The 115,343-nt window shown below is 66.4% G+C and carries 96 protein-coding genes and 2 tRNA genes (2 of these 98 running past the window's edge); 58 read left to right on the top strand and 40 right to left on the bottom strand.

Features of this window, described 5'->3' with window-relative positions; all coding sequences use genetic code 11:
* Both AL3_RS09690 and AL3_RS09685 read right to left on the bottom strand, forming a co-directional pair.
* Nucleotides 1-544 carry the start of a sensor histidine kinase gene (locus AL3_RS09690; RefSeq protein WP_066299951.1) on the bottom strand. Its footprint begins 752 nt before the window's first position, so only the first 544 of its 1,296 coding nucleotides appear in the window; it begins with the start codon at nt 542-544; its stop codon lies off the left edge, out of view.
* Nucleotides 525-1,187: a response regulator transcription factor gene (locus AL3_RS09685; protein ID WP_066299948.1), complete on the bottom strand. Its 663-nt coding sequence runs from the start codon at nt 1,185-1,187 to the stop codon at nt 525-527. Before AL3_RS09685 ends, AL3_RS09690 begins: the two co-directional genes overlap by 20 nt.
* Before the next feature lie 163 nt (nt 1,188-1,350).
* On the opposite strand from AL3_RS09685, the gene AL3_RS09680 reads away from it, so the two are divergent.
* From AL3_RS09680 to AL3_RS09660, 5 genes are read left to right on the top strand one after another with little or no spacing between them, the layout of a single operon-like run.
* Nucleotides 1,351-1,866 (top strand): hypothetical protein, encoded by a 516-nt coding sequence (locus tag AL3_RS09680; protein ID WP_151724006.1) that lies wholly within the window; start codon nt 1,351-1,353, stop codon nt 1,864-1,866.
* A gap of 2 nt (nt 1,867-1,868) precedes the next feature.
* Complete coding sequence (locus tag AL3_RS09675) at nt 1,869-2,987, top strand: efflux RND transporter periplasmic adaptor subunit (RefSeq protein WP_066299941.1); 1,119 nt, start codon at nt 1,869-1,871, stop codon at nt 2,985-2,987.
* Nucleotides 2,984-3,673 (top strand): ABC transporter ATP-binding protein, encoded by a 690-nt coding sequence (locus AL3_RS09670; protein ID WP_066299939.1) that lies wholly within the window; start codon nt 2,984-2,986, stop codon nt 3,671-3,673. The genes AL3_RS09675 and AL3_RS09670 overlap by 4 nt, the downstream gene beginning before the upstream one ends.
* The gene (locus tag AL3_RS09665) at nt 3,670-4,860 is read left to right on the top strand and encodes an ABC transporter permease (protein WP_066299937.1); all 1,191 of its coding nucleotides are present in this window, start codon (nt 3,670-3,672) and stop codon (nt 4,858-4,860) included. The genes AL3_RS09670 and AL3_RS09665 overlap by 4 nt, the downstream gene beginning before the upstream one ends.
* A 38-nt stretch (nt 4,861-4,898) precedes the next feature.
* Complete coding sequence (locus AL3_RS09660) at nt 4,899-5,570, top strand: FadR/GntR family transcriptional regulator (protein ID WP_066299935.1); 672 nt, start codon at nt 4,899-4,901, stop codon at nt 5,568-5,570.
* A 116-nt stretch (nt 5,571-5,686) separates the two neighbouring features.
* Here AL3_RS09660 and AL3_RS09655 read toward each other — a convergent pair whose 3' ends face one another.
* The 7 genes from AL3_RS09655 to AL3_RS09625 all read right to left on the bottom strand — a co-directional run bounded on the left by AL3_RS09655 (nt 5,687) and on the right by AL3_RS09625 (nt 12,845).
* Nucleotides 5,687-6,658, bottom strand: a complete 972-nt coding sequence (locus tag AL3_RS09655) for an ABC transporter substrate-binding protein (RefSeq protein WP_066299933.1) — start codon at nt 6,656-6,658, stop codon at nt 5,687-5,689.
* 96 nt (nt 6,659-6,754) lie between these two features.
* Complete coding sequence (locus AL3_RS09650; RefSeq protein ID WP_083521632.1) at nt 6,755-7,819, bottom strand: ABC transporter permease; 1,065 nt, start codon at nt 7,817-7,819, stop codon at nt 6,755-6,757.
* Nucleotides 7,816-9,324 carry a sugar ABC transporter ATP-binding protein gene (locus AL3_RS09645; RefSeq protein WP_066299932.1) on the bottom strand — a complete coding sequence of 503 codons (1,509 nt, stop codon included), beginning with the start codon at nt 9,322-9,324 and terminating at the stop codon, nt 7,816-7,818. The genes AL3_RS09650 and AL3_RS09645 overlap by 4 nt, the downstream gene beginning before the upstream one ends.
* Complete coding sequence (locus tag AL3_RS09640; RefSeq protein WP_083521631.1) at nt 9,317-10,261, bottom strand: amidohydrolase family protein; 945 nt, start codon at nt 10,259-10,261, stop codon at nt 9,317-9,319. Before AL3_RS09640 ends, AL3_RS09645 begins: the two co-directional genes overlap by 8 nt.
* Entirely contained in the window at nt 10,251-11,213 is a 963-nt protein-coding gene (locus AL3_RS09635) for an aldo/keto reductase (protein ID WP_066299928.1), read from the bottom strand. The genes AL3_RS09640 and AL3_RS09635 overlap by 11 nt, the downstream gene beginning before the upstream one ends.
* Complete coding sequence (locus AL3_RS09630) at nt 11,210-11,521, bottom strand: L-rhamnose mutarotase (RefSeq protein ID WP_066299925.1); 312 nt, start codon at nt 11,519-11,521, stop codon at nt 11,210-11,212. Before AL3_RS09630 ends, AL3_RS09635 begins: the two co-directional genes overlap by 4 nt.
* Before the next feature lies 1 nt (nt 11,522).
* Complete coding sequence (locus AL3_RS09625) at nt 11,523-12,845, bottom strand: enolase C-terminal domain-like protein (protein ID WP_066299924.1); 1,323 nt, start codon at nt 12,843-12,845, stop codon at nt 11,523-11,525.
* A 199-nt stretch (nt 12,846-13,044) separates the two neighbouring features.
* On the opposite strand from AL3_RS09625, the gene AL3_RS09620 reads away from it, so the two are divergent.
* The 9 genes from AL3_RS09620 to AL3_RS09580 all read left to right on the top strand — a co-directional run bounded on the left by AL3_RS09620 (nt 13,045) and on the right by AL3_RS09580 (nt 24,000).
* Complete coding sequence (locus AL3_RS09620) at nt 13,045-13,944, top strand: fumarylacetoacetate hydrolase family protein (RefSeq protein WP_066299922.1); 900 nt, start codon at nt 13,045-13,047, stop codon at nt 13,942-13,944.
* Nucleotides 13,941-14,726 (top strand): SDR family NAD(P)-dependent oxidoreductase, encoded by a 786-nt coding sequence (locus AL3_RS09615; protein WP_083521630.1) that lies wholly within the window; start codon nt 13,941-13,943, stop codon nt 14,724-14,726. The genes AL3_RS09620 and AL3_RS09615 overlap by 4 nt, the downstream gene beginning before the upstream one ends.
* Nucleotides 14,727-14,772: 46 nt before the next feature.
* Nucleotides 14,773-15,576 carry an IclR family transcriptional regulator gene (locus tag AL3_RS09610; RefSeq protein WP_066299920.1) on the top strand — a complete coding sequence of 268 codons (804 nt, stop codon included), beginning with the start codon at nt 14,773-14,775 and terminating at the stop codon, nt 15,574-15,576.
* Between the two features lie 174 nt (nt 15,577-15,750).
* Nucleotides 15,751-17,133: an MFS transporter gene (locus AL3_RS09605; RefSeq protein WP_066299918.1), complete on the top strand. Its 1,383-nt coding sequence runs from the start codon at nt 15,751-15,753 to the stop codon at nt 17,131-17,133.
* 77 nt (nt 17,134-17,210) lie between these two features.
* Nucleotides 17,211-18,377, top strand: coding sequence for a Gfo/Idh/MocA family protein (locus AL3_RS09600; protein WP_246168650.1), 1,167 nt, complete (start codon nt 17,211-17,213; stop codon nt 18,375-18,377).
* Between the two features lie 25 nt (nt 18,378-18,402).
* On the top strand, nt 18,403-20,502 hold the full coding sequence (locus AL3_RS09595; protein WP_066299915.1) for an oxidoreductase: 2,100 nt from the start codon (nt 18,403-18,405) through the stop codon (nt 20,500-20,502).
* A complete protein-coding gene (locus tag AL3_RS09590; RefSeq protein ID WP_066299913.1) occupies nt 20,499-21,332 on the top strand; it encodes a sugar phosphate isomerase/epimerase family protein in 834 nt (277 codons plus the stop codon). Before AL3_RS09595 ends, AL3_RS09590 begins: the two co-directional genes overlap by 4 nt.
* Before the next feature lie 14 nt (nt 21,333-21,346).
* Nucleotides 21,347-22,189, top strand: a complete 843-nt coding sequence (locus AL3_RS09585) for an aldo/keto reductase (RefSeq protein WP_066300229.1) — start codon at nt 21,347-21,349, stop codon at nt 22,187-22,189.
* Nucleotides 22,190-22,248: 59 nt separating this feature from the next.
* Nucleotides 22,249-24,000 carry an FAD-dependent oxidoreductase gene (locus AL3_RS09580; RefSeq protein WP_066299911.1) on the top strand — a complete coding sequence of 584 codons (1,752 nt, stop codon included), beginning with the start codon at nt 22,249-22,251 and terminating at the stop codon, nt 23,998-24,000.
* A gap of 117 nt (nt 24,001-24,117) precedes the next feature.
* Here the strand turns inward: AL3_RS09580 and AL3_RS09575 are convergent, their stop codons facing one another.
* Complete coding sequence (locus AL3_RS09575) at nt 24,118-26,304, bottom strand: RecQ family ATP-dependent DNA helicase (RefSeq protein ID WP_083521628.1); 2,187 nt, start codon at nt 26,302-26,304, stop codon at nt 24,118-24,120.
* Nucleotides 26,305-26,436: 132 nt separating this feature from the next.
* On the opposite strand from AL3_RS09575, the gene AL3_RS09570 reads away from it, so the two are divergent.
* Both AL3_RS09570 and AL3_RS09565 read left to right on the top strand, forming a co-directional pair.
* Nucleotides 26,437-27,843, top strand: coding sequence for a phosphomannomutase/phosphoglucomutase (locus AL3_RS09570; RefSeq protein WP_066299908.1), 1,407 nt, complete (start codon nt 26,437-26,439; stop codon nt 27,841-27,843).
* A 4-nt stretch (nt 27,844-27,847) separates the two neighbouring features.
* Nucleotides 27,848-28,333, top strand: a complete 486-nt coding sequence (locus tag AL3_RS09565) for a hypothetical protein (protein WP_066299907.1) — start codon at nt 27,848-27,850, stop codon at nt 28,331-28,333.
* 106 nt (nt 28,334-28,439) lie between these two features.
* Here AL3_RS09565 and AL3_RS09560 read toward each other — a convergent pair whose 3' ends face one another.
* Complete coding sequence (locus AL3_RS09560) at nt 28,440-30,335, bottom strand: phosphoenolpyruvate carboxykinase (GTP) (protein WP_083521627.1); 1,896 nt, start codon at nt 30,333-30,335, stop codon at nt 28,440-28,442.
* A gap of 304 nt (nt 30,336-30,639) precedes the next feature.
* On the opposite strand from AL3_RS09560, the gene AL3_RS09555 reads away from it, so the two are divergent.
* Both AL3_RS09555 and AL3_RS09550 read left to right on the top strand, forming a co-directional pair.
* Nucleotides 30,640-30,715 (top strand) — tRNA-Arg (locus AL3_RS09555).
* Nucleotides 30,716-30,851: 136 nt separating this feature from the next.
* A complete protein-coding gene (locus AL3_RS09550) occupies nt 30,852-32,276 on the top strand; it encodes a dihydrolipoyl dehydrogenase family protein (RefSeq protein ID WP_066299904.1) in 1,425 nt (474 codons plus the stop codon).
* Between the two features lie 30 nt (nt 32,277-32,306).
* On the opposite strand, the gene AL3_RS09545 is transcribed toward AL3_RS09550, so the two are convergent.
* The 3 genes from AL3_RS09545 to upp form a co-directional block, all read right to left on the bottom strand.
* Nucleotides 32,307-32,834, bottom strand: coding sequence for a SixA phosphatase family protein (locus AL3_RS09545; RefSeq protein ID WP_066299901.1), 528 nt, complete (start codon nt 32,832-32,834; stop codon nt 32,307-32,309).
* A 56-nt stretch (nt 32,835-32,890) separates the two neighbouring features.
* Nucleotides 32,891-33,745 carry a winged helix-turn-helix domain-containing protein gene (locus AL3_RS09540; protein WP_066299895.1) on the bottom strand — a complete coding sequence of 285 codons (855 nt, stop codon included), beginning with the start codon at nt 33,743-33,745 and terminating at the stop codon, nt 32,891-32,893.
* Between the two features lie 512 nt (nt 33,746-34,257).
* A complete protein-coding gene (upp, locus tag AL3_RS09535; protein ID WP_066299894.1) occupies nt 34,258-34,893 on the bottom strand; it encodes a uracil phosphoribosyltransferase in 636 nt (211 codons plus the stop codon).
* Between the two features lie 80 nt (nt 34,894-34,973).
* Here upp and tadA point away from each other — a divergent pair, with 80 nt between their 5' ends.
* The 5 genes from tadA (at nt 34,974) to AL3_RS09510 (ending at nt 37,727) form a co-directional block, all read left to right on the top strand.
* Complete coding sequence (gene tadA, locus AL3_RS09530) at nt 34,974-35,465, top strand: tRNA adenosine(34) deaminase TadA (RefSeq protein ID WP_066299893.1); 492 nt, start codon at nt 34,974-34,976, stop codon at nt 35,463-35,465.
* An 83-nt stretch (nt 35,466-35,548) separates the two neighbouring features.
* Nucleotides 35,549-36,037, top strand: coding sequence for a pyridoxamine 5'-phosphate oxidase family protein (locus AL3_RS09525; RefSeq protein ID WP_066299890.1), 489 nt, complete (start codon nt 35,549-35,551; stop codon nt 36,035-36,037).
* A 104-nt stretch (nt 36,038-36,141) separates the two neighbouring features.
* A tRNA-Ser gene (locus AL3_RS09520) sits at nt 36,142-36,231 on the top strand.
* A gap of 161 nt (nt 36,232-36,392) precedes the next feature.
* The gene (locus AL3_RS09515; protein WP_246168651.1) at nt 36,393-36,839 is read left to right on the top strand and encodes a rhodanese-like domain-containing protein; all 447 of its coding nucleotides are present in this window, start codon (nt 36,393-36,395) and stop codon (nt 36,837-36,839) included.
* 75 nt (nt 36,840-36,914) lie between these two features.
* Nucleotides 36,915-37,727, top strand: a complete 813-nt coding sequence (locus tag AL3_RS09510; RefSeq protein ID WP_066299888.1) for a CPBP family intramembrane glutamic endopeptidase — start codon at nt 36,915-36,917, stop codon at nt 37,725-37,727.
* A gap of 78 nt (nt 37,728-37,805) precedes the next feature.
* Here AL3_RS09510 and AL3_RS09505 read toward each other — a convergent pair whose 3' ends face one another.
* The gene (locus AL3_RS09505; RefSeq protein ID WP_066299885.1) at nt 37,806-38,828 is read right to left on the bottom strand and encodes a DUF808 domain-containing protein; all 1,023 of its coding nucleotides are present in this window, start codon (nt 38,826-38,828) and stop codon (nt 37,806-37,808) included.
* 279 nt (nt 38,829-39,107) lie between these two features.
* On the opposite strand from AL3_RS09505, the gene AL3_RS09500 reads away from it, so the two are divergent.
* Nucleotides 39,108-39,383: a hypothetical protein gene (locus tag AL3_RS09500; protein WP_066299879.1), complete on the top strand. Its 276-nt coding sequence runs from the start codon at nt 39,108-39,110 to the stop codon at nt 39,381-39,383.
* Nucleotides 39,384-39,435: 52 nt separating this feature from the next.
* On the opposite strand, the gene AL3_RS09495 is transcribed toward AL3_RS09500, so the two are convergent.
* Complete coding sequence (locus tag AL3_RS09495; protein WP_066299877.1) at nt 39,436-40,326, bottom strand: patatin-like phospholipase family protein; 891 nt, start codon at nt 40,324-40,326, stop codon at nt 39,436-39,438.
* 115 nt (nt 40,327-40,441) lie between these two features.
* On the opposite strand from AL3_RS09495, the gene AL3_RS09490 reads away from it, so the two are divergent.
* From AL3_RS09490 to AL3_RS09475, 3 genes are all read left to right on the top strand, one after another.
* Nucleotides 40,442-40,897: a 23S rRNA (pseudouridine(1915)-N(3))-methyltransferase RlmH gene (locus AL3_RS09490; protein ID WP_066299874.1), complete on the top strand. Its 456-nt coding sequence runs from the start codon at nt 40,442-40,444 to the stop codon at nt 40,895-40,897.
* A 196-nt stretch (nt 40,898-41,093) separates the two neighbouring features.
* Complete coding sequence (locus AL3_RS18075; protein WP_083521626.1) at nt 41,094-41,747, top strand: DUF4232 domain-containing protein; 654 nt, start codon at nt 41,094-41,096, stop codon at nt 41,745-41,747.
* A 50-nt stretch (nt 41,748-41,797) separates the two neighbouring features.
* The gene (locus AL3_RS09475) at nt 41,798-42,502 is read left to right on the top strand and encodes an alpha/beta fold hydrolase (RefSeq protein ID WP_066299864.1); all 705 of its coding nucleotides are present in this window, start codon (nt 41,798-41,800) and stop codon (nt 42,500-42,502) included.
* A gap of 12 nt (nt 42,503-42,514) precedes the next feature.
* On the opposite strand, the gene AL3_RS09470 is transcribed toward AL3_RS09475, so the two are convergent.
* Nucleotides 42,515-43,522 (bottom strand): LacI family DNA-binding transcriptional regulator, encoded by a 1,008-nt coding sequence (locus tag AL3_RS09470; RefSeq protein ID WP_246168652.1) that lies wholly within the window; start codon nt 43,520-43,522, stop codon nt 42,515-42,517.
* A gap of 143 nt (nt 43,523-43,665) precedes the next feature.
* On the opposite strand from AL3_RS09470, the gene AL3_RS09465 reads away from it, so the two are divergent.
* The 6 genes from AL3_RS09465 to AL3_RS09440 are packed head-to-tail and all read left to right on the top strand — an operon-like array spanning nt 43,666 to nt 49,901.
* Nucleotides 43,666-45,315, top strand: coding sequence for an ABC transporter substrate-binding protein (locus AL3_RS09465; protein WP_066299862.1), 1,650 nt, complete (start codon nt 43,666-43,668; stop codon nt 45,313-45,315).
* A 9-nt stretch (nt 45,316-45,324) separates the two neighbouring features.
* Nucleotides 45,325-46,272, top strand: a complete 948-nt coding sequence (locus AL3_RS09460; RefSeq protein ID WP_066299860.1) for an ABC transporter permease — start codon at nt 45,325-45,327, stop codon at nt 46,270-46,272.
* Nucleotides 46,269-47,162, top strand: a complete 894-nt coding sequence (locus tag AL3_RS09455) for an ABC transporter permease (protein ID WP_083521625.1) — start codon at nt 46,269-46,271, stop codon at nt 47,160-47,162. The genes AL3_RS09460 and AL3_RS09455 overlap by 4 nt, the downstream gene beginning before the upstream one ends.
* Nucleotides 47,162-47,983 carry an ABC transporter ATP-binding protein gene (locus AL3_RS09450; RefSeq protein ID WP_066299858.1) on the top strand — a complete coding sequence of 274 codons (822 nt, stop codon included), beginning with the start codon at nt 47,162-47,164 and terminating at the stop codon, nt 47,981-47,983. The genes AL3_RS09455 and AL3_RS09450 overlap by 1 nt, the downstream gene beginning before the upstream one ends.
* Nucleotides 47,980-48,813: an ABC transporter ATP-binding protein gene (locus AL3_RS09445; RefSeq protein WP_066299857.1), complete on the top strand. Its 834-nt coding sequence runs from the start codon at nt 47,980-47,982 to the stop codon at nt 48,811-48,813. The genes AL3_RS09450 and AL3_RS09445 overlap by 4 nt, the downstream gene beginning before the upstream one ends.
* Complete coding sequence (locus AL3_RS09440) at nt 48,810-49,901, top strand: C45 family autoproteolytic acyltransferase/hydrolase (RefSeq protein WP_066299851.1); 1,092 nt, start codon at nt 48,810-48,812, stop codon at nt 49,899-49,901. Before AL3_RS09445 ends, AL3_RS09440 begins: the two co-directional genes overlap by 4 nt.
* Before the next feature lie 47 nt (nt 49,902-49,948).
* Here the strand turns inward: AL3_RS09440 and AL3_RS09435 are convergent, their stop codons facing one another.
* From AL3_RS09435 to AL3_RS09420, 4 genes are read right to left on the bottom strand one after another with little or no spacing between them, the layout of a single operon-like run.
* Nucleotides 49,949-50,779: a heme ABC transporter ATP-binding protein gene (locus tag AL3_RS09435; protein ID WP_083521623.1), complete on the bottom strand. Its 831-nt coding sequence runs from the start codon at nt 50,777-50,779 to the stop codon at nt 49,949-49,951.
* Between the two features lie 2 nt (nt 50,780-50,781).
* Complete coding sequence (locus AL3_RS09430; protein ID WP_066299849.1) at nt 50,782-51,888, bottom strand: FecCD family ABC transporter permease; 1,107 nt, start codon at nt 51,886-51,888, stop codon at nt 50,782-50,784.
* Nucleotides 51,888-53,015, bottom strand: coding sequence for a heme/hemin ABC transporter substrate-binding protein (locus AL3_RS09425; RefSeq protein WP_066299847.1), 1,128 nt, complete (start codon nt 53,013-53,015; stop codon nt 51,888-51,890). The genes AL3_RS09430 and AL3_RS09425 overlap by 1 nt, the downstream gene beginning before the upstream one ends.
* Nucleotides 53,008-55,248 carry an HtaA domain-containing protein gene (locus tag AL3_RS09420; protein ID WP_066299841.1) on the bottom strand — a complete coding sequence of 747 codons (2,241 nt, stop codon included), beginning with the start codon at nt 55,246-55,248 and terminating at the stop codon, nt 53,008-53,010. Before AL3_RS09420 ends, AL3_RS09425 begins: the two co-directional genes overlap by 8 nt.
* A gap of 176 nt (nt 55,249-55,424) precedes the next feature.
* Here AL3_RS09420 and AL3_RS09415 point away from each other — a divergent pair, with 176 nt between their 5' ends.
* The 5 genes from AL3_RS09415 (at nt 55,425) to AL3_RS09395 (ending at nt 66,837) form a co-directional block, all read left to right on the top strand.
* Complete coding sequence (locus tag AL3_RS09415) at nt 55,425-60,503, top strand: DNA glycosylase AlkZ-like family protein (protein ID WP_066299837.1); 5,079 nt, start codon at nt 55,425-55,427, stop codon at nt 60,501-60,503.
* A 119-nt stretch (nt 60,504-60,622) separates the two neighbouring features.
* Entirely contained in the window at nt 60,623-61,432 is an 810-nt protein-coding gene (locus AL3_RS09410) for a DNA-formamidopyrimidine glycosylase family protein (RefSeq protein ID WP_066299836.1), read from the top strand.
* A gap of 581 nt (nt 61,433-62,013) precedes the next feature.
* The gene (locus AL3_RS09405) at nt 62,014-63,756 is read left to right on the top strand and encodes an HNH endonuclease signature motif containing protein (RefSeq protein ID WP_066299835.1); all 1,743 of its coding nucleotides are present in this window, start codon (nt 62,014-62,016) and stop codon (nt 63,754-63,756) included.
* Between the two features lie 349 nt (nt 63,757-64,105).
* Nucleotides 64,106-65,023: an RluA family pseudouridine synthase gene (locus AL3_RS09400; protein WP_066299833.1), complete on the top strand. Its 918-nt coding sequence runs from the start codon at nt 64,106-64,108 to the stop codon at nt 65,021-65,023.
* A 995-nt stretch (nt 65,024-66,018) separates the two neighbouring features.
* Nucleotides 66,019-66,837, top strand: coding sequence for a TspO-related membrane protein (locus AL3_RS09395; RefSeq protein ID WP_157075264.1), 819 nt, complete (start codon nt 66,019-66,021; stop codon nt 66,835-66,837).
* Here AL3_RS09395 and AL3_RS18070 read toward each other — a convergent pair.
* Both AL3_RS18070 and AL3_RS09390 read right to left on the bottom strand, forming a co-directional pair.
* A complete protein-coding gene (locus AL3_RS18070; RefSeq protein ID WP_083521622.1) occupies nt 66,779-67,084 on the bottom strand; it encodes a hypothetical protein in 306 nt (101 codons plus the stop codon). The two genes, AL3_RS09395 and AL3_RS18070, sit on opposite strands and share 59 nt — an antisense overlap.
* A gap of 140 nt (nt 67,085-67,224) precedes the next feature.
* On the bottom strand, nt 67,225-67,671 hold the full coding sequence (locus tag AL3_RS09390) for a hypothetical protein (protein WP_066299828.1): 447 nt from the start codon (nt 67,669-67,671) through the stop codon (nt 67,225-67,227).
* Between the two features lie 261 nt (nt 67,672-67,932).
* On the opposite strand from AL3_RS09390, the gene AL3_RS09385 reads away from it, so the two are divergent.
* The 7 genes from AL3_RS09385 to AL3_RS09355 all read left to right on the top strand — a co-directional run bounded on the left by AL3_RS09385 (nt 67,933) and on the right by AL3_RS09355 (nt 78,509).
* Nucleotides 67,933-69,741 (top strand): pyridoxal phosphate-dependent decarboxylase family protein, encoded by a 1,809-nt coding sequence (locus AL3_RS09385; protein ID WP_370665227.1) that lies wholly within the window; start codon nt 67,933-67,935, stop codon nt 69,739-69,741.
* Entirely contained in the window at nt 69,738-71,141 is a 1,404-nt protein-coding gene (locus tag AL3_RS09380; RefSeq protein ID WP_066299825.1) for a lysine N(6)-hydroxylase/L-ornithine N(5)-oxygenase family protein, read from the top strand. The genes AL3_RS09385 and AL3_RS09380 overlap by 4 nt, the downstream gene beginning before the upstream one ends.
* Nucleotides 71,138-71,737: a GNAT family N-acetyltransferase gene (locus AL3_RS09375; RefSeq protein ID WP_083521621.1), complete on the top strand. Its 600-nt coding sequence runs from the start codon at nt 71,138-71,140 to the stop codon at nt 71,735-71,737. Before AL3_RS09380 ends, AL3_RS09375 begins: the two co-directional genes overlap by 4 nt.
* Nucleotides 71,734-73,593 carry an IucA/IucC family protein gene (locus AL3_RS09370; RefSeq protein ID WP_083521620.1) on the top strand — a complete coding sequence of 620 codons (1,860 nt, stop codon included), beginning with the start codon at nt 71,734-71,736 and terminating at the stop codon, nt 73,591-73,593. Before AL3_RS09375 ends, AL3_RS09370 begins: the two co-directional genes overlap by 4 nt.
* Nucleotides 73,594-73,663: 70 nt before the next feature.
* Complete coding sequence (locus AL3_RS09365) at nt 73,664-74,320, top strand: TetR/AcrR family transcriptional regulator (RefSeq protein ID WP_066299823.1); 657 nt, start codon at nt 73,664-73,666, stop codon at nt 74,318-74,320.
* 290 nt (nt 74,321-74,610) lie between these two features.
* The gene (locus AL3_RS09360; protein ID WP_157075263.1) at nt 74,611-75,315 is read left to right on the top strand and encodes a hypothetical protein; all 705 of its coding nucleotides are present in this window, start codon (nt 74,611-74,613) and stop codon (nt 75,313-75,315) included.
* A 65-nt stretch (nt 75,316-75,380) separates the two neighbouring features.
* A complete protein-coding gene (locus AL3_RS09355; RefSeq protein WP_151724096.1) occupies nt 75,381-78,509 on the top strand; it encodes a hypothetical protein in 3,129 nt (1,042 codons plus the stop codon).
* 137 nt (nt 78,510-78,646) lie between these two features.
* Here the strand turns inward: AL3_RS09355 and AL3_RS09350 are convergent, their stop codons facing one another.
* On the bottom strand, nt 78,647-79,831 hold the full coding sequence (locus AL3_RS09350) for an acyl-CoA dehydrogenase family protein (protein ID WP_066299817.1): 1,185 nt from the start codon (nt 79,829-79,831) through the stop codon (nt 78,647-78,649).
* 9 nt (nt 79,832-79,840) lie between these two features.
* Nucleotides 79,841-80,617, bottom strand: coding sequence for an SDR family NAD(P)-dependent oxidoreductase (locus AL3_RS09345; RefSeq protein ID WP_066299814.1), 777 nt, complete (start codon nt 80,615-80,617; stop codon nt 79,841-79,843).
* A 143-nt stretch (nt 80,618-80,760) separates the two neighbouring features.
* On the opposite strand from AL3_RS09345, the gene AL3_RS09340 reads away from it, so the two are divergent.
* Nucleotides 80,761-81,951, top strand: coding sequence for a glycoside hydrolase family 76 protein (locus AL3_RS09340; protein WP_066299811.1), 1,191 nt, complete (start codon nt 80,761-80,763; stop codon nt 81,949-81,951).
* 13 nt (nt 81,952-81,964) lie between these two features.
* Here the strand turns inward: AL3_RS09340 and AL3_RS09335 are convergent, their stop codons facing one another.
* The gene (locus AL3_RS09335; protein ID WP_066299803.1) at nt 81,965-82,837 is read right to left on the bottom strand and encodes a class II glutamine amidotransferase; all 873 of its coding nucleotides are present in this window, start codon (nt 82,835-82,837) and stop codon (nt 81,965-81,967) included.
* 9 nt (nt 82,838-82,846) lie between these two features.
* Nucleotides 82,847-83,440, bottom strand: coding sequence for a YdeI/OmpD-associated family protein (locus AL3_RS09330; protein WP_066299802.1), 594 nt, complete (start codon nt 83,438-83,440; stop codon nt 82,847-82,849).
* A 116-nt stretch (nt 83,441-83,556) separates the two neighbouring features.
* Between AL3_RS09330 and AL3_RS09325 the strand changes: the two genes are divergently transcribed.
* Complete coding sequence (locus AL3_RS09325; protein ID WP_066299800.1) at nt 83,557-84,096, top strand: NUDIX hydrolase family protein; 540 nt, start codon at nt 83,557-83,559, stop codon at nt 84,094-84,096.
* 58 nt (nt 84,097-84,154) lie between these two features.
* On the top strand, nt 84,155-85,027 hold the full coding sequence (locus tag AL3_RS09320) for a DUF6707 family protein (protein ID WP_066299794.1): 873 nt from the start codon (nt 84,155-84,157) through the stop codon (nt 85,025-85,027).
* A gap of 79 nt (nt 85,028-85,106) precedes the next feature.
* Here the strand turns inward: AL3_RS09320 and AL3_RS09315 are convergent, their stop codons facing one another.
* On the bottom strand, nt 85,107-86,159 hold the full coding sequence (locus AL3_RS09315; RefSeq protein WP_066299792.1) for an FUSC family protein: 1,053 nt from the start codon (nt 86,157-86,159) through the stop codon (nt 85,107-85,109).
* Nucleotides 86,160-86,285: 126 nt separating this feature from the next.
* On the opposite strand from AL3_RS09315, the gene tgt reads away from it, so the two are divergent.
* A complete protein-coding gene (tgt, locus tag AL3_RS09310; RefSeq protein WP_083521619.1) occupies nt 86,286-87,659 on the top strand; it encodes a tRNA guanosine(34) transglycosylase Tgt in 1,374 nt (457 codons plus the stop codon).
* A 67-nt stretch (nt 87,660-87,726) separates the two neighbouring features.
* Here tgt and AL3_RS09305 read toward each other — a convergent pair whose 3' ends face one another.
* Entirely contained in the window at nt 87,727-88,461 is a 735-nt protein-coding gene (locus AL3_RS09305) for a queuosine precursor transporter (RefSeq protein WP_066299788.1), read from the bottom strand.
* A gap of 225 nt (nt 88,462-88,686) precedes the next feature.
* On the opposite strand from AL3_RS09305, the gene AL3_RS09300 reads away from it, so the two are divergent.
* The 4 genes from AL3_RS09300 (at nt 88,687) to AL3_RS09285 (ending at nt 94,926) form a co-directional block, all read left to right on the top strand.
* Nucleotides 88,687-89,457: a TetR/AcrR family transcriptional regulator gene (locus AL3_RS09300; protein ID WP_066299783.1), complete on the top strand. Its 771-nt coding sequence runs from the start codon at nt 88,687-88,689 to the stop codon at nt 89,455-89,457.
* On the top strand, nt 89,450-89,932 hold the full coding sequence (locus tag AL3_RS09295; protein ID WP_066299780.1) for a hypothetical protein: 483 nt from the start codon (nt 89,450-89,452) through the stop codon (nt 89,930-89,932). The genes AL3_RS09300 and AL3_RS09295 overlap by 8 nt, the downstream gene beginning before the upstream one ends.
* 63 nt (nt 89,933-89,995) lie before the next feature.
* Entirely contained in the window at nt 89,996-90,829 is an 834-nt protein-coding gene (thiD, locus tag AL3_RS09290; RefSeq protein WP_066299778.1) for a bifunctional hydroxymethylpyrimidine kinase/phosphomethylpyrimidine kinase, read from the top strand.
* Nucleotides 90,830-91,239: 410 nt separating this feature from the next.
* Entirely contained in the window at nt 91,240-94,926 is a 3,687-nt protein-coding gene (locus AL3_RS09285; protein WP_083521618.1) for a S8 family peptidase, read from the top strand.
* Nucleotides 94,927-95,078: 152 nt separating this feature from the next.
* Here the strand turns inward: AL3_RS09285 and AL3_RS09280 are convergent, their stop codons facing one another.
* Entirely contained in the window at nt 95,079-95,963 is an 885-nt protein-coding gene (locus AL3_RS09280) for an Fpg/Nei family DNA glycosylase (protein WP_066299776.1), read from the bottom strand.
* Between the two features lie 80 nt (nt 95,964-96,043).
* Entirely contained in the window at nt 96,044-96,346 is a 303-nt protein-coding gene (locus tag AL3_RS09275) for a helix-turn-helix domain-containing protein (RefSeq protein ID WP_066300213.1), read from the bottom strand.
* Nucleotides 96,347-96,409: 63 nt separating this feature from the next.
* Here AL3_RS09275 and map point away from each other — a divergent pair, with 63 nt between their 5' ends.
* Nucleotides 96,410-97,183: a type I methionyl aminopeptidase gene (gene map / locus AL3_RS09270; RefSeq protein ID WP_066299774.1), complete on the top strand. Its 774-nt coding sequence runs from the start codon at nt 96,410-96,412 to the stop codon at nt 97,181-97,183.
* A 24-nt stretch (nt 97,184-97,207) separates the two neighbouring features.
* Here map and AL3_RS09265 read toward each other — a convergent pair whose 3' ends face one another.
* Nucleotides 97,208-98,704, bottom strand: coding sequence for a helix-turn-helix domain-containing protein (locus AL3_RS09265; RefSeq protein ID WP_066299772.1), 1,497 nt, complete (start codon nt 98,702-98,704; stop codon nt 97,208-97,210).
* Between the two features lie 145 nt (nt 98,705-98,849).
* On the opposite strand from AL3_RS09265, the gene aceA reads away from it, so the two are divergent.
* The 3 genes from aceA to AL3_RS09250 all read left to right on the top strand — a co-directional run bounded on the left by aceA (nt 98,850) and on the right by AL3_RS09250 (nt 103,498).
* On the top strand, nt 98,850-100,157 hold the full coding sequence (aceA, locus tag AL3_RS09260; protein ID WP_066299770.1) for an isocitrate lyase: 1,308 nt from the start codon (nt 98,850-98,852) through the stop codon (nt 100,155-100,157).
* 89 nt (nt 100,158-100,246) lie between these two features.
* Nucleotides 100,247-101,878 (top strand): malate synthase A, encoded by a 1,632-nt coding sequence (gene aceB, locus AL3_RS09255; RefSeq protein ID WP_066299768.1) that lies wholly within the window; start codon nt 100,247-100,249, stop codon nt 101,876-101,878.
* Between the two features lie 156 nt (nt 101,879-102,034).
* On the top strand, nt 102,035-103,498 hold the full coding sequence (locus AL3_RS09250) for an amino acid permease (RefSeq protein WP_066299766.1): 1,464 nt from the start codon (nt 102,035-102,037) through the stop codon (nt 103,496-103,498).
* Here AL3_RS09250 and AL3_RS09245 read toward each other — a convergent pair.
* The 7 genes from AL3_RS09245 to AL3_RS09220 all read right to left on the bottom strand — a co-directional run bounded on the left by AL3_RS09245 (nt 103,495) and on the right by AL3_RS09220 (nt 113,076).
* Nucleotides 103,495-103,863 (bottom strand): VOC family protein, encoded by a 369-nt coding sequence (locus AL3_RS09245; protein WP_066299763.1) that lies wholly within the window; start codon nt 103,861-103,863, stop codon nt 103,495-103,497. The genes AL3_RS09250 and AL3_RS09245 overlap by 4 nt on opposite strands.
* 66 nt (nt 103,864-103,929) lie before the next feature.
* Nucleotides 103,930-105,291, bottom strand: a complete 1,362-nt coding sequence (locus AL3_RS09240) for a M1 family metallopeptidase (protein ID WP_066299761.1) — start codon at nt 105,289-105,291, stop codon at nt 103,930-103,932.
* 51 nt (nt 105,292-105,342) lie between these two features.
* Nucleotides 105,343-105,561, bottom strand: coding sequence for a hypothetical protein (locus AL3_RS18465; RefSeq protein ID WP_151724095.1), 219 nt, complete (start codon nt 105,559-105,561; stop codon nt 105,343-105,345).
* Between the two features lie 70 nt (nt 105,562-105,631).
* Entirely contained in the window at nt 105,632-106,678 is a 1,047-nt protein-coding gene (locus AL3_RS18460) for a hypothetical protein (RefSeq protein ID WP_066299758.1), read from the bottom strand.
* A complete protein-coding gene (locus AL3_RS09230; protein WP_083521615.1) occupies nt 106,675-108,030 on the bottom strand; it encodes a heparan-alpha-glucosaminide N-acetyltransferase domain-containing protein in 1,356 nt (451 codons plus the stop codon). The genes AL3_RS18460 and AL3_RS09230 overlap by 4 nt, the downstream gene beginning before the upstream one ends.
* On the bottom strand, nt 108,027-108,974 hold the full coding sequence (gene dapA, locus AL3_RS09225; RefSeq protein WP_066299745.1) for a 4-hydroxy-tetrahydrodipicolinate synthase: 948 nt from the start codon (nt 108,972-108,974) through the stop codon (nt 108,027-108,029). Before dapA ends, AL3_RS09230 begins: the two co-directional genes overlap by 4 nt.
* A gap of 13 nt (nt 108,975-108,987) precedes the next feature.
* Entirely contained in the window at nt 108,988-113,076 is a 4,089-nt protein-coding gene (locus AL3_RS09220; protein WP_246168730.1) for a Pls/PosA family non-ribosomal peptide synthetase, read from the bottom strand.
* Nucleotides 113,077-113,583: 507 nt separating this feature from the next.
* Here AL3_RS09220 and AL3_RS09215 point away from each other — a divergent pair.
* Entirely contained in the window at nt 113,584-114,783 is a 1,200-nt protein-coding gene (locus AL3_RS09215; protein ID WP_066299743.1) for a heparan-alpha-glucosaminide N-acetyltransferase domain-containing protein, read from the top strand.
* 21 nt (nt 114,784-114,804) lie between these two features.
* Here the strand turns inward: AL3_RS09215 and AL3_RS09210 are convergent, their stop codons facing one another.
* Nucleotides 114,805-115,343, bottom strand: the 3' portion of a protein-coding gene (locus tag AL3_RS09210; RefSeq protein ID WP_066299740.1) for a 4'-phosphopantetheinyl transferase family protein. The gene runs 250 nt beyond the window's last position; only the last 539 of its 789 coding nucleotides appear in the window; the start codon falls outside the window, past its right edge; the stop codon is at nt 114,805-114,807.

The following is a 115,343-nucleotide window of genomic DNA, read 5'->3' as shown; positions in this document are numbered from 1 at the left end:
ATTGGCTGAGCATGTCGTCAAAGCTCATGGCCAGATCGGATATTTCATCGCGCGGACCGACAAGGCCGATCCGATGCCCCAGGTCCCCGGCCGCCGCGCTCCGCACCGCAGTGTTGATGTACTGCAGGGGCTTGAGCATCCGCCCGGCAACGATCCAGCCTGCGGCGACACCCGTCACTGCGAGCAGGAGCAGGACCACGGCTGAGGCAATGAGCAGGACGTTGAGCATCTGTTCGGGCGAGTCGATGTGCAGGGTCGTTGCCGGAGTAGTCACCTGTGCAGGGCTGCTGTCAGCAGCACCCGGTGGAACAGGCATCGCGGGTATGGCTTCGGTGCTTTCCCCGGTCATGGCCGGAGTACTCGCGGACTGCGCGAATTCGTAGGTGGGCACAAAACGCATAAACACGTAGACGAGGGCAAGCATCACGATTCCAGCACCGGTCAGCAGCGCCGAATACGTCAGGGCCAGCCGGGCCCGCACCGTCAGGCGGTACCGGCGCAGAACGGGCTCCGCTGCGGCCGGGTCAGTCTCTGCTGACGGCATAGCCGACTCCCGGAAGGGTGGTGATGATGGCCGGATTGCCGAGCTTGCGGCGGAGGTTGCTGATCGTCACCTTCACGGTATTGGTAAACGGATTGGCGTTCTCGTCCCAGGCCTTCTCCAGGATGGTTTCAGCGCTGACAGGGCCGCCGCCAGCCTTCATGAGCAGTTCCAGGACGGAGAATTCCTTCTTCGTCAGTTGCACGTACCGGCTCTCCAAAGACACTTCGCGTCGAAAAGGATCCAGCCGTAGCGCTCCACATTCAAGCGCAGGCGGGTGGGATGTGAACTTCCGCCGGTTCAGCGCCCGCAGGCGGGCGATCAGCTCGGGGAATTCAAAAGGCTTGGCCAGGTAATCGTCGGCGCCCAGCCCAAGCCCGCCCACTTTGTCGTTGAGGCTGCCCGAGGCGGTGAGCATCAAGATGGCCGGACTGGCCGGGTCTTCGGACAACTGGCGGCAGACGTCGTCGCCGTGGACACCGGGGATGTCCCGGTCCAGCAGGACGACGTCGTAATCATTGTCTTCAACAGCCAGCAGCGCGTTGGTGCCGTCCCCGGCGATGTCCGCTGCGATGGCGTCCATTTCCAGCCGGGATCGGATGGCTTCGGCCAGGAACTCCTCGTCCTCGACAATCAGTACCCTCATGTGCCCCTCTCCTTGCGCATACCCGTTCGGCCCTACCTTAAGTCAATCAGATGGAGGGTTACGGAAAGGTAAGGCCAGCGCTTTACCTTCCCGTAACCCCTGCGCTGGTGAAGTGGTAGTTGCCCGGACAACCGCCCGGGGAACCCCGAAAAAGGACTGTAGATTGCAAGCCAACGCCACCTTCAGGAAAGCCAACCTTAGCCTCCGGAAATCAGCAGCCTTGATAGCGGCCTCCGCTTTGCTCCTCACTGTTTCTGCCTGTTCCCCCGCCCAGCCCGAAGACGGGCAGCTAAAGACCGATTCCTATGAGATGTCCATGGCGGATTGGCGGCAGGACATGGACGACTGCTTCCTGGACGCCGGTTTTGACATCAGTGGCGGCGAGGGCGGCCCGGAGGGTGGAAGCGGAAGCGTCGACACGACCCAGTTCGACATGGAGGCCTTCGACCGGGTGGCACAGGCATGCAGCAAGGAGGTCGGGGAACCTCCAGTGGATGAAAGCCAGCCCACAGATGATGAGATCTTTGAATCCCAGCTCATTTTCGCTAAGTGCATGCGTGATGCCGGCTTCGACTTCCCCGACCCGGTCAAGGGCGGAATGACCTCGGCTCTCGGGCCCGAAACCGACCCCGACGTTGTGGACAAGTGCTCAGAGCAGTCCATGGAGCAGGTCAACTAGCGATGGCGAATGAGGACCAGCTCCACACCGATGTCCGCAGCGCAAAGCGGACCACGCGCCGCCCGTCCCGCCGCGCACTGGTCGTGTCGGCTGTGGGCATCGCCGCCGTGGCCGCCGTCGTGACAGCGGTAGCCATCCTGCCCACATCCCCCAGCAACGCCGACAATGACGCCGCCGGAGAAAACCATCTCAACCTCGAAACCCAGACCGTTGCCCGGGGGGATCTCACGGAACAGCTGAGGCTCCAGGGCACCCTGGGCTACTCCAAGCCACGCGCCGTGGGGACCGTTCTGGAAGGCACGCTCACCGAGTTGCCCGACGCCGGCACCGTGGTCACGGCCGGTGAGGAACTCTTCCGCGTCAATGAGAGTCCAGTGATCCTGATGTCGGGCGAAATTCCGGCGTGGCGGGGCTTTGAGCAGGGCATGGTTCCAGGCGGCGACGTGCTCCAGCTTGAAGAAAACCTTTCCGCCCTGGGGTTCTTCGGGTTTGCGCCGGATGAGAACTTTGATGCAAATACCGGATATGCCATTCGATACTGGCAGAAAACCGCAGGCCTGGAAGTAACGGGCAAGGTCGAGCTGGGCAGGATCTTCTTCTCTCCCACAGACCTGCGGGTCCAGGACCACAAGGCACAGGTTGGGGATGCGGCCGGCACGGAGATCGTCTCCGTCACCGACACCAACAAGGTTGTGCAGGTCAACGTTGAAACTTCCCAGCAGTCCCTGGCCGCACCGGGCACGAAAGTGACCGTCGTGCTCCCGGGCGGCTCGGAAACCGCCGGAACGGTCACCCGGCTTGATGCTCCCACGGAGGTGGAGGGAGCCACGGGTACCAGTCTCAAGGTTCCTGTGGTCCTGTCCTTGGATGACCCCGCCGCCGGCGAAAACCTGGACAATGTTGCAGTGACTACGGTGTTCAGCCGGGTCCTGGGCACAGACTCGCTGCTGGTTCCAGTTGTGGCCTTGCTGGCACAGCCCGGGGGCGGCTTCGCCGTCGAACGCCTCAGCGGTTCGACGACGGAACGTGTGGAGGTGGAACTCGGAACCTTCGCCGATGGCCAGGTCATAGTCACGGGCGGCGGGCTGGCTGAGGGCGACAAAGTGGTGGTTGCCAAATGAACTCCGCGATTGTTGAGCTCAGCGGAGTGAGGCGGGAGTACGGGTCCCCGCCAACGGTCGCACTGGACGGAGTGGACCTGCGCATCGTCGAAGGCGAGATGCTGGCCATCGTCGGCCCCAGCGGCTCGGGCAAGTCAACCATGCTGAATATTATTGGCTCCCTTGACCGCGCTTCGGCGGGTAGTACCCGGATCGCCGGCAATGACATTGCGCAGCTCAGCGATACCGAGCTGTCCGCGCTGCGTGCCTACACCATTGGCTTTATTTTCCAGCAGTTCCACCTCTCGGACGGTGTGGCAACCATCGATAACGTAGCCGCAGGCCTGTTGTATACCGGCGTTCCCGCCCGGGAACGCCGGCGCCGGGCCGTCATTGCCCTGGAGAAGGTCGGCCTGGGCCACAGGCTCAGGCACCATCCCCGCCAGCTCTCCGGCGGTGAGCGTCAACGGGTCGCCATAGCGCGCGCGGTGGTGGGTGAACCGGCGCTGCTCCTCGCCGATGAGCCCACCGGCAGCCTCGACACCAAGTCCGGCCAGGGAGTTATGGAGATTCTGCAGGAGCTGAACGCCGGCGGCACAACCGTTGTGGTCATTACCCACGATCAGGAACTCGCAGACGGCCTGCCGCGTCAGGTGCGCCTTCGTGACGGGCAGATCATCTCAGATACGGCAAAGGTTTTTTCATGAGTTCCATCAAGCGTTCCCGGCTGCGCCCCGGCGATCTCCTGGCCCTGGGGTTTCACGGATCCCGTGCCCGGCCGGGTCGTGCCATCCTGTCCGCCCTTGGCATTGCCATCGGCATTGCCGCAATGATCTCGGTTATTGGAATCTCCACTTCCAGCCAGGCGCTGGTGAAGGAGAAGCTCTCCGAGCTGGGCACCAACCTGCTCACCGTCACCGCCGGGGACGACTTGTTCGGGAAGGAAGCCCAGCTCCCTCCGGAGTCTGTGGCCCAAGTGCGCCGTATCCCCGGGGTGCTGCACGCGAGCTCCACCAGTGTGCTTGAAAACGTCCACATTTACCGAAACTCAGAAATCTCTCCCTCCCGCACCGGCGGCCTCAGCGTGGCTGCCACCGATCTGGATCTCCTGGCGGCCACGGGGGCTGAGCTCCTGCACGGAAACTGGCTCAACGAAGCCACCGCCCAGTACCCCGTAGTCGTACTCGGCCGCGGCACGGCTGAACGCCTGGGCATTCAAAGCCCGGGTTCCAGCGTCTGGCTCGGCAACCAGCACTTCACTGTGGCCGGCATCCTCGACAGCTCCCCGCTGGCCCCGGAACTGGACGCGTCGGCGCTGATCGGTGAGCCCATCGCAGCACAGCTGTTCGGCCATGGCGGCAACCCCACCACCCTCTACGAACGCTCAGAAGAGGCCCTGGTCGCGGATGTGCGCAGCATGCTGCCGCCAACCATCAACCCTGAGTCGCCTAGCGAGGTGAAAGTCAGCCGACCATCTGATGCTCTCGCCGCGAAGAACACTGTGGACCAGGCGTTCACCGGACTGCTGGTCGGGGTGGGCTCCATCGCTCTTCTGGTCGGAGGAATCGGAGTGGCCAACACTATGGTCATTTCGGTGCTGGAGCGGCAGCGTGAAATAGGGCTTCGGCGTTCCCTGGGCGCCACGCGCCGGCACATCCGTCTGCAATTCCTCTTCGAGGCCATGCTGCTGTCCGTCTATGGCGGACTCGCCGGCACCTTCCTGGGGTGGGTGATCACCGCCATCGCCGCGTACAGCAATGGCTGGGCCATGGCTATCCCGCCCGAAGTGCTTGCCGCCGGCGTTGTGGTCACAGTGGCCGTGGGCGCGGTTGCCGGCGTGCTGCCTGCCATGCGGGCGGCGCGCACCTCGCCCACCGCCGCGCTCAGCAGCTAGGCAACGCCCGCGAAACATCCGACCATTAGGATGGGTCTATGGCTGTTACGGATGAAGCGATCACCAAAATCAAGGACATGCTCATCAGCGGTGAGCTGAAGGCGGGTGACCGGCTCCCCCCTGAGAAGGACCTCAGCGAGCGCCTCGGCCTGTCCCGCAGCTCCATGCGGGAAGCGGTCAAGGCACTGGAACTGATCCGCGTCCTGGACGTCCGCCGCGGTGACGGCACCTACGTGACCAGCCTCGAGCCGCAGCTGCTGACCGAAGCCATGGCTTTCGTCGTCGACCTCCACCAGGACACGTCGGTCCTGGAACTCTTTGAGGTCCGCCGCATCCTGGAACCCGGGTCCGCCTCCCTGGCTGCCCAGCGGATCACCGGGGAACAGCTCACCGAGCTGACCGCCACCCTGGACACCGTGCACGAGGACACCTCGGTGGAGGACCTGGTGGCCCATGACCTCGCCTTCCACAGCCTGATCGCCAAGGCGTCCGGGAATTCCTACCTGGAGAGCCTGCTCGACGGGCTCTCCAGCAGCACCGTCCGGGCCCGGGTCTGGCGCGGCCTGACGCAGGACAAAGCGGTGTCCGCCACCCTCGCCGAACACACCGCCATTGCCGCTGCCCTGGCACGGAAGGACGCGGATCTGGCCCGGGCCCTGATGACGGTGCATGTCAGCGGCGTGGAGAACTGGCTGCGCCAGGCCCTCTGACACTGGCCCACCTCACGGGCCAACCGGGCGAGGACGAACTGGCATCAAAGCAGGGTAAAAGGGGAATGTCCCGCCGGCTGCGGCCGGCGGGGCATTCCCCTTTAAAGCAGGAGCCTCTATTCGTAGAGGTTCGGCTTGATTTCGTCTGAATCGATGTTCTCAGCGTCGTACCAGAAGAAGCCGGTGTCGATCACCTTCTCCACGCTTTCACCCTTGGAAGCGGCGACGGCGGCCTTGACCGTCTCATAGCCGATTCCCACCGGGTTCTGCGTGACGGCACCAGCCATGGTGCCATCCTTGATCGCATCGATCTGAGCCTTGCCGGAGTCGAAGCCGACAATGGTCAGCTTGCCCTTGAGATTCAGTTCCTTGACGGCATTGACGACGCCGATGGCCGAGCCTTCGTTGGTTCCGTACATACCGGCCAGGTCGGGATGGGCCGCAATGATCGCCTTGGCGGCGTCGGTGGACTTCAGCTGGTCCCCGTCGCCGTACTGGACGTCCACCACTTCAATGTCCGGAGCGTTCTCCTCGATCCATTCCAGGAAACCGTCCCGGCGGTCCGTGCCGGACTTCGAGGTCTGATCGTGGGCGATCACGGCGATCTTTCCCTTGCCGCCGATCAGGTCCGCCAGCTGTTTGGCGGCCTCGGCGGCGGCTGCCTTGTTGTCGGTGGTGGCGGTGGCCACCGGGATGTCGCTGTCCACACCGGAGTCGAAGGCCACCACGGGAATGTCCTTGGACTTGGCCTCCTCCAGCAGCGGGGTGGCCGCCTGGCTGTCCAGGGCCGCGAAGCCGATGGCGGAGGGATTCTTGCCCAGCGCGGTGGTCAGCATCTGGATCTGCTGGTCCACGTTGGTTTCCTTGTCCGGTCCTTCGAAGGTGATTTCGACGCCGAATTCCTCCGCGGCCTGGTCCGCGCCCTGCTTGACGGCCTGCCAGAACTGGTGCTGGAAGCCCTTGGACACAATCGCGATGTACGGGGTTCCGCCGTCGGAATCCGCACTGCTTTCGGTACTTTCACATGCCGTCATGGTGAGCATCAGCGCTGCCGCGGCGGTGACTGCCGCAAGCTTTTTCCGGATCATTTCTCAAACTCCTTTGTTGGAAGAACCGTTGAGTGGTTGAAGAGCGTTGTACTGCCTCGGAGGTTTGGGGGACGGGAACACCCCGGGAGCGTGGGGCTACGTGCTGTTCTCCTTCCGGCGCAGCATGTCCAGGTAGACGGCAATCAGGATGACGACGCCGATCGCCACGTTCTGCCATTCCTGCGGAACCGAGATCACCCGCAGCCCGTTGGTCATCACCGACATGATCAGCGCACCGATGACGGTGCCGATAATCGAGCCCTTGCCGCCGGCCAGGGACGTGCCGCCGATGACGACGGCCGCGATGGCCTGCAGTTCGTACCCCATGCCCTGTCCGGGCTGCGCCGAGTTGAGCCTGGCTGCGATGATGACACCGGCGAGGCCGGTGAAGGATCCGGCGAGCGTGTAGATGAGCAGCTTCCACTTGCGCACGTTGATCCCGGAGAGCGCCGTGGCTTCCTCATTGCTGCCGATGGAGAACGTGTACCGGCCGATCAGGGTGCGGCTGAGCAGGATTCCGGCGACGACGGCGGCTGCGAAGAAGATGAAGACGGCATTCGGAATCACCAGTCCGGCAATCGGTTTTCCCAGCGCCAGGGCACTGAACCCGGGGGTGTCGTTGAAGTAGATCGGCTTTGTTCCGGAAATCACCAGGGCCAGTCCCTGGGCCACCATCATCATGGCCAGAGTGGCAATGAAGGGCGGAATTTTCAGGTAGGAGACGAAGAACCCGTTGACGGCTCCCATCAGGGCGCCGGCCAGGATCCCGCCGAGCACTCCGAAGATCAGCGGCATCCCAAGGTTGGTCAGCACCACACCGGTCATCACCGAGCACAGGCTCATGCCCGTGCCGACGGAGAGATCGATACCGCCGGTAACGATCACGAAGGTGGCGCCGAGGGCCAGGAGCCCGATGACCACGGTGGAGAGCAGGATGTCGGAGAGGTTCGTGGGCTGCAGGAACCGGGGGTTCAGGATGCCGAAGAGGATGACCAGGACGATCAGGGAGCCGAACGCCATCAGCTGCTGCAGCGAGGTCTGGAACCGGACGCGCAGGCCCGGGCTGGTGACGGCCAGGGCGCTGCGGATTCTTCCGGGGCCTCCCGGCTGCGGCTGCGGGCTTCCCGCAGGAGCCGCTGGTGCTTTATTTACCGTGCTCATGCTGCTGGGGCTCCTTTGCCTTGTGTAGCCAGTTCCATGATGTTTTCCTGCGTTGCCGCGGAGTTTTCGAGGACACCGGTGATCCGGCCTTCGCTCATGACCGCTATCCGGTGGGACATGCGCAGGACCTCGGGCAGTTCAGAGGAGATCATGATGATCGATTTCCCCGCCGCGGCGAGCTCGTTCAGGAGGGCGTAGATTTCGTCCTTCGCGCCGACGTCGATCCCCCGGGTCGGTTCGTCGAAAATGAGGATGTCGCAGTCGCGGAAGAGCCACTTGGCGATCACCACTTTCTGCTGGTTTCCGCCGGAGAGGTTCTTGGCGCTCTGCCGGATTCCCGGTGTTTTGATCCGCAGCTGCTGCACGGACGCCACGGCCTGGTCCCGGATGGCCTTCGGCTTCACGAACCCGGCCGTGCTGAGTTTGGGCAGCGACGTCAGCACAATGTTCTCGGCGACGCTGCGTTCGAGCATCAGGCCCAAATGCTTGCGGTCTTCGGACAGATAGCCGATGCCCAGCGCCGCGGCTGCTGCCGGCGTCGGGATTCTCACCGCACGCCCGCGGAGGTGGATGGTTCCGGCGGTGATCCGGTCGGCGCCGACGACGGCCCGGGCAACTTCGGTGCGCCCGGCCCCCATCAGTCCGGCGAACCCCAGGATTTCGCCGGGATGCAGGTCGAAGCTGACGTCGTCCAGCAGGGTCTTGGTGCTGAGACCGCGGACGCTGAGCAGCGGCTCTCCGCTGACCCGGGTTTCTGCAGGACGCTGGTCGGTTTTCACCTGCCGCCCCACCATCAGGGAGATGACTTCCCGCATGGTGGTGGCGGCGGTGTCCACGGTGTCCACGTATTCCCCGTCGCGGATAACCGTGATCCGCCCGGAAATCGCCTTGAGCTCGTCCATCCGGTGGGAGATGTAGATAACGCCGGTTTCCGCGGTGGTGAACTGGCGGATGAGTCCGTGCAGGGCGGCCACCTCCGCATCGTTCAGGGCCGCCGTCGGCTCATCCATAATCAGGACCCGGACCGAATCCCAGGAGAGGGCTTTGGCGATTTCCACCATCTGCTGCCGGGCGACGGTCAGCCCCGCTACGGGCTGCCGCGGGTCGAGGTCAATGCCGATCCGGTCAAAAAGCTCCTGCGCCTTGCGGTTCAGCGCACGCTCGTTCAGGAACGGGCCGGTGCGCGGCTCCCGTCCGATGAAGATGTTCTGGGCCACGGTCAGGTCCCGCATCAGGTGGAATTCCTGGTGGATGATGCTGATGCCCAGCTGCTGCGCATGGCGGGGGCTGGCCACGGAGATCTGCTCCCCGTTCAGCGTGAAGCTGCCCGCGTCCGGGGTTTCGATGCCGGAGAGCAGCTTCATGAGCGTGGACTTTCCCGCGCCGTTCTCCCCCACCAGCGCCAGGACCTCGTTGTGGCGCAGGTTGAGATGCATCCCGTCCAGGGCCTGGACGCCCGGAAAGGCCTTGCTGATCCCCTGCACTTCCAGGAGGTATTCACTCATGGCTGCCTGCTTTCATCTCATGCCCTGATTCACGCCGGGTTTCCGCCGCCGGCAGCCGGTAGATCCGGGCGGCGTTGCCGCCCATGAGGGCTGCATGTTCGGCCGGGGACAGCTCTGCGGCCAGTGCCTCGATCACGTTCAGTGTTTCGCCGTACCGGTCCGGACCGCTGACCGGCCAGTCCCCGCCATAAAGCAGCCGTTCGGGGCCAAAAGCGTCCAGGGCAATCTCCCACGTCCGGCGCAGCTCCTCGATGGTGTAGCCGGCGCCGGAGGTACGCAGTCCCGAAACCTTGGCGGTGATGTTGGGCAGCTCCGCGGCCTGCCTCAGCTGCCGCTCCCAGCGGTCCTCCCGCTCGGCCCCGGCTCCGCGGGGCGGTTTACCCAGATGGTCGACGACGATTCGCAGCCCGGGCAGCGCGGCTGCCAGCTGCGAAGCCTGGTCCAGGTGCCCGGGAAAGGCATCCGGAATGTCGAAGGAAAACCCGGCCTCGGCCACAAGGCAGAGTGAAGCCCGGACGGCGGGCAGCTGCAGGAAGTCCGGGCGCGGATCATCATGGACCAGGTGCCGGATACCCACAAATGCGGAGTCCTGGCTCCAGTCGCCCAGCTGTTCGGCTGCGGCAGCGGGAGTGTCCAGCTGGATCCAGCCGACGACGCCCCGCACGAAGCTGTGCCGGGCAGCCACCGAGAGCAGGTAGGCGGTGTCCCGGAGGCTGTCTTCGGCCTGCACCAGCACGGCTCCGTCGATTCCGGCGGCGTCCAGCAGCTGCCCCGCTTCGCCGGGGAGGAAACTGCGGCGAAGTTCCGGCTCGGCCTGTTCCAGCCAGCGGTATCCACCGGCGGAAAGGTCCCACAGGTGAAGGTGCGCGTCGAGGCGCGGGGCGGGATGCGCGTCGAGGCGGTGGGTGACGGCCCCGGTTCCGTTCTCACGAGTCATACGGAATCAGCTCCTCTGCGGCGAGCGCCGTCCACAGCTCTTCGGGAACCCCGGCCTGGAGGCGGGCCGCGTTCTGTGCGGCCTGGGCTGCGCTGGAGGCTCCGGTGACGACGGCCGCCACGGCCGGATGCCGCAGGCTGAAGTGCAGTGCGGCGGTGGGCAGATCGGTGCCGAAACGCCCGCAGACAGCGGCGATCTGCGCGGCCTTGGCCCGCACCTCCGCGGACGCCGGGGCGTACTTGTAGTGTGCCTGCGCCGGGACCTGCGGCTGGGCGAGGATGCCGGTGCTGTAGACGCCTACGTTGATGACCTTCACGCCCTTTGCCAGGCATTTGGGCAGCAGTTCGCGCGCGGCGGGCTGATCCAGCAGCGTATAGCAGCCGGAAAGCATGATGTAGTCCAGCTCGGCAGCTTCGATGCAGGCCAGCAGGGTCTCGGCGGAGTTCGCGCCGACGCCGACCGCGTCCACGGTTCCTTCGGCGCGCAGCTTTTCCAGTACCGGCAGCCCCTGTTCGATCCCGGCCGCCAGATCGTAGGCATCGGGGTCGTGCAGGAAGACAATGTCCGCCCGCGCCAGGCCCAGCCGGGTCAGGGAGTCTTCCAGCGACCGGCGGATGCCCGCTTCGCTGGGATCCCACTGCCGCTTGAGCGTGGCCGGCACGGCGAAGCCCTCGTCGTCCTTCTGGCCGGCGGAAAACTCCGGGTTCTCCACCAGCAGGCGGCCCACCTTGGTGGAGACCAGGAAACCGTCCCGCGGGCGGTCCGCCAGGAACCGGCCCAGCCGCTCCTCGGACAGGCCCAGCCCATAGTGCGGCGCAGTGTCGAAGTACCGGCTGCCGCCGTCCCAGGCTGCCTGCAGCGTTTCGGCGGCGTCGGCGTCGGACATTTCCCGGTAGAGATTGCCGATGCTGGCGCACCCGAACCCGAGCGGCCCCACCTCTGCGGTGGTCATGGCAGCTCCCACACCTGGTTGATGCCCCGGCCGGTTCCGGAGTAGTCGTCCTGCACGTCCAGCAGTTCCGCCATCTGGGCCTGCCAGGGCAGGTTGGCCGGGTGGGAGGCGAGGAACCGGCGCATGGCGGCGTAGTCATCGGCTTCCACTACATGGAAGAGGTCCAGTCCGCTGCGCCAGATCCGCCAGCTGGAAACCCCTGCCTCGCGCAGGGCGGCGTCCAGGTTCGCCGGGATCCGGGCGTGCACGGCGTCGTACTCCGCTTCCCGTCCCGGCTTTAGCCGGGTGTGCAGTGCGATGCGTTCCATGTCAGTGCGCCATCTCCTGTTCGATTCCGGCGGTCCAGGCCGGTCCGTCCGGAAAAGCGTACGTTTGCAGCGTCGCTGCGAGCATCTGGGACCCGCCGCCGGGAGCAAGCGGGGCCCAGTACCGGCCTTCGCGGACATCGACGGGCGTCACAAAGTGCTCGTGGAGGTGGTCCACATACTCAATGACCCGGTCTTCCTTCTCTCCGGAGACGGCCACGAAGTCGAACATGGACAGGTGCTGCACCGCTTCGCAGAGCCCGACCCCGCCGGCATGCGGGCAGACCGGGACCCCGAATTTAGCGGCCAGGAGCAGGATGGCAACGTTCTCATTGACCCCGGCCACGCGGGCGGCGTCGATCTGCAGGACCTGCAGCGATCCGGCCTGCAGCATCTGCTTGAAGACCACCCGGTTGGCCACGTGCTCGCCGGTGGCCACCCGGACCGGGGCGATGGCCCGGGCGATGGCTGCGTGGCCCAGGACGTCGTCCGGGCTGGTGGGTTCTTCCACCCAGGCCAAATCGAAGGGGGCCAGCTGCCGGATCCAGTCGACGGCGGTGTCCACGTCCCAGCGCTGGTTCGCGTCCACTGCGATCCGGACATCGGGCCCCACGGCGGCCCGGGCAGCGCGGAGCCGGCGGATGTCGTCGTCGAGGTCCGCACCGACCTTGAGCTTGATCTGCCCGAAGCCGTCCTGGACGGCCTCACCGGAAAGCCGGATCAACCGTTCGTCCGAGTAGCCCAGCCAACCCGGCGTGGTGGTGTAACCGGGGTATCCCTCGGCCAGGAGCGTGGTTTCCCGCTCCTGCCGGCCGGGTGCCGCCCGGTGCAGGATGGCCAGCGCTTCCTCCGGGGTGAGTGCGTCGCTGAGATAGCGGAAATCCACCAGGGCAACAATTTCCTCCGGGCTCATCCGCGCCAGGAGCTGCCACAGGGGAAGGCCTGCCCGCTTGGCCTTGAGGTCCCAGAGAGCATTCACCACAGCGCCGATGGCCATGTGCATCACGCCCTTTTCAGGTCCCAGCCAGCGCAGCTGCGAATCGTGGACCATCATCTTCCAGGTGCCGCCCATATCCGCGAGCAGTTCCTCGCAGTTCTGCCCCAGCAGGTGGCCGGCGAGGGCCTGGATTGCGGCCGCCTCCACCTCGTTGCCGCGCCCGATGGTGAACACAAAGCCGTGCCCCTCCAGTCCGTCGGAGCTGTCAGTCCGGATCACCAGATAGGCAGCGGAATAGTCGGGATCGGGGTTCATGGCGTCCGATCCGTCCAGCTCCACGGAGGTCGGAAAGCGGACGTCGCTGGTCTCGACGGCGGTAATGGTGCTCACGTTCGGCTCTCCCGTGTTCGGTGGTAACTGGTTGACGCTTCACCGACCCTAAACATCGGATGTCTATGTTGTCAATCATTGATTTTCCCGTAGACTCTGGACCCAGAACCCCAGATAGTTCGGATGTTCACTCCGTATGGTGCCGTTGAGCTCGGTTGCCTGCGGGGCTCCGTAACGGCAACGAGGCAAGGACACAGCAATGAAGTTTGTACGGTTAGGTCCCGCTGGCAGTGAGCGCCCGGCCGTCCTGGCGGCCGACTCCGGCGGCATCGAGCGAACCTATGACCTGGACCCGCTGACTGCGGACGTCGACGGCGCATTCCTCGCCGCGGGCGGAATCGAAGCCACCCGCCGCGCCCTGGCTGCCGGCACCCTCCCGGAGCTTGCGGATCCCGGAAACCTGCGGATCGGGGCACCGATCGCCCGGCCCGGCTCCATCATCTGCATCGGCATGAACTACGCCGCCCATGCTGCCGAGTCCGGTGCCGAACCACCGCGCATCCCGGTGGTGTTCCTCAAACCGGCCAACACCATCGCCGGGCCCTACGATCCCGCCCCCATCCCCCCGGGCGCCCGGAAATACGACTGGGAGGTGGAACTGGGAATCGTGATCGGCCGCCCGACCGTTTACCTCGCCTCGCCGCAGGACGCCGCCGGGGTCATCGCCGGGTACACGGTGGCCAACGACCTCTCAGAGCGCGCCTATCAGATTCCCGGCGACGCCGGCCAGTGGACCAAGGGAAAATCCCTGCCGGCCTCAACCCCGGTGGGCCCGTGGCTGGTACCCGCCGATGAGCTGGACCCGTCGGCACTGGGCATCCGCAGCCGGATCAACGGCCAGGTGCGGCAGGATTCCAAAACGTCGGACATGCTCTTCGACCCTGCCGTCCTGGTCCACCACGTAAGCCAGTACATGCTGCTGGAGCCGGGCGACCTGATCCTGACCGGCACCCCGGAGGGTGTGGCGCTGTCCGGACGGTTTCCCTACCTGGCGGCCGGGGACCTGGCAGAACTGGAAATCGACGGCCTGGGAACCCAGCGGCAGGAGTTCTTCGCTGCCGTCCCGGGCCACCACCCACAGACAGGAGATACCCAATGAGCGGGGAAATGACCGGCCTGGCCGCCATCGTCACGGGAGGAGCCTCCGGGCTCGGAGCAGCGGTCGCCGGCCGGCTGGCCGGCCTCGGGGCCAAGGTCGCCGTCCTGGACCTCAACCCGCCGGCGCCGGGAAGCAGCCCGCATCTGGGGATCCGCTGTGATGTCAGCGATGACGCCTCGGTGCGCGCCGCCGTCGCGCAGGCCGCGGAGGCGCTCGGCGGGCTGGACGTGGTGATCAACAACGCGGGAATCGGTGCACAGGGCACGGTCGAGGCCAACACCGATGAGGAATGGAACCGGGTCTGGGACGTGAATGTGCTGGGCATGGTGCGGGTGTCCCGGGCCGCACTGCCCTGGCTGCGGCGTTCCTCCGCGGCGGTGATCGTCAATACGTCCTCGATCGCCGCAACGGCAGGGCTGCCGGAGCGGGCCCTCTACAGCGCGACCAAAGGCGCAGTGCTGTCACTGACGCTGGCCATGGCGGCCGACCACCTGCGCGAAGGCATCCGCGTCAACGCGGTCAATCCGGGTACCGCCGACACTCCGTGGGTCGGCCGGCTGCTGGATGCCGCCGCCGATCCAGCGGCGGAACGGGCAGCACTGGACGCCCGCCAGCCGCACGGCCGGCTGGTCTCTGCCGATGAGGTGGCCGGCGCCGTCGCCTATCTGGCCAGCCCATTGTCCGGCTCGACGGCGGGAACGTCCCTGGCGGTCGACGGCGGGATGCAGGGGCTGCGGCTGCGCCCGGCGGCCACCCCGGATCCGGCGGCCGCCCCGGCCTGAACCGCTAGGCTGGTCCCTGGCGTACGGAGGGAAAGGGACCGGCACCGTGGCGAACTCAGAGTCGGGCGAATCGGTGATCGACCGTGTCGTCAAGATCCTCAGTGCGTTCAGCAAGGACGCTCCGCTGCTGACCATGAGTGAGCTTTCCCGCTCCACCGGTCTTCCCGGCAGTACTGCCCACAGGCTGGCCAGCGATCTGCTGGCCGCCGGCCTGCTGGAACGGGACAAGGACGGACGTTTCGGCGTCGGTGCCAAGATGTGGGAACTGGCAGCCCGGTCCAACCCCGTCGAGGAATTCCGCCGGCGGGGGCTGCCGGTCCTGGAAGGCATCCATGCCGCTGTGCGCCAGCATGTCTCCCTGGCCGTTCCCCGCTTCGAGAACTTCACGGTGCTCTACGTTGAGCGCCTGGACCAGCACGGCAGCGCCGTCATCCTCTCCGAGGTCGCGGGCCGGCTGGACGCGCACAACACGTCGCCGGGCCTGGCCATGATGGCCCACGCGCCCCTCGACGTCCAGAACCGGATGCTCTCCACTGAGCTGGAACAGACCACCGCCGCCACAGAGACCGACCCTGCCAGGATCCGGGCGCATCTCGCGCTGATCCGGGAACGCGGCTTCGCCCGGCTGGCCGGGGTCCTGGTCGCAGACAATGTTTCCTATGCCGTGCCGGTCCTGGGGCCCGCCAATAAGGTCATCGGGGCAGTCAGCGTCGTCACGCCGCTGTCCGAAGACGCCCCGGAGCTCATCATTCCGGTGCTGGTCGCCGCCGGGCGAACACTCTCCCGCACCATGGGCGCAGAACGCCGCCCCTATGGTTCCCGGCCCTGGCTGCGGACGGCCCGGGCCTAGCCCAGCAGCGCGGCCCGCCAGCCCCGTTCCCATTGAACGGGCAAGATTTAAGCGTTGTGACCCAGGTCCCATAGCGTTGTGATCCAGGTCCCCCTTTCAATTCCGCAGCCATCGGCTGCGGCCCCCCGCTTAGCACGGCATGCCCTTGGCCTGCCCTGCCCGACAGGAGACACCATGGCCCACAACGGCCCCAGCACCGCAACGGCAACGCCGCCGTCGGAGAGCCCGGCGGATTCCGCGGGGCGCCAGACACCCCGCAAGGCTGCGCTGGCCTCATTCCTCGGTTCCACACTCGAGTACTACGACTTCTTCATCTACGGCACCGCCGCCGCGCTGGTCTTCAACAAGCTGTTTTTCCCCGGAAGCGATCCTGTTATCGCCCTGCTGGGCTCGATGGCAACGTTCGGCGTCGGATACCTCGCCCGCCCGCTGGGCGGCATCGTGATGAGCCACGTCGGCGACCGGGTCGGCCGCAAGAAGGCCCTCATGATCACCCTGGTCATCATGGGGGTCGCCTCGCTCATGATTGGTTTCCTCCCGACCTACGAACAGGTTGGCTGGTGGGCCACCATCCTGCTGGTCATCGGCCGTCTCGCCCAGGGATTCTCCGCCGGGGCTGAAGCCGCCGGTGCCTCAACCCTGACAGTTGAGCACTCGCCCGAAGGCCGCCGCGGCTTCTTCACCTCCTTCGTGATGACCGGCTACGCCTCCGGCATGGTGCTGTCCACCATCGTTTTCATTCCCATCGCATCCCTTCCCGAAGAGGCCCTGATGAGCTGGGGCTGGCGCATTCCGTTCTGGCTTTCCGTGGTCGTCCTGGCCGTTGCGTACTGGGTCCGGACCCATCTCGATGAAACCCCGGCCTTTGAAGAGGTCAAGGAAGAGGCGGCGAAGGAGAAGGCCTCCAAACCCAGCACGCCCGCCGCGATTGTGCTCCGCACCCAGTGGCGGGACGTCCTGCGGATCGTTGTCATCAGCCTCTACTCCGTGATGCAGACGATCTTCACGGTCTATGCCCTGGCGTACGCGACCGGCCCCCAGGTTGGCCTGGACCGTGCGGTGATGCTGACCATTAATGCGGTGACCGTAGGACTCTCCATGTTCACCATCCCCCTGGCCGGTATGCTCTCTGACCGCTTTGGCCGCAAACCCGTTCTGCTGACCGGCGCCGTGGGCTGTTCGATCACCATCTTCGGATACTTCTGGGCCATCAGCGACCAGAACGTTGGCTTGATCTTCCTGTTCGGCTTCCTGAACATGTCCCTGTTCTATTCCTGCTGGAACGGCGTCTGGACGGTCTTCTTCCCCGAAATGTTCGCCGCGCCGGTCCGCTACTCGGGCATGGCGATCGGCAACCAGTTCGGCCTGGTCCTCACCGGGTTCGCCCCGGCTATTGCCACCCTTCTGGCCGGCGACGGCGTCAACGGCTGGGTGCCGGTGGCCGTGTTCGCCGTAACCTGCGTGGCGATCTCCAGCATCGCCATCGCCACGGCCCGGGAGACCGCCTTCACTCCGCTCAAGGAACTGGGCAACCCCCAGCCGGCTGGAAATTCCTAGCCGCGCCCCCCTCCCCTGGCCCCGCCAGCTTCCCCCTCCCAAGCCACCCCACGCTCCTTTGCGAAAGGCATTTCCCCGTGAACCACCAGCTCCCTGTCCCCCAGCGCCGGCTGCGCGTCGGCATCGTTGGCTGCGGCATGATCAGCCGCAACCATCTCGAGGCCTTCGCGGCACTGGACGCGGCAGAAGTCGTCGGCGTCTGTGACACGGACCTTGGCCGCGCCCAGGCGACGGCTGCCGCCTGGGCGGTACCGAACGCCGTCGACTCCGTCGCGGCGCTGCTGGCCCTCGGACTCGACATCGTCTCGGTCTGCACCCCGCATCCCACCCACGAAGCCGTGGTCCTCGAGGCGGCCGAAGCCGGCGTGCATGTCCTGTGCGAGAAACCCATCGCAGTTGACCTCGCCTCCGCTGAACGCATGGTGGCTGCGTGCAGCGCCGCGGGCGTCAAGCTCGGTGTCCTCTTCCAGCGCCGCTTCTGGCCGGCGGCGCAGCGCGTCCGCACCATGATCGACGACGGAACCCTGGGAACGCCCGTGATCGGACACGTTTCCGTGCTGCTGCACCGCGATCCCAGCTACTATTCGGCGGATGCCTGGCGGGGTACCTGGCAGACCGACGGCGGCGGTGTGCTGATGACCCAGGCAATCCACTACATCGACCTCCTCCAGTGGTACATGGGCGGCGTCGCCGAGGTTTACGGCGCGATCAATACCTTCAAACACGGCGAGCATATTGAAGTGGAAGACTCCGCCACCGCCGTCCTGAAGTTCACCTCCGGTGCCATCGCCACCCTGTCGGCCTCCACGGCTGCCTCTCCCTCACTGGGCGTCCAGATCCGCATCACCGGCTCCACCGGGGCCACCGCCGAGCTCAGTGAGTTCCCCGAGGGAACCGACGGCAGGGTCACCCTCATGGCCGCCGGCGGCACCGTGGAGACCACCCCCGTGCACCCCAGCGATGCCGAGGCAAACGTTGACCTGACCTCCATCAATGCCCAGCTCATTCCGCACCACACCAGCCAGATCCGCGATTTTGTCGAGGCCCTGGCTGGCGGCAACGACCCGGCAATCACCGGCCGGGACGCCAACAATGCCCTCCGGATCCTGCTCGCGGTCTATGAATCAGCGCGCACCGGCCTGCCGGTCCGCTTCGCACCGTTCCCGGCGGATGGTCCCACGGCCCCCGGAACCGTCGTCGCCCGCGCCGCAGCTCTGGCCGCCTCCGCCGCGGCGGCCGGCTAGCCGCGCCTCTTCCAAGGAGAACCACGTGAACCACACACCCCAAGGCGGCTCAGCCCATGCCCGGCAACCGCTCGAACTCGGCCGCAGCGGACGCACCCCGGTGGTGCTGCGGAACCGGCTCGCCTCCTCGCCGATGGAGCGCAACTACGGAACCACCGACGGCCGGATGACCGAACAGTACCTGGACTACCTGGTCACCCGGGCCAGGGCGGGGCTCGGAATCGTGACGACCGAAGCAACGTACGTCCGCGCTGACGGCAAGGGGCGCACCCATCAGCTGGGCCTGCACACCGACCGCACCGTTCCCGGTATGAAGATCTTCACCGACGCCGTCCATGCGGAGGGCGCCCTGGCCGCCGTCGAAATCAACCATGGCGGCCGCACCGCACAGGCCGAAGTCACGGGATTCAAGAACGTGGCGCCGTCACCGTCTGCCTGCGGCGTTGCCGGCGGCGAACTGCCCCGCGAGCTGACCACGGAGGAGGTCCGTGAACTGGCCGCCGCGTACGGGGAGGCAGCGCGCCGGGCCGTTGAGGCCGGTTTCGACATCATCAATATCCACGGCGGCCACGGCTACCTGGTCCACCAGTTCATGTCTCCCCGCACCAATTGGCGCCGGGACGAGTTCGGTGCCGGTGAGGCGTTCGTGAACCTGGTCATCGACGAAATCCGCGCCCGGGTTCCGCAGGCCGTCGTCGGGATCCGTATTTCCGTCGTGGAAGGCGTCGAGGGCGGACTTGATGCCGCTGGCCAGCTCTCCGTTCTGGACCGGGTCAACACTGACGCCCTGGACTTCATCGACCTCTCCGCCGGCAGCTACGAGGCCGGGGAATGGATTGTGCAGTCCGGCGAATGGGCGCCCGGGGTCCTGGGCAGCTACGCCCGGGAGTACCGCCGCTACGGCCTCCCGCTGGGCCTGGCTGGCCGGTTGAACTCCCCGGAAATCATCGACGCCGTGCTGCGGGACGGCTTGTGCGACTTCGTCTCGCTCGGCCGGGCCGTACACGCCGACCCGGACTTTGTTCCCGCCGTCCTGCACGGCAGCCGCTACCGCCCCTGCATCGCCTGCAACGTCTGCATCGACAATCTCGGCATCGGGCAGGTCACCTGCACCGTCAACCCGGCCGTCGGCCGGTCCCGGACTCCCGTTCCGACGCCCGTGGTGCGGCCCGGTTCCCGCGCCGTCGTCGTTGGCGCCGGCCCTGCCGGCCTGACGGCGGCCCGCGAACTTGCCTGCGCCGGTGCCCGGGTCACGGTGCTCGACGCCGGCACCCGGCTGGGCGGCGACTTTGCCCAGGCCGAGCTCATGAAATCCACGCCGGACTTCCACCGCTTCACCAGCTGGGCCGCCGAGGAGAATCAGCGCCTCGGTATCCAGATTCAGCTCGGCACCGCCGTGGACACGGCCCGTCTGGACCGGCTCGCCGTCGAACATCAAGCGGACACCATTGTCCTCGCCACCGGCGGGATCCGGCCGGAGCAGAGTTTCGCCGGAGCCGGCGGCCCCCTGGTCTCCGACGTCCGTGCCTGGCTGCAGGCCCACCAGGGCATCCTCGACGGCACCGAACCCGCCCCCGCGGCCCTCACGATCTGGGGCACGGACTCGGTGGCCATGAGTGTCGCTGACAGCCTGGCGGACCGCGGCACCGCGGTGCTGCTGGTTGGTCCGCAGGAGGTGATTGCACCTGAGGCGGGACGCCGGGCCAAGATCCTCGCGGCCCCGCGGCTCCAGGCCAATCCGGCGGTGCGGATCCGGCTGGATTCCCGGATCGCCGAATTTGCCGATGGACGGCTCCGGATTGTTGGTCCCCACGGTGAGGAGTGGCTGGACGCCCCGGGCGAGCTTCTGGTCTCCCGCTCCGTGCTCCCGCTCAGCCCGGCTATCAGCCCCGAGGGACGCGAGGCCGCGCTCAGCCAGGCCGCCGGAGTGCCGGTCACCCTGGCCGGCACAGTGGTGGACCAGTTGCCGGCCATCGCTTCCAACGCCATCAAGAGCGGCTTTGACGCCGGCCAGCGGGCCGCTGCCTACCTCGCCGGTGCCGATCCAGCTTCCGGTGCCACGCCCGCGCTCGGCGGCCCTGCCTCAGCGCCGGCCGCCGTGGTTCCGCTGGAGGCTGCCCGATGAGCGCCGCACGCCGCCAGCTCGGCATTGCCCAGCTGTCCCTGCTGCAGTCCTCCCCGCCGGAGCTGGTGTCCCTGGCCGCAGCGGCAGGATTTGATTTCATCGGCGCCCGGGTACGCCCGGTGACCGCCGCCGAGCAGCCCTTCAACGTCCAGCCCGGATCCCCCCTGCTGGCCGAGACACTCGCCCGGATGGCGGACACCGGTGTCCGGGTCCACGACATCGAGTTCCTGCTGCTGGACGGCAGCGATCAGCGCGCCGCCTGGCTGGCCATGATGGAAGCGGGACAGGCACTGGGTGCCTCGTCGCTCACCGTCGCGGCCAGCGATCCTGACCGGTCCCGGCTCGCCGACACGCTGGCGCAGATGACCGCGGACGGCCGGGCGTACGGCATCATGCCGACTTTGGAGCCCATCTCCTACCAGGCGGTGAACTCCATCCCGGCGGCGGCCGGACTTGCCCGGTACGCCGGCTGCCGGATCGTCGTGGACGCCCTGCATGTGCGGCGTTTCGACGGAACTCCGGAGCAAATTTCGCAGAATGCGGATCTGGTTCCGCTGCTTCAGCTGTGCGACGGACCGGTGCAGCGGCCGGCGGACAGGCCTGGCCTGGTCACCGAATCCCGGTCCGAACGCGCAGTGCCCGGCAGCGGCGGCTTTCGCCTGGCCGAGCTCGTGGCTTCGCTGCCGGCCGGCGTGCCGGTGAGCGTGGAGACCCCCTCTGACAGCACCGTGGCCCGGATCGGCGAACTGGCCTGGGCACAACAGCTGCGGGCCGCCGCCGTAGATGTACTCGAAAAAGCCGCTGCCCTGCCCGCGGCGCCCGAACTGTGAGAGCCGGCTCAGACATGACATACTCCAGCACCGCCCCGAAAAAGCAGCTCGAAATCGCACCGGGAGCAGTGATCCCGCTGATTGGCCTGGGTACGTGGCCGCTGGTGGGCCGGGAGGCCGCAGACGCCGTCGCCCGCAGTATCTCCAACGGGTACCGCCATGTGGACACCGCGGAGAAATACGGCAACGAGGAAGCGGTCGGCGAAGGAATCCGCCGCGCAGGGATTGACCGGGCCGAGCTCTGGGTCACCAGCAAACTCAGCCTCGCCGGCCACTCCCGCACCGCCGTCCGAACCGTGTACGGCGAAGCGCTGAAGCGGCTGGGGCTTGTCTATCTGGACCTTTTCCTTATTCACTGGCCCAATCCCGCGCTGGACCGCTACCTCGAAACCTGCGCTGGCCTGCAGGATCTGGTGGACGAAGGGCTCCTGCGCGCCTGGGGAGTCTCCAACTTCAAGCCCGCACACCTGGACCGTGTCGCCGCCGAGGGGCTGAAGCCGGCGGTTAACCAGATCCAGGTGGATCCCCACCACCTGCAGCGGGGCCAGCTGGAGCACCATAACGCCCTCGGTATCGCCACCGGGGCGTACAGCCCGCTGGGCCGGGCCGGTGCCTTCCTCGACCACCCGGCCGTCACGGGACCCGCTGCCGGCTACGGCAAGACGCCCGCCCAGGTGGTCCTTCGCTGGCATCTTGACTCCGGCCGCATTGCAGTCCCGAAATCAGCCAGCGACGCCCGCCAGCGCGAAAACCTGGACATCTTCGACTTTGTCCTCACTGACAGCGAGCGTGCCGCCATCGACGCCCTGGACACCGGGGCGGGCCCGCGCCTGGACGCCGACGAGTACGGCCACTAACCCCGCCGCTGCACCCCATCCACACCGAACTACCGAACCACCGAAATGGATCCACACCCATGAGCACCACCACCGCCCAGCCCCTCGACGTCGACGTCCTTGTGATCGGTTCCGGTGCCGGCGGCCTCTCCGCCGCTGTCACCGCCGCCTACCACGGGCTGAAAGTCGCCGTGGTGGAAAAAGCCGCGGTCTGCGGCGGGGCCACCTCCTGGTCCGGAGGGTGGGCCTGGACGCCCGGCAACCCGCTGGCCAAGGCTGATGGCGTGGACGAGGACCGCGAACAGTTCCGCACCTATCTGCGCCACCGGCTGGGTGGCAACTACGACGCCGGCCGCGTGGACGCGTTCCTGGAGGCCGTGCCGCACATGGTGGGCTTCTTCGAACAGAAAACCAGCCTGCAGTTCACTCCCGGCGCCAAAATCAACGACATCTACGGGAAAACGCCGGGCGCCGGCACCGGGCACCGTTCCGTGGGCCCCGCCCCGATCAACGCGCGCCGCATCCGGCCCGAGGTGCGGGCCAAGATGCGCCACCAGCTGTACGAAACGTCCTTCCTGGGCATGGGCATCATGGCCGGACCGGACCTGACGAAGTTCCTCGGCGCGTCCCAGGGCAGCATCAGCGGTTTGCTGCACGCAGCCAAGCGGTTTGTCCCGCATGTCTTCGACCTGCTGGTCCACCGCCGGAACATGCAGCTGGTCAACGGCACCGCACTGACCGGCCGGCTGATGAAATCCGCAGACGATCTGGGGGTCGAGATCCGGATCTCGACCCCGGCGCGGCGGCTGCTCACCGACGCCGCGGGAGCCGTGACCGGAGCCGAAGTGGAAGGCCCGGACGGCCGGTATGTGATCACGGCCAGGCGCGGAGTCGTGCTAGCCACCGGCGGGTTCCCGCAGGACGTCGAGCGGCGTCGAAAGCTGTTCCCCAAAACTCCCACCGGCACCGAGCATTGGACGCTGGCCCCGAAGGAGGTAACCGGCGACGGCCTCACCCTGGCCGAGGCGGCGGGAGCGCAGTTCAAAACCGATCTGGCTTCACCCGCTGCCTGGTGCCCGGTGTCCCTGGTCCCCTACGCCAGCGGCCGCGAGGGGGTTTTCCCGCACATCATGGACCGGGCGAAACCCGGCAGCATCGGCGTACGGCGGGACGGCAAGCGGTTCGTCAATGAGGCGAACGGGTACTACGACTACGTTGCCGCGCTCTTCGAAGCCACCCCCGAAGGTGAAGAGGTTGCCTCCTGGCAGATCGCGGACGCCCGGTTTGTCCGCCGGTATCCGCTCGGCATGGCCAAGCCGCTGCCCGTGCCGCTGTTCCCCTACCTGCGCTCCGGCTACCTGAAGAAGGGCCGGACCCTGGAGGAACTGGCCCGGAACTGCGGAATCGATCCGCAGGGCCTCAAGGACACCGTTGCCCGGTTCAACGAGCATGCACGGCGCGGCGCCGATCCGGACTTCGACCGCGGGGAGACCAGCTTCAACCGCTACGGCGGCGATCCGAAAACCTCCCCCAACCCGTCACTGGCCCCGCTCGAGAAGGGCCCGTTCTACGCCGTCAAGGTAGTTCCCGGCAGCTTCGGAACCTTTGCCGGGATTGACGTTGATTCCCGCGCCCGGGTCCTCAACGCCGCCGGCACACCCATCGGAGGGCTGTATGCCGTGGGCAATGACCAGGCCAGCGTGATGGGCGGCCATTACCCGGCCGGCGGAATCAACCTGGGCCCGGCTCTGACCTTCGGCTATGTGGCGGCGCGCGACGCAGCCGGGGTCACGGCCTACGAGGACGCCGCCGGCGCTGTGCCTGCGATTTAGTCCGCACCGTCGGCACGGGTTCTGCTGGGCTGCTGGGCTAATTGTCCGGCATGACCCGGCATTGCCCGGCGGCTGGGTTCCGCTCCCCGGTATGGTGCCTCACCCGGCCCGAACCAGCTAAGCCTTCAGCGCCAGCACAAACGGCAGCACGGATTCCGCGCCGGCCAGCCGGAGCGTGCGTCCGGCTTCGGTCAGGGTCCAGCGGCTGTCGGCGAAGTCGTCCACCAGCAGCACCGGGCCGGGGTTGGCGGCGAACCAGTCAGCGCCGCCGTCCGGCACCGCGAACTGCTCCCAGACCGAGGCCAGCCGGAAGGCACTGTTACCCCCGGAGCCGCCTGACGGTCCGCCGTGGGGAAGCTGCAGGGCACCCAGATACGGAATCCGGCCGAGCTCGGAGAGTCCCTGCGCCAGGGAACCGACCAGCTGTGGACGCGTTCGGCTCGGCACACTGACAATCGCGACGGGCCGTTCCTGCCAGCCCCACTGGGCCAGCACCTGGACGCAGCCCTGCAGCAGCGCCTGGTCCACGGGTGTGTCTTCAGCTCCGGACGCGAAGATCTCGCGCAGCCGGCCGCCCCAGCCGAGGTCGGTGAGGCGGGCCAGTGCCCGCCCTGTGGAGATGGCGGTGTCGGGCTTGATCTTGCCCTTCACCGGCACCCCCAGACGTTCCATGCCGGTGGGGTACATCCCGCGCGGATCGATGTCCACACCCACCCTGCTGAGCGCCTGCCCGGCGCTGTCCGTTGCCTCGGCGGCGACGTCGTCCGGATACCAGCGCCCCGCGCAGTTGTCGCACCGCCCGCAGGGAGCCGCCGCGGGATCATCCAGCTGCCGGGAGAGGAACTCCATCCGGCAGCTGCTGGTGTTTTCGTAGTCCAGCATGGCCTGCTGTTCCTTGACCCGGGCCGCGGCGATCCGCTCATACCGCTCGCGGTCGTAGGTCCACGGCCGTCCCGTCCCCCGCCAGCCGCCGGTGACCCGTTCCACGGCGCCGTCCACGGCCAGGACTTTCAAGAGCAGTTCCAGCGGTGAACGTTTCAGGTTCACCAGGGTTTCCAGCGCCGCCGTTGAAAGCACCGAACCGTCGGCCAGTTCCCGCAGCACGGCGTTGGCCGGGCCTTCGGCAGGCATGGAAGAGGTTGCGAAGTACTCCCAGATGTCCCGGTCTTCGGAGCCGGGCAGCAGCAGCACATCGGCGTTGGGGGTGCCGCGGCCGGCACGTCCGACCTGCTGGTAATACGCCACCGGGGACGAGGGTGCGCCCAGATGCACCACAAAGCCGAGGTCCGGTTTGTCGAACCCCATGCCGAGCGCACTTGTCGCCACCAGCGCCTTCACTTCGTTGTTCTTCAGCGCCGCTTCGGCCTGTTCGCGGTCCGCCGGATCGGTGCGGCCGGTGTAGGCCAGCACCTGGTGCCCGGCCTTCTGCAGCAGCCGCGCGGTGTCCTCGGCGGCGGAGACGGTCAGGGCGTAGATGATGCCGCTGCCGGGCAGGTCCGCCAGGTGGGTGAGGAGCCAAGCGAGCCGGCTGCGCGGGCTGGGCAGCCGGAGCACTCCCAGGCGCAGGGAATCCCGGGCGAGGGCGCCGCGGATGGTGAAGACCTCCTCGCCGCCGGAAGCCAACTGTTCCTCCACATCCTTCACAACGCGGGAGTTGGCTGTGGCCGTGGTGGCCAGCACGGGCACCGCGGCCGGCAGTTGTTCGATCAGGTGCCGGATCCGCCGGTAGTCGGGCCGGAAGTCGTGTCCCCAGTCGGAGATGCAGTGGGCCTCGTCAATCACCAGCAGGCCCGAGCGGCGGATGAGTTCCGGGAGATGATTCTCACGGAACCCGGGGTTGTTCAGCCGCTCCGGGGAGACCAGGAGGACGTCGACGTCGTCTGCTTCCAGCCGGGCGGAGATGTCCTGCCATTCGAGCTGGTTGGCGGAGTTGATCGCCGCGGCGCGGACTCCGGCGCGGGCTGCGGCGGAGACCTGGTCCCGCATCAGTGCCAGCAGCGGCGAGACGATCAAGGTGGGGCCGGCTCCGCGCGCCCGCAGCAGCAGGCTGGCCACGAAGTAGACCGCGGACTTGCCCCAGCCGGTGCGCTGGACCACCAGGGCCCGCCGCCCGCCGCGGACCAGGGCCTCAATCGCCTCGTACTGGCCTTCGTGGAACTCGGCATCCTCCCGGCCCACCAGGGCCCGCAGCAAGGCAGTTGCCTCTGCCCGCAGGGCTGCGGCCTCGCCTGGGCCGCCGGCCTGGCCGGGGTTGGATGCGGAGGAAGACTGGACGTTCTGCGCGGAGACGGATGCGGATTCCATACCTTCCACTATTCCAGCCTCCGCCGACACCGGGCCGCGTTCCGCCGGAGACCTGTGGAAAAAGCCGCCTGTGCACAGCCGGCGGCGGCCTGCTTGCCGGGCTGGCCTGCGCTCCCCTATAGACTTCAAGGCGTGACTACTGCATTTGATCTCTCTGCGTCCTTCAAGGCCTACGATGTCCGGGGTGTCGTCGGCGAGACCATCACCCCCCAGATCGTGAAAGCCGTCGGCGCTGCCTTCGTGGACGTGCTGGAGCTGGCCGGGGAAACCATCGTGGTTGGCGGCGACATGCGCCAGTCCTCCCCCGAGTTCATTAAGGACTTCGCCTCCGGTGCCACGGCGCGCGGTGCGTTTGTGCTGCTCCTGGACCTGATCTCCACGGACGAGCTCTACTACGCCTGCGGTTCCCTGAATGCAGCCGGTGTCACCTTCACCGCCAGCCACAACCCCGCGCAGTACAACGGCATCAAGATGGCCAAGGCCGGTGCCGTTCCCATCTCCTCCGAGACCGGGCTGAAGGAAATCCAGGAGGCCGCGGAACGCTACCTCAACGACGGCGTCATTCCGTCCGTGGAAAACCCGGGCCAGGTCAGCGTCAAGGATGTCCTCGGCGACTACGCCGCGTACCTGCGCAACCTGGTGGACCTGCGCGGCATCCGCCCGCTGAAGGTTGTGGTGGACGCCGGCAACGGTATGGCCGGCCTCACCACGCCCGCCGTGCTGGGAGATTCCCTCCTGCCCGGCCTGCCCCTGGACATCGTCCCCCTGTATTTCGAACTGGACGGGTCCTTCCCGAACCACCCGGCCAACCCGCTGGAACCGGAAAACCTCCGCGACCTGCAGGCCGCCGTCGTCGAGCACGGCGCGGACCTGGGCCTGGCGTTCGACGGCGACGCGGACCGCTGCTTCGTGATTGACGAGCTCGGCGCGCCGGTCAGCCCGTCGGCGATCACCGCCCTCGTGGCCCGCCGCGAGATCGCCCGGGCGATGGCTGCCGGTGAGGACGTTCCGGTCATCATCCATAACCTGATCACTTCGCGTGCCGTGCCGGAACTGGTCGAAGCCTCCGGCGGCCGTGCGGTCCGCACCCGCGTCGGGCACTCCTTCATCAAGGCCCTGATGGCCTCCGAAGGCGCGGTCTTTGGCGGCGAGCACTCGGCGCACTACTACTTCCGCGACTTCTACAACGCAGACACCGGCATGCTGGCCGCCATGCACGTGCTGGCCGCCCTCGGGGAACAGGGACTGCCGCTCTCCGACCTGGCGCGGGAGTACGAGCCGTACTTCTCCTCGGGCGAGATCAATTCAAAGCTCGACGACGTTCCCGCCGCGGTGGCCCGTGTCCGCGCGGAGTTCGAACGGCCGGGCGTCACCGTCGATCTCCTGGACGGATTGACTTTCACCTCAGATGACGGCGCCTGGTGGTTCAACCTCCGCGCGTCCAACACCGAACCCTTCCTCCGGCTGAACGCCGAGGCAGAGGACCTCTCCACCATGGAGCAGGTCCGCGACCGTGTCCTTGAACTAGTTAGGAAATGAGCTCATGGCTGATGTAGAACTGGCCGGCGGAGAACCCTCCGCCCAGGTACAGGATGACCTGAACTCGCTGCTGGGCACCGCCCTCGGTGTCACGCAGGAACAGCTCGAAGCGCAGGGGGCTTTCCTGCCCGCTGCCCTCGTGGTGCAGAACGACGGCGAGCTGCGGATGGTTGCCGTCTCTCCCGAGGAGAGCGACGAAGAACTGGATGCAGAGGCGATGATCGACGACCTCTACACCGTGCTGGCGGATCAGAAGGACCAGAACCGCGCCGTGGCTGTCTTCTCCGACATCACCCTGCCGGATGAGGGCACCGACGCCATCCATGTGGTGGCCGAGCACTCCGAAGGTGTGTGCATCTCCGCGATCCAGACCTACTCCGAGCAGGATGGTCAGTGGACCTTCAGCGACCCGATCTGGGAGTCCGGCGAGCCGATCGTCTGGGCAGCTGAGGACGCTGCGGAAAACTCAGCGGACGACGCCGAGGCCTAACCTGCCTCAGTTCCCGCGGGGCGGATGTGCCCGGCGGAAACAGCACTAAGCAAAAGGGAGGATCCCGCACCCGGTGCGGGATCCTCCCTTTTGCGTGTGTCAGCTGCTATTTGGCCGCAGCGAAGCGCTCCTTGACCTCGGCCAGCTTCGCGGAGAGCTCCTCCGGCAGCGACTCACCGAAGCGGGCGTACCACTCGTCGATGCCGGCCAGCTCGGTTTCCCATTCGGCGGGGTCCACGTTCACCGCGGCCTCAACCTCGGCCGGAGTCATGTCCAGGCCCGCGAGATCGATCGAGTTCCCGGTCGGCACAAAGCCGATCGGAGTCTCGACGGCGTCTGCCTTGCCTTCGAGGCGCTCGATGACCCACTTGAGCACACGCGAGTTCTCGCCGAAGCCGGGCCAGGCGAAGCCGCCGTCGGCCGTGCGGCGGAACCAGTTGACCAGGAAGATCCCCGGCAGCTTGTCCTGGTCGGCTTTGCCGCTGAGGGTGATCCAATGCTTGAGGTAGTCACCGGCGTCGTAGCCCATGAACGGCAGCATGGCCATCGGGTCGCGGCGGACAACACCCACGGCACCGGCGGCAGCGGCCGTGGTCTCCGAGGACAGGGTGGAGCCCATGAAGATACCGCTGGCCCAGTCGCGTGCCTGGGTTACCAGGGGCACCGTGGTCTTGCGGCGTCCGCCGAACAGGATGGCGGAAACCGGCACACCCTCCGGGGAATGGTATTCCTCGGCCAGCATGTCGATCTGGTCGATCGGAGTGCAGAACCGGGAGTTCGGGTGGGCTGCCGGGGTCTCCGTCTCCGGGGTCCACTCGTTGCCCAGCCAGTCGGTCAGGTGCGCGGGAACGTCATCGGTCATTCCCTCCCACCAGACACCGCCGTCGTCGGTCAGCGCGACGTTGGTGAAGATGGAGTTGCCCTTGGCAATGGCGCGCATCGCGTTCGGGTTCGTGCTCCAGCCGGTGCCCGGAGCGACGCCGAACAGGCCGGCCTCCGGGTTGGTGGCGCGCAGTTCGCCGTCGTGCCCGAAGCGCAGCCAGGTGATGTCGTCGCCCAGGGTCTCGACCTTCCAGCCTTCGACCGTGGGGTCAAGCAGGGCCAGGTTGGTCTTGCCGCAGGCAGAGGGGAACGCCGCGGAGACGTAGTAGTCCTTCTTTTCCGGGCTGGTGAGCTTCAGGATGAGCATGTGCTCGGCGAGCCAGCCTTCGTCCCGGGCCATCACGGAGGCGATCCGCAGGGCGTAGCACTTCTTGCCGAGCAGCGCGTTGCCGCCGTAGCCGGAGCCGTAGGACCAGATGGAGCGGTCTTCGGGGAAATGGACAATCCACTTCTCCTCGTTGCACGGCCAGGCCACATCGGCTTCGCCCTCGGCCAGCGGAGCGCCGACGGAGTGCAGCGCCGGAACAAAGAAGGCATCCAGTTCTTCCATCTTCCGCAGCACGTCGGTGCCGATGCGGGCCATGATCCGCATGGAGGCGACCACGTAGGCGCTGTCGGTGATTTCCACACCGAACTTGGGGTCCTCGGCGTCGAGGTGTCCCATCACGAACGGAATGACGTACATGGTGCGGCCGCGCATGGAGCCGGCAAAGAGGCCGTCCAGCTTGGTCCGCATCTGGGCCGGGTCCATCCAGTTGTTGGTGAAGCCGGCGTCTTCCTTCTTCTCGGAGCAGATGAAGGTCTGCTCCTCGACGCGGGCAACATCCTTGGGATCGGAGAAGGCCGCGAAGGAATTCGGGAAGGTTTCCGGGTTCAGGCGGGTCAGGGTGCCGGCGTCGACCAGTTCATCCGTCAGCGCCTTGTTTTCTGCTTCCGAACCGGTGACCCAATAGACCGCGGAGGGCTGCGTCAGCTCGGCCACCTGCTGCACCCAGGCAAGCAGGGCACGGTGGGTTGTGGGCGCCTCATTGGAGGCTCCCTTGATCTTGCTGTCCTGCAATTGGCCAGGAGCAGCGTTGCCGCTCTCATCGAGAACTAGCTGACGCGCGTCATCGCCCATGACTCTTCCCTTCGTTGGGTCAGTGGTGTTTTTTGATGCTATTTGGCCATCCCTGTGATTCCGGTGCGGAAAGATACTACCTATGTGTCCTACACCTCCCCTGTCTCCCTAGATTTCAGGGCAAATTCACCTTTCGGAGGGCTTTGGTGTGACGAAGGTCATATAGACCGGTCTAGTGTTTGGGCGTAACGGAACTCGATTGGCGTTCTCCCAGGAACCCCGCTATAGTTATCTACGGCCAAACAGCCACGGAAGAACTTGAAAGAAGCGCTGAAAAGCGAAGAATCCAAGGATATTCCAGAATGCGTGCGTAGCTCAACGGATAGAGCATCTGACTACGGATCAGAAGGTTGGGGGTTCGAATCCCTTCGCGCGCACCACTGAAAACCCGGTTCGACCAGCAGAAATGCGGTCGGACCGGGTTTTTTCTTGTTCAGCTGCTGGAACCGGAGGGCCACGGCCGGACTCCTTCCCCGCACCTTGTTCCCAGCTGCCCTAGATGGAAGGCTCGTCTCCATGGCTGAATCCTTGGAGACAGACGTTGTAGTCATTGGAGCCGGAGCTGCGGGTGAGAACGCCGCGGCCCGTGTGGTGCAGGCGGGACTTGAGGCCATCCTGGTGGAGTCGGCCCTGGTCGGCGGTGAATGCTCCTACTGGGCCTGCATGCCGTCGAAGGCTCTTCTCCGTCCCGGCACCGCCCTGGCGGAGGCGAAGGCGGTGGACGGTTCCCGCGAAGCGGTGGCGGGCCCCCTCGACGCGTCCGCCGTGTTCAAGCGCCGGAACTCCTTCACCTCCGGCTGGGACGACGCCGGGCAGGTCAGGTGGGTGGAAAGAACAGGCATCGGACTGGTCCGCGGCCGCGCCCGGATCAGCGGCGAACGTGCCGTGGAGATAACCGGCGACACCGGTGCCGGTGCGCACCTCACGGCCCGGCACGCCGTCGTCCTGGCCACCGGTTCCACGCCGGTCACTCCACCGCTCGATGGCCTGGAAGAGACCGGCTTTTGGACCACCAGGGATGCGACCTCCGCCGGGGAAGTACCCGGGCGCCTGCTGGTCCTGGGCGGCGGCGTCGCCGGAACCGAACTGGCCCAGGCCTATGCCCGGCTGGGCTCGGAGGTGTCTCTGGTGGCGCGGCACGGCCTGCTGGAACTGTTCCCGCGTCCCGCCGCCGAGCTGGTCGCCGCCGGTCTGCGGGCCGACGGTGTGAAGATCCACACCGGCACGTCCGCTGAACGGGTCTTCCGGGATGACTCCGGGTCCATTGTGATGGCGCTGCCCGGCGGCGAGTTTCTGTACGGTGACAGGCTGCTGGTCGCCACCGGACGGCGTCCATCGCTCCGCGGACTGGGGCTGGAGGACCTGGGACTGGACCCCAAGGGGCTGGCGACCGATGACAGCGGCCTGGTCACCGGCGCCGGCAACTGGCTCTACGCCGTCGGCGACGCCGCAGGGAAGGTCCTGCTGACGCACCAGGGCAAGTACGAGGCCCGGGCGACGGGCGCCGCGATTGCGGCCCGGGCCAAGGGCGAGATCGGCTTTGATGCCCCTCCGCCGTGGAGCCCCTACGCGGCCACAGCGGACCACGCAGCCGTGCCGCAGGTGATTTTCACGGACCCCGAAATCGCGATGGTGGGTCTGACTCCGGAACAGGCCAGGGAGCGGGGAATCCGGATCTCAGAGACCTCCCTGCCGATCAGCGTGGCGGGGTCATCGCTGTTCGCTGACGGTTATGAAGGGTGGGCCCAGATGGTGGTGGATGAGGACCGGTCGATTTCCGTCGGGTTCACGTTCGCCGGTCCGGGAGTCGCCGAACTGCTGCACGCGGCCACCATAGCGGTGACGGGGGAGGTTCCGCTGAACCGGCTCTGGCATGCGGTTCCGGCCTATCCCACCATCAGCGAGGTCTGGCTGCGCCTGCTGGAGAAATACGGGCTCTAACCTTCGGCGGCCCGTGCCACCGGCAGCCAGTCAGCCGCGGGGAACCACAAAGTGGGTGATCTTCGCGTCCCTGCCGTCCAGTTCGGCCCACGGAATCTCCACATCCATCACCGTGAGCCCGGAGGTCGGGTAGCGGGTGGCCATGTCCATGACCGAGTCCTCGTCGGAGGATACCGAGGCCAGCCGCATGGCCAGATCCTGAACTCCGGGCATGTGGGCGATCACCAACAGGCTGGTGACGGTCTCCGGCACATGGTTGATGACGGTCAGGATGGAGCCGGCGGAGGCGTCGTACAGCCGGTCCTCAAGTTTCGCGGTCGGAGCCTTCTCCCCCAGCTCGTCGCACACCCAGGTGCAGGTCTGCCGGGTGCGCAGGGCGGAGGAGCAGAGAATGAAGTCCGGAACGGCGTCGTGCTCCCGCATCCAGATGCCGGCCTGCGGCGCATCGCGGTGCCCGCGGCCGGACAGCGGACGTTCGTGGTCCGAAGTGACCTCGCGCGGCCAGTCTGCCTTGGCATGCCTCAGCAGCATCAGTTTTTTTACGTGGTGGCCGCTCATGGGCCAAGTCTATCCGCGCGGGAGGCCGGCACCCGGCCGGCCTCCCGCCCGGCAAACTAGATGCTGTACTCCGGTGCCGCCCAGACGACGACCTCGGGGTGTTCGTAGAAACGGTAGCCCTGCCCGCGCACGGTCCGGACCGTGTTAGCCAGGCGGCCCAGCTTGGAGCGCAGCCGCCGGATGTGCACGTCGATGGTGCGCTCGTTGGGCATTTCCTCCGCGTTGCGCCACAGCCCGGAAAGCAGCTCTTCGCGTCCCACAGTGCGGGAGGCGTTCTCCACCAGGTAGTTCAGCAGCTCAAATTCCTTGAACGTGAGGTTCAGGGTTTCGCCGTCCAGGTGGACTTCGCGCCGGGAAAGGTCGATCAGGACTCCGGAGGGACGCGGAGCACTGGGCTGCACGGGTGCCGGGGCCGGAGTCTCCTGGCGCAGGCGGCGGTTCACGGTCGGGTCGCCCAGCGCCTGGCGAACGACGTCGATATCCGAGCCGGCCGCGTCGGTCGGAGCCAGTGCGACGGCGGCATGGCTCTGTGCGCCAGGGACGAGCGTCTGGACGTGCGCCCGGATTTCCTGGGCCAGCTTGGTCAGCGTGGTGCCGTTGGCCGCGGCTGTGTCTTCGTCGAGCCCGACGTAGATCACGAAACCGCGGGCAACGTTGTCATTGGATGCGGACGCCGGACCAGCGGCGCCGGCAGGTGCTGCGGCTGGAGTGGGGGCAGTCATGGGCAGCCCTTCAGGAGCTGGGCGGAAGGGGCGCGCACCGGTCGGAATGACCTGGCCGGGAAACTGCTGGGCGGCACCCGGGGCACCGAACTGGCGGGGGAATCCAGCCGCCGAGGAGCGGGGCATTCCTGCAGAACGGTTCTGAGCATTGCGAAGGGAGATGTGGACGTACCCGGATGCTACTGACATTTTGGGACCTCATAATGAATTGCCGTCATCACGGCACTATGCAGGGGGTGTGCCCGGTCGAGATGGCGCAGGGGTTGTGCCCTTCGTTGGGCTTGTGTGTTGGCTGGGGATTGGGGGTGGTATCCCTAGGCCTGCATTCGACGACAGCAGTTCTTCGCGCCGGCATGGCTGCCAATGAGAAGATCTGCGACACATGCTGTCGTGTGGATGTTCACGTTACGGATTATTGCATGTAACAAAGAGATACGCACAAGTAACAAAGTCGGGCATGTCTCAGATAGTGGACCTTAAGTGGTGTTTTGTGACCGAACTCACGGATTATGCCCTCTTGCCGAAGGATTCGTCACTCCGGACCTGCGGGGCTAATTCGTACTCCCATAAGGGATTTTTGCCTGGAAAGCCGCTTAAATAAACCAGCGGCTCATAAGCACACTTATGAACCGCTGGAAGTCAAGCGATAGCGATTTGTCCGCATAGTGAGACAAATCGCGGCGTCAGATCCCCTCTGAGGACTAGTTGACGACCCCGTAGAGCCGATCCCCAGCATCTCCCAAGCCGGGCACGATATAGGCGTTTTCATCGAGGCGCTCATCGATGGACGCCAGAACGATCGTGACGTTGGCTTCGGCCAGCTCTTCCTGGAGGACGCTCAGGCCCTCCGGTGCGCCCAGCAGGCAGATGCACACGATTTCCGCGGCGCCGCGCTTGAACAGGAACTTGATGGCTTCGCGCAGGGTGCCGCCGGTGGCCAGCATCGGATCGAGCACGAAGACCTGACGGCCGGTCAGGTCATCGGGAAGGCGTTCAGCGTAGGTAATCGCCTCCAGCGTCTCCTCGTTGCGGGCCATGCCCAGGAACCCGACCTCGGCGGTGGGGACCAGCCGGGTCATACCTTCGAGCATGCCGAGGCCGGCACGCAGGATCGGCACCACCAGCGGGGTGGGCTTCACCAGCCCGGTACCGACGGCGGCGGTGACCGGGGTTTCGATGTTGACGGGCTCTACCCGGACGTTGCGGGTGGCCTCATAGGCCAGCAGCGTCACGAGTTCTTCGGTGAGCTGTCGGAAGACCGGTGAAGGGGTGTCCTTGTCCCGGAGAACCGTCAGTTTGTGGGCTACGAGGGGATGATCCACTACTAGTACGCGCATGAGTACAAACTACCATCGCGGTTCCCGGCGCCCGGGCCGGAAATTGCGGGCCCCCGCACGAAATAAGGGACCATGACTGTATGGAATCCATCACCACTGAGCACGAGGCCTGGATGGGGCTGGCGCTGGCCGAGGCACGCGGGGCGCTGGCGACGTCGGACGTGCCGATTGGCGCCGTCGTTGTGGGCCCGGACGGCCGGATCCTGGGCACCGGGCGCAACGAGCGTGAAGCCACCGGCGACCCCACCGCGCACGCTGAGGTGGTAGCCATCCGGCAGGCCGCGGCGGCCGTCGGCGAGTGGCGGCTGGCGGGCTGCACCCTGGTGGTCACGCTGGAACCCTGTGCCATGTGCGCCGGGGCCATTGTGCTGGCCCGCATCCCCCGGGTGGTTTTTGGTGCATGGGATGAGAAGGCCGGCGCCGCCGGTTCGGTGTTCGAGATTCTGCGTGAGCCGCGCCTGAACCATTGGGTGGAGGTGTTTCCCGGCGTGCGGGAGGCTGAGTGTGCCGCCCTGCTGCGGGAGTTTTTCGGTGCCCGGCGCACGCCCGGCGGTTCCCTGGCTGCTGACTAGCCCGGCTGCTTACTAGCCGGACTGCCCACTAATAAGTAGGCTTGCTTTTGTCCGTATGGCAGCAACAGCAGCTAGGAGCAGGCATGAGTTCAGAGCATCAGGAAGGCGTCGACCGCGTCGTCAGCATTCTGGAGCACGCGAAAATCGGCAACCTCACCACCATGGACCTCAAGGGCAACCTTGTCAGCCGTCCACTGGAGCTGCAGGAGACGGATTCGGACGGCAATCTCTGGTTCTTCACCCAGGACCCGTCACCGAAGGCTGATGAGATCCGCGCCAACCCGAACGTCAACGTTTCTGTGGCGGATAAAAAGGGCTACCTCTCGATCAGCGGCCGGGCGGAGATCAGCAAGGACCAGGAGCGGATCCAGGAGCTTTGGAAGGCCTCGGCTGCCGCCTGGTTTGAACAGGGCCGCGAGGACCCGACGGTCGCCCTGATCAAGGTCAACAGTGAGACCGCGGAGTACTGGATCTCGGACGAGCCCAAGGTCGCCAGCATCTTCAAGATCGGCAAGAGCGCGGTGACCGGGCAGACTCCGGACATCGGGAAGAACGACGTCGTCGACCTTTAGTTCGTTTGGCGGCGGGGCGGCTAACGGCTGATGGTGGGCGGTTTGCTGGCGCAGCCCGGGGCGTTTTGGGGCTGGAGCCCATGACCCGGTAAGGTTGTCCCGTTGGTGACGTGTCCGAGCGGCCGAAGGTGCAACACTCGAAATGTTGTTTGGTGTAAAAGCCAACGTGGGTTCAAATCCCACCGTCACCGCCATGGAAAACCCCGTAGATCCCTTGGATCTACGGGGTTTTTCTTTTGCCGGGGCCCCCACGGTTGGCCCAAAGCCCCGAAATGCCCGCCGGGTCTTTAGGGTGGGTGTGTCCGCAGCTCCGGCCCTGCGAAAGGCCGGCCGATGACCAGGCAGCGAGGAAAATGTGAACGAGCGTCCTATCTCTGACGGCGGTCCCTCAGCCGTCCGCAGCAGTGCAGATCCCAGCGGTTCCCCGGGGGCTATGACAATCGGCCAGCTGCTGGCGGAAAGCCGCGCCGGACTCGAGCGTGTCCCTGCTTCCGAGCTTGAGCGGGAAATGGCAGCAGGCGCCCTCGTTGTGGATACCCGGCCGGCCGATCAGCGGGAGCGCGACGGTGACCTTCCCGGAGCCGTCGTTATTGACCGAAACGTCCTCGAGTGGCGGCTCGATCCCTCCAGCCCGCACCGGCTTCCGATCGCAGGCGGCCACACCCGGCGGATCGTCGTCGTCTGCAATGAGGGCTACAGCTCCAGCCTCGCCGCCCACACCCTGCAGCGGCTGGGGCTCACCAGGGCGACCGACCTGATCGGCGGTTTTCAGGCCTGGGCAGCGCTGCACGCACAGGGCTGAACCAGGACTGAACGGGCCTGCCACCCCCGCAGGCGCCCGATATTGGCTGCTGAGCAGGTGTTATACCGTTGCAGCGTGACGGACACACGCAGCGCCTGGCAGTTCGCAGCCCTCACGTTCGGAATCGCCTACGGCTGCTCCGGCGCGCTGATCATCGCGGCCCGGTTCGGATATGAAGTGAACAATGTCGTCACCACGGTGCCGGAGTTCCTGGCGAACGTGCCCTTCGCGATCTACATTCTCTCGCCGGCTATCGCTTCCTACATCATCCTCAGAAGGAACCGGAAGGTCGCTGGTCTTGGCGACTGGCTGAAGCTCGTGTTCTTCGCCAGGGGCCGCCCGGTGGGCTATCTGCTGGCCGTCTCGGCACTCGTGACGTACTTCTCGCTTCACCTGCTGGTCTCCGGGCCATCTGTCCACGCCCTTCCCTGCATCATGTTCGTACTGTCTCTGCCCGGCAACCTCATCATCGGCGGTATGGAAGAGGCCGGCTGGATGACCGCACTGCAGCCCGGGCTGGAACGGCGGTGGGGCTTTGTGGTGTCCTCCCTGGTGGTCGGGTTCATCTGGCTGCTCTGGCACATCCCGCTGTTCTTCATCCCCGGCACAAACCACGAGTCGGGCCTCATCAACTTCTGGATGTTCGCTGTCCAGATCATGGCGTTCCGCTTCCTCTACGGCGCGATCTTCACGGTTTCGCCCAGGAACGCAGTGTTCCTGTGCATCCTCTGCCACACCATGTTCAACGCCGCCAGCTTCACCTTCGGCATCCCACCGGCAACCTGGGCGGGCACCATCGCGGCGAACGCAGCAGTGGTGGCCCTCGCCGCCACAGCGGTGGCCGTCTCAGGCCGGTTTGCGGAGCGTCCCAAGGCCATCCCGAGGTAGCACTGCCAACTGCGAAGGCCCCGTTCCCCTTGGCTACAAGGGAAACGGGGCCTTCGGACTCTTTGGGCTAGACCCCGGTTACTCGCCCGGTTCGGTCCGGCGATCCGCCGGCCGGGCGCCGGCGATGGCGGCGCGGACGTCGCCGGCCTCGTGCCCGCCCTTCTTCTTGCCGAACGGCAGAACCTTGAGCAGCGGGTGCAGGACCGCCATCACCACCAGGCCCCAGGCCAGTCCGAGGATGGCCGAGCACAGGGTGTTCACGAGCCAGGCCAGAGCCCCTCCCACCACCGGAATTCCGGCGACAGGTGACTCGAGGATATGGACCAGGTCGTACGGCAGATGCCAGCCGAGGTCGTAGGCCCCCTGCAGCATGATGTGGCCGCCAACCCAGAGCATGGCGATCGTGCCAACAAGGGTGATCGCTGCCAGCACGGAGGGCATCCCCTTGACCAGCAATTCGCCGAAGCGCTTCGAACGCGCGGAGTCCTTGGTGGTCAGGTGCAGGCCAATATCGTCCATCTTGACGATGAGTGCGACGGCACCGTAAACGAGCACCGTAATCGCGAGCGCCACAACAACCAGGATGATCGCGCGGACCCACAGGGATTCCCCAGCCACCTCGTTCATCGAGATGACCATGATCTCGCAGGACAGGATGAAGTCCGTGGTGATGGCACCCTTAACAACCTTGGCCTCCGCGTCCGGACCCCGGTCGACGGCCGGCGTCTTTTCGGCGGTGTGGTGGCCGAAGAACTTGTGCCATACCTTTTCCGCACCCTCATAGCAGAGGTAGGTACCGCCCAGCATCAGGATGAACGGAATAACCGCCGGAACGAACGCGCTGACCAGCAGCAGGGCCGGCAGGATGATCAGCAGCTTGTTCCGCAGCGAACCCCAGAAAATCCGCTTGATCATCGGCAGTTCGCGGGACGGGTCCGCTCCGGACACATACTGCGGGGTGACCGCAGCATCGTCGATCACCACACCGGCGGCCTTGGCTCCCGCTTTGGCGGCTCCGGCCGCGATGTCGTCCACCGAGGCCGCCGCTATCCGGGCAAGGGCAGCGACGTCATCCAGCAGGGCTACGAGACCGCCGCTCACAGCCCGCGCCCCAGCAGGCAGATGGACGGCTGGGCGGAGAAGCGTCTGTTGAAACGCGTGTTTAGCATCTTCGGATTATATGGCGGCTGGCTGACCGTCGACACGCACCGGGCGCATCAGTTGGGACGGTTCCGGCCAGCGCCCTCTCCCGGCTCCCGCCCCGCCCCGGCCGCTGATCCATTGCGTCCCCATTCGCTTGCGGCTGCTGTGCGGCTACCCTATCGGTGAGACCCCGACTGCGCCGGGATTCCCGGCGCACCCACGGACAGGAGATTCACCGTGACGGTACGGATCCTGCGGCCTGACAGCCCGGTGGAAGAGCTCGACGACGAAGAGACCGGCACCCGCTACGCCTACCATGTGACTCCGGGCGGGGTCCTGGTGGTGTTGGAGTGCCCCGACGACGGCAAATGGCTGGTTCTCAAGGAAATCTCCGCGCCCCGCTGGAACGAGGTCTCCGGACGCCGGTTCATCGGCGACGTGGCGAGCATAGGAGGGCTCGACGGCGGCAAGGCGGATGGGCGGCCCAAGTCCACGAAGCTGCCCCCGCCCTGAGCCGGCCCCCTCTGTCATATCGGCGGCACATCTGCTCTGCCGACCTGCAGGCTTAGTTTTCCCAGAACTCCCGCAGCGCCTGCGCCACGTCGTCTCCCTGGCGCCACCCGGCCTGGGCCGCAGGTCCGCGGGTGGAGCGCAGCAGCGGGTTGGCGCCGAAATCCCGGAGCGCCGCTTCGTCGGCTTCGAGCAGGAAGGTCCGGCTGTGCTGGTCCAGTTTGGCGATGGCCTCGGGCAGGCTCGGCCCGAACGGGCTTCCGGGCGTTTCGGGACCGCACGCCAGCACCAGGATTTTTCCGTATCCCTCGGCCACATCCGCGTTCGTGGCCGAGCGCATGCCGCCGTCCATGTACTGCCGGCCGAGGATCGTGACCGGAGGCCACACCGTGGGCACAGCGCAGCTGGCGGCGACCGCCCGGGCCAGTTCGACGTCGGACGTTGAATCGAGCACCGTAAAGGTTCCGTCTTCGGCGTCCACCACGGTGATGCCGAACGGTTTGTCCGGCCACTGCCTGCCCGGCAGCAACGACCGGATGCTGGCGACCCACTCTCCCTCCGTCATCACCGCGGGCGTGGTGCGCGCCAGCTCGCCGACCCGGGCGCGGGCAGCCCGCTCGTCGCCGTCGCCCCGTCCCGCCGTCGCCGTCAGCTCAATGAATGCCTCGCTGCTGAACCCGCTGGGCTCCTTGTAGGACTCCTCCGCGGCCGGAGCCGGGCCGGTGTCCGGAGCCTGCTCGGCGTCAGCCAGCTGGGCCGCGAGCACGGCTGGGAGCTGGCCCATGCGCAGGGCCGCGCCCACTGTTGATCCCGCCGACGTGCCGATGACCAGGTCCGCGGCGTTGAGGTTGATCCCCTGTTGCAGCAGTGCCGCGAGCGCCCCCATCTCCCAGGCAATTCCGGCAACTCCCCCGCCACCAAGGACGATGGCCCGTGTCTCGCTCATGTTCCGCGCTCCTTCAGCTCTCGGCACCACTGCCGGGAGTCTAGACCGGCGCAGCGCCGAGCGGCAGCCGCCGGGTTCATTTCGGCACAGGACGTGCCCGGTATTGAATAGGGTCATGGCATTACGCGTTCTGATGGTCGGCCGCAAGCACGAGGACTGGGTGATTGACGGCATCCGACGCTACGAGAAGCGGCTGAAAAAGCCCTTCGACCTGTCCTGGGTGTCCATTCCGCACTCCGCCCGGGAGAACGACGCCGCGCGTAAGGAGGAGTCTGAACGGCTCCTCGCGAAGCTGGGCAGCGACTACGTGATCCTGCTCGATGAGCGGGGCAAGGCCATCACATCCCCGCAGCTGGCCAAAACGCTGCAGAAACCGCTGGACAACTCACGCAACGTCACGCTGATCATCGGCGGTGCGTACGGCGTCGACCAGGGCGTGCATGACCGCGCGGACTTCGTCTGGTCCCTCTCCCCATTGGTTTTCCCGCATCAGCTGGTGCGGCTGATTCTGGCGGAACAGGTCTACCGGGCCCAGGAAATCGCCGGCGGCCGTCCCTATCATCACGAATAATCCCGCCTGGTTTCTCAGCTCCCGGCGGGCCGCGGCCGTGCGTGCCCTGCGAGGTCCATGCCGTGGCGCTTCTTTCCACTTCGCTGCCTAGTCACTGCGTATTCACTGCCCAGTCACTGCGTAACAATCTGGTGTGCTTCTGACGCGTCCCGCGGTGCGGTTTGACCCGGCCCCGCCGCAGGTTCAGGGTGAATCCATGAGAACTACGGTTTCGAAGTCCCCGGCGGCCCTGACCGTCCGGCTGGCTGGCCTGGCAGTGCTTGGCTCGGTATTGCTCAGCGGCTGTTCCGGCAGCAGCAACGAAGCTGCCGAGTCCCCTTCCGCCAGCTCCTCCAGCCCCTCCCCGAGTGCGTCGGCGAGCGCCACGCCGTCGGAAACCGCGACGGCGGCCCCCAGCGCCTCGTTGGAGCCCGGGGTTCCGTCCACCGTGCCGCTGTGCACGGCGGACAAGCTGACCGGAGCTGTTGAGGACACAGCCGGCGGCGGCGCGGCAGGCAGCGTGTACCGCACGCTGGTGCTGACCAACACCTCCTCGGCAACCTGCTCCACCATGGGCTTCCCCGGCGTCTCCTACCTCAGTGTCTCCGGCAGCCAGGTTGGAGCCCCCGCGGTCCGGTCGGAGGGCACACCGGAGACCCTGGTGGTCCTGGAACCGGGTCAGTCGGCCACCGCTGTCCTGCGGGAAACCCGTCCGGAGAACTACGGTGACGCCTGCGGCCTCGTGGCCACGTCCGGGTTCCTTGTGTACCCGCCGGAAGACACGGCGTCCCTGACCATTGCCCATGCCGGTTCCGGCTGCAGCAGCGAGGACATCGAGCTGTTGGGCATCGACAGGCTCCAGGCAGGCTGACCCGGCCCACCCGCTAGCCAGTGCCACCGTGCTGGCATAGGGTGCCGCCCATGGACATTCTCCTTATTCCTGGTTTCTGGCTGGACGGCTCCTCCTGGTCGGCGGTCACGCCTGCGCTCACTGCCGCGGGGCACACGGTTCATCCGCTGACGCTGCCGGGGCTTGAGTCTCCGGACGCGGACCGCAGCGGCATCGGTCTGCGGGACCACATCAACGCGGTTGTCCAGGCCGTCGACAACCTGGACGGACCCCTGGTCTTGGTGGGGCATTCCGGCGGCGGGGCGATTGCCTACGGGGTGGTGGACGCCCGCCCGGAGCGGATTGCCCACACGGTGTATGTGGACTCAGGCCCGATGAGCGACGGCGGGGTCATCAATGACCAGCTGCCCGAGGTGAACGGGGAGATCCCGCTGCCGGACTGGCAGTTCTTCGAAGCCGCGGATCTCATCGGCCTCACCGACGATTTGCGGACCATGTTCCGGGACCGGTCCATCCCGGAGCCGACAGCCGTGGCCTATGATCCGCAGGAGCTCTCCGACGAGCGGCGCTGGAACGTGCCGGCCACGCTGATTGCCTGCGAATTCCCGTCCGTTGTGCTGCAGCAGTGGGTAGCGGACGGGCACCCCTTCGTCCAGGAACTGGCCCGGATCAAGGACGTCGAATTCGTCGACCTGCCCACCGGGCACTGGCCGCAGTTCACCCGGCCGGCGGACCTGGGCGAGGCGATTCTGGCCGCGGTGGACCGGACGGCGTAGCTGGTCTGTCAACTATCGCGTTGTTTCACGCAGGATTAGCTGCGGGGCCACCGGTGTGCGTTCGGCCGGCAGCCCCAGCATCACCCGCGACACGAGTTGCTCCACCGCGTGGGCAGCGACGAGCTCCGGGTCCAGGTCGATGGCAGTGATTGCCGGGTGAGACGAACGGGTCTGCTCAGAATCAGCCCCGGCAACCAGCTGCACTTGGCCCGGCACGTCGATGCCGCAGGCCGTGAGCTGCTCCAGGATGCCGCGGGCGTGCCTGCCGGTGAGGCAGTAAATGGCATCGGGTGGTCCGCCGCTGCCAAGGAGCTCTTCAGCAGCCTTCCTCCCGCCCTCCGTGCCTGCGGCCTCGGGCTGTGCCACCACTCGGGCAGGCATTCCGCGCCGTGCAGCCCAGTCCCGATAGGCAGCGGTGGAGTCCAGGTTCCAGGCATTGTGGTCATGCCCGGTAACCAAGGCGATGTTGCTCGCACCGGATGCTTCGAGCCGGTCCAGCACCTGTTCGGTTTCCTCGGAATCCATGGAGCCGATCCAATCCGTGAAGCCGGGACGATCAGGAACCCTGCCCACAGTCACGAAGGGCAGTGAGGATTCCTGCAGCAGCTCGAGGACAGGGTCCGATTCGAGCGGGTCAGCGATGATGTACCCGTCCAGCGCAAGAGCCAGTGGCGGGCGGGGCAACAGGGAGAGATCGCGGACCAGCATCACGCTGAGGTTCCGCTCCAGGCATTCCACGGCAACCGCGCCGGTCAGCCGGGTGAAATAGTCGACGCCGGCGGGGCGGTAGGTGCCGAGCGTATCCAGGGGGCGGAGCATCAGTCCTACTACTCCCAGGGGCCCGCTCCGCATCCCGCGGGCCAGGGGGTCGGGCTGGTAGCCCAGGCGGTCCGCCGCTTCGCTGATCCGTTTCCGGGTAGCCGCCGAGAGGGTTCCTTTGCCATTGAGTGCGTGTGACACCGCGGTGATGGATACCCCGGCAGCACGCGCCACGTCACGGATGGTGATTCTGGACGGCAATGTTTCTCCAATCTGACGGCAGTTGGTAACGGTTCGGCATCGGAACCGGCCTAGCGGTACATAAAACGTTTTATACACCTAGATTACGAATCTATACGGGCGCGTCAAGGCTCGTCTTAGCTTGATCTAGGAAAAGGGTAGACATGAAAAAAGGTGTACTGACCTCGTCGCTGGCACTGACGTTGACGCTTGCCATAACGTCCTGCAGCGGTGGATCCGGCGGCGGACAGGCCGCTGCCGGAGATGAGGACCGCTTGGCCGAACTGGCCGTAACCACGCCGGCCGCCGTCGGCGAACTGGAGTCGGCTACCTGGAACCTGCCCTTTGGCGAACCCGCGTCCCTCGATCCCATCCTGGCGTTCAACTATCCGGAGAACACCGTCGTCGCAAACATCTGCGAAGGCCTCATGATGATCCAGCCGGACTACTCGGTTGCCCCGAATCTGGCTGAGTCCTTCGAGACGCAGGACGGGCAGACCTACGTCTACCAGCTGCGGCAGGGCGTTACGTTCTGGGATGGCTCCCCCATGACTGCCCAGGACGTGGTCTACAGCCTGAATCGCCACGTTGACCCCGAGGAGGGAAGCTACTGGTCGTCCGACGCAGTGAGTGGGAACATCGCTTCCATCGAGGCGACAGCGGAGACCGAAGTCACCGTCACGCTCAAGACTGCTGACTGGACGTTCAACTCCTACATGGCAACTCCCATGGGTGTGGTTGTCAGCGAGGAACACCGCAAGGCCACCGGCGAAGCCTACGGAACTCCGCAGGGCGGGGTGATGTGCACCGGCCCGTTCTCGGTAGCGGATTGGAACAGCGGCCAGAGCATCACGCTCGCGAAGAACGAGGCATACTGGAACACCGACCGCATCCCCAAGGTCGCCAAACTCGAAATCCAGTTCATCGTTGATCCCGCAGCAATCAGCAACGCACTGGTATCCGGTGCCATCGACGGCTCTTATGACGTTCCGCTGAGCGCCGTGTCACAACTTGAGCAGGCTGAGAACGGACAGCTGGTGCTGGGCAAGTCCCTGCAGATGCTCGCCATTATCGCCACCGGTGACGGTCCGCTGGGTGACCCGGCAGTCCGCCGGGCGCTGTGGACCGCGACGGACCAGGACGCCCTGTCCGCCACGGTCTTCGAAGGCACTGCACGTCCGGCGGTGTCCCTGGTTCCGGACGGCGGCTGGTCCTACGCAAATGACATTTTCTCCGCTGCCCGCGCCGAACTCCCCGGAGCGGAAGCAGACGTTGCCAAGGCCAAGGAAATCCTGGCCGAAGCCAAAGCCGATCTTTCAGAAACCATTACCATCGTCTATCCCAGCGAGCGCTCCTACTACGCTGACATGATTTCCGAACTCGCCCGGGCGGGGAAGGAAATCGGATTGGATGTCCAGCCCCAGGGCGTTCCGAGCGCACAGTTTGGTGCGTTCTTCTCCGATGCAGAGGCACGTGCGGGGCACGGCGCGTTCGTTACAACGAACTACATGGACGTTCCCGATCCGTTGGTCTTCCTCCGCACGATCGTCCAGGACGGCGGATCGCAGAACTTCTCCGGCTACTCGAACCCCGAGGTAGAGGCACTCCTGGATAAGGCCCAGACCACCGCATCCGAGACGGAGCGCGCGGAGTTGACGGCAGAGCTCGAAGCACTGGCGATGCAGGATATGCCCTGGCTGCCCATTGTTGATCCTGCCGTCCGCCTCTTTATCAGCGACCGGGTCACGGGTGTACCGGCGTCCTTCGCATACCTCTACTACCCGTGGGCTGCGGACCTCGGCGCGGCGGAGTAACCAGGTTCCATGACCTACATCGCCAAACGCCTCCTCGCTCTGATCGGTATTGTCCTTGCGTCGAGTTTTGCGGTTTTCGGCGGCCTGTACCTTGCACCAGGAAGCCCCGAGCAGTTCCTGGTGCAAGGACGGACCGTCAGCGCAGAAGTACTAGCCTCCATCCGCGAGCAGTACAACCTCGATGATCCGTTCCTTGTCCGGTATTTCTCTTGGGTCGGCAACGCCCTGCAGGGGAACTTTGGCCAGTCGCTGGCCAATCGGCAGGAAGTCGCGGACCTGCTGGCCAGCCGCCTGCCCACGACAATCTGGCTGACCGTCTTCGCTGCGGTGCTGATCGTCCTCCTCGGCGTCGGCCTCGGCGCGCTGGCCGGACTGCGGCCTGGGGCGCTGGACAACACCGTACTTTTCGCCTCAAACCTCGGGTTTGCTGTGCCGACTTTCTTCGCCGGGCTGCTGCTGATGAGTCTGTTCAGTGTCCAGTTGGGGTGGTTTCCCGTCTTCGGCTCGGGGAGTGGGGAGGGAATCGCAGGGCGCATCACCCATCTGACGCTTCCAGCCCTGGCACTGGCACTTCCTTCTATCGCCGTAGTCGCCCGCATAACGCGCACGGCGGTGCGCGAGGAGCGCCAGTCAGAGCACGCCCAAACCGCGCGGTCGCGCGGCGTTCCGGAACGGATAGTTGTTCCGCGGCACGTGATCCGCAACTCCCTGTTGCCGGTTACCACTGTCTCGGGCGTGCACATTGCCGGACTGCTGGCCGGCGCGTTCGTAGTGGAGTCAGTATTCACGCTAGACGGGATCGGCGCCCTGCTGGTCACCGCAATACAGCAGAAGGATTTCGCCGTGGTCCAGGCAGTTGCCCTGATTATGGTGGTGGCATTTGGCGTCATCAACCTGATGGTCGATCTTTTGTACGCAGTTATCGACCCCCGTGTCCGGCTGGGAGCGGCAGCATGAGCCGCGTCCCCGCTTCGGAGCGGACCCCTGAAGTAACTGGCAGGAACCGGAAGGAACGGAAGGCCGCCGGCCGCCGCAAGGGACTCGACGGCCCACTGGCGCGGATCTGCCTGGGCTGGCTGGTGCTGGTGGCTCTGCTCGCCGTCGTCGGACCGCTCATCACTCCCTTTGATCCCACCGAAGGGAACATCGTCGAACGGTATCTGGCTCCCGGCGTCGAGCACTGGCTGGGCACGGACCAGGCCGGGCGTGATCTCTTCGCCCGGCTGGCAACAGGTGCACGGTCCACCATTCTCGCCGCCTTGGCTGTCGCAGCTTTGACGGTCCTTTTCGGTGGCAGTCTGGCCCTCGTAGCTGTCTGGTTCGGCGGCCGCGTTGACGGGGTGATTACCCGCTTCCTGGACTTCCTCTTTGCTTTCCCGAATCTGCTGCTGGCCGTCCTGGCGGTGGCAATCTTCGGTGCCCGGGTCGAAACTGCCGTGGTGGCTCTAAGCATCGGTTTCGCGCCCTACACGGCCCGGGTCATCCGGAGCGTGGCTTTGCGCGAGCGGAACCTGGGGTATGTCCGCTCCGCGGAACTGCAAGGCATATCCGGGCTTGTCATCACGTTTCGGCACCTGCTGCCAAACGTCAAGCAGCAGATCCTCACTGGCGCCAGCATCAACTTCGGCTACGCCATGATCGACCTTGCTGCCCTGTCTTATCTTGGTTTCGGTGTTCAGCCGCCCGATGCAGACTGGGGACTTATGGTCTCCTCCGGGCAAGCTTCGCTGCTGGCCGGTTATCCGCAGGAGAGCATCTACGCAGGCACCTGCATCGTCCTGACCGTGGCCGCACTGGGCTACCTGGGCGAGCAGCTGGGCGGCCGTCGTGCCGCAGGGAGGGCATAATGCTCCAGCTCGAAAACGTCGGCCTGCGCATCGGCGCGGGGCCGGAGGCCAAGACACTGCTGCAGGACATCAATCTCGCCGTTGCTTCGGGCGAGTCTGTGGGGCTTGTCGGTGAATCGGGTTCCGGCAAATCCATGACGCTCCGAAGTATCCTGCGGACTCTGCCCGAAGGCGGTCAGTCCTCAGGCTTAGTCAGGTTTAATGGCGCCGAAGTTGGCCGCTTTTCCCGCGAAGAGCTGCGCCGCTTCCGGGCAGCTGAGGTCTCCATGATTTCGCAGAACCCGATGGCGGCACTGAACCCCGTCCTGCGGGTCGAGCGTTTCCTTATCGAAGGCATCCAGGCCGCCCGGCCGCGCACCAGCGTCGCGGAGGCGCGTTCCACTGCCCGCGGACTTCTGTCCGACGTCGGGATCCACGATCCAGAGCGGTGCCTGCGCGCCTATCCGCACCAGCTCTCCGGCGGCATGCTCCAGCGCGTGGTGATCGCCGGATCAGTGGCACGGGGCAGCTCCCTGCTGCTGGCTGACGAGCCGACTACCGCCTTGGACGTAACCACCCAATCGGATGTTATTGCAATCCTGAACGACGCCCGGAGGGACGCCGGAATGGCCATGATTTTCGTGACCCACGACCTCGATCTGGCTGCAGCGGCCTGTGAACGCATCGCCGTGATGCAGCGCGGACGGATCGTTGAATCGGGGCCGGCGGAACAGGTGCTGAATTCACCTCAGCATGAGTACACACAGATGCTGGTCGCTTCCAAGCCCAGCCTGACGCACCGCGCCGGATATCCGGCCGCCACTTCGGAGGCAGATAAATGAGCTCCCAGCTGTCCGAGGCCATCGTGGCCGTCCGGAACCTGAACCGGTCCTTTACAACTGGAGCGGGTAAAGCCCGCAGGACCGTTCAGGCAGTCAAGGACGTCAGCTTCAGCATTGAACGCGGCACCTGCCTGGCCGTGGTCGGGGAATCCGGGTCCGGCAAAACCACTGTGGCGAGGATGCTGGTCGGTCTTGAGTCGGCGGACAGCGGCTCCATCCTGCTCGACGGAGCCGAAGTTACCGCCGGTTCCAGCCGCCGGATCAGGCGCCGGCGCTCGAAAAACATCCAGATGGTGTTCCAGGACCCGCAGGGAAGCCTCAACCGCAGGCTTCCAGTGTCGACCGCCATCACCGAGATCCTTCAGGCTCACTCTGATTTGGATGCCCGTGCCCGGCGGCAGAAGTGTCTCGCGCTGTTCAGCGAAGTTGGGCTGGAACCTGGGCATGCGGGCGCTCTGCCCGATGAGCTTTCCGGCGGACAGAAACAGCGCGTCGCGATCGCGCGTGCCCTGGCGGCTTCACCCAGCGTCATTGTCCTGGACGAGGCCGTTTCAGCACTGGATGTAACGGTGCAGGCGCAGATACTGTCCCTGCTGGAGAGGCTTCGCGTGGAGAAGCAGCTGACGTACCTGTTCATTACCCACGACCTCGCAGTCGCGCGGCAGGTGGCAGATACGGTGATGGTGATGCAGCATGGTGCCGTTGTTGAACACGGACGGGCTGCCGAGGTGCTTGACGCCCCACAGCATCCTTACACGCGCCAGCTACTGGACAGTGCACCCCGTCCTGGATGGGTGCCCAGACGCCGCGAGAACCTCGGTGCTGCATGATGGACGGTTTTGTAGCCGAGCAGCCTCCACTGGTACAGCTGGCCTCCGGCAGCGCCCACGACCGCGGGCTTCAGCGTGGACGTGCTGGCGGTGAGCGGCTCTCGGCGGGCTGGAGCACCTATGCCGGGCTCTTTTCCGCCGGTGGAATCGATGCTGCCCGGGTGCGGGAGGAAGCGCTGGCGTCCCTGGCAGCCGTTGAGGCTTGGGATCCGGATCTGGCCGACGAGATGCGTGGAACCGCAGCTGGCTCAGGCCTCACCGAGTGGCAGGTTTCAGCCCTGAATGCACGGACAGAGATCCTCTCCCTCGCTGGAGGTCAACGGCCCGGTGAATGTTCCACGGTTATCAGTACCATTCCCGGACAGGTATTCTCCGCCCAAACCTGGGACTGGCATGAAGAGCTGTCAGCGTCCTGGCACCTGCAGTCAGTCAGCCATCCGGGAGGTTCCTTTGTGGGCCTGACTGAGTTCGGCATCCTGGCCAAAATCGGTGTGAACAACCATGGAGTCGGAGTCCATCTCAATGTCCTGGGCCACCGTGAAGATGCTCCTGGGGCAGTGCCCGTGCATCTGGCGGCAGCCCAGGTTCTCTACCGCGCCCATACCCTGGACGAGGCGCTGGATCTGCTCCTGGCCGCACCGGTCCGGACGTCCAGTTCCATCTCCGTGGTCACACCCCAGGGCGCCCGGATGGTGGAGCTGAGCCCGGCGGGACCCCAGGTCGTGGGCCACGGTTACGGCAACTACTTGCTCCACACCAACCATTTCCTCTCTGATAAACCTGCAGCCGGAGAGCGTGTGGAGCTGTACCAGCCCGATTCCGGCCAGCGGCTGGAACTGCTTTCCCGTCGCTGCCGGAACCATTTTGACCCAACCGGCCCGACGGATCTTGTGCCATATCTGTGCTCAAGGCCAGGGGACGGCGCCGACCTGTGCTGCGTTCCAGCGGCTGGAGCCCGGTTTGGGGATCGGTGGCGGACGCTGGCCACCGCCCTCATCCATCCGGAAACCGCGCTTCTGCAGGTTTCCCCGGGGGCGCCCACCGAGGCAGGGTCCGGCACCTGGCAGCAGCTGACGGCCAGGCCCTAGCGGGACCTAAGGAGCAACACGCAGTCTGTTCGTCCCGCCCCGCCACGCTACCTGCGCGGAGCCACGCGGAGCCGGCCGCCCTCCTGGGTGCGGAACACCTCGATCGGGGTCCCGTAGACCTCGCTGAGCACCTCCGCCCGGCAGATGTCCGCCACGGTTCCGGCGGCATGGACCTGCCCGTGGTGCAGCAGGACCAGCCAGTCCGCGTAGGCTGCCGCGGCGTCGAGGTCATGGAGCACGACGGCGACGGCGGCACCTTCGGCGGCCAGCCGGCGGCAGGTCTGCAGGGTCTGCTCCTGGTGGGCGATGTCCATCGCGGACACCGGTTCGTCCAGCAGCAGCACGCTGCCCTCCTGGGCCAGCACCCGCGACAGGGCGGTCCGCTGCCGCTCGCCGCCGGAAAGCAGCGTGACGCTGCGGGCGCTGAGATGGCCGATTCCAGTCGCGCTGATCGCGTTGTCCACCACGGTCTCGTCCTGCGCGGCGCGCTCGGTGCGCCGCCAGGCGTTGCGTCCCATCTGGACGACCTCGCGGACGGTGTAGGGGAAGGACACCGAAGTGTCCTGCGCCATCACGGCCCGGCGGCGTGCCGCGTCAAGTGTTTTCCAGGACGCGAGCGGTTTTCCGCCCAGCGACACCGTGCCGGAATCCGGGGGAACGTCACCGGCCAGCACGGATAGAAGCGTGGACTTTCCGGCGCCGTTGGGTCCGATGATAATCGTGACGGCACCCGGCCGGAGGTCGAGGGAAACCCCGCGCAGCACCTCATGACCGCCCGGGGAAAAGTGGACCTCCGAGGCCTGCAGGGCCGGCGTCTCCGGGAGCCCGTCTGGGGGCTCGACAGCCACTTGCTTCTTCCGGGTCGCAGCAATGGTCATGGTCAGAGCACTCCTTGGCGGCGTAGGGTCCGGCGCAGCAGCAGGAAGAACACCGGCCCGCCGACCAGTGCCGTAAAGATCCCGATGGGCAGGTCTGCGTAGGCTATCGCGGTGCGGGCCACGAGGTCAGCACCGGAAAGCAGCACCGCTCCGCCAACCGCGGACAACGGAATCAAATACCGGTGCGACGGCCCCACCACCAGCCGCAGCGCATGCGGAACAATCAGCCCGACGAAACCGATGACGCCGGCGTAGGCCACGGCCGCGGATGTCAGGAGGGCCACGCAGACAATGGCACCGATCCGGAGCCGTTCGACGTGGACGCCGGCATGCCGGGCACCCTGCTCGCCAAGGGCCAGCAGGTCCAGCCGCCGGGACATAGCCAGCGCCCCGGCGGTGCCAAGCGCCATAACGACGGCGACCGCCCCCACCGCGGCCCAGGTGGCACCGGCGAGGGAACCCATTTGCCAGAAGATGATCTGTTCCCGGCTGGAGGTGTCGGCCACGAACACGAGGAACGAAATCACGGCACCGGCCACCGCATTGATCGCAATGCCGGTGAGGACCAGGGTCAGCACCATGGAGCGGCCGGAGCCCCGCGAGAGCAGGTAGACACCCGCTGTCGTCAGCAAACCGCCGACGAAGGCCGCGGCCGGCAGCGCGAAGGGAGTCACGGCGTCGAACCCGAGCACGATGACGAGGCAGGCGCCCACGGCTGCGCCTGATCCGACGCCGATGACGCCCGGCTCTGCCAGCGGATTGCCGAAGACGCCCTGCATGAGGGCACCTGCCATCCCCAGCGCGGCGCCCACCAGGATTCCCAGTACGAGCCGTGGGAAGCGCACGCTCCACAGGGTGCCGTCGATGAGCACGGCGTCACCTGCCGGGGCGGTACCGTTCATCCGGCGGATGATCGATTCGAAAACGTCCGCGGCCGCGATGGGAAACTGGCCGGTCCCGGCGGACAGGAGCACCAGTGCCGCCAGCACCACCGCGAGGCCGGCGCCGACAAAGGCAGCCCGCCGGGCCCGCCCCGACGGCGGTTTGGAACCCTGGCGGTTGGCTCCCGGCGTGGCCGGAGCCGGGTTCAGCGCCGGGGCGGCAGCCATTAGCGGGCCTCCTGCCCGGCGTCCGGGGTGTACAGGGCCTTGGCAGCCGCGAGCAGTGCGGCCGGAGTTGACGGCCCAAAGTTCAACGCCTGTCCGTCCGGCACATCCACCACTGTCCGGTTCTGCCCGGCTGCGGTCTGCAGGATTCCGGGCCGTTCGAGCAGACCATCAACTCCGCCGGTGGACGCCAGGCCGTCGCTCATCACCAGCAGGACGTCTGGGTTCAAAGCCGCGAGGGCTTCCGGGTTCGCCGGGCGCGTGCCGGAGATGCCTGCCTGCACGGCACGGTCCTCGAGCCCGAGTTCGGACATCAGCCCTTCCGCTCCGCTGCCTTCACCGAGCACGAAGAACACCGCTCCGGTGCCCCGGATGTACAGGAAGACGGCGCCGGCCTTCTCAGCGGGAACCATCCCGGCGATTTCCGCGCGTGCATCCGCCAGTTCCTGGGCCACCCGGGTGTTGAGCTTCTCGGCCGCCGTCGCCACACCCAGTGCGGCACCGACGGCGGTTATGCCGTCGTCGATGCCTTCGATGGAACGTTCGGAGTCGAAGTAGACCACCGTGATTCCGGCGTCGGACAGCTGCTGCAGTGTTTCAGGAGGGCCGATGGTTTTGTCAGCCAGGACAACCGTGGGCCCGAGGGCCAGGATCGCTTCTGCATTGAGTTCGTGGCCGCTGGCCGTCACCGTGGGCAGATCCGCCATGGAGGAATCGGAGTCCGACGACGTCCGGCCAACCAGGTTCTCCCCCAGGCCGAGCCCGATGACCGTCTGGGCGAGGGTGCCGTACAGGTCCAGGGCAAGGATGCGGGAGATGTCCGTGACGGTGACGGTGCTGCCGGTGAAATCGGTGACGGTGGCCGGCAGCGAGGGTGCACCCGTGCCGGTCACCGGTACAACACCGCCGATCGGCTGGACGGTTGCCGGGCCGGTCACCAGGGAATAGCTGCCTTCCGCCTGCGGGGTTTCGGCTGCGTCCGTTTGAACCGCGGCAGGCGGGCTGGACTGTGAAGACGACGGCCCAGCGGCCGCACATCCTGAGAGGATCAGGACGGCGGCCACTGCGGCGGCGGTGCCGGCTGCGGAACGCGTCCGCAGCCGGCGGCCAATAGTGCTCAGGTCAGGCATGTGCCCCACGGTTCCTGCGTGCTGCGACGATGGTCAGGCCCACGCCCAGCAGCAGTGCCAGTGCGGCCGAGCCGAGCATGACCGAGGTGCCGGAAGCACCCGTCGAGGCCAGCGATCCGATCGGGTTTCCGTCGGCATCAACCAGGACCTGGCTGCAGTTGGTTTCCGCTCCCAGCGGGAAGGTGAAGCTCACCGGATCCAGTGCCGCCCCGGCCTGGTAGAAGCCTGCGAAGGCAGCGGCACCGGCGGCGGTGAGGGTTGCCGGGGCACCGGAAACGGAAACCGCCTGGGAGGTCACGGAGGCACCCGAGAGGTCAAGGGTGGCGAACTGCACGGCGCCGTGGCTCTGTTTGTTGCCGTCCATGTCCGAGGAGTCAACCGTGGCGATCAGCACGCCGGAGGAAGGTCCGGTCTGCTGGATCCGGATTCCGGAAAGCGTCAGGTTCAGGGTTCCGTCATGGCCGGAGAAGTTGATGGTGCCGGGGTAGCCGACTGTGCCGGTGCGCGAACCCGAGGCGTAGGTACCGGTTCCGGAGCCGAAACCGAACGTGCCGGCAGACTCGCTGACGCCGGACAGGCTCCAGCCGCCATTGGCGATTGCCGACGTGAGGTAGCTGCGGAAGGAGCTCTTGACTCCCCAGGCCAGGGTGGCGCCCTGCACCACGTTGGACGTGCAGACGGTGGTGAAGCGCGGTTCCGGGGTTTTCTCGGTGGTGCCGGCGGGAACGACGGCGGCGGGCCCGGTCTCGGTGGGCACGGAAGTGCTGGGAGCGGTGGGCGTGGTTCCGGGAACCTGGACCACCGGAGGCACTACAACGCCGGCACCGGCTGCAGTCACCGGATCCATGACGGTTCCGGCGGGGTACATTCCGTTGAAGGCGGCTGCGCCGGCAGCGGTGAGCGTTGCTTTGGCACCGGCCAGCGAGAAGCTGCCAGCCGTCAGGTTGGCTCCCGTGAGATCCAGGTCCACCAGGTCAATGGCGCCGCCGGCCCTGGTCAGGGTGGCCGCTCCGCCTGCGTTGTTGCTGACCAGTGCCTGCAGGGTGCCGCGGTTGGCGGAGGTGAGGTTTACGGCGAACTGGGAGAACGTCAGGTCCAGGGCACCGGCGTGTCCGGTGAAACGAACCGAACCGGGGAAGCTGACGCGTCCAACGCCGGCAGCATTAATCGAGCCGCTGCCGTTGGACCAGCTGAAGATGCCGTTGGCCTCGCGGACGCCGTCGCTCAGCGCCCAGCCGCCGGCAGCGCCGTACTTCAGGTAAGAGATGAAGGAGCTCTTGAACCCCCACTGCAGGGTCGCGCCCTGGATGTTTCCGGCTGACGGAGTCGACGGGGTATCAGTCGGCGTAGGAGCCGGCGTCGTCGGCGTATCGGTCGGGGTGGGAGCCGGAGTCGTCGGGGTATCGGTCGGGGTGGGAGCCGGAGTCGTCGGGGTATCGGTCGGGGTATCGGTCGGGGTGGGCGAAGGCTCCGGGGCGGCGGTGTAGGCCACGGGGGTGCGCGTCGAAAGGTCAATGTCGGTGAGCAGGTGTCCGCGGGAGGTCAGGACGTAGAGGTCACCCGTCGCGCTCCGTGCGCCCACTTCGAACGTGGCGGTGAATGTACCGTCGGCGTTTAGTCCGTTGCCCAGGCGCAGCCACTGGGCTGTGCGGTTGGTCCGGTCGATGGTGGTTGTGGCGGCGTCGCCCAGTGCCACATAGGCTCCGGTGCTGTCGGGGTAGAAGCCGCTGCCCGTGACGGTCAGCGTTCCGCCGGCTTCAGAGACCGGTTCCACGGTGACGGACGGTGCCGGCAGCACCTGAACCGAGGTGATGGTGTCCTGGCTCTTGTCCGCGAACCCCTGGCCATGTGCCTTCGAGGTGTAGACAGCGAAGTCCCCGCCAGCAGGCAGCGGCACGTTCACGGAGAAGCTGCCGTCTGCGCCCATGGGCGCGGTGGCGGCGGTTGCCTCATTGCCGGGGGCGACCCACACGGTGCTCGACTGCGCTGCCCCCGATGCGTAGAAACCGCTGGCTCCGGCGGGCGCAACGGCCACGTAGATGCCGGGCGAAGCGGCAGCGAAACCCGTGCCGCTGACCGTAACCGTGCCGCCTGCATAGCCTGGCGTCACCGTGGTCGAGGGGCCAACGGCGTTGGCGATGGAGGGAAGAGCCAGCAGGGTTCCCAGGGCAAGGGCGAGTGTCAGCAGCAGTGCTAACAGTCTTCGGGCAGGGGCGGGCGCGGTGAACGTCATCGGGTCTCTCTTGCTAGTGAGGCGGGGTGCGGGAGCCAGTCATGCAGCACTTGTTAAGGTAAGCCTTACCTACAGTACAGCCAAATAGGTCAGACTTTTATGACGCAATTAGTACGCTCTGCACTCATAGGCGCGCACTGCTCCGCAGTGTCACCGGTGTGGGGAAGAATGGGGTCATGACGTCGGCCGCCTCGGTGCTTTCGAAGTTCACCCCCGCAACCCGGGACTGGTTCCAGGGCGCCTTCACCGAGCCCACCCCTGCGCAGGTCGGGGCATGGGACGCGGTGTCCAGCGGGTCCAATGCGCTGGTGATCGCTCCCACCGGATCGGGCAAAACCCTGGCCGCCTTCCTTTGGTCCCTGGACCGGTTCATCGCCGCGGCCGCGGCGCCCCAGCAGGAAACCCCGCCCGACGACGGCGGCGGCCGCGGACGCTCCCGGGTCCCCAAGCGCAAAACCAAGGTTCTGTACATCTCCCCGTTGAAAGCCCTCGGCGTCGATGTGGAGCGGAACCTGCGGGCACCGCTGATCGGCATCACCCAGACTGCCAAGCGCCTCGGGCTGCCGGCGCCGTCCATCACCGTGGGCGTCCGCTCCGGGGACACGCCGCAGAACGAACGCCGCGCGCTGTTGACCCGGCCGCCGGACATCCTCATCACCACGCCGGAGTCCCTGTTCCTGATGCTCACCTCGCAGGCGCGGGAAACGCTCGCCGAAGTGGACACCGTGATTGTGGACGAGGTGCACGCCGTGGCGGGCACCAAACGCGGGGCTCATCTGGCTGTGTCCCTGGCCCGGCTGGATGCCATGCTGGACAAGCCGGTGCAGCGGATCGGCTTGTCGGCGACCGTGGAACCGCAGGAAACCGTGGCCCGGTTCCTGGGCGGAAACGCCCCGGTGAAGATTGTTGCCCCGAAGTCCAAGAAGAACTGGAACCTCACCGTCACCGTCCCGGTGGAGGACATGACGGACCTCGGCAACACTCCTGCCCAGGACACGGTGGAAGGCGGTTTCGCTCCGCAGGCCAGCATCTGGCCGCATGTGGAGGAGAAGATCGCCGACCTGATCGAGGCGAACCGGTCCACCATTGTCTTTGCCAATTCCCGGCGGCTGGCCGAACGGCTGACCGCCCGGCTCAACGAAATCCACGCCTACCGGTTGGAGGCCGCGCAGGCTGCCACCGGAACCGACGGCGCTCCCGTGCCCCCGTCGGCTGACCGGGTATCGGCCGGGCGCGTCCCGGCCCAGCTGATGGCTCAGGCCGGCGTCTCCATCAGGACCCGCCGGGAGGACACCGGCCAGCGAGGCGGTGCAGCTAAAGGCACATCAGTGCGTGACGCAGGCCGAGGCACCGACGTTGGTGACACTGCCGTTGGAGGCACCGCTGTTGGAGGCACCGCCGTCGACGACGCTGCCCTCGATAACGCTGAGCCGCTTCTGGCCCGGGCCCACCACGGGTCGGTGTCCAAGGACCAGCGGGCGCTGATCGAAGACGACCTGAAATCCGGGCGGCTGCGCTGTGTCGTGGCCACCAGTTCACTGGAGCTGGGCATCGACATGGGTGCCGTGGACCTGGTTGTCCAGGTCGAATCCCCGCCGTCGGTGGCCAGCGGCCTGCAGCGGGTGGGCCGCGCCGGGCACCAAGTCGGCGAAATCTCGCAGGGCGTTATGTTTCCCAAGCACCGCGGGGACCTGCTCAACTCCGCCGTCACCGTGGAAAGGATGCTTGCCGGGCAGATCGAACCGCTCTTTATCCCCGCGAATCCGCTGGACATCCTCGCGCAGCAAACCGTGGCGGCCACCGCCCTCGGAACCATCGATGTGGAGGAATGGTTCGACGTCGTGCGCAGTTCGGCGCCCTTTGCCGGGCTGCCGCGTTCCGCGTTCGACGCGACACTTGACCTGCTCTCCGGCCGCTATCCGTCCGATGAGTTCGCCGAACTGCGGCCCCGGATCATCTGGGACCGCAATGAAAACACCATCACCGGGCGTCCCGGGGCGCAGCGCCTGGCCGTCACCTCCGGCGGCACCATTCCGGACCGCGGCCTGTTCGGCGTTTATCTGGTGGGTGATTCCGAGGGGAAGAACAGCCGCCGGGTCGGGGAACTCGACGAAGAGATGGTCTACGAGTCCCGGGTTGGCGACGTGTTTGCCCTCGGTGCCACCAGCTGGCGGATCGAAGACATCACCCACGACCGGGTGCTGGTCTCCCCTGCGTTCGGCCAGCCGGGCAAGCTGCCGTTCTGGCGGGGTGATTCGCAGGGCAGGCCGGTGGAACTGGGCCGGGCACTGGGCAGGTTCGTCCGGGAAATGGCAGGTTCATCCGAACCCGCTGCCCGCGAACGCCTCGCCGCCGTCGGACTCGATGAATGGGCTGCCGGGAACCTGGTCGCCTACCTGCGCGAGCAGCAGCTGGCCACCGAGGTGGTGCCGAGCGACCGGACCCTGGTCATCGAGCGGTTCCATGATGAGCTCGGCGACTGGCGGGTAGTCCTCCACAGCCCGTTCGGGATGCCCGTGCATGCGCCGTGGGCGCTGGCTGTCGGCGCGCGGCTGCAGCAGCGCTACGGGCTGGACGGCTCCGCGATGGCGTCCGACGACGGAATTGTGCTGCGGGTGCCGCTGATGGAGGACGAACCGCCGGGCGCGGAACTGTTCCTCTTTGAACCCGATGAGCTGGAAGCCATCGTCACCGCCGAGGTCGGCGGGTCGGCACTGTTCGCCTCCCGGTTCCGCGAGTGTGCGGCCCGGGCGCTGCTGCTGCCGCGGCAGAACCCGGCTAAGCGGACACCTCTGTGGCAGCAGCGGCAGCGTTCCGCGCAGCTGCTCGACGTCGCCCGGAAGTTCCCCACTTTTCCGATCGTGCTGGAAACCGTGCGGGAATGTCTGCAGGACGTTTACGACCTGCCGGCGCTGAAGGACCTGGCCGCCGCCGTCGAACGCCGTGAAATCCGGCTGGTGGAGACCACCACGCCGCAGCCGTCGCCCTTCGCCCGGTCACTGCTTTTCGGGTATGTGGGCGCGTTCCTCTATGAGGGGGATTCGCCGCTGGCCGAGCGCCGGGCTGCCGCCCTGTCGCTGGACCCGACGCTGCTGAACGAGCTGCTGGGCCGGGCGGAACTGCGTGAACTCCTGGACGCGCGGATCATTGCGCAGACCGAGGCCGAGCTGCAGCGGCTCGCGCCGGACCGCCGGGCCCGCGGGCTGGAGGGTGTGGCGGACCTGCTGCGGCTGCTCGGACCGCTGACGGCTGCCGAGGTTGCCGTGCGGCTGGAGCCGCTGGAGCCTGCCGGTGACGGCGCGGCTCCGGACAATGATGCCCCGGGCACCGGCCACGCGACCGAAGCCGAAGCTGCCGGGCTGCTGCAGGAACTCGTCCGCGCGAACCGGGCCCTGCTGGCTGGCATCGCCGGAACCCAGCGGTACGCCGCGATTGAGGATGCTGCCCGGCTCCGCGACGCACTCGGGGTGCCGCTGCCGATGGGCGTTCCGCTGGCCTTTGTGGAACCCGTCCCTGACCCGCTGGGCGATCTGGTCGGCCGCTACGCCCGCACGCACGGGCCGTTCACCGCTGCGGAAGCCGCGGCCCGGCTGGGACTGGGTGTCGCCGTCGTCACCACTACGCTGCAGCGTCTGGCGGGCGAGGGCCGGGTCGCCGAGGGCGAGTTCCGCCCCACCGAAGCGCTGATCCTCGACGCCGCCGCCGGCGTCGACCAGACCCCTGCTGCCACCGTCACGGTGCCAGGCGCTCCCGCTGGGTCGGAGTGGTGCGATGCCGAGGTGCTGCGCCGGTTGAGGCGCCGCTCGCTCGCTGCGCTGCGTTCGGACGTCGAACCCGTGGACCCGCCCACCTACGGGCGTTTCCTGCCTGCGTGGCAGAACGTGGGATCCTCGCTGCGGGGACTCGACGGCGTCGTAACGGTGATCGACCAGCTCTCGGGGGTGCCCATTCCGGCGTCCGCGTGGGAGCCGCTGATTCTTGGGTCACGGGTCAGGGACTATGCGCCGGGGATGCTGGATGAGCTCACGGCGACGGGCGAGGTCATTTGGTCCGGCACGGGGTCGCTGCCTGGCAATGACGGCTGGATTGCCCTGCATCTGGCCGAGAATGCTCCGCTGACGCTGAATCCCGAGCCCGATTTCACGCCCAGCGAGCTGCAGTCCCGGCTGCTGGAGCTGCTTTCCGGAACCGGTGCGTTTTTCTTCCGCCAGCTCGCCGAGGCCTTGAACAGCGAGGTCCTCTCCGGCAGGGCGCTGAACGTTCCACAGCAGGACGGCGGAGGACTGCTGCCGGACTCGGAGATCATTACCGCGCTGTGGGAGCTGGTGTGGGCCGGCCGGATCACGAACGACACGTTTACGCCCGTACGGTCCCTGCTCGCGGGTGGGAAGACGGCGCACAAGCAGCGGGCGACGACGCCCCGGGCACGGACGGCGCGTCTGGGCAGGTTGGGCCGTATGCCGCGCGGCAGCCTGAGCAGTTCTTCGCTGCGGCTGGCCGGAGGGCAGGATTCGGCGGCGCACGGCTCAACCGGGCACGGTTCAACTGGGCACGGTTCATCCGGGAATTCGCCGGCGCGTGGTCCGCAGCCGCTGGCCGCGGGCCGTTGGAGCCTGCTTCCACCGGTGGAAGCGGACACCACCATTCATGCCCATGCCACGGCCGAGCTGCTGATGGACCGGTACGGCATCCTGACCCGTGGCTCGGTGATGAGCGAAGGTGTTCCCGGCGGTTTCGGGCTGCTGTACAAGGTGCTGGCCCGGCTGGAGGAGATGGGCCGGTGCCGGCGCGGGTACTTCATCGAGCAGCTTGGTGCGGCGCAGTTCGCAGTCCCGGCCACTGTGGACCGGCTCCGTTCCTTCTCGCGGGAGAACCAGCTGGCCGTTCCGGAGCCGCAGGCGGTGGCGTTGGCAGCGACCGATCCTGCGAATCCGTATGGAGCTGCACTGCCGTGGCCTGCCTCGGAGGGCGGCCACCGTCCCGGGCGCAAGGCCGGTGCGCTGGTGGTAATGGTCGACGGCGATCTGGTCCTTTATGTGGAACGCGGCGGCAAGACCCTGCTCGCTTATACGGACGACGCTGAGACGCTGCTGCTTGCCGCGGCTGCTCTGGTGCATATTATCCGCCGGGGTGCTGCGGAGAAGATGGCTGTGGAGAAGGCGAACGGTGTGGATGTCCTGGACACTCCGCTGGCTACCGCGCTGATGGCTGCGGGGTTCTACTCGACGCCGAAGGGGCTGCGGTTCCGTGTCTGAGCTGGCTGGTGAATGCGGACTGCAGCGCGTTGTGGTGAGCCGTGGCTCTGTTGATGATGCGGCCCGCTCACAATCCGGACCCTCCGTCCCAGGAGTCCCGCCGTCGGGCGCGGTGAACTGTGCCTGAGGGGGATACCGTCTGGCGGGCGGCGCGGGAGCTGAATGCCGCTTTGGCTGGTGCCGAGCTGACGCGGACAGATTTCCGTGTTCCGCGCTTCGCGGCCACCGATCTCAGTGGGCGGACCGTGGAGGAAGTGGTTTCACGCGGGAAGCACCTGCTGATCCGGGTAGCTCCGGGGGAAGCCGAACCTGAGGGGTGGACGATCCATTCCCATCTGAAAATGGAAGGGCTTTGGCACGTTTATGCGCGCGGTGAGCGGTGGCGTCGTCCTGCGTTCAAAGCCCGTGCGGTGCTGGAAACGTCTGGCCGGCAGGCGGTTGGTTTCGAGCTCGGAATTCTCCGGGTCTTCCCGCGCAGCGGTGAAGAGGAGGCTGTCGGCTATCTCGGTCCGGATCTGCTGGGGCCGGATTGGGATGCCGATGAAGCACTCCGGCGGCTGGGTTCCGTTCCGGAGCGGCCGGTTGGCCTGGCGTTGCTGGACCAGCGGAACCTCGCCGGTTTGGGCAATGTCTACCGGTGCGAGCTTTGCTTTCTGATCGGTGTGCATCCGTTGACTCCTGTGGCCGAGGTGCCTGATTTGCCCCGGCTGGTCGATCTTTCCAAGCGGCTTCTGGAAGCGAACAAGGCCCGCTCGAGGCGCATCACCACGGGCATGTCGACCGGGCGGGATCCGTTGTGGGTTTACAACCGGGAGAGGCGCGGGTGTCTGCGCTGCGGCACCCGGGTCGTCCATGAGCTTGTCGGCGACAACGAACTCGAGCTTCGAGACCTGTACTTCTGCCCCCACTGTCAGCCGCGGATCGAGTAGCCGGGCGGGCGGGGCCTGGCAGCCGGGCGGGGCCTGGCGGGCGGGGGCCGGCGGCACAGCCGGGCGGGGCAGGCGCAGCCGGGTCCCACGGCACAGCCAGGCGGGGCAGGGTGGGGCCGGGTCCGACGGCACAGCCAGGCGGGGCCTGGCGGGGCGGGGTCCCACGGCGCAGCCGGGCGGGGCCAGGCGCAGCCAGGTCCGACGGCGCAGCCAGGCGGGGCCAGGCGGGGCCAGGCCGACGCAGCCAGATCCGGCAGCCCAGCCGGGCGGGGCCGGGCGCAGCCAGGTCCGACGGCGCAGCCAGGCGGGGCCGGGCGGGGCCGGGCGCAGCGGGGTCCCACGGCGCAGCCAGGCGGGTCCGATGCAGCCAGATCCGGCAGCCCAGCCGGGCGGCAGTCGGGTCCGAAAGCGCATCCGAGCCTTCCCGGACGCACCTGCCCTGCCAACGTCAACCGTCCGTGGGCACCTTGTGGATAAGCCCTCTAAGACTGAGTATTTTTGGCCGATATCCAGTAGTGACCAGTCCTCCACAATGACCAGTTTTGCTTTGCCCGTCGCACCCCGGGTGGAAGCCTTATGGCATGACAACAACGGCCCCTTCCGAAGACCGGCTCTTTGAACCGGCGTCTGATGCCGGCGGTTCACAGTCCGGCGGTTCAAACCCCGGTGCCAAACCGGATTCGGAGTACCCGTTGTCGTGTCTGGATACGTTTTCGGCTTCCACGGTACCGGATGGCCCCGCAGCGTTTATTGGCACGCTCGCCCTTACTTCTCCTGAGACGCTTGGGCCGGAAGATGCAGGTACGGTCCTCGCACGCCTGGCAGCTCTGGCCAGCTGGGCCGAGGCCCAGCAGTCCCGGGTTGTGCACCGCATGGAAGCGCTGATCGCAGCGGAAGTGGAAGGGTCGTTCCAGAGACCAGATGTGGGCATGACATTGTCGCTGACAGCAGCCGAGGCAGGTGCGGTGCTGAACCTTCCCCATATGAGCGCGCTTCAGCTCGTGACCGAGTCCAGCCAGCTCTGCACCGATCACACTGCAACACTGGCCGCACTCTCTCATGGCCACATCAGTTACCGCCATGCCCGGGCCGTGCTGGACCAGCTGGAAAACGTCCCGCGTGTTCAGGCTCCTGGGTTCGAAATTGAACTGCTCTCGGCTGCTAAGGGGCGAACATGTGCCCAGTTCGTCCGAACCGCCCGCCGCCTGAGGGAGCGCCGGTGGCCCGACACCATCTCTACCCGTCACCGATCGGCGCTCGACCGGCGGCGAGTGAGCTTCGACCCAGCCGCGGACGGTATGGGAGATTTCTGTGCCCGCATCGCCGTAGAAAAGGGCCAGGCGATCTTCACTGCCCTGACCTTTGCTGCCCAGGGCGAGCGGAAGGCAGGCGACCCTCGAACATTGGACCAGCTGCGCTCAGACATTTTCACGTCCTTGATGCTCCACTCCAACCGATCAGAGACCGATCTCAGCTGGGCTCCCGCTCCAGAACCGTCAGCGGCCCCAGGCCCATCAGCTACTGGCCTGTCCTCTGCTGGCTCTTCCGCATCCGGAGGCTGCCTGGCGGGCGCCTCCTATCCGGTGGACGAAGACCGCCCGGCGACCGAAGACTGTCAGGTGGACGAAGACCGCCCGGCGACCGAAGACTGTCAGGTGGACGAAGACCGCCCGGCGCGCGGCGACTACTGCTCCAGCGCCGGGGACTCCCCCATCGACCAAAACTACACGGGTGCCGGCGGTGCACACGGCACGAATACCGAATGGGATGACGCCGCCGGCATCAAGGCCGAAATCATGGTCCTCATCAGCGCAGAAACACTGTTTGGAACCAGCGACAACTGCGCAGAACTCAACGGCGTTGGCGCGATCTCTGCGGAAACCGGTCGACGGCTGGCTGAGCACGCCCGACACTGGACCGGGTTGGTGCAAGACCCATCGACTGGAGAAATTCTGGCGGTAGGACGGCGCCGAAAAATCCCCGCTGGCCTCAAACGCTGGCTCCAGGCCCGCGACGGGACCTGCCGCTTTCCGGGGTGTCGGGTTGGTCCAGCACGGACCGAAATCGATCACACTCATCCTTGGGCCAGCGGCGGGCTGACAGAGCATGGCAACCTCGCAAATCTCTGCCCCAAGCACCACCGATACAAGACCCTTGGGTTCTGGAGTGCCCGGCAGAAGGAACCTGGATTTCTTGAGTGGATCTCACCACTGGGACGGGTTTACCGAACGGCTCCCCAGCTGCACTATGGGCCCGACCGGCGTGACGGCGGCAGCGCTGCACCCACATCGCTTGCATCGGACTCTGACCCTCCTCCTTTTTAGCGGATCCGGAGCATCAGAGTTGAGGTGTACAGCAGCGGCCGAGCCACATCCCGCCATTCCAATCCAAGACGCCGTCCCCGCCCACCCCGGGCAGCATCCCTCACTCCGCAGGCCTGAAAGGTCCCCGCCCCCTCGCCACGGAAGACAGCCCCGGAGCACAGCTCCGCCCACCCGGGCAGCAGCCCCACTCCGTAGTCCAGAAAGGTCCCCCTCGCCCCGGCCCCGGCCCCTGGCCCCGGAAGACAGCCCAGGACCGCAGCCCCGCCTCGCGCTCCCCCCGCTCGCACCACCGGCACCGGCGCCGGTATCCAAGCGGTCGGTATCCTGGCGCCGGTACCCTAGGAGAGTGATGCAATCCCCTCTTCCCGTCCGCAACGGAGTCAATGCGACCAGGCTCCGGCTGCCTGAAGAAGGAGCGTGGGAGACTGCCATGGACTACGTGCTGGATCGCTTCGGGCATGTGGACCCGGACGGCATCATCGACCGGTTCGACCGTGGTGAGGTCGTCGGAATCGGCGGCATCCCTCTGTCCCGGACAACTCCGCTGAACGAACACACCTTCATCTGGTACTACCGGGAGCTGCCGCCGGAAGTGCGGCTGCCTGTCGAGATCAGCATTCTGCACCAGGATGAAAACCTGCTGGTCGTCGATAAACCGCACTTCCTGCCCACCACACCGGGCGGAATGTACGTTGCCGAATCTGCGCTTATCCGTCTGCGCGTCGCCCTCGGCATACCCGACCTGATTCCCATGCACCGGCTGGACCGGATGACTGCTGGAGTCCTCCTGTTTTCAACAAACCCGGAAACCCGCGGCAAGTATCAGGTCATGTTCGAGAAGCGGCGCATCGAGAAGGAGTATGAGGCCGTCGCACCGGTCCGGCCGGATCTCGAGCTTCCGCTGGTTGTACGCAGCCGGATGGTGAAGTCACGGACCTATCTCCTGGCCCAGGAAGTCCCCGGCGAGCCGAACGCGGAGACCAGGGTGGAGCTCATCGAGGAATCTGGTGGGATTGGCCGCTATCGGCTGTTGCCCCACACCGGCAAGACGCATCAGTTGCGCGTTCATATGGCGTCGCTGGGAATCGGCATCCTGAACGACCCCTTCTACCCTGTCCTGCTGGAGCAGGCACCTGATGACTACAGCCGGCCGATGCAGCTGCTGGCCCGCTCGGTCAGATTCACCGATCCGCTCACCCGGGAGCCCGTGGAATACCGCAGCCGGCTCTCCCTTGACGCCTACCCAGCGAACCATCCGCCGCACTGACAGCCGTGCAGACGGGAGGTGCGACGGGCATGCCTTCCTCCTCCCCGGCCTTGACCTGAGAGGTAGGCTGAGGGCCACCTGCCCGGATGGCATGACCGGGCCGTCACCGTCGAGGTAAGGAATCCGGCATGCACCCCCAGCCTTCAGTGCCCGCAAAGCCACCGTCACGACGACCGGCATCTGCCGGAACTGGACCACAGGCGGGAGAACCGCAAGCGGGACAGACTGCCAGCACGACGGCGGCAGGCACGGAGGCGAGACAGGCCACCCGTGCGACGGCGGCAGAGAGCCAGACCGAACCAGCCACCTCCGAGACGGGCAGAGTCGTGCAAGCGGGACAGACTGCCAGCACAACGGCGGGTAATCCGGACCGATCAGCTGGGCCAGCCAAACTAGCTGCTGCCGCGGAGTCAGCCAGGGCAGCCGGGGCAGCCAGGGCAGCCAGGTCAGCCAAACCGGTCAAACCAGCCAAACCAGCCGGGTCAGCCTTCGTTCCGCCGCTGGCACCGTCGCCGCCTCCGCTGAACCCACCCACAGTGCAGCACCGGCGTTCGTCGGCTACGCCTGAAACCCGACAAGCAGCCACCGGCTTCCCGGAGGCAGGGAGGCCCATCGCAGCAGAGCAGGCCGCCGAAGGACCCAACACGGCAGGGCTAGGCGCCGGGCTGCCTGACGCACCAAGGCCCGCAACCCGAGGACCAGCCACCGGCCTCCCCGACACAAACTTCCCGGGCGCAGGAGCCCCCGACACCGGCCTCCCAGCCACCGGTTCCCCCGCAACCGGGTCCCCCGACACCGGCTTCCCGGACACAGAAAAGCCAGCCGCCGAAAGTCCAGGACCAGATGCACGACCAGGCACAGGCCCCTCCGGTGCAGCCGTTCGACATCCCTCACGAACACTGCGGACAGACCTCGAAGCCTGGCTGCAGCGCTCGAACAGTGCCACCAGCAGCAGTTCTTCCCTCGCCTTGGTCCACCGGGTGGCTGCCACAGCCGTGATCCCAGGCTCTGCCGCGTCCGCATATTTCCTGATCCGAGATCCAAACGGTTACCCCGCACTGCCGGCAGGTCCCGGGTTCCTCGACCAATCCAGTTCCTTCCTGGCGGCAGTCCCCGCCGTGTGGGCCGCCTGGCTGCCGGTTTTTGCAGGAGCCCTCGCGTACACGGTCTACCAATGGCTTCCCGCGCAGCGCCTGAACCCGCGCCACGAGTGGGCAGGCTGGGCGGCGATCACCGCCGTCGTACTGGGAACCGTTTGGCTGTGGGCCGCAACCGAAGGACACCCTGCGGCAGCCACGTGGATTGCAGTGATTCAGGTACTGGCAGGCCTGGCCGTGGTCCACAGAATTAATGGCTGGCCCCCGGCAACCCGGGCCGAACACCTCATCACTGATGTTCCCGCCGGCGCGTTTTTAGGCGTTTCCGTCCTGGCGCTGCTCACCTCTCTGGGAGGCTGGCTGGTGCAGTCCGGAGCCGACGTCGGCGGGTGGGGCGGGGAAGCGTGGACCCTCGTCGCCCTGGTTTCCGTGGTTGTGGGGGTCACCACCATCTGTATGACGGACCGCGGGCACCTGTCCGTGGCTCTCACCGTGGTGTGGGGGCTCGGCTGGATCGGCGTGGCCCGCCTGTTCGAGGACCCGGCCGCAGTGTGGCCGGCAGTGGGTGCCTTCGTGGCCGCCTTCCTCATCATCGTCTCGGCAAGCTCACGGCGGCAGCAGGTGGATCATGCCCGCCGGCTGGCGCACCGCCAGCAGCTCAAAGCGGAGTCCAGCGGCCCCGCTGCCGGCGAAGCACCCGAAGCTGCTCACACCTAGCCACCTGCTCGACGGCGTGCCGCATGTTCATGGCAGCGCGCCGCGCCTGCGAGTTTTCCACGCCGTACTCGTTGGCGGGAACCATGAACCGCAGGGTAATCCGTGGAACACCGGACACAATATCCAGCTGGCTCGCCTCCACATGGTGGCCCGCCTCCAGCGCTTCCACGGCGGCGTTCATGACCGCTTCCGGCGGATTTCCGGGCCGCAGCCCAAGGATGTTCAGTTGGACTCGGAAGGAAGGCATCCTCCAACGTTAGACCGCGGCAACGTTAAACCTCGACGGCGGCCTCCCGCCCCGGGCAGCGCCCCGGCAGCGCCACGGGCAGCGCCCCGGGACCCGGCCACGCACCCAAGCGCCCAGGTCCGGCCCCGAAGGGCGCCCGCCTAGAGTTCCTGGTCCTCCGGGTCGAAGGAGGAAAGCGGATCGCCGCCTCCGTGGGCCGGGTCATCGCTGCCGTCTTCCATCGGGTCAACACTGGGATCCCCGAAGTCGACGTCGCGGGAGGCTTCACCGATGGTGGGTTCGTCCGGCGGGATCTGGGAATCGCCCTCTTCGAAGCGTTCCTCCTCGGTCTCATCCCGCAGCGTCTGGTCCGAATCCGCACCGGGCTGGCCGGCAAACGGTTCCTCGTTGATCAGCGGATCGTCCTGCCAGGCATCGGGGTTGTCCTCGGCTGCGCCGGGGTAGGAAAGCGCTTCCTCAGTCATCAGGTCATCGTCATCCAGCAGTTCCTCGCCTGAAATGATCGACACCTCGTCAGGTGTCACTACCGCCTCCAGATCATCAGCCAGGGCCGGGTTGTCGCTGTGGTCCGGGTTCTGTTCAGTCATCAGGGTCGCACCTTTCGATCGGGACGCGGAAACGTCATCTCTCGATACTAAGCCTACTGAGGAGCGATCCGTGAAGTCACTCCCAGCTCCCAGGTGCACTCCCGCGCGCGTCCGCGATTACCGTGCCGGGGCGGGATTTTGCACCCCAATCCCGCAATCCACCGCATCGGACCGAATTAAGACACAAAAGTTTGACGTAATACCGAAAGGCAGGGAAGGGTTACCCCCGTTACCTTTTTGAGACCTTCGAAGGAGTGCCTAGTGAGCCCTTTACAGCAGCCGGAAGCCGCAGACCAGTTGAAGTCTGGCTGGGCGCAGCCTTCAGCCGGGGAACCCGGAACCTCGGCGGCAACCGCCGCCGGTGCGGCAACAGCTGCCAGCGCGGCGACAGCTGCCGATCTGTCCGCGTTGCTGACCGGCAACTCGATCCAGCGCTACCTCGCGGAGAACCAGCAGGGGATGCACTCGGTTGCGGAATCGATCGGTTCAGCCACGCGGCCCTGGACCGGACGGCATCCCGCCGATCTCGCTCCGGAAGTCGATGCGGTGGACCTGGACCAGCCGCTCGGCACAACAAAGGCCGCCCTGGACGAGCTGGCACCCCTGTACCTCCGGGACGCCGTCTACTTCCACAACCCCGGCTATGCGGCCCATCTGAACTGCCCCGTCGCCATCCCGGCATTGGTGGGCGAAACCATCCTCACCGCCGTCAACTCCTCCATGGACACCTGGGATCAGAGCGCAGGCGCAACCCTCATCGAACGGCGCCTGCTGCGCTGGACTGCGGAGCGGCTCGGGCTAGGAGCGGCTGCCGACGGCGTGTTCACCAGTGGGGGCACAACATCTAATCTGCAGGCCCTCCTGATTGCCCGAAACCACGCGGTGGCCAGGCTGCGCAGCACGGCAGGCGCCGGGACAGGGACCAGCCCCGAAACCACAGTTCAGCCCAGCGAACGCCTCCCCTCCCTGCTCGGCCAGCTGCGGATTTTCGCGTCCGAGGCCAGCCACTTCAGCATCCGCAAGTCAGCGGCACTGCTGGGGCTTGGTGAGGATGCCGTGTATCAGATTCCGAGCGACAGCAACCGCAGGATGCACCCGCAGGCCCTCCGGAAGGCCCTGGTGGGGAGCCGCAGCCGAAACGAAATTCCCATGGCGATAGTGGCCACCGCCGGCACCACGGACTTTGGCAGCATCGACCCGTTGACCGACTGCGCGGAATTGGCTGCCGAGTTCGGAACCTGGCTCCACGTTGATGCGGCCTACGGCGGCGGACTGCTGACGTCGCTGAAGTACCGGGACTGGCTATCAGGGATCGAGGCAGCTGACTCCGTGACCGTGGACTACCACAAGACCTTCTTCCAGCCGGTTTCCGCGAGCGCCGTACTGGTGCGGAACCCGGAGGAGCTGCGCCATATCCGGCACTACGCCGACTACCTCAATCCCGAGGCCTCTGCCCATCCGGACATTCCGAACCAGGTGGACCACAGCATTCAGACGACACGACGCTTTGATGCCCTCAAGCTCTGGCTGACCCTGCGGGTGAGCGGAGCAGACGGAATCGGACGGCTCCTGGATTCTGCGGTCGACCTCGCGCAGAGCGCCGGGCTGCAGCTCGAGCGGGCAGCGGATTTCGAGCTCGCCGCGCCCGTCCAGCTGAGCACAGCCGTGTTCCGTTTCCGGCCCGATGGACTGGATGAGGACACCTGCGACGCCATGAACCGCGCGATCCGCACCCGGCTGGCGGCAGCCGGCGACGCTGTCATCGCCGGCACCACGGTGAACGGCCGGAACTATCTGAAGTTCACGCTGCTCAACCCCACGGCAACCCTCGAGGACATCATCCACATCATCACCCTCATCCGCATCACGGGTACGGCCTGGCTCGCGGCATCCGCAGGGCACGAAGCACCCGCAGCTGCCGGGGTGGACGGAGCAGCCGGGGTGGACGGAGCAGCCGGGGTGGACGGAGCTGCCGGGGTGGACGGAGCTGCCGCAGGGCACGCAGGGCACGAAGCACCCGCAGGGCACGCAGGGCACGAAGCACCCGCAGCTGCCGGAGTGGCCGCATGACCCGCCCGAACGGCAACGCCGGCACCCCCAGCACCCGGACCCCACAGCCTGACCAGCCCGTCCGGGACCTCATCGGCATCGGTGTCGGCCCGTTCAACCTGGGCCTGGCCGCGCTGAGCGAGCCCATCACGGAGCTCGATGCCCTGTTCCTGGACGGCCGCCCGGACTTCGACTGGCATCCGGGCATGATGCTGGAAACCGCCCACCTGCAGGTCCCGTTTATGGCAGACCTCGTCTCCCTGGCGGATCCGACATCGCGGTATTCCTTCCTGAACTTCCTCAAATCCACCGGACGGCTCTACCGCTTCTACATCCGCGAGGTCTTCTACCCGCTGCGCGCGGAGTTCAATGCCTACTGCCGCTGGGTTGCCGGGCAGCTGCCCAGCGTCCGCTTCGGCAGCCGGGTCACCGGCGTCGACTATGAGCACACAGCGCACGACGGCGGCCGTTACCTGGTCCGCACCGAAGGCGACGGCGGCACCCAGGTCCACGCGGCGCGGCGGCTGGTACTGGGCACCGGCACCCAGCCCGAGGTGCCGGCGTCGTGCACCGGACTCCTGAACGGCCCCGGCACAGCCGTGCACAACAGTGACTACGTGAATTCCAAGGCCAGCTTGCAGGCACAGGAGAGCATCACGGTGGTGGGCAGCGGCCAAAGCGCGGCAGAGGTATTCCTCGATCTGCTGCCCGGCAGCGGACCGGACACGTACCAGTTGAACTGGGTGACCCGCTCAGGGCGGTTCTTTCCGCTGGAATACACGAAACTGACCCTGGAAATGACCTCGCCGGACTACATCGACTACTTCCATGCGCTGCCGGCACCCACCCGGGACCGGCTGATCAGTTCGCAGAAGAACCTTTACAAGGGCATCGATTCCGCCCTGATCAACGAGATCTACGATGCGCTGTATGCCAAGAGCCTCAACGGCCCGCCCGCGGTCCGCCTGCTCACCGGAACCGAGGTGACAGCCACCAGCTATGACCCGGGCACCGGGCAGCATGTGCTGGAACTGCGCCACGCCGAACAGGGCAGCTCCGCCCGGCTGGCAACGGGCGGCGTCGTCCTCGCGACCGGTTATTCCTATCAGGAGCCGGAGTTCCTGCAGGGCATCAGCCACCGGATCCGGCGCGACAGCCGGGGCCGCCTGGAGGTGGACCGCGGCTACGGGATCGGAGTGGCACCGGCGGAGATCTTCGTGCAGAACGCCGAACTGCACACCCACGGGTTCACCTCCCCGGACCTTGGAATGGCGGCCTACCGGAACTCGGCCATCCTGCGGGAAATCCTTGGCTGGGAGTACTACCCGGTGGAAACCAGCACCACGTTCCAGGAATTCGGGCTGGCCGGAGCCCGCAGCCCGCAGCCCGCCCCGGCCCACAGCGAAGGAGCACTGGCATGAAATTCGAGTTCCACCCCGTCGACCCCCAGGCCGACGCCGGCCTGCTGCACAGCTGGATGCGGCAGGAGTACGCCGTCTTCTGGGGCATGAATTCCGCCAGCGTGGAGGACGTCCGGGCCGAGTACGCCGGGATCGCTGCGAATCCGCACCACGATGCGTGGCTGGTGCACGACGCCGGCACACCCGCCTTCCTGATGGAAAGCTACGCTCCGGCCCACTCGCCGCTCGCCGGCGCCTACCCCATACTCCCCGGGGACCGCGGGATGCATCTGCTGATGGGCCCGCCGGATGCGCCCCGCCGCGGCTACACAGCGGCCGCTTTCCAAGCCGTGATGGAGTTCCTGTTCGCCGATCCGGCAGTTGACCGGGTGGTGGTGGAACCGGATGTACGCAACACCAAAATCCACCGCCTTAATGCCCGGATGGGCTTCGAACCCCAGGAAAACATCACGCTGCCGGACAAAACCGCTCTGCTGTCTTTCTGCACCCGCGCCCAGTTCCGCGAAGCCGCTCATCTCAACTCCACCAGCCGCGGACAGCTTAACCGCGCACAGCCCGCCCCCGAACAGACATCCCCCGAAGGAGCCACCCGATGAGCACCACCGTAGAGAACTCCATTCGCGCAGCCCTGTCCCCGGCCGCCGGCCCGGTCCCCGCCGCGAATCCCAGCGCGCACCTGACGCCGCAGCGCTGGGCGGCAGCCAACCGCCATGTGCTTCGGAAAGCCCTCGCCGAGTTCGCCCACGAACGCATCCTGGCCCCGCGTACCACCGCGCCCGGCCGCTACGAACTGACGTCCGACGACGGCGGGGCCACCTACCGCTTCGAGGCGGACGTTCTGGAACTCGAACACTGGAGCATCCAGGCTGAAAGCATCGTCCGTACGGTGCAGGGTGTGGAGACCGGGCTCGACGCACTGGTTTTTATTACTGAGTTCGCCGGGACCCTGGGGATCAACAGCCAGATGCTCCCCGTGTATCTGGAGGAAATCTCCAGCACCCTGGCCTCGCACGCGTTCAAGCACACCGGGGCTTTCCACACCGCCGGAGAACTCGCGGCCGGAATCACGCAGGGCCGCGATCCTGCCGCAGACTTCCAGGCGATCGAGGCCTCCATGACCGAAGGCCACCCCTGCTTCGTCGCCAACAACGGACGGCTGGGCTTCGGATCGTCGGATTACCTCGCCTATGCACCGGAAACCGCCGCCGCCATCCGCCTGCATTGGATAGCAGTAGCCAAGGACAGGGCCAGGTTCACCGCCGTCTCCGGCCTGGACTATGCGGCGCTGCTGGCCGCGGAACTGGATCCCGGCGTGCAGGCCAGGTTCGAAGCCGACCTGCGCACCCGGGGCCTGGCACCGGAGTCATACCTGCTGATGCCGGTGCACCCATGGCAGTGGGAAAACAAGCTCAGCGTCACCTTCGCGGCAGACGTTGCCCAGCAGCACGTGGTGCATCTGGGGCCGGGACCGGACACGTACCAGGCGCAGCAGTCCATCCGGACGTTCTTTAACCGGGATGTGCCCAGCCGCTGCTACGTCAAGACCGCGCTGTCCGTGGTCAACATGGGATTTATGCGCGGACTCTCCGCCGAGTACATGGTGCCCACCCCCGCAATCAACGAATGGGTGGATAACCTCGTGACATCCGACTCCACCCTGGCCGGCCACGGCTTCGGGATCCTGCGGGAGACCGCCGCCATCGGGTACCGCAATACCTACTACGACGCCGCTGCCCCCAAGGGCTCCCCGTACCGCAAGATGCTGGCGGCACTGTGGCGGGAAAGCCCGCTGCCCAAGCTGGAAGCCGGGGAACAGCTGGCCACCATGGCCTCGCTGCTGCACACCGATCCGGCCGGCACCCCGTTCGTGTCCGCCTTGATCCGCCGTTCGGGGCTCCCGGCCCGGGACTGGCTGGCCCGCTATCTGCAGGCTTACCTGATTCCGGTGCTGCACTGCTTTTATGCCTACCGGCTGGCGTTTATGCCGCACGGGGAAAACCTGATCCTTATCCTCAAGGACGGGGTTCCGCAGCGGGTGCTGATGAAGGACATTGGCGAAGAGATCATCGTGATGGCGGACAAGGTGGAGCTGCCGGCCGAGGTGTCCCGGGTCCGGGTAGAGGTCCCGGAGGACGAGCAGGTACTCTCTGTCTTTACGGATGTGCTGGACTGCTTCTTCCGTTTCCTTGCAGCTGTGCTGCATGAGGACGGGCAGCTGGCGCAGGAGGATTTCTGGCAGGTGACCGCGGAGGTGATTACCGTCTATCAGGCCGGGCACCCGGAGCTGGCAGCGGACTTCGCCGCGCACGATCTTTTCGCGCCGGATTTCGCACGGTCCTGCCTGAACCGGCTGCAGCTGCGCAACAACCAGCAGATGCTGGACATCAGCGATCCCTCCGGCGGGCTGCAGTTTTCCGGCCGGCTGGGGAACCCGCTGGTCCAACCGGAGTAAAGGTAGCCTGATTAAAGCGGCAACGAATTCGATCCATGAGGAGGTGGACCCCACCAGGCTGGGGTCGATTGTGAAACCAGAGGGTTTACGGGAACGAAAGAAGCGCCAAACTGAAACCGCCATCGAGCTGGCGGGCATAGAGCTGGCCCTGGAATCGGGCCTTGAGACGGTCACCGTGGCGAAGATCTGTGATCGCGCGGAAGTCTCACGCAGCACCTTCTTCAACTACATGCCCTCCCTGGAGGCAGCAATTTTCGGCCGGCCTTATCCCAGGCTGGTCCCCGGGGAAGTCGCGGCGATGCTCGACGCAGCTGAGGGCCTGCCGCTCTCTTCAGCCCTGCTTGGTGTGGTGATGTCGGTGATCGAAAGCACCGCGGTCAATCCGGAGGTGGCGGGCAAACGCTACCAGCTCATGCAGCAGCATCCGGAGACCCAGATCCTGGTGCGCGGTCCACTCACCCAGGTTTTCGATGACCTGGCCGATGTGGCGGGAGACTGGCTTGAGGCCCACCCCGAAAGGCAGGCGGGAGCCGGTCCGGCCAGGCGGGAGGCGAAGCTTCTCGTGGGGATCGTCGGTATGGCCCTGGAGGATCTCCTGCTGCGGTTGAGCGCCGACGGCGGACTCCAGGACGTTGAGCTGTCCCCAGCTGACTGGGTCGAGGCGATCGCGAACATTGCCCACCTCGCGGGTTCGCAGGTTCAGGGGATCCCGGGGTCCGGCCTGTAACCAGGTACGGAGCACCAACGGCGGAGCCACTGCCCCGGAATTAACTGCAGCGAAACTAAACAGCAGCGCAGCCAGCCGCCGCGAAACAGGTCAGCAGCGTAACTAACAGCCAAACTTGGACTCAATCCAAGTTTGGCTGTTAGTTTACGTTAGTGCACTCACATTTACTGTTCGGACCGCCCGCTGGGGGCCGGTCTGCCGGAGTCTGGTCTGCCGGAGTCTGGTCTGCTGGAACCCGGCCTGATGGAACCCGGTCTGTGACGGGCTTTTCCGTCCTGACCAGGTCAGTCATGACACTTTTCGCCATCGCCCTTTTTATGGTGTGCGCCTGGCTGGCCCCCTCCCCTGCCCATGCCACAGTCCCTGCCGCAGCCACAGCCCCTGCATCAGTCACTTCGGACCTCGAAGCCCCCGCTGCTACAGCGGAAATGTGGATAGATGTTGAATCCGACGCCGCCCGCAGCGGAATTGGGTCCATCTCCTGGCGCCAAGGCGCAGGCCCCTGGAACCAGCTCCACGTGGCCCGCACCGTTTTTGGCGCTACTGGCATCGCGCCTGCAGTGCCCGGGACAACTGAAGTCAGGTTCCTGGTGTCCAGCCGGTTTTCCGCGGATGTGATTGTCTCCTTCGTCGCTTCCAACGGTGTGGTGCTGGCGGAACACCGGATTCGGGAAGCGGCTTTCGAACCGAAACAGGCGAACGGCGGCTGGATCACCTGGCCTGACCTCGCACAGGGATCCCCGCCGGATGTGGAATTTGTGCCCGGCACCGGTACACCTCCCGGCAAGGACGCAGCACCGGCCGGCCGCGGCGATCCTGCGGGCGCCGGCAGCAGCTCCGGAGTTCAGGCCCTGGGGCAGACCGGTGCTTCACCGGCACTCCTCATCGGAGCACTGGCCGCGGCTGCACTGGCGATTGGCACCGGCTTATTCCTGCTCCTGCGGCGCAGCACAGCGGCTCCGGCCGTGGAATCAGACGGCGGGGATACCCCTTGAGCGGCCTCTTCAGCCCTCGCAGGTCAGTGCAGGCACCGGGGCAGGCAACGGGAACGGGACAGGGAATGGGACAGGGACCGGACACTATCCAAGGACTAAAGCGCCGAGGCATCCAGGCTGCTGTCGCTGCCCTGACCGCCGTCGGGATGATGCTTGTCTTCACACCTCCTCCCGCCTCCGCAGTCTCCCGCGATGCACTCACCAACCTGGGCGCCGTCGTCGGGGCCCCCGCACCGGGCTTCGCTCCGTCCGGCACCAGCGTGCCGGTGGTGGACAGTTCCGTGGGACGCGGGAACCCGCTCGGCACCGATCCGTCCGGTGCAGTCCATCTGGGCACTGCGGCCGCCGGCCATTCAGCCGCTCTTGTCCGGCTGACCATGTTCGAGCCCGCCGCCGATGCCACGGCCTACACATCTGCGGACACAGCGGTGCTGCATACCCGGACCGGGATTACTGCCTCCACCACTCTGCTGCTTCCCCTCGTCCACGGCAGCGTACCGCTCTGGGCGGACAGCGCTGCGGACACACGGCTTGAAGTCCTGGCCTACTTCGACGGAACGGAGGCCTCAGGCGGCGCCACCATCGCTTTGGCGAATCCGGTCCGGCGGGCCGACACAAGCCGGAATGTGGGCGGCGGGGCGCTGGGGCAGCAGCCCCTCTGGGTAGGACTGACGGGTGAGGGCAGCGTCTCCAGCACCTTGGCGCGCAGCGTTTATGTAGTTCTGGATGTGACACTGGACCGCCCGGACACAGTCCTGCTCGGCGATGGCCAGCGTCTGCCTCTTCCGGCGGGCCGGACGATCGTTTCCACCGTTGTGGACGCCGAAGACCAGGGCGGCACGACAGTCGCACTTCAAGCCGGCGGGAATTCCGGATCGCTGACTGCCACCGTCACCGGCTGGGTGTCAGAGGCCGGCGAAGACGCTGCCAAAACGAACCACCGGGGCAGCTACGTCGTCGCCACGGAACAGCGGAACCGGGTCGAGGTGCCGGTCGCCGCCGCAGAGCAGCCGAAGCCGGTCGCTCTGGCCGATGACCACGACAGTGCCTACGCCCTCGTGCTTACCTCAGCCGGCGACGTCGCCGGCGGCGGCACCACCACACTGTCCTGGGGACCCCGCGTAAGCGGCCGTGCCAGCGGCGAAGCAGTAGACAGGGTGGCAGGCGCCCAGCCCCAGCTCGCCCTCGTTCCCGTCACCGGAGGTGAATCCCAGCTCTCGATCCGCCGGGGCTCCGCCGTGGCGGCAGTGCAGCCGCTTGGCAGCTTCCTGGGCGAACCGGTCCCTTATGACAAGTCTGATCCGGCGGCGATCGAGATCACCTCGCCCCGCGACTCGCAAAGCCTGGACCTCACCGAGACCGGCTACTTCACGCTTGAAGGCACGGTGTCCACCGGGATCAATTCCGTCGAACGCCTTGAGATCAGTTCGCCCAGCGTCGGTTTCATCGGATTGGCGGAGCTGAATCCCGTTGGCGGGACCATCACGTGGAGCTTCCGCTCACTGGCTCCGGAAGACGGAGACTTCGACTACGTCGCCACGGTCTTCGACCGCTCCGATCCCGGCGCTGCGAGAGCTTCCGACCGGGTCCGGCTTACCCTCGACGTGGCCGAGGAAGGAGACACTGTGGTGTCGCCGGAGGCGGAGGTGTTCCATCTGGACACGACAGAGCTGGACTTCGAGGTTCTCGGGGAAAATCTCCTGCGGTTCACTGAGCGGCCGGAGCTGGAACCCGGAGACATCATCGTCAGCGCGCCCATGCCATCGGCTCCCTCCGGTTTCCTCGGCCGGATGTCCCACATGGACCTCGTCTCCGGAGCGTGGGAGGTCTCTACGGTTGAGGTGCCGCTGGAAGAGCTCTTCCTGCAGGTCGACGTCGATGAAACCGTGGACTACGGCGAGGGTGAGGACGTTGTTGCCCACGATCTGCTTTCCCAGGCCGAAAATCCCCTGGATGTTGTCTCCGGAACGTTCGCACTGCAGAACGAGGACGGCACGTCAGGACCGGAGATCCCCGTAGCGCAGGTCGAAATCGTTGACGACGCCGGAAACCCGCACTCGCCCGCGCCCGGGACCTACGCGGAAGTCGTGAGCGGGGACGACGTCGATCTCGAGCTCAGCAGCGACGAATTCAACCTGGACAGCCCCTCTGACTTCAGCACGGCCTGCCGTCTGGCGGGAACCGACGGGCAGGAACCCAGAGGCGAGGACATTGATGAGAACGGTGAGTGGGTAGCGCCGGCAGCCCCCTCCCCGGGCGACGGTTCCTGCGGTGGTCCCTTGAAAGGACCCGGCGCTTCCCTGTCAGCAGATTGGACCACCAAGGTTGATGCCGGCATGGTCTTCGTCGTCGAAAACGGTGTGCCGAAGATCAGGACGGCCGGAAAGAAACAGGAGCCCTGGGAATTCGAATCCTGGGCCGCGAAGGAACGCGGCGACGAGGCCGGAGTGGCCGTCCGCGGCGGCGGTGAACTGAACCTGGGCTTTGCATTTGTCCTGAAGACCAAGCTGCAGTTCAAGTGGAAGGTTATCCCCAAGGGGGTGAGCATTGAGGAGTTCCGGATTGAGTTCAACTCGAAGCTGAAGGCCTCAGCCTCGGTCCAGGCCTGGGTGCAGACCCAAAGCCGCTGGAATGTGGACCTCAAGGTCGCCGAGGTTGCCCTTCCGACCACCACGTTCATGGCGGGTCCGGTGCCCGTCGCCATTACCAACCGGCTGAACTTCGCCATAGCGTTCACGGGCACTCTGCGGGCAGAAGCGGAGATCCCGGCAATCGGCATTGAACGGGCGGACACCTTCGGTTTCAAGTACACCAGCGCCGCGGGCATGGTGCGCATCAAGGAGGACACTCCCACGAAGTATGTCCTCCCGAAGCCCCGGCAGATGGCAGGGAACACCTCGTTCTCCGTTGAAGGAGAGATCGCGGCCGGACCGGAGATGTCCTACCAAAGCCGCATCTACACCTTCGCCGGACCGGACATCACGCTCTCTGCCAAGTCCGGTTACAGGGCCAAACTGTCCACCACCGGCATCCCGCCCACCGAGGCCGCGATCGAAGCCAGCATTTTCCTTGCACTGGGCCTCAGCGGGTCCGCCAAGCTCACGCTGATCAGGTGGGAGCTGCTCAGCCTCACCATCTTCAACGTGGGCGCGCGGATCAACCTCCTTGAGTACAAGGATGAGTGGAAGCTCTAAACCAGGTTCCGGCGCTGCGCTGGCTGTGGAAGCTCAGGGAGCAACAGGCGCAGCGCCGTTTCAAGGCTGCGCCGATTCAAGGCTGCGCCGTTTCAGGGCAGCCAGTTTCACTGCAAGTCATTTCACTGCAAGTCATTTCAGTGCAGCGCCGAAATCCCGGTGATCTCCCGCCCGGTGATCAGACTGTTGATCTCGTAGGAACCCTCGTAGGTATAGATGGCCTCGGCGTCGGCAAAAATCTTCGCCATCCGGTAATCGGTGACGATTCCGTTGCCGCCCAGCAGTCCCCGCCCCAGGGACACCGTTTCACGCATCAGCCGGCTGGCGTAGGACTTGGCCAGCGCGGCCCGGGCCATCTCCCCGCGCGCTGATCCCTCGACGGAAACGCGGGCATATCCGCCCTGCTCCAGCTCCGTCACCCGGGCGAGCATCCCGGTGGACGCCACGGTATTGCCGAGCATCCGCACCAGCTGCTCCTGCACCAACTGGAAACCCGCCAGCGGACGGCCGAACTGCTCGCGTTCGACGGCGTAGGCGCGGGCGACGTCGAAAGCCGCCAGCTGCTGGCCCACCGCCTGCCAGCCCACCATGATCCGGGAGCCGCGCAGCAGGTGCTTGGTGTCCTCGAAGCTGTCGATGCCAGCCAGCCGGTCTTCCTCCCCCACCCGGACTTCGGTGAGTTCGATGTCCGCGTTCTGCACGGTCCGCAGCGCCGTCTTGTGTTCGATCCGGGACCGCTTAATCCCGGGCAGCGAAGCATCAAGGAGAAACCCGCGCACCTTCCCGGTGGCCGGTTCCCGGGCCCAGAGCAGCATCCAGTCGCAGAACGTCCCGTTGCCGATCCAGCGCTTGGTGCCGTTCAGGATCCAGGTGCCGCCGTCGCGCACTGCCGTGGTGGCCATGCCGCCGGCAACATCGGAACCGTGGTCCGGTTCGGTCAGGGCGAAGGCACCGGTGATCCGCAGGGCCTGCGCGTCAGCGAGGAGCCGTTCCTTCTGGGACGCGGAGCCGAAAGCGTGCAGCCCTTCCACAAAGAGGTCGTGGTGGACCATAAAGAAGGTGGCGATCGAGGTGTCGGCCCGGGTCATTTCGGCAATCACCAGGCCGGCGAACAGCGGACTGTAGCCGCGCTGCACCGGTGTGGAGAGTTCCAGGCCGGCCAGGCCGGGCAGCAGTTCGGTGGGAAACCGCCCCTCGTTCCACCAGCGGACGGCATGCGGGGTGACTTCCGCTGCCAGGAAGGTCCGCAGCTGGGCGAGCTTGGCGGATTCCTCGGGGCTCAGGAGCTGTTCGAAGGAGAAGAAATCGGCGTCCGGAAGCATCAGCGCACCCTATTTCGGTCCCATCCGGATGGCACCGTCCAGCCTGATGGTCTCACCGTTCAGCATGGGGTTGGCGATGATGTGGCTGACCAGGGAGGCATATTCGTCCGGGCGGCCGAGCCGTGAGGGGTGCGGAATCTGCGCGGCGAGGGAATCTTGGGCGTCCTGCGGCAGGCCCGCCATCATCGGTGTTTCGAAAATGCCCGGCGCGATGGTCATCACGCGGATTTGGTGCCGGGCGAGTTCCCTCGCCAGCGGCAGGGTCATCGCGGCGACCCCGCCCTTGGAAGCGGCGTAGGCGGGCTGTCCAATCTGTCCGTCGAAGGCGGCCACCGACGCCGTGTTGACGATGACGCCGCGCTCGGAGGTGCCGCCGTCGTCCGTTACCGGACTGGTTTCGGCCATGGCGGCAGCGGCCAGCCGGGTCACATTGAAGGTGCCGATCAGGTTCACCTGGATCACCCGGGTGAAGTCCTCCAGCGGGAGGACACCGTTCCGGCCCAGGACCTTGCCCGGGGTCCCGATGCCGGCGCAGTTGACCGCCACCCGCAGCGGTGCCGCAGCCATGGCAGCTTCCACCGCGCCCTGCATCTGCCCGGGGTCCGTGACATCGCCCGGGACAAAATGTGCGTTGTCCCCCAGCTCTCCGGCATAGGCCAGACCGCCGGACTGCGGCAGGTCCACGAGCACCACTTCGGCGCCAGCGTCGATCAGGCGGCGGGCAGTGGCCCGTCCCAGCCCCGATGCTGCTCCCGTGACGATGGCTGAAGCGCCGGATAACTGCATCTGTCCTCCTGGATTCTGGGTGCGTGGGTACGCGTGCGGTCCCACGAGCCTACTGTGACGCGCAGCACGCCGCATCCCGCGCCCGGGTTATCCGACCCCCGGCTACCGTGACGGCACGGGCGCGCGGGTCTAGGGTGGTTCGCATGCCTGCCGCACAGACTGTCCGCAACGCCGAGCTGCGCGCCGATACGGCGGCCCAGTCTGTCACCACGGCTTTCGGCGGCCCCCTGTTCGGCATCCCTGGCACGCATTTGGGTGCTGTCCGGGCTCCGCAGCCCCTGCCCCGCGGAGCCGGCCCGTGGCATTACTGGTGGCAGGCCCACTACGTCGATCTGCTGGTGGATGCCGGCCTGCGCAGCCGCGCTCCCCTCTCCGGAAAGGGTTTCTCCGGTGTTGATCCGATCCGGTTGGCGGACATCCTGATCCGCACGATCCGGCTGCGCAACGGCGGACGGATCACCAACAGCTTCTACGACGACATGGCCTGGCTGGCGCTCGCAGCCCTGCGCGTCGATTCCCTGCCGGGCCCGCCGCGCGGTACCAAGCCGCGGCACCAGCGGCTGCGGGAGTCGCTGGGCTCGGCCCTGCGCTCAGCCCATACCCAGGATTTCGGCGGCGGCCTGTTCTGGAACCGCAGCCGGACCTTCAAGAACACCCCGGCAACCGCACCAGCCGCCCTGTATTTCGCCCGCGGCGGGGAGCGCGAGCGCGCGCAGGCACTCATCGACTGGCTCAACACGGTCCTGCTGGACCCGGAGACGGGACTCTACTTCGATGGTGTGCGGCGGGAAGGTGACCGGCTGCTGGTGGAGACCCCGCTCTACACCTACAACCAAGGCCCGGTCCTGGGCGCGCTGCTGGAACTCGGCGGGCCGGCCAATCTGGCCCGGGCCACGGCACTGATCCAGGCCACAGCCGCGCATTTGGTGTACGACGACGATGCTGGGTACGACGACGATGCCCCGGGCGGCGGCAGCACTGTATACGACGACGATGCCCCGCTGCTGCGCACCCACGGCAGCGGTGACGGCGGGCTTTTCACCGGCATCCTCAGCCGCTACCTCGCGGAAGCTGCTGCTGCACCCACCCTGGACCGGCAGACCCGGCAGCTCGCGGGCACGCTGGTCACCGAACTGGCGGAGCAGCTGTGGAAAGGCCGCGCAACCAGGAACAACCTGGCCGTTTTTTCCCCCGACCCGCGCAGGACCGCAGACGAAAGCTACCCGGCGGGAGCCGGCGTCGAACTTTCCACCCAGCTCCAGGCCTGGATGGTCTTGGAAGCCTCCGTGCGCGTGGCCCGGCTGGATACCGGCCCGGCAGCGGAAACGCCCTAACCCGCGGCGCCGCTCAGGCTGTCTTCAGCGGGTGCTGCGAAGCGGCGGCGTGCGGATCCAGGTCCGCGAGGGTGAGCAGATGCTGGGGATGCTCCGGCAGCGGGAAGGACCGCCGGACGGCCAGGTCCCGGTCCACATGCAGCACCTCACCGGCGTCCAGCAGCCGCCAGTTGGGATTCTCATCCATCCGCTCGGTGGCCACCAGCAGCGCGGGAACCTGGTTCTGCTCCATCTCGTCGCTCTTTACGCTGATCCGGGTGGTGTGCTTGCCGTGATGGGGCGAATCCGCGCCTTCCTGCAGAACGTACAGCGGATGCGTATCCGGATAGCGCACGGCCCAAAGGTCCGTCGGCGTCGTGAGCACCAGGTTCACTGCGTACAGCCGGAGATTCTGCGCAATCCAGGTCAGGGCCTCCTCGATGGCCGCCCCCAGGTCGCCGCCGTTCTGCCGGGCCAGCCCGGTGATCAGGGCGAAGACGCGTTCGCTGTCCGTTTCTCCTTTGACGATGTGCATAACCTCGAGCTGCCGCAGCCGGTCATCCAGCCGGTCCAGATCCTCCACCACCCCGTTGTGGGCCAGCAACCGGTCATCCTGCAGGAACGGATGCGTATTCACCGCGGTGTCGCCCCCGGTGCTGGCGTATCGGACATGCGCGATGAAGGTGGTGCCTTTCAGCTTCCGGGCCGCGGCGGCATAGGCGCGGTCTTCATAGGCAGCGATCGGTGCCTTGTCCACCACGGCCTTGCCCTCCGGATTGAACACTCCGAGCCCAAACCCGTCCGCCATCCTGTGGCTCTGTTCCGCTAGGCTGTCCGGCGCCGTCAGCAGCCAGAACGTTGCGCTGACAGGGGCGGGACCTGCGTGCATTCCGAAAAGCCGGCACATGGTGGACTCCTAGTCGGGGAATTGCCTCTGCGGATAGAACGTCTCTCTGCGGCTGAGCATCTCCACGAAACCTGCGATGTTGCGCTCCCGCGCGGCCTGCGTCTTGAGCCGGCCCAGCCGGTAAGCCAGGGCGAAGCGGTTCTGCGAGGAGAGCACATCGAACATCTGCTGCGCCCGGGGATCGGCCGCGATGGCGTCCAGCAGGTCCTGGGGCACCTCGGTATCGGCCGGCCCGGCGTAGGCCGCGTCCCAGCGCCCGTCCGCCTTTGCCGAGTCGACGGCGTCGCGTCCCGACGGGCGCATCCGGCCGGCTGCCTCCAGCCTGCCGATATGGCCCACATTCCGCAGCGACCACACGCTGCGCGGCCCCCGCCGGGTGTAGCGCTGGAGGTAGGTTTCCTCGTCCCGGCGTGCGGCCTGCCCGTCGATCCAGCCGAAGCACAGCGCTTCGTCGAGCGCACTCTGCCGGGTGAGCGCCGTGACGCTGCCGCCCTGTTTCCCAACGACGAGCCAGACGCCGGCCGAGAGCAGATGATGTTCTTCCAGCCAGTCCCGCCATGCTGCTGCATCGGGGAGCAGCAGTTCCGGGAGCTCGGGCTTCATGCGCCTAATCCTAGGCCCCGGAGGTACCGGCTGAAAGGTTGGGAGGCAGTTCAGCCCTTGGCCGAAGCGGAGCGCGTCGAATGACTCCTGCTGCAGCTTTGCGGTAGAACACTCCTATGAACGTACGCACTCCTGACCCGTATCCCGGCTGGCTTTCGGAGGAGGACCTGCACGAAGCCAGACAGCGGCTTCCCATGGTTTACGTGGAAGCCGTACCGGTCCGGTGCGATCCGCTGGGGTACGTCACCGAAGTGGGACTGCTGCTGCAGGCGACGCCGGAAGGACAGATGGTGCGCACCTTCGTCTCCGGCCGGGTCATGTACCGCGAAACGATCCGCGCGGCCCTGCTGCGGCATTTGGAGAAGGACCTCGGCCCCATGGCGCTGCCCCAGCTCCCGCCCAGCCTGGTTCCCTTTACCGTCGCCGAGTATTTCCCCTCCCCCTCGCAGACCGGACTGACCGACGAACGCCAGCACGCCGTCGCACTGGCGTACCTGATTCCCGTCACGGGCGAGTGCGATCCCCGGCAGGACGCGCTGGAACTGTCCTGGCTGACGCCCGAAGAGGCGCTGAGCCCGGCGGTCTATTCGGAGTTTTCCGGCGGCCGGGGCGATCTGCTGCGCCAGGCTCTCGCAACCGCCGGTTGGGGCCGGTAGGGCGTTACCAAGTCTTTATATACTGGGGGTCGATGCACCAACCGCAAAGGGAACAGCCATGTCAGAGAGTGTGCCGGATACGTATGCCTTCCGGGTCAATGCCGAATTGCTCGTTCCGGGGCAGAAACTGGTGCTGGATGAGCTGACCCTGGCCCCGCTGGCGAACCTGCGCATCGAGGAAGACGACTTCGGCACCCCCGCACTGGTGCTTGCCGAGCTGGAAGACGGCGGCACGCTGCGCATCGCCTACGGTTCGGTGGTCCGGGTGGCTGCCCCGGCGCCGGAACAGAATGCGTCCGAAGCCGTCCGCAGCGTTCCCACGGATGAGGAAACCTATGCCGCGGTCCTGGCAGCGGCCCAAGCTGCCCACCCGGATGACCGCACGGTCAAGGAAATCATCACCCGGCTCAGCCGCGGCTTGAACGTCAAAGCTGGCAGCAACCTGCAGGACGTCCGGGACCTGGCGTACACCCTCTACGTCGATCTGGGGGATGCGGACAACGCCCTGGCGGTGTGCGGACTGATCACCGGGTTGGGATTCGACGGTAACTACGGACGGTGGAACTGGATTCAGGGCGCACTGTCCCTGGCCGCGCACATTACCCACGACGCCGGCGATCTGGAGACCTCCACCGCCTACGCGCAGGCAGTGCGCGCCGGTGACCACGCCGAATCCGATCCGTTGAAGGCCAAGCTTTCCGCGGAACTGCTGCAGCGCCAGCTCAACGAACCGAACCTCTACGACCGGGAAGTCCAGCGCGCGGCCGAAGCCGGTGATGAGCTGAGCGAACGCGACTGGCGGATTCTGCGGCTGAACACCCTGCTCTACCTGCGCGCCCACGGCGGATCACAGGCCTACAGCGACGCCGAACTGCAACGCCGGATCCGCAACGAACTCAGCGCGATCCGCGGACTCAACCTGGACCTTTAGCGGCTGGACCTTTAACACCTGGAACGTCAGCGCCTGGACCTATAACACCCGGACCGCCGGCGCGGACCGGCGCCCGGCCTCACGCGACCGGGCCAGCCTCAGCCCTGCCGGTGTTTCTTGCCCGGATCCGCGTGGTCCGCACCTGCACGAGCGCAACCAGCGCCATGCCGACGGCGGCGCCGATCACGGTCTCCAGCGCCCGGTCCTGAATCAGCAGCGCAGGATTGCTGGGATGGGAAAGCTCCGTGCTCAGCAGGGCCAGCGGGGTGATGACCACCTGGGCCAGTGCGTAGTTGCGGGCGATAAACAGCTCCGCGCAGCATTGGAACACCGCAATCACCAGCACCAGCTGCCAGGGTGCCAGTCCGACCAGCAGGATGGCCGCGGTAACGGCGAGTCCGCCGAATGTGCCGAGGACGCGGTTCAGCCCGCGGTGCATCCGGTTCCGGAGTGTGGCCCCGACCAGCGGCACCGTGGCAGCGACCATCGCCCAGTAGTTGTGCCCGATTCCCAGCAGTGTCGCAATGGAACCGGCCGCCGCCGCCGCGGTGGCGTACAGGGCGCCGTCGACATATATGGTTTTGCGCTGGGCCGGGGAGAACCGCGGCCGGACGGGCTTCACCCACTCGGTCCGGTACCGGGGCCAGGCCATCGTCGACAACCCGAGCAGGACCGCGAAGGCAATGGTCAACGCAGCCACCAGCAGCGCCTGCCACAGCGGGGGCTGGCCCGGGACCGAGGAAATGGCCGCGTACGCGAAGATGTGGAACAGCGACCCTGCCGGGCGGAGCCGCCAGAAGCCGGTGGCGATCGTGCCGAGCCCGGCCACCACGGTGGTGCCCAGGACGATCCCCCAGGCATCAAGGCCCAGCCGGGAAGTCAGTGCCCCTGCCAGGATGACCGCGAACATCAGCGCTCCCGCGCGCAGCTGGTGTCCCAGGCGCTGCCGGTGCGGCTCGTTCCGGCCGTAGATTCCGGTAAAGGCGCCGAAGGCCACGAAGATGGCCAGATCGATCCGGCCCAGCAGCAGCAGGGTGAACAGCGGAACCCCAACGCCGATGCCGCAGCGGATCCCCGCATGATGGTCGTTCTGGGCGGGAGCGATGCTGAACATTTCGCGCAGGTGCTTCAAGGGGACTTCAACGGCCTTTCTGTCATCCGGGAGTCCGGGAAATGAGGGGTCGGTTGGCGGGAGCAGGCCAGCCGGGCAGGAGCCAAAATCCCACCAACCAACCTTACGCTTCGTCGTTGACAGCCAATGTTTTCTGTGGGACAGGTCTCGCCCGCCAGACAGGGGTTGCCTGTCCTTCAGCCGGCCTCACCTCTCACCGGACCGCCCGCTGTCCGGGTAAGGCAAAATGGAGGGGTGTCCTCCACTGGTTTTTCCTTTGCCCTCGGTAAGCGCCTGCGCGAAACCACTCCCGACTCAGCGTCCCGCACCCAGGCCAACGGCGGTGAGTTCCAGGGCCGCACCGGCACCATCTCCACCCCGCACGGCGAAATCCAGACGCCGGCGTTTATCGCCGTAGGCACCAAGGCCACAGTAAAGGCGGTGCTCCCCGAATCGGTCGCGGAGCTCGGCGCCCAGGCGGTCCTGGCCAACGCCTACCACCTGTACCTGCAGCCCGGCGCGGACATCCTGGACGAAGCCGGCGGCCTCGGCAAGTTCATGAACTGGTCCGGGCCAACCTTCACAGACTCCGGCGGATTCCAGGTCATGAGCCTGGGCGCCGGGTTCAAGAAGGTCATCAACATGAATGCCGACGGCACCACCCACGCCACCGGGGCGGATGACGACGTCGCTCCCGGCAAGGAACGCCTGGCCCACATTGACGACGACGGCGTGTGGTTCAAGTCCCACCTCAACGGGGACAAGCACCGCTTCACGCCGGAGATCTCCATGCAGGTCCAGCACAAGATCGGCGCCGACATCATGTTCGCGTTTGATGAGCTGACCACCCTGCTGAACTCCCGCGGTTACCAGGAACGCTCGCTGGAGCGCACCCGGCTCTGGGCCGAACGCTGCATCATCGAGCACCGGCGCCTCACCGAGGAGCGGTCGCACCGCCCGTACCAGGCACTGTTCGGAGTGCTGCAGGGAGCCCAGTACGAGGACCTGCGCCGCAAGGCCTCACGCGACCTCGGGGCCATGGACTTTGATGGCTTCGGAATCGGCGGGGCCCTGGAGAAGGAAAACCTCGGCACGATTGTCCGCTGGTGCAGCGAAGAACTTCCGGAGGAGAAGCCCCGGCACCTGCTGGGCATTTCCGAGCCGGATGACATCTTCACGGCGATCGAGAACGGCGCGGACACTTTTGACTGTGTCTCCCCCACCCGGGTGGCCCGCAACTCCGCGTTCTACACGCCGTACGGCCGGAAAAACCTCTCCAACGCCAGGTTCAAGCGCGACTTCGGCCCCCTGGTGGACGGCTGTGACTGCTACGCCTGCGCCAACTACTCCCGTGCGTACATCCAGCACCTGTTCAAGGCCAATGAGATGGTCAGCCACACGCTGATCTCCATCCACAACGAACGCTTCACCGTGAAACTGGTCGACGACGCCCGGCTGGCCCTCGAGGACGGCACGTTCTTCGAGTTCAAGGACGAGGTCCTGGGCAAGTACTACAGCTAGCAGGACAGCCTTCAGGTACTGCTAGCTGAGCTGAAGCCCGGGGAGCTGTGCACTTGCTCGGCCCAGCTCAGCTAGCAGAAACCTGCCCATAGGTTGGCTCCCGCTTCTTGATCGCCTTGATCACGGCAGAGGTCACCGGGACGAAGAGGAACTCCACGGCCGTCTTGTACACAAAGCCGAAGATCACGTAGTTCACGAACTGGCCGGCGTCGCTGATGCCGATCACCGGTGCGGCAATCGCACAGAAAATCAGGGTGTCGGCAAACTCGCCCGCACCGGTGGAAGCCATCAGCCGGCCCGCAAGGGCACGCTCCTTGAACTTCGCCTTCATCCGGGTCAGGACCAGCGAATTCAGCAGCTGCCCGGCCAGGAAGCCCAGCAGTGAGGCAACCACGATCTGCCAGACCGGACCCAGCGCCACCTCGAGTGCCGATTGCTTCTCGAGCCCGAAATCGTCGTCGAACCCTGGCAGTGCAATGATCACCGCAAACGCCAGCACCGCAAATGCGGCCATCGCAAAGCCCATATAAATGGCCCGGCGGGCAGCCTTGAATCCGTACACCTCGCTGATGACGTCGCCAAGGATGTAGGCCAGCGGGAAGAGGAAGAAACCGCCGTCGGTAACAATGCTGACGTCTCCGAAAATCGGGCCGAGGACCACACCCTTGGAAGCCCCGATATTGGAGATGATGATCACCACACACATGAGGGTGAGGATCAGATCGTAATGGGAGCTGCCGCGCGAGGCGTAGCTCGGAGCCTGAGGCGCCTGGACGGCAGCGCCCGGGGTTGATGAAGACATGGGTATTCCCGTTCGGTTAGTGGTTCGCCTGAGCTTTCGCCGGCTGTATTAGCACTTGCCCGCTGTCCCGGGCGGCCCAAAGGACCAGCGTTCATTCTGCCATGTTTCGCTCCCGCCGGGGCTCCGGATTCCTTCAGTGAAGCCTCCCAGCCTGCACGCGTCACATTTCTGAACCTGTTCAAAACTGTGTTCTAATGTCGATGACGAAGTAGGAACAGGAGTTCGATGGCCGCCGGGGCAAAGAGCGAAACCACCCGGCAACGGCTGGTCGAGACCGCAACAGCGCTTTTCCGCGCACAGGGATACGAGCGCACCACCATGCGCGGTATCGCCGAAGCCGCCGGGGTCTCCGTTGGCAACGCGTACTACTACTTCGAGTCCAAAGACGCGCTCGTGGCAGAGCTCTACCGCTCACTGCAGGACGAACACCGCTCCGTTGCCCTGCCCCTGCTGCGCGAGGGACACAACCTCGGCGAGCACCTCCGGGTGATCCTGCTGGCCAACCTCGATGTCCTGTCCCCGTACCACGGCCTGGGCCACCAGTTCCTAAAGAACGCCGCCCTGCCGGTTCCGGGCGGCACCCGCTACGCGGCCCGCGCGACGGCGGCGGCAGCAGGTACGACGACGGCGGCAGCTTCCCCCGAAGCCCAGCCGGAGGCCCCGGCCCCCGCATCCGACCCGGCCCCCGCACCGGACGCCGCCCAGATCGGCCGCGGTAAGTCGATTGCCGTGTACCGGCAGGCCGTCCAGACCGCCCGGCCGCAGCCGCCGCTGGCCATTCGGGATGATCTGCCGGAGCTGCTGTGGCTCGTGCACATGGGCGTCACCCTGTTCTGGGTTTATGATTCCTCCCCCGGGCAGGCCCGCTCCAGGCGGCTGGTGGCGAACATCGCTCCCCTGGTCGCAAAGCTGGTGATCCTCTCCCGCCTACCGGTTGTCCGGAATATTGTGGAAGATGTGGTGAAGCTGCTGCGAGGAGCGCGATCACATGACTGAAACTGCGGACGACGACGACGTCGATCCAGCCGGGCCATCCAGCAGCACCCGCGCGCCGGAAAGGCACCTGGTCCGGACCCCCCGCGTGACCTTCGGCCCCATCGCATTCGGCACCGGTTACGCGATCGCCTGCCTGCTGGTGGCAGCGATGGCCACCATCGCCATCGGCTGGGGCACCTCCCGTGATTTCTGGGGTTATCTGTGGATCATCGTGATCGCTGCCTTTTATGCCGGAGGTCTCGGCCTGCTCACTGCGGCACCGGTGGGACTGGCACTGGGGCTGCTGCTGCGGGGCGTACCCAATCAGTGGCTCCACGTCCTCGCGTTTTTCGTGGTGCCCCTGTTGCTGGCCTGGCTGGTCATCGGCTTGATCGCTGGATCCATCGGGGTGCCGCTGCTGATGGCACTGGCGATCGGCTGCTCGGCCGCCATCGGACGGCTTGCCGTATGGCGTCTGATGGATGTCCGCGCCTGACGCGTTCCGTTCCGGCCATGTCGCAGGTGGCGGCCCGCCCCGCTAAAGGTAGAAGATGGAAACATGTCTTCACACACACATTCGGCTCCGGCCGTCACGCTCACCATTGCCGGCTCGGAAGCCACCGGCGGAGCGGGCGCACAGGCAGACCTCAAAACGTTCCAGGAACTGGGCACCTACGGCATCGCTGCCCTGACCTGCATTGTTTCCTTCAACCCGAAGGACAACTGGAACCACCGCTTCGTTCCGGTGGAACCGCAGGTCATCGCGGACCAGCTCGAGGCCATTCAGACGGCCTATGACCTGGAAACCGTGAAGATCGGCATGCTTGGCACGCCCGCCACCATCGACACTGTGGCCAAGGCACTGCAGAGCCAGGACTGGAAGAACATCGTGCTGGACCCGGTCCTGATCTGCAAGGGGCAGGAACCGGGCGCTGCCCTGGACACCGACCAGGCGCTCAAGGCCCAGATCCTTCCGCTGGCTACGTTCGTGACCCCTAACCACTTCGAGTCCCTGTCCCTCTCCGGCATGGATTCCATCGAATCCGTCGAGGACCTGCAGGAAGCGGCCCGCCGGATCCATGAAGCCTCCGGCGCCGTCGTGCTGGCCAAGGGCGGGGTGCGGCTGGAAGGCGACGACGCCGTCGACGTTTTCTATGACGGCCAGACCATGGAGGTGCTGCGCGCGCCGAAGGTCGGTGACGTTGCCGTCAGCGGTGCCGGCTGCACGCTCGCCGCAGCGATCACTGCCGAACTGGCCAAGGGTGCGTCACCGCTCGAGGCTGCCCGCACCGCCAAGGCGTTCGTCACCGAAGGCATCCGGAACCGGGTCTCCTCCCACACACCGTTCGATGCCCTTTGGCAGGGCGGCGCGGGCAGCGGCCCGGCGCTCTAACCCTTTCAAGTCCCTGACTACGGCGGACGGCGGCACCGGAAACGGTGCCGCCGTCCGTTTCGTTTTTCCCGTGAACGTCCGGAGCTTTTCCCGTGGGCTCCGTCCCTCCGCGCCAGCTCAGTCCGCGATTTAAGCCCTGCACAGCCGTTCCCGTCAAGAGCCGCTGAGCGAATCGCGGCCCAAAACCGTGAACCTTTGACCTGCCGAAATGCTCGCTTAGGGTGTGCCTACGGCTGCGGGCATTTGGGGGCCGAAGGTGCATAGCTGACACCCCACAACGGGGGTTGGGGGCACAACGGAAAGCTGTCACGTGTGTCAGCAGCCGGCGGGCGGCGGTTCAGGTCTCTAGTGCAACAGGTCTCTGACGGCGTTTCTCCGGCAGCACGCGGCGGAAATGTTCAAGGAGCACAATGAGACGGTCCATTCATCGCAGGCCGGGAGTGGTGGCAACTGCCGCCGTCGCCGGCCTGGCACTCACAGCAGGACTGGGCCTACCGGCCCAGGCAACCGAAGGCACCGGGACGGAGAACGCGGCCCAGGGGTTCGCGGTCGAGAAATTTGCGGAGCAAAAGGTTTCCCCGAGCCTCCGCGGCATCAGCGGAGAGGTCTCTGTCTACGTCCAGTTCACCGGCGAAGGCGCCTTTGAACAGACCCAGCCGGAGGCCGTGAAGGAAGGCAAGCAGGACCCGGTAGTGGATACACCGCGGGTCCAGCAGATCCGGGCGGACATCGAATCCCAGGCTGAGTCAGTGGCCCAGGAAGCATCTGCCAGCACCATTTACACCACCACCAACTCCCTGCCCGGTGTGGCAATTGTCGGAGACGCTGAAGCGATCAAAGCGCTGGCGGACCGCGGCGACGTCGCCAAGATCACCCGGATTGTGCCCAAAACGATCGACAACAAGGGTGCAGACATCGACACCCGGGCACTGAACACCTGGGTGGAACGCCAGCAGACCGGCAAGGGCATCACCATTGCCGTGCTGGACACGGGCATCGATTACACCCACAGCGACTTCGGCGGCCCCGGCACGGTGGAGGCGTTTGAAGCTGCCCAGGCCTCGCCCGGCATTCCCGACGCCGCCAGCGGCCTGATCGATCCGGACAAGTTCATCGGCGGCTATGACCTGGTGGGCGATGACTACAACGCCGACCCGACCGCCGCGGACTACCAGCCGATCCCCAAGCCGGACCTCAACCCGCTGGATTGCCAGGGCCACGGCACACACGTCGCCGGCACCGCCGCCGGATATGGGACCAACGCCGACGGCACCACGTTCGACGGCGATTTCTCCTCCCTGACCGCGCAGACCGTCAATGACCTGCGGATCGGCCCCGGCTCGGCTCCCGAAGCCCAGCTGGTCGGCATCCGCGTGTTCGGCTGCACCGGCTCCTCCGACGTCGTCGGCCAGGCTCTGGACTATGTACTGGACCCCAACGGCGACGGCGATTTCTCCGACCGCGCGCAGGTCGTGAACATGTCCCTTGGCTCCGACTACGCTCCGGTCGATGACCCGGAAAACGACATTGTGGACAAGCTGACCGAGCAGGGCATCCTGTCCGTGGTCGCCTCCGGCAACGCCGGCGACGTCTACAACGTGGGCGGCTCGCCCGGAAACGCCCGGTCCGCGCTCACGGTCGCAAGCTCCATCGGCTCGCAGATCTCGCTTGACCGTGCCGACGTCCTGGCCCCGGAAGAGCTGAAGGGCTCCGCTGCGGGTCAGTACTCCGCCAACTTCAACTACTCCGATCCGGCGGTGACGCCCGAACGGCTCACCGGCAGCGTGGTGGCGGCTCCGGCTGACAACAAGTTCGGCTGTTCGGCGTTCCCCGCCGGTTCCCTGACCGGTAAATGGGTCTGGATCCAGTGGGAAGAGAGCGGTGCGTTCCCCTGCGGTTCGGGGGCCCGCTTCAACAACGCCCAGGCCGCGGGGGCGACCGGCGTCGTCCTGGATTCCCCGCGCGATGTGTTCGACGCCGGTATTGGTGGCAACGCGGCCATCCCGGGCATCCAGCTCAACCGCGAGGCCTCCGACCGGCTGCGTCCAGCTGCCGTCTCCGGCGAGCTGAGCCTGCGCCTGGATCCCGGCTACATGGGTACCGCCACCGGTCCGTCGAATTCGCTGGATTCGGTGAGCTCCTTCTCCTCGCGCGGCCTGCATGGTTCCAACGGTGTGGTGAAGCCCGACGTCGCCGCTCCCGGCTCCTCGATCGGCTCCGCCAATGTGGGCTCCGGAAACGCCGCCTCGGTGAAATCCGGAACGTCGATGGCCACACCGCACGTGGCTGGCCTCGCCGCACTGATGTATGCGGCGACGGATTACACGCCGTACGAAGTGAAGAGCACCATCATGAACACGGCCACCCATGACGTCCTGGCCGCCAACGGCGCCGTGCACGGCCCGAACCGTGTTGGCTCCGGCCGCGTGGATGTCCTGGACGCCGTCAACTCCAAGGTCCTGGCCTACGATTCCGAAGACCCGACGCTTACCAGCGTGAACTTCGGGGTGCTGGAACTCGGTGCCGAGGCCCTGACGGTGACCCGCAAGGTGACGGTCCAGAACAAGTCGGACGCCCCGCGCACCTTCGACGTCAGCTACCTGCCGGCGTCGACGATGCCCGGGGTGGAGATCACCACGGCTCCGAGCGTCAGCGTGGGCGCGAACGCCAAGGCCACCGTGGACGTCACGCTCACGGTCACCGATCCCGCGGCCCTGGCCAAAACCATCGACCCCGCTGCAGACACCGAACAGCTGGGCCTGCCGCGCCAGTTCCTGGCCGATGTCTCCGGACGCGTCCAGCTGGCCAGCAGCGGCATTCCGACGCTGCGGGTGCCCGTGTACACGGCGCCGAAGCCGACGTCTGACATGAGCGCCGGCACCGGCATCGATTTCGATGACTCCGAGGCCCTGGCGTCGGACGTGACGCTGACCGGCCGCGATCTGGTGCAGGGCTCGGACGCTTCGACCTACCTGTCCCTGGTTTCGCCGCTGGTCCTGGGCGGACAGAGCCCGAAGCTGGATAACCTGGCGCTGGACTCCATGAAGGCCATGGACCTTTCGGCCGTGGGCGCGTCCTCCACCCTTCCGGCTGTGAAGGCCGGCGGCGGTGACCCCGCAGATGCTGTGCTGAACTTCGGCCTGAGCACGTGGGAGAACTGGCCCATCCTGGGCGGGCACAATGAGGTCAACGTTGAGATCGACACCAACAAGGACGGCACGGCTGACTACCTCGTGGCTACCGGCCGTGCCGATGACCTGGACTTGGTGCTGGTGAACACCTACCGTCTGAACGCGGACGGCTCACGCACCCTGGTGGACCAAACCGGGGCCAACGGCCTGCTCGGCAACGTGGACTCCAACACCTTCGACTCCAACACGGTGACCCTTCCGGTCAGCCTTCCGGCCCTGGGTCTGGATCCGGCGGCGGAGTCGCTGCCGATCCAGTACAAAGTGGTGACCTGGAGCCTGTACAACGTGGATGATTCCGGAACCACGGTTCCGGTGGATTCCACGGAGTTCATCGAGTTCGACGCCGCCAATCCGGCGCTGTGGTTCTCCGGCGGCTCAGCGGATGCCCTGTTCGCCGACGTCGACGGCGGCAAGCTCACGGTGAACCGGAGCAAGGACACCACCGAGGCCTCGGCACTGTTCCTGCACCTGCACAACGGCACGGGCGACCTGAGCGGCACCGCCGGTCTGGGCGGCCGGGCCGAGGTGCTGCCGGTTACGGTTCCGGCCCCGGCTCCGGTCAGCCCGGTGTCCGCCGTGAGCAAGTGCACGAAGTCCGGCGCCGAGATTGCCGTGACCGTGAAGAACGACGGCACCCGGAAAGCCAACGTCGAGGTTAAGTCCAGGTACGGGTCGGCCAAAGCCAACAACCTGAACCCGGGCCAGTCCAAGACCGTGGTCATCAAGACCAAGGACTCCTCGATCAAGGCCGGCGAAGTCACCGTGAACTACACCTTTACCGGCAAGGGCAAGCCCGAGAAGGCCAGCTACACGGCTGCCTTTGAGGCGCAGAAGTGCGGCAAGCCCGGCAACGGCGGCGGCCACGGTGGTGGTCATGGTGGAGGCCATGGTGGAGGCAGGCCCTGAACGGGCGGGCACGGCTGAAGTAATGGCCGCCGGTAATGGCCGGAAATGGCTGGGACACCGGCCGCGCTCGATCTGAGCACCGGCCTGACTAGCTAAAAGTGCGGAAACTGTGTGGGCCCCGGAGAAATCCGGGGCCCACACAGTGTTCGGGGCTACTTCAGCAGCTTCGACATCCTCCGGTCAGCGAGCAGCTTCCCGTTGGTCTGGCAGGTGGGACAGTACTGCAGCGAGGAGTCGGCAAAGGACACCTCCCGGACGGTATCGCCGCAGACCGGACAGAGCTCACCGGTCCGGGCATGCACACGCAGCGCCCGGCGCTTGGAATCCTTCAGCTCAGCTGCCGGACGCCCGGCAGCATTCTCGATCGCTGATTCCAGCACGGCCCGCATCGCCTGGTACAGCCGCTGCACTTCCTCCGGCTTGAGTTTGGCGGCGTTCGCGAACGGTGAGAGGTGCGCGGCATGCAGGATTTCGTCGCTGTAGGCGTTGCCGATGCCCGCAATCACCGACTGGTCCCGCAGCAGGCCCTTGATCTGGGCGCGGTGCGAGGCGACCAGGTCCGCGAACGTCTCATAGTCGACGTCGAACGCTTCCGGCCCCAGCCGCGCGATGCCGGGAACATCAGCAAGGTCCCGGACGAGGTAGACCGCCAGGGATTTCTTGGTGCCGGCCTCGGTGAGGTCGAAGCCGGGCTCCTTTCCGTCCGGATCAGGCGCGAACCGAACCCGCAGCGCCATCCTGCCCTTGCCGGGACGCAGCCGCCCGGGCTTCAGCGCATCGGACCAGCGCAGCCAGCCGGCCTTGGCGAGGTGTATCACCAGGTGCACTCCCCCGGCGGTGATGATGAGGAATTTGCCGCGGCGCTCGACGCCGGTCACCGGACCGGCAGCCAAGGCATCCAGCGGCACCTCGGCGGTCTTCAGAACCGAGAAGGACAGCACTTCGACGTCGGAAATAACCGCGGGCGGTGCACCCTCCGGAATGAGCTTGGTCCGCAGGAAATCAGCGAGTCCCTGCACTTCGGGCATCTCAGGCATGGCTACACCCTAAACGCTGCGGCGGGAATCCAGACCGGAACCCGGCCCGCCCGGCCCCCTGCCCGGGGAGTCCCTCTGCCCTAGGAAGCCAGCATCCCGCGGACCAGCACGCCGGAGTCCGCCGGTTGGGCACAGTGTTCCGGCTGGCGCACTTCGGCCCACACCGCGTCGAGGGAAAGGCCCAGGACGTCGGCGAGCGCCGCAATCGAAGGGAAGGACGGTGTCGCCACACGGCCGGATTCGATTTTCCGCAGCGTTTCCGGGGAGATACCGGCGTCGAGGGCAGTTTCGAGCATCGTGCGGTTGCCTCTGGCACGGCGCAGCAGAGCCCCCAAACGCTGTCCGCGCTGGACCTCTTCTGCTGTAAGCGGCAGTCTGACCATGACGCCCATCATACCGGGATAATATGGCCGGTATAGTTATTGGTCCCATGAGGAAGAGAGCGCATGATTGAAATCCTGAATCCAGCCGAAGTAGCCAAGGCCCGCAAGACCGGTGCCCTGGTTGCTGACATCCTGCAGTCCCTGAAGCAGCGGGCGGTGGCCGGGACCAATCTCCTGGAGATTGACCGCTGGGCCGCTGCCATGATCCACGACGCCGGCGCCACCTCCTGCTACGTCGACTACGAGCCGTCCTTCGGCCGCGGACCCTTCGGCCACTACATCTGCACAGCGGTGAACGACGCCGTGCTCCACGGACTGCCCCACGACTACACGCTGGCCGACGGCGACCTGCTGTCCCTGGACCTCGCGGTCCTGAAGGGCGGGTTCGCGGCCGACTCCGCCATCAGCTTCGTCGTGGGAGATTCAGTGGACACGGAGAGCACCGCGATGATCAGCGCGACCGAACGTGCCCTCGCCGCCGGTATCGCCGCTGCAAAGCCCGGAGCCCGCATCGGCGATCTCTCCTACGCCATCGGCTCGGTCCTCAGCGAGGCGGGCTATCCGATCAACACCGAGTTCGGCGGCCACGGCATCGGCTCCACCATGCACCAGGACCCCCACGTGCCAAACACGGGACGGCCCGGCCGGGGTTACGAACTGCGCCCGGGGCTCCTGCTCGCCCTGGAACCGTGGGTCATGGCCGACACCGCCACACTCGCCATGGACCCGGACGGTTGGACGCTCCGCAGCGCCACCGGTGCCCGGAGCGCGCACAGCGAGCACACCATTGCCATCACGGAGGACGGTGCGGAGATCCTCACACTGCCCTCCAGGTAAAACCCCCCGGAAGATCTGGGCGGCTCAGTCCCCCGCGTGCGCCTGCAGGAACGAATACACCTCGGTCTCATCCACCCCCGGGAACGCGCCCGGAGGCAGTGCAGCCAGCAGGTGCGAGTGCGCACGGGCGCTCGGCCAGGCCATGCCCGACCATTCCGAGGCCAGCTCCTGCGGCGGTGTGCGGCAGCAGTCCGGATCCGGGCAGCGGGATTTGGACCGCTCGGTGGTGTCCCGGCCGCGGAACCACTTCACATGCGCGTACGGCACGCCAATGCTCAGCGAGAACAGCCCGCCGGAGCTGCGCTCGGTCCGTGCCGTGCACCAGAACGTGCCGGCCGGGGTATCCGTGTACTGGTTGTAGGCACTGAACTTATCCGGCACCGAGAACACTTCACGGCTGGTCCAGTACCGGCAGATCGGCTGACCCTCGATGGCGCCGGTGTGGTCGGAGGGGAACGTCACGCCGTCGTTCTCATAGGCCTTGTAGACAATGCCGCTTTCATGCACCTTCTGGAAGTGCGTCCGGATGTCCAGGTGCCGGGTGGCCAGGTTGGTGAACCGGTGCGCCGCTGTCTCATAGGACACGGCGAACGCGTCACGGATGTCCTCCACGGCGATTTCCTTCGCGGCCTTGGCCCGCTGCAGGAACTCCACCGTGGCCTTTTCCGGCAGCAGCAGCGCAGCGGCAAAGTAGTTGGTGGCCACCCGCTGGCTGAGGAACTCGCCGTAGCTGCGCGGCGTCTGGTGATCCAGCACAAAATGCCCCAGCGCCTGCAGCAGCACCGAGCGGGGATCATGCTCGGAGCGCTGTGACTGGGTGAGGTAGATCCGCTTGTTCTTCAGGTCCGTAACGGAGCGGGTGGAGTGCGGCAGGTCGGAGACGTGGTGCAGGCTGAAGCCCAGGTGGGCGGCAATGTCCGCAATCACGTGCTGGGAGAGCGGGCCGTTGGTATGCCCCACGGAGTCCAGGACCTGCTGCGCCGCCTGCTCGTACTCCGGGAAGTAGTTGTCCCGCTCGCGCATCATGGCCCGCAGCTCGCCGTTCGCCCGCCGGGCCTCCTCCGGCGTGGCCACCTGTTCATTGAGCCGGCGCTCCAGTTCGGACTGCAGGCCCACCAGGGATTCGAGCACATCCAGGGGCAAACGCGAAGAAACGCGAACCTTCGGCAGACCCAGGGACTGATACAGCGGCCCGCGCTGCGCCCGTTCCAGTTCTATTTCCAGGGCCGCCCGGCGGCTGGGCGGCTCGGACCCCAGCAGCTGGTCGATGCTCACGTCCAGCGCCTTGGCCAGAGACTGCAGCAGCCCGAGTTTCGGCTCCCGCTTGCCGTTTTCAATCAGCGAAAGCTGTGAGGCCACGGTCCCGACGGCGGCACCCAGATCATCGAGCGTCATCCCTTTTCCCTTGCGCAGGTGGCGCACCCGGCGGCCCAGGCTGATGACGTCGAGCGAGGAGTCGGCACCGCCGTCGTCGTCCGTTCTGCCGGCAGGAGCGGGCCGGTTCCATGTTGTGCTCGTCACAAATTCACAATAAGCGAAGAACTGCGTTTCTTTCCAGAGAAAACCTCTAGAAAGGGGGTTGTTATTGCCGGAGGGTTGATCCCACAGCAAGGAAACGCCGGCTTTCAGCAGCCGGCTCGCACCGCAACCGAGGAGATCAACGGCCATGACGCAGGAACACAGCCCCGAAGGCACAGCACGCACCGCTGAGCAGCTGACCCAGGAATGGGCCACCGATTCACGCTGGGACGGCATCGAGCGCGATTACACCGCGGAGGACGTCGTCAAGCTCCGGGGCCGCGTCCAGGAGGAGCACACCCTGGCCCGCCGCGGCGCAGAGAAGCTGTGGGACCAGGTGCGCAACGCCGGCGATGAGGGTTACACCAATGCCCTCGGCGCCCTCACCGGCAACCAGGCCGTGCAGCAGGTCAAGGCCGGCCTGAAGGCCATCTACCTCTCCGGCTGGCAGGTGGCAGCCGATGCGAACAACTCCGGCCATACCTACCCGGACCAGTCGCTCTACCCGGCCAACTCCGTTCCCACGGTGGTCCGCCGCATCAACAACGCCCTGCTCCGCGCGGACCAGATCGAATTCGCCGAGGGTATCCAGACCGTGGACGATTATCTGGTGCCGATCGTGGCCGACGCCGAGGCCGGTTTCGGCGGCCCGCTGAACGCCTACGAACTGATGAAGTCCATGATTCAGGCCGGTGCCTCGGGCGTGCACTGGGAAGACCAGCTCGCCTCGGAAAAGAAGTGCGGCCACCTCGGCGGCAAGGTGCTCATCCCCACCAGCCAGCACATCCGCACCCTGAACGCCGCCCGCCTGGCAGCGGACGTCGCCGGCACACCCACCGTGGTGATCGCCCGGACCGACGCCGAGGCCGCCACCCTGATTACCTCAGACGTCGATGAGCGGGACCAGGAATTCATCACCGGCGAGCGCACGGCGGAAGGTTTCTACAAGGTCCGCAACGGCATCGAACCGTGTATCGCCCGGGCCAAGGCCTACGCCCCGTACTCCGACCTGATCTGGATGGAGACCGGCACCCCGGACCTGGAGCTGGCCCGGAAGTTCTCCGAAGCCGTCCGTTCCGAGTTCCCGGACCAGATGCTCGCCTACAACTGCTCGCCGTCGTTCAACTGGAAGAAGCACCTGGACGACGACACCATCGCCAAGTTCCAGCGTGAACTCGGCGCCATGGGCTTCAAGTTCCAGTTCATCACCCTCGCCGGCTTCCACGCCCTGAACTACTCCATGTTCGACCTTGCCCACGGTTACGCCCGCAACGGCATGAGCGCCTACGTGGAGCTGCAGGAGAAGGAATTCGGCTCCGAAAACCGCGGCTACACCGCCACCAAGCACCAGCGCGAAGTCGGCACCGGCTACTTCGACGCCATCGCCACCGCCCTGAACCCCGAGGGCAGCACCCTGGCACTGGCCGGCTCCACCGAAACCGCCCAGTTCCACTAGAAAACATCACCTCCTTCCTCCCTCCCGGCCAGTGCGCCGGGAGGGAGGAAGGGACCCAGCAGCACCCGAAACACGCCAAGGAGCCCGCCATGAACGACCCCATCACCCTGAACGGCATTTCCCTCACTGCAGCGCCGGTCCGGCGCCAGGAGGAAATCCTCACCCCGCAGGCCCTGGACTTCGTCAAGGCGCTGCACCAGGCCACGCATACCCGGCGCCAGGAACTGCTCCAGGAGCGCCAGGCCCGCCGGCAGCAGATCTCCAACGGTGCCGACCCGGCGTTCCTGGCCGAAACCCGGCACATCCGCGAGGATGACTCCTGGCGTGTGGCTCCCACCGCCCCGGGCCTGGAAGACCGCCGGGTGGAAATCACCGGTCCGGTGGACCGCAAGATGAGCATCAACGCACTGAACTCCGGTGCCAAGGTGTGGCTGGCGGACATGGAGGACTCCTCCACGCCGTCGTGGTCCAACGTGATCAACGGCCAGCTCAACCTGCGCGACGCCCTGGACTACCGGTTGTCCTTCACCTCCCCCGAGGGCAAGGAATACCAGGTCAACGGTTCGCGGCTGACCGAGCTGCCCACCATTGTGGTGCGGCCGCGCGGGTGGCACCTGCCGGAGAAGCACATGCTGGTGAACAACACCCCGATCGCCGGCGGAATCGTGGACTTTGGCCTGTACTTCTTCCACAACGCGCACCGGCTCATCGCCGAAGGCCGCGGCCCGTACTTCTACCTGCCGAAGATCGAAAACCACCTCGAAGCCCGGCTGTGGAATGACATTTTCATTCTGGCCCAGGACCTGCTTGGCATCCCGCAGGGCACCATCCGCGCCACCGTGCTGATCGAGACGATCACGGCCGCGTTCGAGATGGAAGAGATCCTGTACGAACTGCGCGACCACGCCGCCGGCCTGAACGCAGGGCGCTGGGACTACATCTTCTCGGTGATCAAGAACTTCCGCACCCGAGGCCCGCGCTTCATCCTCCCGGACCGCAACCTGGTGACCATGACGGCCCCGTTCATGCGCTCCTACACCGAGCAGCTGGTGCGGGCCTGCCACCGCCGCGGCGCCCATGCGATCGGCGGCATGGCCGCCTTCATTCCCAACCGCAAAGACAAGGCAGCGAACGACGTCGCGCTGGAGCGGGTGCGCGCAGACAAGACCCGCGAAGCCGGCGACGGTTTCGACGGCTCCTGGGTGGCGCACCCGGACCTGGTGCCGGTGGCCCTGGAGGTGTTCGACGGAGTCCTCGGCGAGCGCCCGAACCAGCTGGAGCGGCTGCGTGAGGACGTGATCCCGAACGACAAGGAACTGCTGAACATCGCGGCCACCCCGGGCATGATCACCGAAGCGGGCATCCGCAGCAACATCGAGGTCGGCGTCCGCTACATCGAGTCCTGGCTGCGCGGCAACGGCGCAGCGGCGATCAACAACCTGATGGAGGACGCCGCCACGGCCGAAATCTCCCGCTCCCAGATCTGGCAGTGGATCCATTCCTCCGCCGTCACCAGCGACGGAGAAATCGTCACCCCGGGCTGGGTGCAGGAACTGCTGGAGGAAGAATTCGGCCGCCTGGAGCGCTTCGACGGCGACCGGTTCGACGACGCCCTGGAGCTGTTCGAGGAAGTCGCCTGCGGCGAACACTTTCCCACCTTCCTGACCGTTCCGGCCTACGCCCGGTTCCTGCACGAATCCCGCGAACCGGCTGCGGCTTAGCCAGGCAGGCGGAGTGTGGGGCTGGACGCACAGGCGGCCAGCCCCGCCTCTTTTTGGGTGCTGCTGTGTCCCGCGTCATCAGGGCCGGGGCGGGGCAAGGCGTAGAATGGATGCGCCGTCATTGCGGCGCCTCCTCCACTCCCAAGGTGTTCTTGCATGTCTTCCTTCGCCCAGGCTTTGGCCCGCGGGCTGAACGTCCGGCACATCCGTTTTATGGCACTTGGCTCGGCCATCGGCACGGGCCTCTTTTACGGTTCCGCCGCAGCCATCCAGGCGGCCGGCCCCGCTGTGCTGCTCGCCTACATCATCGGCGGAGCAGCAGTTTTCCTGGTGATGCGGGCGCTCGGAGAGATGGCCGTGCGGCATCCGGTTTCCGGGTCCTTCAGCCAGTACGCCAACCGCTACCTCGGCCCGTTTGCCGGATTCATCACCGGGTGGACGTTCGCTTTCGAAATGGCCATCGTCGCCATCGCCGACGTCACGGCCTTCGGCATCTACATGGGCTTCTGGTTCCCGGACGTTCCACGCTGGATCTGGATCCTCGCCGTCGTTCTGTTAATCGCTGCCCTGAACCTGATGCGGGTGAAGGTGTTCGGCGAGACGGAGTTCTGGCTCTCGATCATCAAGGTCGCGGCGATCATCGCCATGATCGCCGGCGGCGCCGCGATCATCATCTTCGGCTTCGGGCTGCCGGACGCCGCGGATCCGGGACTGGACACCCTGCTGGGATCCGGAGGCTTCTTCGCCAACGGATTCTGGGGCGTGCTGGCCTCCTTCTCCGTGGTGATGTTCGCCTTCGGCGGCATTGAGACCATCGGGATTACCGCCGGAGAGGCGGATGACCCGAAGAAAGCCATTCCGGCCGCCGTCAACACCGTGCCGGTGCGCATCCTGCTCTTCTACGTCGGTGCCCTGTCCGTCCTGATGATGATCTTCCCGTGGGAGCAGATCAACGGCGAGACCAGCCCCTTCGTGCAGATTTTTGATGCCCTGGGCATTCCGGCGGCCGCGCACATCCTCAACGCGGTAGTGATCACCGCGGCACTCTCGGCCATCAACTCAGATACTTTCGGTGCAGGCCGGATGATGTTTGCCCTGGCGAGGCAGGGCCAGGCACCAGCGGGATTCGCGCGGATCTCCCGGCACGGCGTGCCCTGGATGACCGTCCTGGTGATGGCAGCCGTCCTGCTCGTTGGCGTGGTGCTTAATGCCGTGCTGCCCGAGTCGCTGTTCCTGGTGATCGCCTCGATCGCCACCTTCGCGACCGTCTGGGTCTGGCTGATGATCCTGCTCTCCCACATCAGTATGAAACGCGAGATCAAGCGGCGCGGCCTGCCGGCGTCGGAGTTCGGGGTGCCGTTCTGGCCGGTGGCGTCCTACGCGGCCCTGGCCTTTATGGGCTTCATCGTGGTGCTGCTTGGCATCATGCCGGAGACCAGGATCGCCCTGATTGTGGGCGTGGCCTGGATTATCCTGCTCTTTGCCGCGTACCGGATGTGGGTCCGCGGAGCAGGGCGGGAACCTGCCGTCCTGGACGATGAGACCGGCTTGGACCCCACCGGAGCTTCCCGTACGGGCGGGGAGGACGCCGGTACCCAGACGGCGGACGTGCGCTCCTAGCCGCCCCAGCAGAGACAGAACGGATGCCCGGCGGGATCCGCGTAGACCTGGAACCCCCGCGGCGCCTCCGGATGCGGCGCCGCCTGCAGCAGACGGGCACCGAGGGACATGGCTTCGGCGTGGGCGGAAGCCAGGTCTTCCTCAATCATCAGGTCAAGATGCAGCTGCTGCGGCTCGCCGTCGGGCCACTGCGGCGGCACATGCCCCGGCGCCAGCTGTATCCCCAGGACCTCCTCGCCCTCAACCCGGATCGTGTGCCAGTCCTCCTCCGTCTCGACGGTCCCGCCGAGCAGGGCCGCCCAGAACGTACTCTCCGCGTCGAGGTCCGGGGCATCAAAAACTACTACCTGCCTGGTGATTTTCATTCCCGGATCATGCCATGGTTCCCCTGCGGGGTAAACGGGCCTGCCGGCAGGCAGGCCAGCCGTCCTTCAGGGACAGGGCGGCAGCGCCGTGTCCACCAGCCACGGTTCCAGCACCGCAGCGGGATCAATTCCGGTGCCGGCATAGATCCGGCCTGCCAGTTCCAGAAAGTCGGTGGTGGAGGCATTGCTGTGCCGGAACTCAGCGGTCCAGGTCCGCAGCAGGCCGAAGAACAGGCTGTCCGGAGCCACCCGCCGCAGCGCGTGCAGGGCCAGGCCGCCGCGGACGTACAAGCGGTCATCGAACATCCGCTCCGGTCCCGGTGATACCAGGCAGAGATTCTCCGGCCGGCGCGAGAGCCAGTGCCAGGCTTCCTGTCCCAGCTCGTGGGCTGTTTCCCGTCCGGCGGCTTCAGACCACAGCCATTCCGCGTAGGTGGCGAATCCTTCGTGCAGCCAGATGTCCTGCCAGCCCGAAGCGGTGACCGAGTTGCCAAACCATTGGTGGGCCAGTTCGTGGGCCAGCAGCCGGCGGGATTTCCTGCCCAGTTGATTCCGGCCGAGGACGGTGATGGTCTGTGCTTCGAGGGGGATCTCCAGTTTGTCCTCCGTCACCACCACCGTGTAGCTGCCAAACGGGTACGGACCGAACCAGTTTTCAAAGGCCGCGAAGATCCGGTCCTGCTCCATCAAGGCCGCCCGTGCCTTGGGCAGCAGCCGCTCCGGCGCGGCCAACAGCTGCACCGGTGCGCCCGGTGCCTGTTCCGAACCCGGTGCCCCCAGCCGCACCTGTTCATATCTGCCGATCTGCACCGTGGCGAGGTACGCCGCCATGGGCTCAGGCTGCTCGAAGACCCAGGTGCGCCGGCCTGCTTCCGCTGTTTGGCCGCTGCACGCACCGTTGGCGACCACCCGGTACTCTTCCTCCACCGTCACCACGAACCGGTAGGAGGCCTTGTCCGCTGGATGATCGTTGCAGGGAAACCAGGTGGGTGCGCCGGCCGGCTGGCCGGCCGCCAGCGCGCCGTCGGTCAGTTCCTCCCACCCGATGCTCCCCCACGGTCCGTCCAGTGGCTGGGGAAACCCGGCGTAGCGGATCCGCAGGGAAAAGGCGGCGCCCGCCGGCAGCTGCCCCGGAAGGGTAATCCGCAGATGCTGCCGTCCCTGGGTGAACGGGAGCTGCTGCCCGCCGGCTTCCACCTGACTGACCGCCAGCTCAGATTGGAGGTCCAGGACGATGCCGGCCAGGGGCTCCCGCGCCACCAGCTCCAATTCAGCTGTTCCGGTGAGGAGGTTGGCGGTCACTGAATAGTCCAGGGTGAGTCCGTACCGGGAGACCGCATATTCGCGGTGGCCATGGCCGGCGGAATAGCTGCCGGAAGGGGACTGCGCCAGCTGGAAGTTTGCGAAGGACGGATCGGCGGCGTGCATGCGGCCTGATCCTGCCATCACGTCCCGGTTTTGTCAGCCGTAGGAGCGGCCTTAGTTATCCCGCTGTCCGGTCCGGCGGTCGGCCTCTTCGGCCGTGCGCTGCCAGCGGGCGCGGGTGTCTTCCGGGAGCTCGTCCCACGGTGGAGCCGGTGACATCCAGAGGCCCGGAAGCAGCTTCATCCGTTCCTCGTACAGGGCTTTCCCCTCCGGGTAACCCACCCTGGAGCCACTCTCGCCCGTTCCCGGGCGGTCTCCGAAGCTGTTTCCCATGATGTGAAAGTCTAGCGGCGGCGCGCCCGGAGGCCGAACGTCCGGCGCCGGGACCGGTCACAGAAGGTAGCTATTGAGGCACCTGCGTTTCCCGCTGCGCCCGCTCCGCACGGGAGGAGCGCAGCTTGGCCGCCAGATAGGCAGCGAAGAGGGCAACGGAAAACCCCACCACGGCGTACGGTTCCCAGTGCGGTTCCCCTTCCCCGCCCTCCCGTCCGGCAGCGGCTTTAGCCGATGCGCGTGCTTCGGCGGCGCGTGCTTCGGCGGCCAGTCCTTCCGCTTCCCGGGCCGCTGCGGCAGCGTCGGAGCGGGCGGTGGACGGGATAAACACGTCCGGCTGGATTCCCATGACCATTCTGTCGCCAGGGACCGCGGTGCGCAGGAACCTCTCCACGGTCGGCAGGTCCGTGGAGATGCATCCCCAGGTCCTCGCGTTGCCGGCATGCAGGAAGATGGCGAACGAGGCGCCCTGGGTGACAGGCATATCCGGCGGACGGTTCCAGTTGATCACCGCTGCCTGCTCATAGAGTCCACTGTTCATGTACCGCCAGAGGTTTTCATCTGCCGGACCGCCGGTCCCCTCGAAGTACTGGTTGTAGGTCGGCCCTTTTTCCCCGCCCCAGCGTGATGCCTCGTTCAGCGTGTAGTACTCCAGTTCAGTCCCGGGATTCTTTCTGCCGAGCGCCTCGGTGACGGTGAAGGTACCGGTGGGCGAAAACAAGGTGTTCTCCCACATCCGGCCTGCGGGGGCGAAACCGTTGCGCCCGGCGAAACCGGTGGCCTGCCATTCCTGCTCATAGCCGCCTTCCCCGTCGGCCACGCACCCGGTGATGAGCACCTCAGATTCGCCGTAGGCATGGGCCGTGGCAAACGTGACGCGGTCCGCGGCACCGACGTCGAACTTCACTTCACCCGCCGTCAGCCGTGCACAGGGATTGGGCGAGACTCCGCTTCGCGCGGCCGCCGCAGCAGCCGCTGACGCTGCCGCAGCGGTGTCCTGCGGTCTCGGTGCTTCCGGGGGCAGTGCATGAACCGGCGCTGCCCCCATGAGGAGCAGCGCCGCTGCGGCGCCGAGCGCCGCACTGATGCGCGGGATCCCGCGCAGCCCCGCGTTCACGGGCCCGAAGGGGGTGGATCCGGGTCCCGCGCATCGGCCCGGTGGTGGCCGTGTTCGGGGTGGTTCTCTGCCCGGGCCCCGTGCTTGCCGTGGGCGGGCCGGCCGGGACCGCTGCCCGGACCGCTGCTGCCACGGGCCAGCACCGCCGTGCGTGTGCGCTTGACTGCCGCCGATACCAGCCGTTCCAGCGGTCCCTGGCCCCGCTTTCGTCCCCAGATGACGGCAAAGACGCTGAGCAGGAGGACCTGCACAATCAGGGAGATTTCCGGGGAGTCTGCCAGCAGGCCGGTGGCCAGCAGGAGCAGGTGCGCGGTGTAAAGCGTCAGGGTCATTGACCCCATGGCGGCCAGGGGAGAGATAACCGGCCGCGCCCGCTGACCGAGCAGGAGCAGCGCCGCCAGCACGGCAACGGAGATGCCGATGGTGTTCAGGATGGCCAGCGGGGTGCTGGAGTAGGGTGCCATCCCGGCCAGCCACCACCACGAATCTGTGGGCAGGGTGGGATCCGGTCCCCACACCAGAATGTCATTGACCGTTTCCTCACCGCCCCTGACCTCTTCCAGGTTCTCCAGTCCACCGCCGGGGCCGAGCAGGAAAGCGGAGGCCAGGGTGGTCAGGAGCGCCAGGCCGCAGCCGCCCGCAAGCAGGCCCGTCTGCACCCGGCGGCTGCGCAGGTCCAGCCTGCCGATCGCCAGTCCTGCGCAGATAAATGCCATCCAGGGCAGGACCGGGTACACCCCGGTGAGGAGAAGCTGGGCCGCGGTGACATCAAAATGCGTGAACAGGCCGGTGAAGGTGGGCTGCTCCTCCCCGGGGTCCGGCAGGTAATCGCGCAGGCCCTGCATCAGGAACGGCATCAGCAGCGCGGTCGATCCGGCCAGCCAGGTCAATGCCCGGACCGAGAGCTTCAGCAGGGGCAGTGCCAGCAGGAACATCACGCCGTAGTACGCGAGGATCACCTGCGCCTGAATCGCCAGGTATCCCAGCAGCAGCCCAATGACCATGATGATGCCTGCGCGGACCGCGATCCCGGTTCGGGCAGCGGTCAGCGAGCGGCCGTCCAGGCGGCGGGTTCCGCCGGAGGAGAGCGCCAGGGACAGCCCGGCGAGCAGGGCAAAAAGTGCGACGCCGCGCCCCGCGAACAGGGACCAGGCCAGCGTTGGTTCCAGGTCATCATTTACGGCAGGCAGGATGTGGATGGCCATCATGGCCAGCAGCGCAAGTCCGCGGGCGGCGTCCACTCCCATCAGCCGGGACTTGGCGGGGACCGCATCCCGGGCGGCGTCAGACCGGGTCCCGGCCACATGTTGACCCGCTTTCCCGGCGGAGAAGGAGTCCGGCTCTGGTGTCATTGGACCGCTGCGGTCAGGAGGGCGCCGGAGAGCCCGGCGGTCTCCGCGTCCTGCACGAACAAAGCCGTTTCCTCCGCCGTGAGGTCCACCAGGGGCAGCCGCACCGGCCCGGCGGGAAGGCCAATCCGGTTCAGCAGGGCCTTGATGGAGGCAGCTGCCGGTGCCCGGAAGGCTCCGGTGTAAACGGGCAGCAGGCTGCGGTGGATCTCCAGTGCATCACGGACGCGTCCCTCGCCGTAGGCTGCCAGGAGCGCGGAAAGGCGGTGGGCTGCCACGTGGCCGACCACGGAGACGAATCCGGCCGCGCCCACGGACAGGAGCGGCAGATTGAGCGCATCGTCCCCGGAATAGTAGGCGAGCCCGGTGTCCGCAATCACCTTGGAAGTGGACTCCAGGTCACCCTTCGCATCCTTCACCGCCACGATCCGGGGGTGCAGGGACGCCGCTGCCAGGGTTTCCGGGCTGATCGCCACCCCGGTCCGTTTCGGAATGTCATAGAGCATCACGGGGAGGTCCGTGCTGTCAGCAACGGCAAGGAAGTGGCGCAGCAGCCCGGCCTGCGACGGACGGGAATAGTACGGCGCCACGACCAGCAGGCCGTCGGCATACTGGGCCGCCGCTTCCTCGGCCAGCGCAATGCTGTGGGCCGTGTCTCCTGAGCCCACCCCCGCAACCACTTTTTTCCCGGTCCCCTGCAGGACGCTGGAGGCGGCGTGGACCATGGAGGCCTTCTCCCAGTTGGAGGTGGCGAAGGACTCGCCCGTGGTCCCGTTGACCACCACTCCGTCATTCCAGCCGTCCCGGCACAACCACCGGACCAGGTCTGCCGCGCCCGGCTGGTCGAGCTTGCCGGCGGCGTCGAAAGGCGTCACCATGGCCGTGAGGACGCGGCCGAAGGCAGCCTCAGCCACCGAAGATTTCGAGGATGCTGCTTCGCTGAACATGGTCTCTCCTGCTCTATCGTGACTGGGTCAGGGCGCGCCTGCGCCCGTGCGGGGGAAGCGAATCAATGCGGGGGCTCAGCGCGTCCCGGTGCTCCGGGGCGGTAGCCGATCCGGCAACGGCGTCCCAATGGGTCAGCGGATTCCCGTACCACGTGCTGTGGGCCGGTACGCTTTCTTCGCGCATGACCAGTGAACAGCTGCCAACCGTGGCCCCGTCCTCGATGGTGCTGCCCGGAAGCACGATGCTGTTGGGGCCGAGCGTTGCTCCCGCCCCGATCCACACGGAATCCATCCGCATGATGCGTTCGTGGAACAGGTGGGTCTGCAGCACGGTGCCACGGTTGATGCTGGCGCCCTTGCCGATTTCAATGAGGTCGAATTCAGGCAGCCACCAGGTCTCGCACCACACGCCACGCCCCACGTTCGCACCCATCCAGCGCAGCCAGGCGTTGAGCATGGGCGTGCCCAGGGACATCCGGACCAGGCCGGGGACCGCCAGCGATTCGGAGAAGACATCCGCCAGCTCGTTGCGCCAGACGAAGGAACTCCAGAGCGGATGTTCCGAAACCCGGAACTGCCCCAGCAGCAGCCACTTCGCGGCGATCGCCGTCAGGCAGGCTGCGGTCCCGCTCGCCAGCAGAACCGGACCGGACCACAGCACTGCGGCCAGCAGACCGGCTTCGTCGGAGATGAACGCCAGCACAAAGACGGTGGCCAGCGCCAGCCAGACCGTGATGATGGCCGGAATGATGCGGCACGCCTCGACGGCGGCCCGGGCGAATTTCAGCCGGAGCGGCGGATCATAGGTCCGGGAGGCGTCCCGCTCTTCGACCGGGCGGGGAAGCTCCACCGGAGGCCGCCCAAACCAGGAGGAGTTCTCCGGCATGTCCGCGGGTGCAGAGGACAGCACAGCGATCAGCGAGTGGTCCGGCACGCTGACACCGCCGCCCACAACTGCGGAGTTCCCGACAAAGGACTTCTCTCCCACCCGCGAAAAACCAAGCGAGAGCCAACCCTGCCGGACCTTCGCCACGGAGACCATGGAATGGTCCGCCAGGAAGGCGCGGTCGCCTACGTCGGTGAGGTGCGGAAGGGTCTCCACAGTGGAAATTTCAGCGTTCCGGCCCACCTTGGCACCGAGCCATTCCATCCACACCGGAGTGAGCAGCCCCGCGTACAGCGGGTACATGGAGATCAGGTTTTTCGCCAGCAGCTGGTTCGTCAGCCACGCGGCCCAGCCCGTCGGACCATCCAGGGGATGCATCCCGGCGGGCAGCAGCGATTGGAGCATGCGGACGGAAAACACCGTCAGCGCCAGGTACGTGCCCATGGTCAGCACCACGAAGACGGGAGCCCACAGGGCCAGTTCTAACAGCGCCGGCCCAAGGTCCTGGGCGTCCTGCAGCAGCAGGAGCACCAGCATGGAGCCGGGAAGGACGGCCAGCAGCGTCATAATGGTGAGCCAGGACAGGCCCGCTGTGTACAGCAGGTTCATACCTGCCGGCCCCTTGGTTCCGGGATTCCTGGGCCAGCCCTCGCCGGCTGAGCCAAGGTACTCCATCGGGGACCCGGACCATTTTTCGCCCGGGGGCACCTGGCCCGAAACGAACGTCCCGGGTTCAATCTCGCTTCCCTCGCCGACCTGGGCGTTCCCGGTCACCGTGGACCGCGCCCCTACCCGGCTGTGCGCTCCGATCCGGATGTGCCCAATGTGCAGGAGATGCCCGTCGAGCCAGTGTCCGGCCAGGTCCACTTCATATTCGACGGCGGCACCGGCGCCGATCTGCGCCAGCCCGGTCACCGGAGGCATAGCCTCCAGATGCACATTAGGCCCGACGCCGCAGCCTAGAGCCCGCGCATACCAGAGTCCCAGCGGGGTCCCCATGATGGGTTCCAGCTTGCCGTACGTGACAATCCGTTCGGCGGCCCAGAGCCGCAGGTGCGTTCCCCCGCCGCGTGCATAAACTCCGGGCCGGATCCGGAACAGCAGTGCCCGGCAGGCCAGGACCGCTGCGAGCATCCGGGCCGGCAGGCTGTAGAGCACAAGCCAGGCGGCCAGCAGCGGCAGCAGCGGCGGATCCGGTGTCCAGGGCGTGGCCAGCACGTTGCTCATCACCCAGCAGACAATGGCAATCCCGGTGACGTACCGCAGGCCTGTGATGGCGTAGAGGCCGGCGATCAGCGGGGCCTGAAACAAGCCCGTCCACCAGGGCGTATTGGGGACCTCGCGCTTCGCGGCGCCGTCGTCAGTGGTTTCCCGGAGCCGGCCGGCCATCGCCAGAAGGGAGGGATGGGCGTAGATATCGGCGATCGAGACCTTCGGATAGCGTTCCCGCAGCGCGGAGACGAGCTGCGCGGCCGCGAGGCTGGCGCCGCCCAGGGCAAAGAAGTCGCTGTCCTTGGTCAGCGGCTGCGGCCCCAGCAGGTCCGTCCAGCGCTTGGCGAGCCAGCGCAGGTCAGCATTGAGCTCCACTTCGACGTCAAGCTGCTGCTCCACCGCTGTTTCGGGGGCGCTGAGCGCGTTGCGGTCCACCTTGCCGGAGGACTTCATGGGCAGCTCATCAATGATCCGCAGGGTGGGCACCAGCGTGGCCGGAAGCCGGGTGCTGAGTTCGGTCCGGGCAGCCGCCAGGTCCACGCCCCCGGGGGCGGACTCGATCAGGTAGCCCACCAGGATCTCGTTGCCGCTGGCGGTGACCTGCACCGCCGCCGCAGCGCTGGTGACCCCCGGCAGCGCGGCCAGGGCATGGTCGATTTCCCCCAGTTCCACGCGCCTGCCGGCGAGTTTCACCTGTTCGTCCAGGCGTCCGGCGAAAATGAGTCCTTCGCGCTCGGCCCGCACCTTATCTCCGCTGCGGTAGGCCCGGTTCCAGCCCAGTGACGGCAGCGGCGCGTACTTCTCGGCGCTGATCCGGGAATCCAGGTAGCGGGCCAGGCCCACTCCTCCAATGACCAGTTCTCCCTCTTCACCCCAGGCCACCGGGTTACCGTCCGGATCCACGACGGCGAGGTTCCAGCCTTCCAGCGGAAGGCCGATCCGGACGGGGTCGGTGCCGTCCAGTCTGGCGCCACAGGCGATGACCGTGGCTTCGGTGGGCCCATAGGTATTCCAGACTTCCCGGCCGGGTCCGGAGAGGCGGGCACCGAGTTCCACCGGGCAGGCTTCGCCGCCGAAGATCAGCAGCCGGATCCGGCTGACGGTCTCTGCCGGCCAGACGGAGGCCAGGGTGGGCACGGTGGAGACCGCCGTGATTTTGCGCTCCTGGAGCCAGGGCCCCAGGTCGATGATCGAGCGGACCACCGAACGGGGAGCCGGGACCAGGCAGGCACCGTGAGCCCAGGCCAGCCACATTTCCTCGCAGGAAGCATCGAAAGTCACGGAGAGCCCGGCGAGGACCCGGTCTCCCGGGCGCAGCGGCTGGTCAACGCAGTAGAGCCGCGATTCGGCGTCAACCAGCGCGGCAGCGGAACGGTGGGTCACGGCAACGCCCTTGGGCTTACCGGTGGAACCGGACGTAAAAATGATCCAGGCGTCGTCCTCGGGGTGCGGTTCCGGGCCGCTGCCATGGATGGGAACCCCCTGCCGGATGGTCAGCTGGAGTCCTTCGCCGATCACGGCGCAGACTCCGCCCTCGGCCCAGACAATGTCCGCGCGTCCGGAGGGCTCGTCCGCGTCGACCGGCACATAGGCAGCACCGGAGAAAAGGACCCCGAGAATGGCGATGTACAGGTCCGCGGATCCGGAGGGGACCAGAATCCCGACCCGGTCTCCGGCACCGATGCTGGCTGACCAGAGTTTCCGGGCCAGGGCGTGGACCCGGGTGGAGAGTTCGGCATAGGTGAGCGGATCCGTTCCGTCGTCCAGGGCCGGTGCCGACGGATAAGCCGCTGTCGTCTCGTTGAAGATGTCTACGAGGGTGCGCTGCTCCGGCGCGGGTCCGCCGTAGAAAACGGCGTGGTCGGGCGCCAGCGTGGTGCGGCTGAATACCCGCATCCGGTCTGCTTCCGCACGGGATAGTTCTGCTGCGTTGCCTGTGCAGGTGCTCTGACGGATTCCCTTCGTTGAGCTCAGTGGTTCGGACCGGTCTTCGGACAGAGTCATCGGGCTTTTCTTCCTTGGTGGCACGGTATGGCAGGGCTGTTCGCCGCATCGCTCTGTCTCCCAGCAAGACACTCGAACCAGCGGCCAAAGGTAGCCTAAGGACGGCCTTCTGCCCTGAACATGAGTACCGTGGCTTGCCGTCTGCTGCCCGGTACGCAGGCCCCCACCGGGCAATTACTGGCGCTCTACTCGTTCCAGTGCTGCTGACCTCGTGATACTCATGGCTCACAGGAAACTCCCAGTTTGCGCATAGCCGTGGCACAGTCCGCATTGTTTGCCTCGGACCAGCGGTCCGAAGCAAATGACGGGTGCCACCTAAAACACGGGAACCACCGGAACCACCGGCAATACCACTAAGCACCCGTCACACGGACAACACTGGAACTTCCGGCACCACGAAAATGAACAGCACCACGGGCACGGCCAGCACCACGGGCAATACCGGCAACAGGGCAGACACCAGCACCAGCACCAGCACCAGCACCAGGCAGCATTTGAAGGGGTTCCATGAGCACTTCCGGCACGATGCCGAAAACCAGGTTTACGGGAATAGACGCCGCCCGTGGAATCGCACTGATCGGCATGATGGCCATCCACGTGCTCCCGGCGGCAACAGACGATTTCTCCCCCACCTGGTCCTGGTCCCTTTTCGCCGGAAAGTCGGCCGCACTCTTCGCTCTCCTCGCCGGGGTGACCCTGGCACTCTCCTCTGGCGGAGTACGTCCGAAGCGGGGGCTGGAACTGGCGGCCGTACGCCGGGGAACCGCGGTCCGTGCGCTGCTGGTCGGCGCAATCGGCCTGACCATTGCCTACATCGATATGCCGGCCTTCATCATCCTGGCCTACTACGGTGTGATGTTCCTGCTGGCGGTTCCCCTGCTGGGCCTCTCCGCCCGGGTGTTGTTTGCCGCGGCGGCGGGCTTCGCGGTCCTGGGCCCAACCCTGATGATGGTCCTGCGCGATTACCTTCCGGAACCCGGTTACGACCCAACTCTTACGGACCTCTTTACGGATCCGTGGCAGATCGTGACCCAGCTGCTGCTGACCGGGACCTATCCAGCAATCCCCTGGATGGCGTACATCTGCGCCGGACTCGCCATCGGACGGCTGCGGCTCGGGGAATGGAAAACCCAGACGGCCGTCCTTGCTGCGGGAGTTGGCACTGCCCTTGCCGCTGCGATGGCCTCGGCCCTGCTGCTGGGGCCGCTGGGCGGCCTTGGCCAGATTGTGGCTGCCACGCCGGGCATGGACACCGAAGCGGTCCAGGATGTCCTCATCTGGGGGCCGGAGGGATACCTGTCCACGTCGACGTTCTGGTGGTTTGCCATCCTCGCCCCGCACTCCACTACGCCGCTGGACCTCGTGTACACCATCGGAGTTGCCGCGGCCGTGCTCGGTGCCATGCTGCTCCTCGGCAGCGTGGCCGGACGCTATCTCCTCCCGCTGGCTGCCGCGGGGAGCATGACCCTGACGCTTTACACCGCCCACCTTCTGGTCCTGGGCAGCGGCTTCTATGAGGACCAGCCCGAAGTCTCCTTGGTGCTGCAGGTCGCAGCCGTGCTCGCATTCGCACTGATCTGGCGTAAGTTCCACAGCCAGGGGCCGCTGGAAAACCTGGTCGCGAAAGCCGCAGGCGCGGCCCGCCGGCGGGTACTGGCGCGCGGCAGGGAACTGCCAACGGCCGACGGCGGACCGGGGGCGGGCTGAGGGACAGGCCTGCGCCGGAGCTTAGTTCCAGCGGCGCTGCTCGATCCGGAGGCCGCCGGCCGCCGGAACGGCCGCGGCTGCGAGCAGCCCGGTTGGCAGGCCGAGCCTTCGGGTGTCCAGATCGATGATTAACACGCGGTCCCCGGCAGGGCCCACGGCCACGGTGGAGTCCGTGCCTGCCTCCACACCGACCTCAATCAGGTGCGGGGCGGTGCGCAGTCCGTCTCCAGAGGCTTTAAGGACTGCTTCCTTCCGGGTCCACAACCGCGCCTGCCGCAGTGCCCGGCTTGCCGGTGCAACGACGTCGTACTTTGCCTGTTCAGCGTCCGTGGCGATCACCGCATCCAGCCGTGGATCGCCGAATCCGGCGAGGTCCGCCAGGTCCACACCCAGCGGTCCGGCAGCGGTGGCCCCGGCCAGCAGCCATTGCCCGCTGCGGCTGAAGCTGACCTGGAACGGCACCGCCCTCCCCCGCACCTGGTAGCGCGGAACTCCGTGGCTCTGCGTGGCAGCGGCACCACACTCCGGGCACTGGTAATCGGCGGTGACCACGGCAGGAT

Source organism: Arthrobacter luteolus NBRC 107841 (assembly GCF_001552075.1).
Taxonomy (GTDB): Bacteria; Actinomycetota; Actinomycetes; order Actinomycetales; family Micrococcaceae; genus Arthrobacter_B; species Arthrobacter_B luteolus.
Note: the sequence above shows the minus strand (reverse complement) of the source record. Positions and strands in the feature narration are given on the sequence as shown.

What these genes read in the sequence shown, in the direction of transcription:
- AL3_RS09285 (WP_083521618.1), top strand. Translation starts at nt 91,240, where the DNA reads ATGAGACGGTCCATTCATCGCAGGCCGGGAGTGGTGGCAACTGCCGCC.
- AL3_RS09575 (WP_083521628.1), bottom strand. Translation starts at nt 26,304, where the DNA reads ATGGAATCCGCATCCGTCTCCGCGCAGAACGTCCAGTCTTCCTCCGCA.
- AL3_RS09495 (WP_066299877.1), bottom strand. Translation starts at nt 40,326, where the DNA reads ATGAGCGAGACACGGGCCATCGTCCTTGGTGGCGGGGGAGTTGCCGGA.
- AL3_RS09525 (WP_066299890.1), top strand. Translation starts at nt 35,549, where the DNA reads ATGAGTTCAGAGCATCAGGAAGGCGTCGACCGCGTCGTCAGCATTCTG.
- AL3_RS09320 (WP_066299794.1), top strand. Translation starts at nt 84,155, where the DNA reads ATGTCAGAGAGTGTGCCGGATACGTATGCCTTCCGGGTCAATGCCGAA.
- AL3_RS09335 (WP_066299803.1), bottom strand. Translation starts at nt 82,837, where the DNA reads ATGTGCCGGCTTTTCGGAATGCACGCAGGTCCCGCCCCTGTCAGCGCA.
- AL3_RS09280 (WP_066299776.1), bottom strand. Translation starts at nt 95,963, where the DNA reads ATGCCTGAGATGCCCGAAGTGCAGGGACTCGCTGATTTCCTGCGGACC.
- AL3_RS09360 (WP_157075263.1), top strand. Translation starts at nt 74,611, where the DNA reads ATGACACTTTTCGCCATCGCCCTTTTTATGGTGTGCGCCTGGCTGGCC.
- AL3_RS09565 (WP_066299907.1), top strand. Translation starts at nt 27,848, where the DNA reads ATGGCTGATGTAGAACTGGCCGGCGGAGAACCCTCCGCCCAGGTACAG.
- AL3_RS09275 (WP_066300213.1), bottom strand. Translation starts at nt 96,346, where the DNA reads ATGGTCAGACTGCCGCTTACAGCAGAAGAGGTCCAGCGCGGACAGCGT.
- AL3_RS09545 (WP_066299901.1), bottom strand. Translation starts at nt 32,834, where the DNA reads ATGAGCGGCCACCACGTAAAAAAACTGATGCTGCTGAGGCATGCCAAG.
- AL3_RS18075 (WP_083521626.1), top strand. Translation starts at nt 41,094, where the DNA reads ATGAGAACTACGGTTTCGAAGTCCCCGGCGGCCCTGACCGTCCGGCTG.
- AL3_RS09560 (WP_083521627.1), bottom strand. Translation starts at nt 30,335, where the DNA reads ATGGGCGATGACGCGCGTCAGCTAGTTCTCGATGAGAGCGGCAACGCT.
- AL3_RS09355 (WP_151724096.1), top strand. Translation starts at nt 75,381, where the DNA reads ATGGGACAGGGACCGGACACTATCCAAGGACTAAAGCGCCGAGGCATC.
- AL3_RS09585 (WP_066300229.1), top strand. Translation starts at nt 21,347, where the DNA reads ATGACATACTCCAGCACCGCCCCGAAAAAGCAGCTCGAAATCGCACCG.
- AL3_RS09580 (WP_066299911.1), top strand. Translation starts at nt 22,249, where the DNA reads ATGAGCACCACCACCGCCCAGCCCCTCGACGTCGACGTCCTTGTGATC.
- AL3_RS09455 (WP_083521625.1), top strand. Translation starts at nt 46,269, where the DNA reads ATGAGCCGCGTCCCCGCTTCGGAGCGGACCCCTGAAGTAACTGGCAGG.
- AL3_RS09430 (WP_066299849.1), bottom strand. Translation starts at nt 51,888, where the DNA reads ATGGCTGCCGCCCCGGCGCTGAACCCGGCTCCGGCCACGCCGGGAGCC.
- AL3_RS09380 (WP_066299825.1), top strand. Translation starts at nt 69,738, where the DNA reads ATGACCCGCCCGAACGGCAACGCCGGCACCCCCAGCACCCGGACCCCA.
- AL3_RS18070 (WP_083521622.1), bottom strand. Translation starts at nt 67,084, where the DNA reads ATGCCTTCCTTCCGAGTCCAACTGAACATCCTTGGGCTGCGGCCCGGA.
- AL3_RS09615 (WP_083521630.1), top strand. Translation starts at nt 13,941, where the DNA reads ATGAGCGGGGAAATGACCGGCCTGGCCGCCATCGTCACGGGAGGAGCC.
- AL3_RS09340 (WP_066299811.1), top strand. Translation starts at nt 80,761, where the DNA reads ATGCCTGCCGCACAGACTGTCCGCAACGCCGAGCTGCGCGCCGATACG.
- AL3_RS09650 (WP_083521632.1), bottom strand. Translation starts at nt 7,819, where the DNA reads ATGAGCACGGTAAATAAAGCACCAGCGGCTCCTGCGGGAAGCCCGCAG.
- AL3_RS09635 (WP_066299928.1), bottom strand. Translation starts at nt 11,213, where the DNA reads ATGACCACCGCAGAGGTGGGGCCGCTCGGGTTCGGGTGCGCCAGCATC.
- AL3_RS09230 (WP_083521615.1), bottom strand. Translation starts at nt 108,030, where the DNA reads ATGACACCAGAGCCGGACTCCTTCTCCGCCGGGAAAGCGGGTCAACAT.
- dapA (WP_066299745.1), bottom strand. Translation starts at nt 108,974, where the DNA reads ATGTTCAGCGAAGCAGCATCCTCGAAATCTTCGGTGGCTGAGGCTGCC.
- AL3_RS09685 (WP_066299948.1), bottom strand. Translation starts at nt 1,187, where the DNA reads ATGAGGGTACTGATTGTCGAGGACGAGGAGTTCCTGGCCGAAGCCATC.
- AL3_RS09490 (WP_066299874.1), top strand. Translation starts at nt 40,442, where the DNA reads ATGGCATTACGCGTTCTGATGGTCGGCCGCAAGCACGAGGACTGGGTG.
- AL3_RS09640 (WP_083521631.1), bottom strand. Translation starts at nt 10,261, where the DNA reads ATGACTCGTGAGAACGGAACCGGGGCCGTCACCCACCGCCTCGACGCG.
- AL3_RS09675 (WP_066299941.1), top strand. Translation starts at nt 1,869, where the DNA reads ATGGCGAATGAGGACCAGCTCCACACCGATGTCCGCAGCGCAAAGCGG.
- AL3_RS09220 (WP_246168730.1), bottom strand. Translation starts at nt 113,076, where the DNA reads ATGACTCTGTCCGAAGACCGGTCCGAACCACTGAGCTCAACGAAGGGA.
- AL3_RS09440 (WP_066299851.1), top strand. Translation starts at nt 48,810, where the DNA reads ATGATGGACGGTTTTGTAGCCGAGCAGCCTCCACTGGTACAGCTGGCC.
- AL3_RS09300 (WP_066299783.1), top strand. Translation starts at nt 88,687, where the DNA reads ATGGCCGCCGGGGCAAAGAGCGAAACCACCCGGCAACGGCTGGTCGAG.
- AL3_RS09475 (WP_066299864.1), top strand. Translation starts at nt 41,798, where the DNA reads ATGGACATTCTCCTTATTCCTGGTTTCTGGCTGGACGGCTCCTCCTGG.
- AL3_RS09660 (WP_066299935.1), top strand. Translation starts at nt 4,899, where the DNA reads ATGGCTGTTACGGATGAAGCGATCACCAAAATCAAGGACATGCTCATC.
- AL3_RS09460 (WP_066299860.1), top strand. Translation starts at nt 45,325, where the DNA reads ATGACCTACATCGCCAAACGCCTCCTCGCTCTGATCGGTATTGTCCTT.
- AL3_RS09425 (WP_066299847.1), bottom strand. Translation starts at nt 53,015, where the DNA reads ATGCCTGACCTGAGCACTATTGGCCGCCGGCTGCGGACGCGTTCCGCA.
- aceB (WP_066299768.1), top strand. Translation starts at nt 100,247, where the DNA reads ATGAACGACCCCATCACCCTGAACGGCATTTCCCTCACTGCAGCGCCG.
- AL3_RS09375 (WP_083521621.1), top strand. Translation starts at nt 71,138, where the DNA reads ATGAAATTCGAGTTCCACCCCGTCGACCCCCAGGCCGACGCCGGCCTG.
- AL3_RS09370 (WP_083521620.1), top strand. Translation starts at nt 71,734, where the DNA reads ATGAGCACCACCGTAGAGAACTCCATTCGCGCAGCCCTGTCCCCGGCC.
- AL3_RS09415 (WP_066299837.1), top strand. Translation starts at nt 55,425, where the DNA reads ATGACGTCGGCCGCCTCGGTGCTTTCGAAGTTCACCCCCGCAACCCGG.
- thiD (WP_066299778.1), top strand. Translation starts at nt 89,996, where the DNA reads ATGTCTTCACACACACATTCGGCTCCGGCCGTCACGCTCACCATTGCC.
- AL3_RS09330 (WP_066299802.1), bottom strand. Translation starts at nt 83,440, where the DNA reads ATGAAGCCCGAGCTCCCGGAACTGCTGCTCCCCGATGCAGCAGCATGG.
- AL3_RS09305 (WP_066299788.1), bottom strand. Translation starts at nt 88,461, where the DNA reads ATGTCTTCATCAACCCCGGGCGCTGCCGTCCAGGCGCCTCAGGCTCCG.
- AL3_RS09215 (WP_066299743.1), top strand. Translation starts at nt 113,584, where the DNA reads ATGAGCACTTCCGGCACGATGCCGAAAACCAGGTTTACGGGAATAGAC.
- AL3_RS09445 (WP_066299857.1), top strand. Translation starts at nt 47,980, where the DNA reads ATGAGCTCCCAGCTGTCCGAGGCCATCGTGGCCGTCCGGAACCTGAAC.
- AL3_RS09295 (WP_066299780.1), top strand. Translation starts at nt 89,450, where the DNA reads ATGACTGAAACTGCGGACGACGACGACGTCGATCCAGCCGGGCCATCC.
- tadA (WP_066299893.1), top strand. Translation starts at nt 34,974, where the DNA reads ATGGAATCCATCACCACTGAGCACGAGGCCTGGATGGGGCTGGCGCTG.
- AL3_RS09390 (WP_066299828.1), bottom strand. Translation starts at nt 67,671, where the DNA reads ATGACTGAACAGAACCCGGACCACAGCGACAACCCGGCCCTGGCTGAT.
- aceA (WP_066299770.1), top strand. Translation starts at nt 98,850, where the DNA reads ATGACGCAGGAACACAGCCCCGAAGGCACAGCACGCACCGCTGAGCAG.
- AL3_RS09435 (WP_083521623.1), bottom strand. Translation starts at nt 50,779, where the DNA reads ATGACCATTGCTGCGACCCGGAAGAAGCAAGTGGCTGTCGAGCCCCCA.
- AL3_RS09350 (WP_066299817.1), bottom strand. Translation starts at nt 79,831, where the DNA reads ATGCTTCCGGACGCCGATTTCTTCTCCTTCGAACAGCTCCTGAGCCCC.
- AL3_RS09550 (WP_066299904.1), top strand. Translation starts at nt 30,852, where the DNA reads ATGGCTGAATCCTTGGAGACAGACGTTGTAGTCATTGGAGCCGGAGCT.
- AL3_RS09645 (WP_066299932.1), bottom strand. Translation starts at nt 9,324, where the DNA reads ATGAGTGAATACCTCCTGGAAGTGCAGGGGATCAGCAAGGCCTTTCCG.
- AL3_RS09540 (WP_066299895.1), bottom strand. Translation starts at nt 33,745, where the DNA reads ATGTCAGTAGCATCCGGGTACGTCCACATCTCCCTTCGCAATGCTCAG.
- AL3_RS09420 (WP_066299841.1), bottom strand. Translation starts at nt 55,248, where the DNA reads ATGACGTTCACCGCGCCCGCCCCTGCCCGAAGACTGTTAGCACTGCTG.
- AL3_RS09465 (WP_066299862.1), top strand. Translation starts at nt 43,666, where the DNA reads ATGAAAAAAGGTGTACTGACCTCGTCGCTGGCACTGACGTTGACGCTT.
- AL3_RS09655 (WP_066299933.1), bottom strand. Translation starts at nt 6,658, where the DNA reads ATGATCCGGAAAAAGCTTGCGGCAGTCACCGCCGCGGCAGCGCTGATG.
- AL3_RS09450 (WP_066299858.1), top strand. Translation starts at nt 47,162, where the DNA reads ATGCTCCAGCTCGAAAACGTCGGCCTGCGCATCGGCGCGGGGCCGGAG.
- AL3_RS09605 (WP_066299918.1), top strand. Translation starts at nt 15,751, where the DNA reads ATGGCCCACAACGGCCCCAGCACCGCAACGGCAACGCCGCCGTCGGAG.
- AL3_RS09240 (WP_066299761.1), bottom strand. Translation starts at nt 105,291, where the DNA reads ATGCACGCCGCCGATCCGTCCTTCGCAAACTTCCAGCTGGCGCAGTCC.
- AL3_RS09620 (WP_066299922.1), top strand. Translation starts at nt 13,045, where the DNA reads ATGAAGTTTGTACGGTTAGGTCCCGCTGGCAGTGAGCGCCCGGCCGTC.
- upp (WP_066299894.1), bottom strand. Translation starts at nt 34,893, where the DNA reads ATGCGCGTACTAGTAGTGGATCATCCCCTCGTAGCCCACAAACTGACG.
- AL3_RS09245 (WP_066299763.1), bottom strand. Translation starts at nt 103,863, where the DNA reads ATGAAAATCACCAGGCAGGTAGTAGTTTTTGATGCCCCGGACCTCGAC.
- AL3_RS09405 (WP_066299835.1), top strand. Translation starts at nt 62,014, where the DNA reads ATGACAACAACGGCCCCTTCCGAAGACCGGCTCTTTGAACCGGCGTCT.
- AL3_RS18465 (WP_151724095.1), bottom strand. Translation starts at nt 105,561, where the DNA reads ATGGGAAACAGCTTCGGAGACCGCCCGGGAACGGGCGAGAGTGGCTCC.
- AL3_RS09670 (WP_066299939.1), top strand. Translation starts at nt 2,984, where the DNA reads ATGAACTCCGCGATTGTTGAGCTCAGCGGAGTGAGGCGGGAGTACGGG.
- AL3_RS09325 (WP_066299800.1), top strand. Translation starts at nt 83,557, where the DNA reads ATGAACGTACGCACTCCTGACCCGTATCCCGGCTGGCTTTCGGAGGAG.
- AL3_RS09665 (WP_066299937.1), top strand. Translation starts at nt 3,670, where the DNA reads ATGAGTTCCATCAAGCGTTCCCGGCTGCGCCCCGGCGATCTCCTGGCC.
- AL3_RS09400 (WP_066299833.1), top strand. Translation starts at nt 64,106, where the DNA reads ATGCAATCCCCTCTTCCCGTCCGCAACGGAGTCAATGCGACCAGGCTC.
- AL3_RS09590 (WP_066299913.1), top strand. Translation starts at nt 20,499, where the DNA reads ATGAGCGCCGCACGCCGCCAGCTCGGCATTGCCCAGCTGTCCCTGCTG.
- AL3_RS09250 (WP_066299766.1), top strand. Translation starts at nt 102,035, where the DNA reads ATGTCTTCCTTCGCCCAGGCTTTGGCCCGCGGGCTGAACGTCCGGCAC.
- tgt (WP_083521619.1), top strand. Translation starts at nt 86,286, where the DNA reads ATGTTTTCTGTGGGACAGGTCTCGCCCGCCAGACAGGGGTTGCCTGTC.
- AL3_RS09345 (WP_066299814.1), bottom strand. Translation starts at nt 80,617, where the DNA reads ATGCAGTTATCCGGCGCTTCAGCCATCGTCACGGGAGCAGCATCGGGG.
- map (WP_066299774.1), top strand. Translation starts at nt 96,410, where the DNA reads ATGATTGAAATCCTGAATCCAGCCGAAGTAGCCAAGGCCCGCAAGACC.
- AL3_RS09630 (WP_066299925.1), bottom strand. Translation starts at nt 11,521, where the DNA reads ATGGAACGCATCGCACTGCACACCCGGCTAAAGCCGGGACGGGAAGCG.